Here is a 115,343-nt window from a genome sequence, read left to right on the forward strand (position 1 = left end):
TGTTTGTAAAGTGCTCAGCTTCAGTCTCCGGACGGGCAGAATATTTAAAAGAGAAGATTTGATTAAATCTGACTCTACGCATAACATCCAAAGTATCTTCAAAATCTTCATCACTCTCACCAGGAAAAGCTACAATGATATCAGTAGAGATGCTGACATCAGGACACTCTGCTCGAAGTTTTTCAACACGATTTAAAAACCACTCTTTTGAGTAACCTCGCTTCATTCCTTTTAAAACTTTTGTAGAACCGCTCTGCAACGGCATGTGCATTGATTTACATATTTTAGGATTGTTTGCAAACTCTTCAATAAACTCATCATCCATATGAAAAGGATGAGGAGACGTAAAACGGATTCGTTCTAATCCCTCTATTTTAGAGAGTCTTCGAAGAAGTTCTGAAAAATTCACTTTTTCGTGGTTACCAGAGAAACGACGACCGTAGTTATTTACATTTTGTCCCAAAAGAAAAATTTCTTTTGCTCCCTTTTCAACCGCTCTTTTTGATTCATCAATAATTAAATTAGTAGGTATTGATATCTCATCTCCGCGAGTTTTGGGAACGATGCAGTATGTACATGACTTATCACAGCCTATAGAGATATTTATGAAAGCTTTATAAGGTGATGTTCTAAAATCATCAAAAGCAAATTCGCTTTCATCGTAATTGATGTCTACTTCAACTGCTTTGTCTTTATGTAAGACTTCTGTTATTTTAGATACGTTTCTAGCACCTAAAACAAAGTTTACGTAAGGTGCCCTTTTTATTATTTCTTCGCCTAAGTGAGATGCTGTACATCCGCAAACACCTATCTTGGCATCAGGTTTTTTCTTTTTGTTAAAAATTCCAAGTTCAGAGAAAAGTTTAGATACCGGCTTTTCTCTTACTGAACATGTATTTATCAGAATAAGGTCAGCATCTCTAAAATCATCAATAGCTTCATAACCCTCTTTTTCAGTTAGTTGAGCAATCATATGCTCACTATCTCGAGAGTTCATTGCACAACCTAATGTCTCAATAAATAACTTTTTACTCATTAGTTCACTTTAGCTGATAATGTGTACTTGGTACATATACTCGTTGTCTGAAAGTCCGAATTTGACTTCACTCATGTAAAAACTCTTACCTTTTTCTTCAAAATAATCTTGAAGTTCAAGTAAATCTTTGTGAGAATTTTCTCTATCGAAGTAAAAAATCATACTTCCCTCTTTTTCAACGCTTGCTTCAATTTTATCTAAATCAACTTTTTTCGGTTTCGCATCAATATCTGTTCTAGCAAATTTTAAATCCATAATTTATCCTTATTCTAGTATTATAAAAGTCTTGCATTATATACAAAATCTACTAAAAGTCATATTAAAGTTATTTTTGCTATAATTTCACCACTTCATAAGAAATCCCACAATTATTGCAACTGTTTTTTATGAGATTACCTTTACAAGGACATACTAATGGAAAAAATTTTAGATATTGTTGATGCTATCGCTCACGAAAAAGGGCTTCAACCGGAAAAAGTTGTAGAGGCTTTAAAGACTGCTTTTGTTCAAACGGCAAAAAGAGTTATTGATAAAAATTTTGCTTTTGAAGCAAATATTGACCAAACTACAAAAACTATAGAAATAATTCAAACAATTACGGTTGTTGCAGATGATGATGAAAGACTTCAAGACGAGGAAGTAGCTCCTGCATATATATCTATAACAGATGCTAGGGAGTATGATGATCAAGTAGAGTTGGATGATCAACTTCAAATCCCTCATGACTTGGAAGAGTATGGCAGAACTGCCGCTTCTCAACTTCATCGTGAAATTGAGTACCATGTACAAAGACTTGTTGAAGATGAACTTTTCAACAAATATATGTCAAAAATAGGTACACTCGTAACAGGTCGCGTAACAAGCGTAGACTCTCATAATGCTACATATATAGAAGTAGACGAAGTTCGTGCAGTATTACCGATGAAAAGCCGTATTAAAGGTGAAGTATTTAAAAAAGGCGATCACTTAAAAGCTGTTGTTCGCCGCGTAAATATGGATAAAGAAAACGGTATACAAATCGAGCTTTCCCGTACAAGTCCTAAATTTTTAGAAGAGCTCTTAGCTCTTGAAGTTCCTGAGATTGCAGATGGTGCTGTTATTATAGAAAAAAGTGCGAGAATACCTGGTGAACGCGCTAAAATAGCACTTCTTAGTACTCATCCGCAAGTAGACGCCGTCGGTGCTACCGTAGGTGTTAAAGGTGTCCGTATTAATGCTGTCAGTCAAGAACTGATAGGTGAGAATATCGACTGTGTCGAGTATACGACAATTCCTGAACTTTTTATCTCAAGAGTTATGTCTCCTGCAATCATCTCTCATGTAGAAATAGTTAAAAATGAAGATGGCGAAGCTGAAAAAGCTATAATTACTCTTCCTGCTGATCAAAAATCAAAAGCTATCGGTAAAAGTGGGATTAATATCCGTTTAGCTTCTATGCTTACAGGATTAAATATTGAGCTTGTTGAAAACGATGCTACAACTGATGAAAATACAGGCGAGATTGAAGAGAAAAAAGATGGTGTTGATGCACTGGAAGCTCTATTCAATTAGTCCGTAAAAGCTTTGCCTATTTCTAGGCAGAGTTTATTTTACTAATTAACCTCTTTTCATATACGGATTTAATTTCAAAAGAATTAAATCCGCTACCATATTCCCTAAAAGCGTTAAAAAAGCCGTTATCATCAAAGTACCCATAATAATAGGATAATCTCTGCTTAAAGCACTCATAAAAAAGAGTTGTCCCATACCTTCAATACCAAAAATGGACTCTAAAATAACACTACCGCCTATCAGTCCCGGCAGAGATAAACCCAAAAGAGTGATAATAGGAGGAAGAAGATTTGGAAGTATGTAAAAACGGAGCAGTTTCTTTTTACTAAGTCCGCGAGAGAGTGCAAAATAATAATAATCACTTTTTAATATCTCTAAAGTCAAAGATCGTATATAGATAATCATACTCCCAAGACCTACAAATATCATAACTCCGACCGGTAACACAAGATGCCACGCCATATCTGTATAATATGCAAAACCTGTTTTTTCTTCTATAGAATGAAGTCCCGCTATTGGAAAAAGGTCTAAATTCAGAGAAAAAAAGATTATAAACAGAAGTGCCAAATAAAATGAGGGCATTGAAAAGGAAACAAGAGATATTTGACGGATAATATAATCACTTTTTTTCTCATACGACAAAGCTGCTTTTATTCCCAAATATAAAGAAAGGACAAAAACTGCAATCAGTGCAGTAATATTCATAATTAGGGTTATAGGAATGCGTTTTAGGATTTCTGCAGTTACGTCTTGTCCGCTTACAAAAGAGATTCCAAAATTAAGAGTAGCTATGTTCTTGACCCAGTCAACATACTGACCAAAAAGTGACTTGTCCAATCCATAAACAGCTTTTAGCTGCTCTATCGCTTCTTTGGTCATATTCGGGTTTAACTCGCCTGCAGCAAAAAAACTGTTTGGCGCAGCATGAATTGCTAAGAATGAGATAACTGAAATCAAAAGCAGCATAAACAGTAGATAAAAAAGTTTTTTTGATATGAATAACATGGTAAATATTATATCTAAAGAAATTAAAAGGAGGGTTCATCTTCCAAAAAACAGGGAAGAGAAGATGAACTCATAATGGACATAAACATGCCTTATTCAAGATCGGCATGTTCATTATAGGAGGGAAGATTCCAGGTAAGAGAAGAACCTAGAAGTTATAAGTTAAATAAAGTTGTACAGTATTGTACGCATCACCTTTAGTGTTACCGGTTTTAATATTATCAGCATCTGATTTTGTATAGATGTAATATAGACCTGCGTCTAATGGACCAAAAGATCTAGCTACTTCAAAAGTTACTTCAGCAAAATCTTTCTCAGTTGCAGTATTATCTCCATTTTTACCGATAGTTGCCTGAGTATAGTAAATACCTAAATCATATCCTGCAACAGGAGCAGTAACAGTTATATTGAATGCACTAGTGTCAGCCTTAGAAATTTTTCCATAGTACCACCATGCTTCAGTATAAAGTTTTGACTGAGAACCGGCTAAGTTATATCCAGCTCCAAGACTCAAACCACTGTCTTTTTCTTCACCAGTTTGTGAATAAGAAACTTTAGCAGTAACAACATCTTTTTTCTCATAACCTAACATTACTGCATATGCGTTATTGCTTGAATCCTTAGTTATTGGAAGCATTGTACTTTTTGTGTAGTTTGTAGCAGTGTACTGAACACCCGCTAAAATACCATCAAGATTTAAATCAGCTTGTACCCAATAGTTATTTAAATAACTAGGAGCATCATAATACCATGCTTGAGCAGTTAAGGGCTTCCAGGAGTTATTTATAATACCGGCTGCAAACGCACCTTTATAAAACTGTGAGAAGTTTGTAGTACCTTTTGCATTTACACTTTGCATAGTACCGGCTGCATTTCCAAAACCAGTCACACTTGAGTTAGTCTCATTACTACCTCCTGTAACACCGTTAACAATATTATTACTGTTAGTTCCACCGACATAAGCACCGACTAAAGTAGTATCAGGAATATCTTGATTGATTACAACAGCTGCTTCAAAAGTATTTTTAGCAATTGACCAAGATTCTGTAAATACCATTGGAGTATCTAGTGTCATACGACCGGCTTTAGCAGTAGTTTTACCGTATGTACCTGCTAGCCATGCTTCATCAAATAAGAAATAATCACTAGTTCCATTTGTACCTTCCCAAACATTATCAACAAGTTGCCCTTGCAGACCTAATGTTGTAAGCGCTGTTAAGTGTGCACCTGACGATACACCTTTTGTTAAATCAGCACTAACACCTAGACCAAGTGCAGCCTGACCTGTTGATGATGTATGGTCAAACAAAGATGCTGTTGCATTAGCATTATCGTCATCTTGTGTACTATAAAACAACTTAGCATCACCGCTAACTTTTACATTTTCAATTGCAAATGCAGCTGAACCTACCAGTAGCATTGCTACTAAACTTAATCTTGTAAATTTCATAAATTCTCCTTGATATGTTTATAAACATGTAAGAGAAGTTTATCATAACCTATTTTTATAAACACCTGTTTATTGATTAATATTTAATCAGTTGTTTATACTATAATTTCAGCATGGAAAATTTAAAGATAACAATAATTGCAACTATATGTATGCTTGGTTTGAACGCTTGCGGCTCAAACGCATCTGTATCACCATCTCAAAATGAAGCACTAAACAGTGTAACAAATTCCACAGCAGAGAAAAACAATAAAGGTTCTATGCAAAAATCGCTTGATGGCTGGTTAAAAGATGAGTGGACTCCAAAAGTTGAAAAAGATGAAGCTATAAAAGAAAAGAATCAAGATAAGACAAGAGACTTCAGAATTCAAGACTATGTAGAAAAGAGCGAAGTATATATTAGAGAGTCCAACTCTACGACGCAAGACTCACATTATAAAAAAATGGAGTCTATGCCGGTTATTGGAAAATAAAAAAGTAAATCAGTCTTTCATATCCCATGAAAGAACTGTTTTACCGTCTTCAGTTGTCTCAGCCGCAGCCATACCCATAATATTGTACCCGCTGTCTACATAGTGAATCTCACCGGTAACACCTGATGCCAAATCACTTAAAAGATACATTGCAGAGTTACCTACTTGTTCTGTTGTAACATTTTTCTTTAAAGGTGCATTGATTTCATTCCAGTTAAGGATTTGTTTAAAATCGCCAATACCAGCAGCAGCTAAAGTTCTAATCGGTCCTGCAGAGATTGCATTTACTCTTTGACCTTTTTTACCAAGATCGACAGCCATATATCTAACAGCCGATTCAAGTGCAGCTTTTGCAACACCCATTACATTGTAGTTAACAATGTATTTTGGTCCGCCAAGGTAAGAAAGAGTTAAAATAGAGGCATCATCAGCTAAAACAGACTCTAAACGGTTTGTTAAGTCAATAAGTGAATATACAGATACATCCATAGCAATTTGAAATGCCTGTTTTGAAGTTTTGATAAAAGGCTCACTTAGTGCTTCTTTTGGAGCAAAAGCCACAGAGTGTACTAAAAAGTCAATCTTGCCAAAATCTTTTTCAATCAACTCTGCGATTCCTGCCATATGCTCTTCGTTTGATACATCAAGTTCATAAACTTTATCACTTCCAAACTCTTTAGCAATCGGTTCAACTCTCTTTTTAAGTGCATCGTTTAAATATGTAAATGCCATTTCAGCACCTTGATCAGCACAAGATTTTGCGATTCCGTAAGCTATTGATTTATTATTTGCAAGACCTACGATTAGACCTTTTTTACCCTTCATTATCATATATAGTTTCCTTAATTTTTATTTTCAATTGATTGTGCATATTCGCACATTGTACAAAAGTGATCTACATATAATGCAGCACTTCCAACTAAAATTCCATCTACATTATCTAAAGCCAAAACATCTTTAGCATTTGTGACTTTAACACTGCCTCCGTACAAAAGAGGTGCAGATGATTTTTTCTTTAACTCTTTATGTATTGATTCTATCTCTTCAAGCGTAGGTGTTAATCCCGTTCCGATTGCCCAAACAGGTTCATAAGCAATAATCAGATTTTCATAAGAGACATCTATACCTTCATATTGAGCCGAGATATATTCCATCATAGGTTCATGACCTGCTTCTCTAATCTCTAAGGGTTCTCCGATGCAATAAACTATCTTAAATCCGAGTTCTTTATAAAAGTTGAACTTTTTTATAAGCTCTTCTTGAGACTCACCAAGGATATGACGACGTTCACTGTGACCGATTAAAATAGTATTTATACCAAACTCATCTAAATGTTCTTTACCTGTTTCACCGGTAAATGCTCCATTTACGGTTGCATATGCATTTTGAGCACCGATGACCACTTTTCCGCTGTGAGCATTTAGTGAAGAAGCCGCAGGAAAAACTAAAACTTCCTGAGAAATCTTGTTTTTATTCAAAAAACTTTCTAATTCATCTACATATTTCGCAGTCTGTTTACGAGTTAAATTTGTTTTTAAATTTGCAGCTATTATCATGCTTTATGCCTCTTCTTCAATAACTAACGGTGCAACACCTGGAAGTACTTTACCTTCTAAAAGCTCTAAAGAAGCTCCTCCGCCTGTAGAGATAAAACTTATCTCATCATCAACACCGACACGTTGAACAAGATCAGCAGTATCTCCGCCGCCAACTACAGTCGTAGCGTAGCTATCCGCAACAAAATGCGCTATTTTACTAGAACCTCTGGCGAACTTGTCCATTTCATAAACACCCATCGGTCCATTCCAAAGAACGGTCTGAACATCATTTAGTCCTTCACGATAGAGTCTTACTGTAGCCGGACCTACATCAAGTCCCATCCAATTATCAGGAATCTCTTGCGCCGTAACTATCTTACTGACTGCATCTTCAGAAAATTTCTCAGCAGCGACAATATCTACTGGAAGGTAAAACTTCACACCTAACTTTTTAGCTTCATCCATAATATGCTGTGCATCTTCAAGAAGGTCATCTTCTACCAAAGAAGCACCTATGTTATAACCCATCTGCTTTAAAAACGTAAATGCCATACCCCCGCCGATAAATATTTTATCAACTTTTGGAAGCAGGTTTATAAGTGCTTCAAGTTTACCCGAAACCTTAGAACCGCCTACAATAGCAGCAAACGGACGAACAGGAGCATTGATTAACTTACCGAAAAACTTAATCTCTTTTTCCAGTAAAAAACCGGCCGCTTTATGTTTGTCATCGAAAAAGTGTGTAATACCTTCAACAGATGCGTGAGCACGGTGACTTACACCGAATGCATCGTTGATGTAAATATTAGCCATAGAAGCAAGCTTCTGTGATAAATCTTTATCATTATCAGTCTCGCCTGCTTCATAACGAAGATTTTCTAAAAGTAAAACTTCTCCGTTTTTAAGTATTGAAGCTTTTGTCAAAGCATCTTCTCCAACAACATCATTAGCCATTTTTACATCTCTTTTTAGTAGATGCTGTATTCTTCTGGCTACCGGTACTAAAGAGTATTTCTCATTTACCTCACCCTTAGGGCGTCCAAGATGAGATGCTAAGATAACTGCACAATCTTGATCTAAGCAGAAGTTTATAGTTGAGATTGCCGAACGAATTCTTCTATCATCAGAGATGTTTCCGAATTCATCCATAGGTACGTTAAAGTCACATCTAATAAAAACTTTTTTAGCGTACAGGTCTAGTTTTTTTATATTTAGTAATTCCAATTTCTGTCCTATTTGCTGATATGAAGTGCCATGTCAAGAAGTCTCATTGAATAACCCCACTCATTGTCATACCAAGCCATTATCTTAACCATATCTCCACCGATAACCTGAGTCAGGTCTTCAGCAACAATCGAGCTGTACTCACAGCCAACGAAGTCTTGAGAAACTCTCATCTCTTTATCCATTAGTAAAAGACCTTTTAGCTTAGTATCTGCCATCTCATTAAATACTGCAGTTACTTCTTCAATAGAAGTCTTTTTACCCACGACAACATTTAAGTCTACCATAGAAACATCAGGAGTAGGCACACGAACACTTTGACCGTGAAGTTTACCTGCAAGCTGAGGCATAACAAGGCTGATAGCTTTAGCCGCACCAGTAGTTGTTGGTATCATATTGATAGCACCTGCTCTTGCGCGGCGTTTATCTTTTGAATGTTTTACATCTAAAATATTCTGATCATTTGTATATGAGTGAATGGTTGTCATCAAACCTTTCTCAATTCCGAATGCATCATCAAGCACTTTTGCAACAGGACCAAGACAGTTTGTCGTACACGAAGCATTTGAAACTATTTTTTGACCGTCATAATCACCCTCGTTAACACCCATTACAAATGTCGGAGTTTCTTTATCTTTCGCAGGAGCTGAAAAAAGAACTTTCTCCACGCCGTTGTCTATGTGAACTTGAGCTGATTCTTGAGTTAAAAACACACCCGTACACTCTAAGACCATATCTGCACCACAATCAGCAAAACTCAAGTTTTTAGGATCACGGTCACTGAATATTCTAATACTTTTACCATCAATGCTAATGTTGTTTTCATCAACTTGAACTATATCACTAGCAAATGTTCCATGAACAGAATCATTTTTTAGTAGATAAAGCATCATATCCATACTTGCCATATCATTTATAGCTACAATTTCAACGTCATCCCTTGTAGCTGCAATACGAGCTACACAACGACCAATTCTACCAAATCCGTTAATTGCTATTTTAAGTGCCATTATATTTCCTAAAATTAAAAAAATTGTATTATTTTAGCTAAAACTAGCTATAATTCGCTTTAAATTTGGGAACCCTATGAAAACTATTGCACTATTTGGCGGCTCTTTCGATCCACCGCACATCGCTCATGAGGCAATTGTCAAGGCTTTACTAAATATAGAAGAGATTGACAAAGTCGTTGTTATGCCGACATTTTTAAACCCGTTTAAATCACAATCTTTTGCACCCTCAAAGCTAAGGCTTAAGTGGCTAAAAGAGATTTTTTCTGATTACAAAAATGTGGAAATAAGTGAATTTGAAGTATCAAAAAACGAAAAAGTACCTACTATAGAGAGTGTAAAGTATCTTTTAAAAAAATATAAAAAAGTTTATCTCACTATTGGCGCTGACAATTTAGAGTCTCTTCATAAATGGCAAAATTTTGATGAGTTAAAAAGTTTGGTAACATTTATCGTTGCTTCAAGAGATAAAGTAAAGATACCGAAGGGTTTCATAAAACTGGATATAGACGTAGATATATCTTCCACTGCTTTAAGAAAAAGTATAGACATAACACAATTGCCGCAGAAGTGTGCGATTGAAATAGAAAAATATTACAAGGAACACAATGAAAGATAGAATAGAAAGTATTATTAACTCTTTAGATAAAAACAAAGCAGAGGGTATAGAAGTATTTGACTTAAGAGATAAAAATTATTTTGTTGATTATGCCATTATAGCTTCATCACTCGGTGTTAAACATACAGCTGCTTTACTTAACCATCTTAAAGATGATATCAAGCCCGAAGAAAAATTCAACAATGTTGATGAGAGCGGTGACTGGATAGTTATCGACTTAGGTGATATTCTTATACATATTATGACACCTGAATACAGAGTTAAATATGATATGGAGAGCTTCTTAACTGCTCTTGCTGACGGAAAAGAAGGCGAGGCTCTTTAATTAGTTTGCAAAAGGAATAAAATTCCTTTTGCTTCGATACTAAAAAAAGTAATTCAACTCAAAACGATACTCATTATATGAAGTATCACTTTTATAATCAACCCCATTCGATTTTAAAATAGAATCATCCATATTCACAAAACCAAGTCTAACCTTAGCCTCCAAGTTCTTGCCTATATTTTGACGGGCATCTATATGTATTACACTGCTATCAGCCTGCACTCCATCTTTTTTATTATCAAAATCTTGTATAGCATAACGAGCCATGATGCTAAAACCTGGAATTAACTTAGCTTTAGAAAAATCATAACCGGCCCTGATCATATATGTCTTTGTATTTGCATACCAGTTATACTGAGACATTGCACGTGTAAACCCGCCGGTAGGAAATCCTCTCCATGGAGCTATAATATCCGCTTCATCAGCAATTTGTGAATAACCTATACGACCTAAGAATGCTTTATTCTTTACATCTAATCTCAGGGCAAGTAAATTAGAATCTAAACTTCTTGCATTATTATATCCGACATGATTACCTGCCAAGTTGGCAACATCATAAGATGCACCGAGGTTATCAAATTGTTGCATATATCTGATTCCGGGTGCAACTCTCCATTCACCGCCAACAGCAATTGTATAGTGAGCTTCAAGGGCAAGGTTACTTACAACATCAGGAACCATTGCATAGCTTATATTAGCTTTTAGATTCTTAATAGACTTGTTTTCAACACAAACTATTGAGAGTGAATTGTTATTTCCTATTCTAGCTACGGTTAAATTTTTATTTACGCCGGAATCATCATTTTCTTCCCATCCATTATATGCAATTACATCGTGGGCAACCGTATGATCACGAAGTTTCTGCGAAGCAAAATATGCAAGTTTGATTGCAGTTTTTGGAATATCTTTAATAACGGCACTAATTCCGTCAAACGTATTTGGTATCATCTTTGTATCATTTGATTTTGTAAAAACAGACTCAAATATTTGGCGGCCGCCATAAAATGAGGTTTTAGCTATATCGTATTGTAAATAAGCTTGCCCGACAACCGTCATACCGAAGTTTCCTGTTTTATCTGTATCATAACGGCTAAAGGTATCTTTACCGGCTTTTAAATAGCTTACTTCGCTGGCATCCATACGATAAAAAGAAGGATTTTGAGATGTATATAATCCAACAGTGGCACTTACTCTATTAAGTGGTGCAGACTTATATATAATACTACCGCCGACACCCATCGCTCTACCGTCTTTTACGCTGCCTGCTTTATCTTCGTTTTGCCAGTCCCAGTAAAAACTGTTTAATCTAAGACGACCATAGAACATACCGTTTGAAAAAGCTTCTGAAATTGTATCTGCTGAAGATGGAAGTTTATTATATTCCAAAGCCATACTTGGCTTTAAAGTAATCTTGTCATTTTTTAATGTGGCATTCGCTGATGTACCAAATAATAAAACAGCTAAAACCATTAAACTTGATATAGTGTTTTTCATACTAAACCTTTGATTTATTATACTTTTCGCATGCTATCATCATCTCTCTTAATGGTTAGTGAAATAACTACTTTTTACTTTTATCTTCTTCGTTTTGTAAATTATTTTCTTTATTTGCATCATCATTAATGTTTTGTAAAATATCTCTGTAATCATATATAGAATCAACATATCTGACAGGTTCACTTCCTCTTGCATATCCATGCTTGAGTGTTTGATAATATCTTTTTTGCGAAAGAAGTGGAAGAGCTTGTTTAAGATCACTCCATATATTTTGATTTAAACCCATTTTCTTGGTTAGTCTTTGTGCGTCTTCTATATGCCCCATACCGATATTATAAGCAGCCAGTGCAAATTTAAGTCGGTTTTCTCCCTCAACTTCTTTGGGAAGATTTTTTAGCATCTGGTTTAGATGCCTTGTTCCACCTTTTATACTTTGCTCAGGATTTAGACGATTTTTAACACCCAAAAGTTTTGCTGTACGACGTGTTAACATCATTAACCCTCTAACTCCCGTAAAACTCTTTGCTTTTGGATTCCAATGGGATTCCTGATATGACTGTGCGGCTAAAAGTGTCCAAGGTATCCCGTACAAATCTGCGTATTTTTCAAAGTATTTTTTGTATTTTGGCAGTCTGGATTTAACTCGTTTGTAAAACATCTTGTTATCATAATAGTCAAAAAACAGTACATAACTGTAATAATGGTCTTTTAATTGTGCAAGCTTACCGCTTTGATTATAACTGTTAAACCATTCATACATACTAGCTTCCAACTCTTTTGAATCAGGTGTTAAAACCCATGCCAACTGCTCTCTTTCACTTATTACAAACGCAAGTGCTATATGAGGGAAATATCTTTGATTTAATGCATAAATATTAGAGTCTGCAATTGTACAATCTATCTTGTGAGATGCAACCTGTTCTAACAATTCTTCTGTGGATAGTTCAGAATCAAGTGTAGCATTTATATCAAACCCGTCGTTTTGTAAAGACTTGATAGTCTCACTGTAACTTGTTCCTTCTCCTACGGTAATACTAAGCCCAGCAAGGTCTTCTACATCTCTTGGAAATTTCCCGCTGCCCAGCATACCACGGTTACAAATAACCTGTTCTTGAACTTCAAAGTATGACGGTCCGAAGTTAAAACTTTTTTCACGCTCTTTTGTTTTAGCTAAAGATGCAGAAGTAATATGTATATGCGGAAATTTACTGAATTTTATGGCTTCTTTGATTGTATTGGCGGTAGTTATATTTAGAGTGACTCCAAGATGCTTGGCATATGCATGAAGTAAATCATATTCAAACCCCTGCGCTCCATCCGCACCGATATAGTATGTTGATGGAGCATTTAACAATGCAACGTTAAGAACTTTTGTCTTTTTGATTTGATCCAAAACGGATGGTTTCTCTATCCTTTTTCCAGGCTTATATGCAGAATGACTGAGCCAGCCAAATACAAAAAAAGAAAGAGCAAAAACAACAGATAAAACAATTCTAATATTTCTGTCAAACATATTCATTACATTAGTTTACAGATAAAAACTTATGCAAATATAAAACGATTTACCCCATTATCATACTCATGTGCTAAAACCTGATCATGTACCTTAAGTATCGAGTCTACCAGATACAGACCGAGACCAAAACTATTTTTAGAAGGGTTTTCCTTTGTAAATGGTTCTATATAGTACTGAAGAGGATGAGAAATACACTCCCCCTTACTATCAAAACAGAGTTCATTATTTATAATTGAAATTTTCACATGTGCATCCGGAGAATACTTAATGCCGTTATCTATCATATTTTTTATAGCCGTTGTGTATAGTCTGTAACTGACTGTCAATTTTGGACTTGCCCCTATATCTATAGTTACACTGCTTCTATCGACCATCGCCATATCAATAGCTCCGTCTATTATGTCAATAAGCCTGTACTCTTTAAAATCACTCTTATCATGCACACTTGTAACTTCCTCAATAAGAGCAAACTCCTCCACTAATGTTTCGAGTCTACCGAATATGGAGCTAAATCTGTCCCTTTGCTTTTGAGTTTTAAGCATCTGCGTAGCAATAGTCCCTTTTGCTATAGGTGTCTTTAGCTCATGCATTATATTTCTTAAAAAAAGTGTTCTTGAATCTAAAAGGGAGTTGATTTTTTCTCTCGTTGACTCAAGTTCGTTTGAGACCAGTGCTATTTCATCTCTTCCTGAAGTCTTAAATGAGATGTTCATATCACCGTCACCGTAAAGTGCTATCTTTCTTCTTAGGCGAATAAGAGGTCTGAGTCTTTGTAAAATAAGCACAAACGATATAGATATAATCAAGATGATTGTTAAATAAGAATATGCGATAGAGTAATATTTATATGGCTTTAACTCTTCATCCTGGATTAAAACCGAACCAATAGGAGATTCAATATAGAAATATATGACTTTACCAAATCTTAACATTGAAATTCTAAGGTCACGAACAATTTTTTGAGTATAAAGACCCTGATTATTCAGCATGATAGACTCATCGACCCTTTTAAAATTTCTTTGCTTTAGAAGCTTTGCTTTTTCCAGGATAATTTTTTGTTCATGTTCATCTTTTTCTATAACAAACTTATACACCGCCAAGTTTGCCTCAAGCATAATTTGTGAAGTCTTTTTCTGTAGATGCTCACGATAAATTTGAGTGATTGTTTCGTGTTTTGAGAAAATATGTTCTATATATTGATGTTTATTTAACTTGTAAAATTCCCAAAAGACTGCACTTACACTAACTAAAGTTACGGCTAGTGCAAAGAGTACAGTTATGAGGACGGCGTGTTTTCGCATTATTTAAGTAGTTTGTATCCAACACCGCGAACTGATTCGATAAGAGTTTTGTCACCTAATTTATTTCTGATTCTGCCTACCATAACATCTATACTTTTATTTGAAGAATCCTCATTTATAGCATTTACATTATGAATCAAATCTTCTCTTGAGACAACTAATCCCTGCTTGGCGATCATATATGCTAAAATTCCAAACTCTGCATTAGTCAAATCTATATTTCTGTTTTTGTATGTAATCATCATCGATGAAGTGTCACATTTAAAATCACTTTTTGATTCTTCTTTTGCTTCTGATTTTGCCGCGTAGCGTCTAAGAACCGAGAGGATTCTAGCTTCTAACTCTCTTGGGTCGTATGGCTTAGGAAGATAATCATCAGCACCAAGTTCAAGTGCTTTTATTTTGTCTGTAACATCGCTTCTTGCCGAAGATATAATGATAGGAATATCCTGTCTCTCACGAATTGCCTCACAAACTTCCAGTCCATCCATCCCGGGAAGAGTCAAATCCAATATTACTAAATCAAACGGCTCTAGCTTTAATATACTCACCGCTTTAAAAGGGTCATCTTCTGTAATAACCTCAAACTCAAACTGCTCCAGATACTCTGTTAATATCTCTGCCAGTTCCAAGTCATCTTCAATCATCAATATTTTTTTCATATGCAAATTCTAACAGAGATAAACTAATAGCTGGCTAAGCGGACATCATGTCAGCATTAAAGTTACATTGTATGCTATAAATGCAAGTGAATATGCGACAATAGAAGTAAATGCTAAAAGATAGAAAAAGTATTTTATACCGCCTGCTTCACGGGTAAATACGATAGATGCCGCCAAACACGGAAGATATACCATAATGACAACAATAAACGCTATTGCAGATGCAAAAGGGATATTTTTACTGATTGCCGTTTTTAAAGAGTTGTCCTCTTCGTTTACATTATCACCCAGAGCATATAAAACTCCAAGAGTCGACACTACCACTTCTTTGGCGGCAAGTCCTGTTTGAAGTGCTACACTCATTTTCCAGTCAAAGCCGAGCGGTTCAAAAACAGGTACTGAAAACTTTCCGATTTGACCTAGATAACTCTGTTCTAAGTGAGCAACTGCTTGTTCATTTGCAATTTTATTTTTTTCATCTTTATCTATTGCCTTTTCTATTTTAGAGGCGTACTCTTCTTCTACGACCAAGTTATGAGGATAATTACTCAAAAACCAAATAAGCATAGATGCTGCCGCGATAAAAGTACCTGCTTTTTTCAAATACATCATAGTCTTAGTTAAAACCGTATGCCAGATAAGTTTGGCCGATGGAAGTCTATACTTTGGCATCTCCATAACAAAAGGTTCATCAGCGCCTTTAAAAGCGGTAAGCTTTAGAATCTTGGCAGCTATCAGCCCTATAATCGCTCCACTTATATAGATGGCAAAAAGAATATTTCCTGCCATTTCAGGAGAGAAAAAAGCACCTGCAAAAAGTACGTAAACAGGAAGTCTGGCTCCACAACTCATAAAACCTATAATAAAAAGCGTAAGCAGCCTGTCTCGGTCGTTTTTAAGTATTCTTGCACTCATGTATGCAGGAATAGAACATCCAAAACCCGTTACTAATGGGATGAAAGATTGTCCGTGCATCCCGAATTTATGGAAAAAACCATCAAGTAAAAATGCGACCCTCGACATATATCCGGTACTCTCAAGCAGTGCTATTCCAATAAAAAGTATAATAATATTTGGAACAAAAAGTACAACGGCACCTACACCTGCTATGATTCCATCAACTATTAAAGAACGTACATCATCATTTGGAATTGTCGCACCGACTGTATCACCGAACCAGCCAAAGAATGCATCTATCCAATCCATAGGAATTGAACCTATCTCAAAAGTAAGTTGAAACAAAGACCACATAAAAAACAAAAATATCGGTATCCCGAAAATCGGGTGAATCAGAGTATTATCTATTTTTTCTGTTAATGTCTTTTTCTCTTCAATGACTTCTTGATTTAAGACCTCGGCAACTATACCTCTGTTAAAAGATGCATACTCTTCGGCAAATGATTCTTTAATATCATCACTGTCATGGTGAAGTTCAATATGCTTTGAAGACTCTATAAGGATAGGCTGAAGCTCTGTCCAAATAGGGTCATCATGAAGTTTAGCATAAGTCTTTTTATTGTTTTTCAATAGATTTATAGCCACATTTCTGTATGAATTCACCGCTTCGTACTTGTGTTTTGCAAGATAATTTACGATTGTGGAAATCTCTTCTTCAACCGCTTCACCAAAGATTAGTTTTGTTTCCTGTTTTTCTTGTTCTCTTACAGAGATAACTGCATCCAAAAGTTCTTCTATGCCCAGCTTGGTAGCTGCCGATACTTTTACACAAGGTATACCAAGAAGTTCAGACATATATGCAGAATTGATGTCTATGCCCTCTTTTTGGGCTTCATCAGTCATATTAAGAGCTATAACCAAACTTTTGCTCATACTCATCAACTCAGAAGTCAATTGAAGGTTTTTTTCCAAGTTTGTAGAATCAACCACATTGATTATTAAATCATAACTCTCGGCACACAGATAATTATGAGTAACTCTCTCTTCAATAGTATAATCGGTAAACGCATATGTCCCAGGCAAATCAACTACCGTAAAATGATAATCTTTATAATCAAACAGAACTTCTGTTTTATCAACCGTAACACCTGAAAAGTTTCCTACATGCAGATGCGCATTTGACACAGAGTTGATAAGCATACTCTTACCTACATTAGGCTGTCCGACAAGTGCAATTTTTATGTGTTTGGCTATTATCGGACAAGCTTTTTCTTCTGCTCCATTCATAGTTTTTCTACCTCTATCAACTCAGCTTCTTGTGCCCGAAGAGCTATTCTCATCTTTCCTACCTTTACTTCTATAGTGCTTTTTGCAGGAGAGTATTCAAGAACTTCTATTATTGCCTCTTTCATAATTCCAAAAGAGATGAGCCTCTGTTTCAAATCAGTAGATGCGTGTAATTTTATAACTTTTACTTTGCAAGCTTTTTTGCAATCTTTCAATGTTTTCATATTTTAATTCTTGTTAAATTTTTATAATGATAATAAATATCATGTTAATTATTGATTAAAACTTGTACTCAAGTCTCACAAGTGCCCTGTCAAAAGTATTTTTATTACTTGTTGACTTATAATTTGTATATGTGCCTTCTAAATACCATCTATCTGTTATATCATATGTAAGTATTGCATCTTTTTCTGTGATTCTACCATTATCACTGTAAAGCTCTCCATAAACAAGTTCGAGAACCAATCCGTTTATGGAGACTCTCTCAAACTCGTAACCTGCTCCAATTCTAAATGACTCGGCATTATTGTTTGGGCCAGATGTATATACACTGCCTGCTTCAGAGATTGATGAGATTGTAGCCTCATCAAGTGAAGTATAATAAGGTCCGCCTCCAAAACCGTTAGTGACATACTTCCCATTTTCAGACAGAGCAATATTGTAAGCTCCTCCAAAGAATGCACCTTTATAGTGAAAAATAGACATAGCACCAAAAACATTTCCTTCTACATTAGAGTTTTCAAGTTCCTGTATATTTGCAGCCTGCAAGCCGTAGTCCACATGAAAATCTTCACCGTCTATAAAGTAAATTCCTATAACTTCAGCATATGCCATTGCACTCATCTTATCCACATAGTTGTACCAAAAGGAGACTTCACTATTTTTTGCATACTCGTATGTTATAGACGCCCCTGTCATTCCAAAACTATCAGAACTTACAAGATCTTTGAACTCGTTTTGAAATGCGCCGGTACTTTCGTCTTGAGAATCATATCCTGCCCATCTGTTAAAGTATAATAGTTGAGTTTTTACTTTATCGCTATAATCAATATTTGCCCACGCACCCTCAAAAGTATTTGGAGCCATTCTAATATCGTCACTATTTGCAAAAGGTGTCTCTACCCTTATGCGTCCTATTTTGGTTTGGAAAAAATCATTACTATAGTTTATGCTTGCTTCTGCAATATATGCAAAAGAGTCCAGGTCTTTTGCAAAGAAGTCTTCATTTAAATCATTTTTATCAGGATTTACAAAATCCAAGCTTTGCGAGACATAAGCTGCTATATGCGCTTGAAACCCATGAAATTGGGCAGTATTAAACCCAAATTCTCCACCAAAAGAAGTGGCACTTTTCTCTGTTTTATTGGGGATGGAACTAATTTTATGCGCACTGTTTATATAAGCCAATCTAAACTTACCAAAAGCATCTGCATAATCAAACATTCCGTTAAAACTATTCGCTTCTTTTGGAAGCTCTTTTACAACATCATATTTTCCAGCTACTTTTGAATGGATTACACCGCTTTGTTCAATTGCTGTCGTCATCTTCTGAGTTACTACAGGTGTTTGTGTTGCAACCCTGTTATCAGCTTGTGCTAAATAAATCATTTCTATCATTTTAAATCCATTGTTTTTTTAGCGTTAAGGAAATGATAATGAATATCAACTTAAAGCCTTCTTAATAATGATATAAATTATCATTATTATTACATGTAAGATAAATTATATTTTACTACATATGTGCAGATAATAAATTGATTAATAGCATTATAAGAGATATAATTACATCAAAACTTTACTCAGGGTAATTTATGAAATTTTTATATCAGGCTACTTCTCACTTTAATCTGGCAAACCTTTTCACATTTGTAAACATAACAGCCGGTCTTCTTGCTACTTACTTCATCACTCAAAACAACTTTGTTTTAGCGATTGTTCTTGCATGGATTGGCGGTGCTTTTGATATATTTGACGGAAAAATTGCCAGAAAGTATAACTTATCAAATGAGTTTGGAGTACAACTAGACAGTTTTGCGGACTTTTTGAGTTTTGTTTTAGTCCCTGTGTTTTTAATCTTTCAAGCAGTTTATTCTACCTCTCTTTCTGGCTTATTGATACCGTTCGCAGCAGTTGTCAGCATCTATTATGTAATTTCAGGCTTAAGAAGACTTATTCATTTTAATATTAATACAGATGCGGGAAAAGTAGATAAGTTTTTCACAGGAGTACCGACTCCACTGGGGGCTATCTTACTATGGCTGGTATATCTTACTCATGCTTATGAGATTTTGCCGGCAATCGCAGTCATAGTTCTTATGATAATTATCGGATGGAGCCTAAACTCTAAAATAAAAGTTCCTCATCCTTAGGTTTTATTGCCTGCATCTTTAAGGTAAGCATTTAAAACTTCTAGTAATTTTAAAGTCTTGCGCTTGAGAACAGCAGTTTTTTCATAAAGTTCTTTACTTTGCATAGTCTCTGAGTTTAGTTCTATCTCTTTTGCATACTCCTGTAACTCCGTTGCACCGATATTTCCTGATGAACCTTTTATTGTATGTGCATGAAGTTTTATAGCGTTTACATCCTTGGCATCTATAGCATCTTTTAAATCTTCTAAGGACTTAGGTGTGTCTTCTATAAATATAGCAACTATTTTATCAAGAAGTTCTCTTGAGTTGCCTAAACGCTTTAAAGCTTTGGCTTCATCCCATATGCACAATGTTTTGTTAATGTTGTTTTCTACAGTTTCCATATCTGCCTCACCGCTGTTTTTAAGCCATTTTTTCAATACCTTTTGCAGATGCTCCGGCTCTATAGGTTTAGTTATATAATCATTCATTCCTGCATTTATACACCTATTTTTATCGCCTTGCATTACATTAGCCGTCATTGCTATAATCGGTGTATTTACATAATTTCTACCTGCTTGTGCTTCTCTTATGGCTTTTGTTGTTTCATACCCGTCAAGTTCTGGCATCTGACAGTCCATGAGAATAAGGTCATATTCTTTTTTAGATTTATTTAAAAATTTTAAAGCCTCAACTCCATTATTTGCAACATCTGCTTTAAGTCCAATATTTCCCAATATCCCATTGGCAACTATTTGGTTTGTTAGATTATCTTCTACTAAAAGTATCTTTATATTTTTATCAAAAGTTATTTGTTTATCACTATTTTCAGAAAGGACATTTATAGTTTCTCTGCTCTTGAACAATGAGCTGAGTGCATAGAGCAAATTCTTGGTAGTAACGGGTTTTGAAAAAGATGCGTCAATACCCATCTTTGCATAAACATCTGAATCTCCTCTTTCTATGAGCGAAGTCATCATAATCAACTTGGTTTTATCATTATCCGGATTATCTCGGATTACACGAATAAGTTCTTTATCCTCAATATCTTCCATATTCATATCTATAAATACTATATCAAAATTGTGCTCTTTGAGCATTTGTATTGCTTCTTTTGAATCTGTTGCACTGCTTACTTTAATTCCCCAATTTATAAACTGTCTTTTTAAAACATCTGTATTTAACCAACTTTTATCTACAATCAAAATCTTTTTATTCTCTATCATAATATGCGGTTTTACTATAGAAAAGTCATTGCTGAGATTTACAGATATATCTATTTTAAAAGTAGTTCCCCTGCGAAGTTCGCTTTTAACTTCTATGGTACCGTCCATTAATTCTATCAGTTTTTTCACAATTGCCAAACCAAGTCCTGTACCGCCATACTTCCTTGTTGTTGAAGCATCTACTTGGGAAAAAGAATCAAACAAAATATCAATTTTATCTTCCGGGATACCTATGCCGCTATCAGTTATCTCCATAATCAATCTTGTATTATTTACATCTTCGCTGTTCAAACTTACTTTTATAAGGATATACCCCTCAGAAGTAAACTTGATAGAATTTCCTACAACATTTGATAATATTTGACGTATTCTTCCCGGGTCTGCATTTATTATGTTTTTTTCAATCTCTGTTACATCAAGAACAACTTCGACGCCTTTTTCCTGTGCTCTAAAAGCAATGGTCTCTGCAAAATCGCCAAGCTCATCTCTAAGGTTGAAATCGATATATTCAAGGTCCATTTTCCCTGCTTCAACTTTCGAAAAGTCCAAAATATCATTTATAAGACATAGGAGTGTCTTCGCACTACTTTGGGCCAAAGAGGCCTGATGTCTCTGGCCATAATCAAGCTTGGTGTTCATCAACAATTCCAACATTCCTATGACACCATTCATCGGTGTTCTAATCTCATGAGACATTGTTGCCAAAAACTCTGCTTTTGCTTTTGCACTCTCTTCTGCTATCTCTTTAGCAGCAACTAATTCTTCATTCAATGAGTTAATATTATTTCTGATTTTTAGAGAAAACAGATAAAACAACCCACTCATTAAAAATATAAAAATTATTGCATATATCATTAATTGATTGTATTTATAATCTGAACTTAATTTTTCTTTATTTGATAATTCAAGCTGAAATTTTATATATTCATTTAGCCTTATATTAGCATGGCTGATAATATCTTTTAGTTGTCCTGTGTCTTTGCCATATGTATCTTTAATAACATTGTCACTGTTTTTCAGTAAAGATATTATTTTCATATAATCTCTCTTAGCATACGCAAATAGCTCTTTTTCCTCATCGTCCATATTTTTTAATGAAAATTGGTTCCATTTTTTTTGTAATATTTCTTTTGCCAATTCCAGAACTTCTAAAGCGTCTTCTTTTGAAATATTGCCTACTTTTTTTTCATTAATAGTATCTAATATATTGATATTGTATATGTCTTTTATCTCTTCAAGGCTTACTAAGGGTACAACATGGCTTATATATATATGGTCTACCTTATTTCTATCATCCAAATGTATATAAAAAGAGACTGCGGTAATAGTCAAGATAGATATAACTGTCATAAATATCAGTAAATTTAATTTTGTGTTTATAGTCAGCCTATCTAGAAAATTCATTTACTTATCTTCCTCGATGGCTATCAACCTGCCATCTTTAAAAGTTGTAAGGTATATACTGTCCATAGCTTGATGGTCATTTTTGGACATACTTATTTTCAGTCCCTCTAATGCATCTGCGGGCAGTTGTTCAAAACTTTTTACAAAACTTTCTCTATCTAATCTCTCCTCACTTGACTTTAGTGCTTCAACAACAAGTTTTGCACTTAAAAATCCTTCTAAAGATACAAAATCACAAACTTCTTCAGGATGAGTTTTTTGAAATATCCTTCTATATTCCGCTACTGCCGCATTTGATGAAGAACAAGGTAGAGGAACAACTTGTGAGATAATAAGATTATTTACATCTTCTTTTAATTCAGAGACCAAAGACTCACTCCAAATGGCTGACATTGCAGCAAAAACAGTCTTATTAAGTCCCTCTTTTTTAGCACGCTTTATAAAATGAGCACTCGGTTTATGCACTCCTATAATAATCACGGCCTGTGGATCGGCTTTTTTAATAAAGTTCAATGCGGTTGTGATAGAGAGAGTATTTCTTACATAAGTTCCTTTTGCACTAAGCTTTAGATGTCTCTTTTTTAATGCAATTTCAACTCCCTTTAGTCCTGTTTTACCATAACTGTCATTTTGATAAAAAATCGCAATATTATTCATCTTCAATTTTTCAACCAAATACTTAACGAGGGCTTCTGTTTCTGCGTAATAACTTGCTCTAAAGTTTATGACCAGAGGATTGAATGGTTCTCTTAAAAATTCTGCACCTGTATATGGTGTCAGATAGGGTATTTTATATTTGTTAATAACATCTAAGAGCACTTTTGAGGTAGGTGTGCCCATCTCTCCAAAGAGAGCAAACACTTTATCTTTATTAATAAGTCTTAGACTGTTTTCTACTGCGAGTGAAGGTTCATACTTGTCATCATAGGTTATCAGCTCTATTTGTCTTCCGTTTACTCCACCTTGTGAGTTTATGTAGTTAAAATAAGCATATGCCCCATCATAAAAAGGTTTACCTAAACTAGATGCAGAGCCTGTCATAGCAGTTGATTGACCAAGTATTATTTTATTGTCTTTAATACCGTTTTGGGTTTTAATATAGATATTATAAATTGGAAATAAAGTCAGTGCCAATATTAAAAAAAACAGACTCTTTAAACCGGGTTTCATCTTTGATCCTAAGTTATAAATAAAGTTTGCACCATCTATAACTCTATAGTAATCTTTATAAAACCTTACTTAGCGTTTACGGCATATCTCCCACTACCTAGTAAAAATACAACTACGGATAAAATAAAATAAAAAAACGGAAGCTCAAAAACAGGTGCTCCGTATTTGTTTAACTCAAAGAGCGAATTCCCGTAGGCTAAGAAGATTGCCATAGTCATATTTAGTGCCAAGACCACAGATGCGACTCTGGCATAAAGTCCAAGAATGATAAAAATAGGCACTACGACCTCGCCTATATAAACGCCGTAAGCCAAAAACTCAGGCAGTCCAGCACTGGTTGTGAGATGTTTTACACCGCCGATGCCGTGTATTATTTTTTCAACACCGTGAAACAACATCATAATGCCGAGACTAAGTCTGATTATCAGCTTTGCTATATCGCTATTTTGAAACATTTTGCGGTTCCTCCTTTTTGAATCTACAGCTGCCTACGGTTATTATTTTTCCGCCCTTGATAGCTTCTTTTACATATTCAAGAGTGCCTTTTGGGTCTGCATCTCCTATTTCTTCTTCTATTATTCTAAGAAGATCTGCCTCATTTGTTGTCGTCCATGTTTTTTCATAATTATATTGTGTTTGTATTTTCATAAGTGTATAATACCTAAAATGAGGTATAAAATATGAAAGATATTCTAAAAAACTTCACCGTTCTTTATGTCGAGGATGAAGAGATGGTCAGAAAAAGTGCTGTTGAATATCTAAACAGAGTTTGCAAAAAAGTACTAGAAGCAAAAGACGGAAAAGAAGCCATCAGCATCTGGAAAGAACATAAACCTGATATCATCATAACAGACATCAGTATGCCTCGTTTAAACGGCATCGATATGGCAAGTTATATCAGAGCTAACGATAAAGATGTTCAGATTATTATCGCTACCGCACACTCGGACACAGACTATCTGCTTAAAGCGGTAGAACTGCAACTTGTAAAGTACATCATTAAACCCATCACAAAAGAAAAACTCATAGGCGCACTTGAAAGATCTATGGAGCTCATGGAGGATAAAAGCAAGTTTAACTTATTACTCTCTTCTACGTGTAAATACAATGCTTATGAAAAAGTAATTTACGAAGGCGACAAAGAGATCAAACTGACCAAGAATGAGACCCTTTTTCTTGATCTTTTGGCTCATCATCACACAAGAGTAGTTAAGTATGAAGAGATTGAAAACGCTATTTGGCCATATGACGGAATGAGCCAAGATGCCATCCGCTCTCTTGTTCGGGGTATAAGAAAAAAAGTACCGCCAAACTCAATCGAGAACGTTTCAGGCAGTGGCTACAAACTCCACATATACAGCAAATAATCTTCTACAATTTAATCTCTGCTTTTCAAAACAAACCTATGATATAAAATAGGCAGCAACACCAAAGTCAAAAATGTCGATGATACTAAACCGTTTATAATAACAATGGCTAAAGGTTTCTGAATCTCAGAGCCTGGACCCGTCGCAAATAACATCGGAATAAGTCCAAGTGCTGCGATAGAAGCCGTCATCAAAACCGGTCTTAGTCTTCTTATTGAGCCTATTGTAACAAGTTCTAAAGAGTCTTTTACACTATGTTTTAAATAATTAAAATAATTAAGCATCACAACCCCGTTTAAAACAGCTATCCCCATCAGTGCTATAAAACCGACAGTTGCGGGAACACTCATGTACTCACCTGTAACGTAAAGACCAAATACCCCGCCAATAAGAGCAAAAGGGATATTGAGTAAGACTAAAAATGCCTGCAGAGAGGACTTAAAGGTCATAAGCAACAAGATAAATACAAGACCTATACTAAGAGGAACTATGAAAGATAGTCTTTTAGAAGCCCTTTGCTGGTTTTTGTACTCTCCCGCGAAGTCTATAAAATATCCTTGAGGAAGTTTTATCTCTTTTTCGATTTTAGTGCTTAATTCATCCACAAAACTCACTAGATCGCGACCAACGACATTTGTTTGGATCAAACTTTTTCTCATACCGTTTTCATGGTTTATCTGAACAGGTCCTTGCGTCCTTTTAAAGTCTACCAACTCATTTATCTCAACGCTGTTTCCATTGTCAAGCACATATTGCAAATCAATATTTTTACTCATGCTTGTCTGCAGAGTCTCAGAACCCTTTATCATGAGAGATATTCGTCTAAGACCTTCTTGGATAACCCCTACTTCAACACCATTTACACTGGCTTGAAGGTATGATGAAAGCTCATCTCTGCTGACTCCGTAACGTGCCATGGCATCATCTTTAAACTCTACTTGCCAGTAAGCCACACCTTCGTTCGCCTTTTTGTAGACATCACTGCTGCCTTTTATGGATTCTGTAATCCTGAAGACATCTTTGGCAATGCTCTCTAATTTTTGAGTATCATCTCCGTAAATATTGACTACTATATCACCGCGTGAACCGCTTAGCATCTCCGAGATTCTCATAGCAATCGGCTGTGTAAATCCATATTCTATACCGACAAAGCCATCCAAGACTTTTCTAAACTCATCAAGCAGCCACTCATTTGACGGAACTCTCCACTCCGCTTTAGGTTTGAGTACCAAAAACGTATCCGTATCGTTAAGCCCCATCGGGTCAAGCCCTATCTCGTCACTACCGCCACGGGCGACAATCGATATAACTTCAGGGACTTCACGCATGAGACTTTGTTGAATCTTTAAGTCTATATCTTTACTGGCTTCTAGTGAAATGGAAGGATTTTTTTCTATCCCTATAATCACATTACCCTCATCCAGAGTAGGCATAAAAGTTTTTCCTACCTGAGTATAAGCACCCACTGCCAGTATCCACAATATTCCAGCACCCAGGAAAACAAGCTTTTGATGCCTTAGTGAGTATTTTAAGACACTCTCATATTTATTCTCTAAAAATACCATCATAGGAACTTTGGCGTGTGGAGTCTGTTTTAAAACATAATAACTCACAACAGGTATAAATGTAAGTGCCAAGATAAGAGATGAAGTAAGTGCAAACACAATACTGAGAGCTACAGGAACAAATAGTTTACCTTCTAGTCCCTCTAATGTTAAAAGAGGCAAAAAGACTATGATGATAATTAAAATACCAGTAAATACCGGGTTGGCAACCTCTTTTGCAGATGTCAAGACCAAGTGCAGTTTAGGTTCGTTTTTGTGTTTTTCATCATAGAGATGCTCACTGATGTTCTCAACCATGACAACGCCTGCATCTACGAGCATACCTATAGCAATTGCCAAACCTCCGAGACTCATAAGATTTGCGCTGATGCCGAAATAGCTCATAGCAATAAACGTCATCATTCCGGCAAAAGGCAGAATAATTGCCACACTAAACGCAGATGCAAAGTTCCCTAAAAATATATACAGAACGATTACGATTAAAACGAGTGCTTCTAAAAGTGCTTTTGAAACGGTACTTATGGCTTTTGAGACCAAGTCTGAGCGATCATAAAAGATATTGATAGTTGTACCTTTTGGTAAATCTTTTTCTAACTTTTTAAGTTCAGCCTTTACTCTTTTTAACAGACCTGATGTATCTACGCCTTTTCTTGAGAGTATCAAACCCTCAACTGCCTCTTCTTTTCCATCCTTTGTTACAAATCCGCCTCTGGTAAGAGATCCTATTCTTACTTCTGCTATGTCAGAGACTCTGACATTTCTGCCGTTTTCATATTTTACAATCAGGTTTGAGATATCTTTTATATCTTTAAGTCTTCCTTCTGAACGGATAAAAAGACTTTGCTCACCGATGGAGAGCCTTCCTACTCCGTCATTTTTATTATTCTCGCTTAAGATTTTTTGCAAATATTTCATATTTATTTTATATAGTTTCATCTTTGCAAAATCAGGAACTATCTCATATGTCTTGACATAACCGCCGAGTGCATTTGTATCAGCTACTCCGTCAATTGAGCGAATTCTTTTGTTGATTACCCAGTCAAGAAGAGTTCTTTTTTGCTCCAGATCAAGACTCTCTGATTCAATAGTAAACATCAAAACTTCACCAAGCGGTGTAGTTATAGGAGCAAGACCACCGGTAATGTTTGAAGGAAGGGAGCTCTGAACTTCACTGAGTCTTTGAGCAACCTGCTGTCTTGCCCAATAAATATCCACTCCGTCTTTAAAATCAATGGTAATGTCACATAAACCGTATTTAGACAAAGACCTTACAATCTTCTGATCAGGAATACTCTGCATATTCTGCTCAACCGGAATAGTAACCCTAGCTTCCATTTCGGCAGGTGTCATACCTGAAGATTTCAAGATTATCTTTACCTGCGTCGGTGCAACATCAGGGTATGCATCTACAGGCAGCTTGAACATGGAGTATGCTCCAAAGAAAAGAACAGCAGTTGCGATTAAAAGGACTAATACCTTTTGCCCAAGGGCAAAATTTACAAATCTCTCACTCATCCGAAATATCCATAGCGCTTAGCAGTGCCGATGTAGAGGTTACAGCTACATGGTCACCCTCTTTTAAATCAGCTTTTACTATGTAACAATTATCACCCTCTTTTACTATCTCAGCAGGCACTACGGTAAAACCTGTAGCTGTTTTCTTAAACAGATATGATTTATTATCCTCAAAGACTAAGGCACTCTTTTTTATTTTTACGGCACCTTTGATATTTTTTATAATCTCAACCGGATATATTCTGTTAATCATAATATCTTTGGCATCTTCGATTAAGGCTCTTACCTGAAGTGATTGAGATTCACTGTTTACTACATTTGAAATAGCCGTTATCTTTGCACTATACGATGAAAAAAGACACTTGTCCCCAACAGACAGGCTTGATACGGTTTTTACAGGGACACTAATTTCTATAAATCTTTTGCCGTCTGCAAAGAGATGCATCATACTGCGGTTTGATTCTACTTTCTCGCCTATATTTACATCTATGCTATTTATGACTCCGTCTCTTGATGCAAGAATATTTATCTGCACAATTGGCTGATGTGTTTTCTGCACTCTTTGAAGCATATCGTGGTTAAAACCACTCGCGAGCAATTCGTTTGCACTAAGTTTAACTTTTAAATCAATACTCTGTTTCTCTTGAAGCGACTCTAATAATTTTTTATGAGAGATTATCCCATCACTTTGAAGCTTTTTATTTCTCTCATAATTCTTATCTATATTTATGCTTTGTATATGTGATTTAATATACTTTTCTTGAAGATTTAACAGTTCATTACTTTTAAGCGTTAAGAGTTTTTCTCCTCTTTTAACATGTTCCAATTTTCTCACATATATGTTTTGCACAACAGCGTCTACAGTCGAACCTATGAATATAATATCTCTTTTATCCAATGAAACAACTCCGTTATAAGGACCGACTGAGATTGAGTTGATTCTAGTAACCTCTTGCGATTTCACGCCTAAATCATCTTGTTGTTTTTTTGAGATCTCAATAGTACCAGCCCCAAACAGATTAAGACTTATAACCAATAAAGTAAATAAATTTTTCATAACGTTTCTCCTAAATCCAAGTCGGCTTTTTTGTAAAGTTCAAAAAGCTCATAATAATAATTTTTTTTAATTTCGAGCATCTCTAAAAAGTTCTCCGAATAAGAACGTGTAGCATCTAAATACTCCATAATAGTGCCCTCTCCCTCACTTAAAGCAGATTTTGAAAGTTCTCTAAGCTCAAGGCTCATAGGTAATATATCTTCATTAAGAAGCGTGTATTCATCATAAAGTGTTTCTATTTTAAGTTGCAATGACTTAGAAGCATTTATTATCTCTGATATCAGTGCTTCTTTCTCTGCTGCAAGTGATGATTTTTTATGCAGATATTGGGCTTGTTGTTTTTGAGTTTGAGAAGTAGCGGCTCCAATGGGAATGCTAATTCCAAAGGTATAACGAGTCTTATCCAGCTCTTCTTCATATAATAACTCATATCCAATGGATTGTAATGCTGAAGTATATACATTATAAAAAGATTTTGCAGAGTTTTGCTGGTAAGTTATCTCTTTAATCTCTCCATGTTCATCAATATTGTTTAGTTTAATCTCCCTCGAAATATTTACTAAATCATCACAAGACAACTCATCTATGCTCAGATTGTCAACTGCTTCTTGCAAATATGACAGTTCTGCCAAATACTCTCTTTTATGCAAAGCTACCCTTTGATGCAGTTTTGCTAAATCCAATTTGTTAAAAAGAAGATTTTTTTTGGAAATCTCACCTAGTTCATAAGCTTTCTGAAGCTGGTTGAACCTGCTGCTTTGCTCTTTAAACAATAAGTCTGCCCCATCACTCATCTCTTTTGAGACACAAGCCAAATGATATCTTGATGATACTTCTAAGCTGAGCACGTGAAGTTCATGTTTTGTACGTTGTTTGAGTGCTTTGTTTAAAGAGTCTACAGCTGCGTTTTTATTTGAAGATGAAAATGGATGTGCCAGCTTTTGGGAGATTCCTACTCCATATTCCAAACCATCATTTGTATTCTCGTCTGCGTGAGAGAGGCTTAATCCTATTTCCGGTGCTTCTTGAGTTGTAAACAGCTCATTTTGAGCTATATCCGAATAAGTTCTTTGTGTAATTGAGAGTGTTTTTCTGCTCTTTTGCATAGAATCCAAAATTTCTGATAAATTTTGAGCATAGGCATTAAGGGCTAAGAAAATCACTAAAAATAGTTTAATTTTCATTGTTTAACCTTTTTTAAAAATAATATATATAAATAGAAAAAAGGTTAACTTAGAGGGGGTCTTTGAGGAACAAAATTAATGTGAGAGGTAAAACCGGTTATAGAACTTGCGGGTTTAGCATCCGGTAGTTTAGGTTGAAATATCAATTCATTTTCAAAATTAACAGCCAATATAGTATGAATAGCCTCATGCAGATGTGCTTTTACATCCGCAGTCTGCTCATCATATTCTAAATGACACAATTCATATTTTGAACTTACGTGATGATCGACAACAACGTAGTCGTGCATGACAAAAAATGCGAAGGTAAACAGTAAGACCGATAATATTTTGTTCTTAATTGATTTCATATTTCCGAATTCTATACTATTTAAAACAACATATGCTTAATATAAAAAACTAAACCTCTATTTTAAAACAGGCACCTTCTTCAGAATTACGAACACTCAACTTTCCATTAAGATGTTCTTCTATAATCATCTTTGACATATAAAGACCAAGTCCAGTTCCGCTTTGCTTATCTTTTGTAGAAAAATATGGGTCAAAAATCTTGTCTATAATAGCCTCATCTATTCCTCCGCCGTTATCACACACCTCAACAATCAGTTTTTCGCTGTCACAATTTGAGTTGATAGTTATCTTAGGGTCTTGAACCTGCTTATCAACCAGAATATCTTTAGCATTTTTAATCAGGTTTAACATAACTTGTATAAACTCATTTTTATAAATATGCGTCAGGTTTCTTCCTTTTGCTTCTACTTCTACCGACACCCCGCTTATTTCAAGTGATTTTTGCATCAATGATACACTTGTGTTTACTAAATCACTCACAAGAACAAATTCTTTATCCTTGTCAGGTCTGAAGTAATTTCTAAAATCATCTATTGTCATAGACATAAACTCCAAAAGACTATTACCCTCTCTTAGCTTCTCATCAAGATACTCTTTAGTCAATTCCTTATACTCATATGCGGATTCGATATTCATAAATAGATATGACATCTGATTTAAAGGCTGTCTCCATTGATGTGCAATCATACTCAGCATATCTCCCATCTCTGCCATCTTGGACTGCTGAATGAGCATCTTGTCTTTTTCCCTATGAGCTTTAAGCCCATCTGAGATTCTTTGTTCCAAAGACTGGTTTAACTTTTCAAGTTCATCTGTTCTTGTCTGAACTTCCATCTGGTACTGAGAAAAAATCTGATTGATTTTTCTAGATAATAGCAGTGAGAGAATGACTACAAAAACAACTATAGATGCAGAAGCTTTCATAATAAATTCTAACTCATTATCCAACATCACTTCGAGTTCACGCTGTTTGTTAAACTCTTTTTTACTCATCTTTGAGATTCCAAAGCCATAAACCAAGTACCAATCAAGAGGCTCATAATACTTACTGTAGTAGTAATATCCATCCAGTGTATCTTTATACCATGTAGATTTTTTAGATAGATTTTTACTTATTACTTCAAGTGATTCTTCTCCTAAAAACTCTCTCATGTTTTTAGATAAAAATATTGGTTTTCTCCCATCATAAAGTCCCATGAAATCCGCACTGTCTATAGGAATACTTTTTACCATGCTCAAAAGAATTTCTTTTAAAGACTCTTGCTTTTGTAAAACATTTATTGATGAGCCTATATACCAGTCATACATATCCAGATTTTTCACTAAAATAACCTCCTTGCCTGCACCGGAGTAAAAATTACTTTCTAAAAAACCTTCTCCTATTTTTCTAACTTTTTGTATCTCTTCAAGAATAATAGACCTGCCGTCAACATCTACATATCCACTTATATTTTCTTGATTTAATAACGGACTTCTTGAGAGTACATTGTTACCGTTAAAATCAGCTATAAATATGTAATCTTTCTTTGCACTGTATGTCATCTGATTGAGTGCATCTACTATCCTCTCTTTAATCTCTCTTTTGTCTTTTTTACCCTCATATTTTTCGTAGATAAATCTGGCACTTTCATATGCCATGTCTACCCTTTGTGAAAGTTCAGTTTTTATATCTTCTTCCAATCTGTTGTATTTATAATCAAATAGAAGATTAAGTTGTTCTGCCCATATCTCACTTTTTGCTTTTTTTGACTCAATATGTTCTTTAATAGAACGCTCTTTTACATGACGAAAATAAGCACTTACTTTATCAATATAAAATGTTGTTATAAAAAAACTCGCCGTTAAGACCAAGGTAAGCGGAACAAGGACGATAAGATAAGGAATTATTTTTTTTTCATTTACTCTCATAGTTCATCCTCACTTAAAATATTTAAACTTTTTTTAGGTTTGAGCCCTAATTCAACCATATTCTCGGCACGTTTTATAATATTTCCTTTACCCGTTTTAAGTCTTTTCATTGAAGTATCATAAGAGTCTTGAGCTTTTTGTAGTGATGAACCTATTTTTTGCATCTCTTCTACAAATAAAACCAGTTTTTCATACATTGCTTCAGCTTCTAGTGCGATTTTTTTTGCATGGTCTTCTTGTCTTTGTGTGCGCCAGATATGTTCTACCGTCCTTAAGGTGACGAGTAAAGTAGAGGGGGAGACAACCAAGATATTACTATCGTACGCCCTTTTGAAAAACTCTCCGTCTTGCTCAAGCGCAAGCAAAAAAGCCCCCTCTATAGGCATAAAAAGAAGTACAAAATCAAGCGTATTTATGCCATCAAGTTTATCATACTTTTTGGAACTAAGCCCTTTTATATGAGAAGAGATAGAGAGTATATGTTCTCTTAAAGCCTTGGCTTTGGCTTCGGGATTATTCTCACTCATAAACCTTTCATATGCTACAAGAGAAACCTTGGAATCAATGATGATGTCTCTCTGCTCGGGAAGATGAACAATTACATCCGGACGATAAATATTACCTTCTGAAGATTTCAAAGTTGTCTGTGTTTCGTACTCAAAACCTCTGCGAAGACCTGATTCTTCCAAAATACGTTCCAATACTATCTCACCCCAATTTCCCTGTGCTTTATTATCACCCTTTAGTGCATTTGTAAGGTTCAGTGCTTCTTGAGAGAGTTGTTCATTCATCTCTTTTAAACGTAAGAGTTCATCTTTTAAAAGGTGTCTCTCTTTAGTCTCATAAGTAAACTGTTCCCGAGACTGCATCGAAAAGTTTGTGATCTGTTCACGAAAAGGACGAAGCAGCATTTCAAACTGCTTTTTATGTGTATAGTCGAATTTTTTTGATTTATCTTCAAATATCTGATTTGCCAGCAGTTTGAACTCTTGTGAGAGTTCCTTTTTTGCATTTTGCATAATATCAAGTTTCTCTTTTGAAAATTTAATCTCCTCTTCATAACGACTATTTAATACCGCATATCTAAGTTGTAAATTATTTTTTTCCTGCATAGTTGTTAAATACAGATATGCCAAAATTAAAATCACTACACCGCTAGCTATTAAAAGTATCAAATATATGTCCATAAAGCATCCCGTTTATTTTATGTGAAAATTATACAACATTTGTATTGAGTCATAGTATCTAACAGCTAATTTTAAAATATTATGATAGAATTCTTACTATGATAGAATGGAATGAAGGTTTAAATCTTGGTATAAAAGTCTTAGATAACGACCATAAAGAGCTTTTGCACATTATTGGTAAGCTATCTAAAGCTATAAGCGACAATGAAAAGAAAGAGACACTTGAGGACGTTTTTGAAGAGTTAGAGGAGTGTACAAAAAATCATTTCAATCGTGAAGAAATTTATTTGCAAGATTGCAATTGCACAAAACTGGACGATCATGTTACCAAACACCGTACATTTTGTGATCAATTATCAAAGCTGAAGACAAAAGCATTATCCTCGCCAGACGATATTTCTTCTCAAGATATAACTATATACTTAACTGAATGGCTGCTAAACCATGTTATAGAAGAGGATATTCCGGCAATTACTCTTTTTAAACAATGCGGTCTTACACAGGAAGAAGATAAGGATGACTCTTTACTCGCCAGGCTAATCAAAGCAACCACTGACAGATTTAGTTTCACAAAGCGTATATTTCTCTCCGCTATTGTTCCACTCTCGGGGATGCTGCTTTTTGGAACTATCATCATTTTTGCAAATTTCAATGAATACCTAGATATGGAGAAAACATCTACGGTAACTCATATCACATCAAATATAAACGAATTGGTACACAATCTTCAGATTGAGAGAGGTTTAAACAGTGGTTATCTTACATCCTCGGAAAACAAATTTAAAAAAGATTTGCAAACACAAAGAAAAATTGTTAATGATGCTGCCAAAAAATTCACGGATAAAATAAAAACAGTTCATATCAGTAAAATAAGAGCCATCGAACCACATATAATAACACTGAAAAAAGACATATCGTCACTTGAAAATATTCGTAACAAAGTTGATAATAAAACAATATCCCAAACTCAAGAAATAAACTTCTATTCAAAAATCATTAAAAACGTACTTGATATTACTCCAAAGATAGCTTCTTTAAATCTTGATAAAAAATTATCTTCATCCATTGCAACTCTCTCTTCTATACAACAATTCAAAGAATCTGTAGGACAAGAAAGAGCTTACGGAACAGCAATAATAGAAAAAAAAGATGCCACAATAGAAGAGTATATATCTTTTTCAAAATTATTAGGTACTCAAGCCGCTTTTTTAAATATCTTTAAACATACAGCTTCCAAAGAACAAAATAATATTAATGATTCATTATTAAACTCTGATATTGCAAAACAAATACACTTTTATGAAGATGACATAAAAAACAGATATTTTGACAACTTGGATTCTGAAGTTTGGTTCAAATCTACAACGCAATACATAAACAAAATAAAACTTTTCGAAGATAAACTTCTACATGAGATTAATGCATCAATTGATAATAATATTGCTTCAACCATAAGAAATTTTCTTTTATGGATTTTATTTAACACCTCTATATTAGCTATTAATCTTTTTATCCTTTATACATTTAAAAAAAGTACTGTTATGCAGATTGACCAACTTACAAATGCAATGAAAGACTTAGCTACCGGAGGCAGAGGCTTCAGACTCTCTCCTATAAACATGAATAGAGATGAAATTGCATATATGTATGATGCTTATGAGACAACTAGACAAAAACTTCTTAAAGGTGATATATATACACAACTCTATCTTAGTAAGAATGACATGCAACTAAAACATAAAGAAAGAGAAAATTTAAAACTTGAAGAGATGGCATTTGTTGACCCTCTCACCGGAACTGTAAATCGTCGTAAGTTTGAGGAGTTGTCCGAGCAGGAAATGGAACGTTCTATTCGATACAAAAGCAGTTTAAGCTTTTTAATGCTCGATATAGATCATTTCAAAGCCATTAACGACACTTATGGTCATGCAGCAGGAGATGAGATTCTAAAACATTTCTCTTCGATGTGCTTGGATATGGCTAGAAGTCTGGACATAGTAGCAAGAGTCGGTGGTGAAGAATTCGTAGTAATGCTACCAGAAACTGCAAGTGACGGCGCTTATATGTTTGCCGAGAGATTTCGTGAAAAGATTTTCAATTCCGTTGTTAATATAGAAGATATTAAAATAAAATATAGTGTAAGTATAGGTATTTCAGTTTTAGACCATGCGAATGATACAGATGTAAAATCTATTATACAAAGAGCTGATAAAGCTCTATATGAAGCAAAAGAATCTGGAAGAAACACTACAGTAATCTTTACATAACTATATTTTCTACACAATATAAACTTAAATTATTTTAAATATTATCAACTTCAAGCTTAACTTGGTTTAAATCGGGTATAATTCGCGAAATTGTTTAAGGGGAAGATGCTTTGCGTTTGGCAAACTTGTATCATCTCCTTACATTTAAAGGATAATGATGCAAGAAAATGCACAAACACAAGTAAACACACCCATTGAAGAAAACCTAATCACATTTGCAGACTTAGGTTTAAATAAAGACATACTTAGAAGCGTACAGCAAGCTGGTTTTACAGTACCAAGTCCAATTCAGGCAGCAGCTATTCCTCTTGTTCTTCAAGGTCGTGACATCGTAGGTCAGGCACACACAGGAACAGGAAAAACAGCAGCATTTGGTCTTCCTGCACTTAACAACATTGATGTAAGAAACGGTGTTGAGATTTTAGTTATTACTCCGACTCGCGAACTAGCGACTCAAGTTAGTGACGAACTTTTCAAATACGGAAGAAACATCAATGCTAGAACTGTAACTGTATACGGCGGTAGTTCATACAAAAGACAAATAGACCTTATTGAGCGTGGAGCTAGTATTGTTGTTGCAACGCCAGGCCGTCTTTTAGATATACTTAAAAAGAATATGGTTAAAGACTTTACACCAAGTATTGTTGTACTTGATGAAGCAGATGAGATGCTGGACATGGGATTTTTAGATGATATTAATGAAATCTTTTCATATCTTCCTACAAATCGTCAAACACTTCTTTTCTCGGCTACTATGCCTAAACCTATCAAGCTTTTAGCTGAACGTATTTTAGATAATCCTGAGTTTATCTCCATTACACAAGGTGAGACTACAAACTCGGATATCGAGCAGCTTTACTATGTAATCGAAGAATCAGAAAGAGATGATGCAATTATTCGTCTTATGGATTCAGAAGAAACACAAAAATCAGTTGTGTTTTGTAGAACAAAAAGTGAAGTGGACAGACTCTCAAATGTTTTATCAAATGCGGGATATTTAGCTAACGGACTTCATGGAGATATGGAACAGCGTCAACGTGAGACAGTTATTAAAGGTTTCAAAAGTAACTCTGTGAAAGTTCTTGTAGCAACAGACGTTGCCGCTCGCGGTATTCATGTAAACAATATCTCTCATGTTTTCAATTACCATATTCCTTTTGATCCTGAGTCTTACGTTCACCGTATAGGAAGAACCGGCCGTGCAGGAACAAAGGGTAAAGCTATTACGCTTTTAACTCCATTAGAATTTAAAGAACTTCAGCGCATCAAACAAAAAGTTGGAACTTCAATGGGTCATGCCTATGTTCCAAGTAAAAATGACTTAAGAAGCTCTACTATAGAGACTCTGGTTAAAAAAATAGAAGATCATAAAATCTACGATGAAGCTCACAAGGTTTTAGATAGACTGCGTGAAGATATTGATGAAGAACAAATGGCTTTCAAACTTATCTCAATGTTGCTAGACCAACAAGATATCAAAGGTCCAAATCAGATAGGTATTCCTGCTGATAAAATGGATGCAATTCTTGCTCGTGCTGCTCAAAGAGGTGGTCAATCTCGTGGCAGAGGCGGTTCTCGTGGAAGAAGTGGCGGTGGCTACCGTGGAAATAAACCTCGTTCAGGCGGCGGTGGAGATCGTAACCGTGCCGGCGGTGGATACCGTGATAGGAGCCGTTCAGGCGGAAGTTCTAACAGACACAGAGACTAAACATCTTCAAAAAAACCTAAACAGAAATTCTGTTTAGGCACAAACTATTCAATAAAAATCCTCATTTTTTTTCATCATACACATACATTTTAATTAGATTACTTATGATAATATAGTGTGTTATATTTATATAAAAAGGACGTGTAGTGCATATGCTTATCTATGAAGACAACGAAATATATATTGAAAAACATGAGAGTGAAATACCATGGCTTAAAATCTTAACAAAAGAGCCATATAAAGAGTTAGGAGATATTCCACAAGAGTTAAGAGCCAGACTTTGGAGAGTATATGATGTAGTTGAGCATGAGATGAGGCAATACTATAACCCAAAGAAAATAAATATGGCTTCATTTGCCAACATGCTACCAAGAGTTCATATACATGTAATGGCTAGATTTGAAGAAGACTCTTACTTTCCAAATCCTATGTGGGGAGAAAAATTAAGAGATGCAGATTTAAAACTTCCGCCTGAAAAAGAATTTTACAGAAGAGTTTTTAACGCTCTGCATTAAAATTATTATTTTAATGGGCTAAAAGGAACTAAGGCTGAACCCCAAGTAAGTCCACCGCCAAAAGCATCCAGGAGCATTAATTCACCGCTTTTTAGTAGACCATCTTCATAAATATCATTGATTGCCATCGGAATAGATGCGCCCGAAGTATTGCCATATTTTGCTACAGTAAGCACAACTTGCTCATCTTTTAGTTTAAGCGCATCTCCAACCGCTTTGATAATACGGTAATTGGCTTGGTGCGGTACAAAGTGTTTAATTGCTTCACTTTCTATGTTATTTTCTTTTAAAATCTCAACGACATCTTTTGTAAGTGTACGTACAGCGACTTTAAAAGTCTCATTTCCCTTCATCTGCATAAAACAGCTTGAAGCTTCTTGATCTAATGAATCATGAGCTGATCCGCTGCCACCGTTTGGAGTCATTAACAAGTCGGCATATTCTCCGTCTGCACCCGTATGAACATCAATAATAGCTTCATCTTTATTGTCTGTTGCGCTGATAATGGCAGCACCCGCACCGTCACCAAAAAGGATACAAGTACCTCTGTCACTGTAGTCAGTTATCGCAGATAATTTTTCAGCACCTATGATAAGGATGTTTTTTTTCATTCCTGATTCTATAAATGCTTTTGCAATTGATAACACATAGACAAAACCTGTACATGCGGCAGAGATGTCAAAGGCAGTAACATTTCTGAGTCCAAGTTTATTTGAGATGATTGTAGCAGTTGAAGGCATACAAAAATAATCAGGAGATATCGTAGCACAGACAACCATATCAATATCTTCCAAAGCTATGCCGCTTCGCTCAATAGCTTTTTTCGCAGCCTTAACACCCATGTCACTGGTAGTTTCATCTTTTGCTGCTATATGACGTTCTTTGATACCTGTTCTTTTAGTAATCCATTCATCTGTGGTATCAACCATTTTAGAGAGATCTTCATTAGTCAAGATATCTAACGGAGCATAAGCTCCTATTGAACGAAATGCAGCGTAAGCCATTATACTTCCTTACTTTTCAACTCTTCGAGTCTTGAAATAATGTGTTCATTAACTCCGGTATCTACATAATTAATTGCCTGATATATTGCATTTTCAATTGCTTTAGAATTACTTTTTCCATGACTTACGATTGCGCAGCCCTTGATTCCTATAAGCGGAGCACCGCCTATCTCAGCATAATCAATCTGTTTTTTAAGAAGTTTAAAAACTTTTCTCATTAAAAGTGCACCGGTAATTGCAACCGGAGACTTTCTAATATAATCTTTAATCAGTATACTGATTGTAGAGGCAACACCTTCGCTTGCTTTGAGTACAAGGTTTCCTACAAAACCATCACATGTAATTACATCGCAAGTGCCATTAAAGATATCACTACCTTCAACGTTTCCTTTAAAACCTTTATAACCTTCTAAGATTTTAAAAGCCTCTTTTGTAATCTCATTGCCTTTTGAAGCTTCTTCCCCGTTAGCAAGAATACCTATGCTTGGATTTTTTATTTTAAGTAAATCTTCTGCATAGCATCCACCCATTATTGCAAATTCTGCAATATGCTGAGCTTTAGAATCAACATTTGCACCGGCATCAAGTAAAATGGAACGACGACCTGATTTTGTCGGCATCAGAGTGGCAAGTGCCGGACGTGAAACACCTTTTAAACGACCAAGTCTAAGTGTAGCAAGTGTCATGGTCGCACCGCTATGTCCTGCAGAAACTACACCATCGGCTTCACCGTTTTTCACAAGCTCTATAGCTTTAAAGATTGTACTCTCTTTTCTTTTTACAGCGTCTGTCGCTGCATCTGACATTGAGATAACATCATTCGCTTCAACAATAGAAATTTTAGCTCTATAACGCTTTGGTAACAGAGCTAAAATTTCATCTTTATTTCCCACTAATATAGGAACAAAAAGTTTTTTCTTAAGTGCTTGAATGCACCCCTTAACAATTGGTTCGGGACCAAAGTCCCCTCCCATTGCATCAATTGCAATCTTTACCATTAATTACTTATACTCACCAGTAGTCGGGTTGATATGGTGTGGTAATTTATATGTTCCGTCTTTATCTTTAACCGGTTTAGCTAAAGTGATTTTATAGTGAGTTCTTCTTTTCGCTGAACGTGAATGAGACACTCTTCTTTTAGGTACTGCCATAATCTTTATCCTTTCGTTATTTTGTTTTACAATTTTCGCAACTGTGATAGTCACTTTTAATAAGTTCAATTTCAGAGTTTAAAAGCTCATCTAAATCGGCTATGGAATCAAAAGACTCGACAACATCTAATTCAATGTCGTTTGAACCTTCATAAACACCATCAGAGATAAAAAATTCTATCTCTTCGTTTACAGGTAATTTAAACTCTTCACCACATTTGTTACACTCAGCAAGAGCAAAGCCGTCTAGATTTGCTTTAAGCAAAATTAATTTGCCAGAATCATACTGTAAATAACCTTTAAAAGTTATTTCATCTGATTTAACTTCAAAATCTACAGGCGCTTTGCCTACCTTTCTAAGAGCAACTTTCATATTTTAATTTATGAAATTTCTCTTTCTGAGAAAAAGAATGCAATTTCGATAGCTGCATTTTCAACTGAATCACTTCCGTGAACTGCATTTGCATCTATGTTTTCAGCGAAGTCTGCACGGATTGTACCAGCTTCTGCTTCTTTAGGGTTAGTAGCACCCATTAAATCACGGTTTTTCTGCATTGCATCTTCACCCTCTAAAACAGAAACAACAACTGGTCCGCTAATCATAAAATCAACTAAGTCATTGAAAAATGGTCTCTCAGAGTGAATTGCGTAAAATGCTTCTGCATCAGCGCGGCTAAGTTGAATCTTTCTAGTTGCTGCAATCTTAAGTCCATTGCTCTCAAAACGATCCAAAATTTTACCGATTACGCCCTTAGCTACGGCATCTGGCTTTATTATTGATAGTGTACGCTCCATCAAATCTCCTGTATAAGTATAAAATTAGAGTGGAATTATACCCAAAAAATAATGTTATTAAGTTTAAATTGAAAGATTTGTAAATGAAGAGGTAATCACAAAGTGAAAAAATACCACTCTGTGATTATTAAAGTTATTGAGAACTAGTCTACTACACTCTCATGGTTTGAACGTTGATCTTCTGTAACATCTTCACGATGCGATGGGCTTTCACCGATAGCATCCCAAGTAATACAGCCTTCTGTAGGACATGCAGTAGCACACGCTGGCTCATCGTGATGACCAACACATTCTACACATTTGTCACCATAAACATAATAAATTTCTTCATCATTCGGATTATCGTCCTCGTCTACAATTGCTTCAACTGGACATTCATCTATACAAGCACCACAATTGATACATGTATCATTAATTAATACTGCCATAAAATTCTCCTAAAATTAATTTTCGAGATAAGTTTATCACAAGATTTTTAAAGATAGCTAAAATAACTAGTTAAATATCTAAATAGTGTTTAATCTCATCAACTCTGTCCGTTCGCTCCCATGTAAAGCCCTCTTCCTCTCTTCCGAAGTGACCATATGCTGCCGTTTTTCTATACACCGGACGAAGCAAATCCAAGGCTTTTATGATACCTTTGGGAGACAAATCAAAAAGATCTTTTATACACTGCTCTATTTTTTCTTCATCTACTCTACCTGTTCCATGCGTATCTACCAAGATAGAAACAGGCTGAACTACACCTATCGCATATGCAACTTGGATTGTAGCTCTCTCACATGCTCCGGCTGCAACTAGATTTTTAGCAACCCATCTAGCCGCGTATGCTGCACTTCTATCTACTTTAGTAGGGTCTTTTCCTGAAAATGCACCGCCCCCGTGAGGACAGCTCCCACCATAAGTATCTACTATGATTTTTCTTCCTGTTAGTCCTGCATCGCCTTGAGGACCACCTATTACAAATTTTCCCGTCGGATTGATATGTATGATTGTATTCTCATCCATCATCTCGCTTGGAATCACTTGATTAATGACTTCACTGATCATATCTTTATGAATCTGTTCTTGAGAAACATCAGGAGCATGTTGAGTAGAGATAACAATAGTATGAATAGAGACAGGTTTATCTCCTACATACTTGACACTTATCTGTGCTTTACCGTCCGGGCGAAGATATGGGACTATCCCCTCTTTTCTCACTTCTGCCAGTTTTTGAGTCAGACGATGTGCCAAATGAATAGGAAGAGGCATAAGGACATCTGTCTCGCTACACGCGTAGCCAAACATCAGTCCCTGATCACCTGCACCTATCTCTCCATCCTTTTGGTCAACACCTTGGTTGATATCTGCAGACTGTTCGCCTATTCCGTTTAAAACTGCAGCAGCACGATAATCAAAACCGTAAGTTGCGTCTGTGTATCCTATCTCTTGAATAACTTTTCTTGCAATCTCTTGCATCGGGGCATAAGCCGTTGTCTTCAATTCGCCTGCAATTACACAAAAACCATTTGATACTAAAGTCTCGCACGCAACACGTGCATTAGAATCATGCTCAATAATATAATCCAGAATTGCATCACTGATCTGATCTGCCATCTTATCAGGGTGCCCTTCTGTTACAGACTCTGAAGTAAATATATACTCTTTCGTCATCGATTTTTCCTTATTGAAGTATAGAGTCCAGCTCTATAAATCGGGCGAAGTATATCAAAGTAAGATTAATTTTTTGCTGTTTTACATCAATAACATAAAAGATAAAAATTATCCTTAAACAATATTACTACTTGAATTCAACTAAGATTTGTTAATATTATTCTGTTAAAATTTCAACACAAATAAATAAACACAAGGACATATAACATGTTAGTAACAAACCAAGCTCCAGACTTTACGGCAACGACAGTTTTAGCAGACGGCTCAATCGATGAAAACTTTAAATTATCGGAAAACTTAGGTGAAAAAGGTACTGTACTTTTCTTTTATCCATTAGATTTTACTTTTGTATGTCCATCAGAAATTATCGCTTTCTCTCACAGAATCGAAGAATTTAAAAGCCGTGGCGTAAACGTAATCGGTGTATCGGTTGATTCACAATTTTCTCACTTCGCATGGAGAGAGACTCCAGTAAACAATGGTGGTATCGGACGTATCAAATACCCTCTAGTAGCTGACCTTACAAAACAAATCTCTAAAGATTATGATGTACTTTTCGGTGAAGCTGTAGCACTTCGCGGTTCTTTCCTTATAGACGGTAAAGGTATCGTTCGCCACGCAGTAATCAATGACTTACCACTTGGTCGTAACATCGATGAGATGATCAGAATGGTAGATGCAATGCAGTTTACTGACGAGCACGGTGAAGTATGTGCTGCAGGTTGGCAAAAAGGTGACGAAGGTATGAAAGCTTCAACTGAAGGTGTTGCTGAGTATCTTGCTAAACACGAAAACGACCTATAGTCTTTACTAACTTAACTAATAGCGCACTTAGTGCGTCGTTAGTTTATCTCTTACCCCAAATACACAAATCTGACTTTTAAAATCTTCTTTATAAACAATTTTTACTATCTTTTTGCTAACATATAGTCTATGAAAAGAAAGAAAAACTCTGATGAGATTAGAGCAGAACACTATTTACAAACTCTTCATCATACAAAACTAGAGTATGAGCCCCTCGGAAATGTTACTCCTGACTTTGTGATTGACGGCAAAATTGCTGTTGAAGTAAGAAGACTAAACAGAAACTATAAAAGTAAAAGTAATGGAAACTTAGTAAGAATAGATGCACCGTTAGCCGATAACATAGATGAACTACATAAAAACATTCAGCTTCTTATAGATGAAAAAAACGAAAAGATTGATAAAAACTTTCCTGTTTATAGTGAGTGGTGGCTAATATTAGTTGATTATATTACAAACGGTATGGATACTCAATCTTTTGAAAAAGTGAAAAAAACACCATTTAAAAAACATAAGTTTTCTAAGGTAATCATTCTATCTCATGAAGGTAACTTCAGAACATTCAAGCTTTAGTTTAAATATTTTTTACAAACTCCAAAGCTTTATGATTTACAAAGACTATCTGGTGCCACTGGCAAGCGGGTGCTATAAGGTTTAGTCGTTTAGGGTTTGAACTTCTTGAGAGTGCTACATAAAACTGTGAAGGGGCAAATATCTCATTTGTCTCGATAATCAAATCTTCTATAGACATACCTTGAGATTTGTGAATGGTAATGGCAAAAGCCAGTTTTATGGGAAACTGGTAAACACTCAGTTGCGCCTCTTCCACCATCTCCTTTTTACCGTTTACGCTTTTTTCACTCCACTTTGCTTTGCTTTGTGCAACCGCTTCAAGTTTTACGACTTTGCCATCGGCTTTTTGGACGTATACAAAGCTTGCATCTACATTTACAACAACTCCCCTCTCTCCATTGAAGTAGTTCCATGAGTTTCTTGTAAAGAGAACCGGTGCCCCGATTTTAAGCTCTAGTTCTTTATCTATTCGGGAGTCATTCATAAATCTCTCTATTTCCACATCATGAACGCTTTTGGAGTGTTTTATAATTTGTGCCTCTTTTACAAAAACTTCACTATCTATGTATGATAACTGATTTTTATTATGCCAAGATGCCGAATTGTTTTTGCCAAAAAGAAAGGTAAAGTCACTTAAGTCCTCAGGCAGCGGTTTTATAAATTCATTGAGATGGTTATGAATCTTCTCATCTACAAAGCCGTCTCGAACATTGCCCAAAAGTTCTATGAACTCTTTATCATCTGTTCTGTAAATATGTGTAAGTTCTATCTTCTCAAATCCAAATTCTTCCCAGACATCCGATTCAAAAGCAAATTTGACCTCGGCACTTCCACGCACGACTGGAGGAAGCTGTAAAAAATCTCCCACTACAAGAACAACCCCGTTAAACTCTGCCTGAGTCAGTCTCAGATTTATCATCTCAAGCAGCGTGTCGCTTACCATTGATATCTCATCTATTACAATCAGATGCATACTAGATATCATTTTTTTTATCTTCTTTTTTATCTCTAATTTACCGCTGGTTTCTAACTCTTTTACATCAGATGCGATTCCAAGATCTAAAAAACTATGTAGTGTCTGTCCATTTATAAGCGTTGCTGCCATCCCCGTAGATGCAAGTTTAGCAACCTTTTTAGCTTCAGATTCAAAATGCTCTATTACTTCTCTTGTAATTGTCGTTTTTCCTACGCCTGCTCCGCCGGTTAAAAAAATGTTTTGTTTCATGAGTAGTTTTTCGGTGATTTCTTGTAGATAATTCATGAAAAAATTATACTATAATACATCAAATAGTTTTTAGGGCATATACAGATATGAAAAGAATTTTAATCGTTGAAGACAATAAAACACTGGCAAAGCTTTTAGCTAAAAAAATAGAGCTCTCTCTAAAATACGAAGTTGATATAGCTTACAAACTCTCAGAAGCAAAACTCTTTTTAAAAAAGTACACCTACTTTATGACACTTCTTGATATAAATCTGCCGGATGCTCCAAACGGAGAGATTGTTGATTATGTTTTAAGCAAAGGCAATCGTGTTATCGTACTGAGTGCAAATATTGACAAAGATTTTAGAAAACAGATGCTTGCTAAAAACATCATTGATTACGTCAACAAAGGTGGAGTCGATGATATAAACTATATCATACAGACACTGCAAAGGTTAGAGAAAAATCAAAAGCACAAAGTCTTACTTGTAGACGATTCCATGGTTTTTAGAAAGACAATGAAAAACATGCTTGAGAATCTTCTTTATAAGGTCATAACAGTTGCTCACGGCGAAGAAGCTCTTGGTATGATTACAGCTCATCCCGATTTGTCTCTAGTCATAACCGACTACAATATGCCTGTTATGAACGGTCTGGAACTTACAGCAGAGATACGAAAAGAGTATACAAAAACTCAGCTTTGCATTATTGCCATATCTTCAAACAACGATGAAGAAGTAAATGCTCTGTTTTTAAAACAGGGCGCAAATGACTACATAAAAAAACCATTTTCAAAAGAGGAGTTTTCCTGTAGGATCAACAACTCCATTGAAGCCTTGGAAAATATCCAATATATCACAAACCACGCCAGCAGGGACTTTTTAACAGGTCTTTACAACCGTCGTTACTTTTTTGACAATATGTATGAGTACATAGAAGACACAAAAACAAGCGGTGAAAAGTTTGCCGTTGCTATGGTGGATATTGACAATTTTAAACAGCTTAACGATACGCACGGCCATGATGTCGGTGATAAAGTAATAGTGTGTATCTCTGAGATACTTAGAACAAATACAAGTTATAGAGATATTGTAGCCAGATTTGGAGGTGAAGAATTCTGTATGGTGCTAAAAAATATAAACAAATACAGTGCATCCGATATACTTGAGAGAGTAAGACAAGAAGTAGAAGGGTTCAACTTTAATCTTGACGCAAATACAGAGATAAGGTTAACTGTCTCTATGGGTGTATCGATTCATGAAGATGAAGACTCACTTGATGAGACAATCAATCAGGCAGATATGCAGCTCCACAGTGCTAAACAAAATGGAAAAAACCAGGTCCTATTTAACTAACCCTGTAAAACTATAACTTCTCCAAAGGGGACATCAAACTCTTTTGGAGCTATCCATTTTACATCATATCTTGGCTCATCGTGGGGAAAATTCCCGTCTAAATCACTAAAATACAAAAGCAGTTTTGCATCTTCGAGTTCATTTTCTATAAACTCAAAAACAGGTCTAAAGTCAGTGGCACCGCCGCCTTTGATATCTGCTTCTAAAATATCTCCGCTGTAAAAGATTTTATGTGAGCGGATTTTATCATCACATACAAGCAGGTTTATCTCATACGATGGGATTGTATTCATCAAAAAGTTCAACTCACTCAAAAACTCACCAAGAAGTTCTTCATCTACAGAACCTGAACTGTCAACGGCGACAACTAACTTAAATCTCTGAGAGATGCTTGAAGGAAGATAAAACCCAAGATGCAAAAACTTTTTGTTTGGCGGCATCTGAGTGAAATCATCTTTATGAAATCTCTCTAAAGCCGCTCGTAACTCATCTCTCCAATCAATCTTGCCCTCTTTCTCAATTTCAAAAAATCTGCTAATACCGCTTGGAAGTTCGTCTCTTTTGTTCTGCAGGTCTAAAACTGCTTTTGCAAACTCTTCAAAAAGCTGCTCTTCTTGGTTTTGTACAACTTCCTCTGATGCATTTTTATTTTGCACATCGTCAATATCATCAGCTTCATACTCCAACTCATCGCGTAAAATATCCTCTTTTAGCTGGGCATATATCTCTTCGGCATAAAGCCCGCAAAATCTTTTTGAGTAGTGTGCCTGATAAGGTCGCTCCAGTCCGTTTTCTACCAGCATATCATTTACCGCATAATCCGTAGAAAGCTGCCACAACCAGCCGCTTCTGCCGTTTTTACGGGACTCGTGAGCCAAAGATGCATGCATAGCGCCGTTTGCAAAGACAAACTCCATTTCAGCGAGAGTTATTTCATTTAAAAAGTCACTGTTATACTCAAGCGTCGTGCCGTTGCTTTTAAAAGCTTGGATATCGTCATTTTCTATAAGTTGAAGCTTTGAGGCGATCGTCCCAAATAGCGGATACTCGACTAAGAGTTTTGCCTTGGCTTGGGAGATTTTTTGCTGAAGTTGCATCTGCTTTTATTATGCCAGAAGGTAAGCGAACTTCTGCACCCACTCTTTAAAGACTGAGGAGTGTTCCATACTCACGCCGTTTCTTTGCAAATCCTGCACACATAAAACGGCAAACTCACTCTTCATTCCTAGAGTATATCTAAGCAGATTATCCAACTTCTCATCAGTTGCATCTTTTAAATAGGTACTGACCAAAGCTGTGCTTAGTGCATAAAGTACATCGACTTCATCACTGTACTCGCCCTCTCCAGAGTTTAAAACAGTTTCTATATCAGGGAGCCTGCCCATCACCTTTGCAAAACTTAAAAAGCCCACCGCAACTTCACGTCCCACTGCACCGCTTATAGAGTCCAAAACCAAATCTTGAGAAATAGAGCTCTTTAGTATGCTATCTACATATTCCCAGCTTCTTGGTGTTGCAAAACTTTTTTCATCACTCTTGGCATCAAAGGTAAATAGATGCTCATTAACGTATGAGATATAAGATATGATTCTCTCATCCAGAGAATTTTTATAGGCCCAATATTTCCAGTCATCAACATCGACTTGCATCTCAAAGTGGACAAACCTGTTTGCCAAAGGAGACGGCATTCTGTAGGTCACGCCTCTGTCCCCCTCACGGTTTCCAGCAGCAACTATTGCCCAGCCGCTTGGAAGTTCATACTCACCTACTTTTCTGTCTAGAATAAGCTGATATGCAGATGCTTGTACACTCGGTGCTGCCGAATTAAGCTCATCTAAAAACAAAATCCCTTCACCGCTTTTTGGTAAAAATGCAGGAGGAGCCCAAAGTGCGGTATGAGACTCTTTGTCGTAAAAAGGGATGCCTTTTAAATCCGTAGGGTCCATAAGAGCAAGTCGTAAATCAATAAAACCGACTCCTTTACTTTGAGCTATCTGCTTGATGATGGATGACTTGCCGATTCCCGGAGCACCCCATAAAAAACTTGGAACTTTTTGCTCTATCAGTGCTGTTAGTGTAGTGGTTAATTTTGAAGCCCTCATCTATATCTCCCAACCTATATTTTCATGCATGATATGTCTACCAAAATTTGGATTCTCTTTCACTGAGCGCTCTAAACGCGAATCCAGTTGAAGTTGATAGAGAGTCTCAACGGGAGTACTTACATTTTTTGCCAAAGACTTAAGAACTTTTATATCTTGGCTGTGTGCCAGCAATTCTAAAATATGTTTAGGTGTGTTTTCATTATTTGCAAGTGCAAAATGATTTAAAACATTTTCATATGCTTCTTCAAGGCTCTCTTGAGGAGTTGCAGAGTTTTCATACAGAGCAAATTTAATCTCATCCGATTCTTTACTTAGTAAATCTACGACTATCTTTTTATCTATATACTCGTTTTTTGCCAAAGACATCATCACATCAGCAGAATGATATGCTACTAGTTTTTTTTGCATCTCATATGAAATAAACTCGTTTTTTGCCACCTCATTTGGATAGTTTTTAAAGAATATTTCAAAGAGTTCATCATTGAGATGAATATTTCGAGCCATATTTTTAGCAAGGTATTCATTAAAAAGTAGTTTTTTTACCACTTTTTTTCCTATATTACTATTATATGAAAGTGCTTCAAGTACCGCTTCATCTCCACTCTCTAAGAGATAAAATTGCATCTCCTCATCACAATCTTCTCTCATAGCGACAAGTGTTCTTATGTAAGAGTTTGATTTTTTTACCAACATATTTAACACATTCTTTGGTGCGTAGTAGTTTGTGGCAATTGCCGAGATTATTTTGTAGTTTGCTTTATTGGAATCTAAAAGCAGACTTTTTTGTATAGGTTCCAACATAAAGATTGCTTCTATGAGCTTTTCATCTTTAGACTGTGTTATTAGATGCATAAGTCCAAGGGCAGCGTATTCGACATTGTGATTTCTCTCAATATTTTCATAAAATCTCACTATAAGTGCAGCACTCACATCTCTGTTATCGTCATTGTCAAAGAAATCTTCACCACCCCAAGAGTACATTTTTAAAAGTCGTAAGTATAGTTCATCATCAATCATGGAGTTTGTTAAAAAATCTTTTAATCTGCTCTTGTCATTAGATAGCTTAAGGCTCATCATCAAAGTATCTGCATCTATATGTTTTGCCAACTCTTTTTCAAGCGCATTTATAGAGATAAACTCAGTTTTTTTCTCTTCATATATTTTTTCACTCTCAATCTGCTCATATGGCGTCATCATCTTTCCATCAACCACAAGAGCAACATTTTCACCGTACTCTTTTGTAAGATTAATCTTATGAGCCTTCAACTGTGCCTGAAATTCATCAGCACTAAAAGCACGACTTTGCCCAAAAAGCAATATTGTTTTGTTCTGTAATTCACTTAAATTCATAAACAAATTATACACACATTTTTTAAGTTTTCTCTTCTTAGATATAATGTACCAATTAATTGAAGGAATTTTTTATGTCGTATTATTATAAAGGTGTTTTAAAATGAGAATATATGCACCTTGGGAAAAAGCCTTTAAAAAAATGGCTACACCGTTTGAACACTTTATACATGCTCAGACAACTACTGGCTTGGTTTTGATGTTTACCACTATTCTTGCCCTGATATTGGCCAACTCTCCTATGACAGAGACTTATATACATCTTTTTCATACAAACATAGATTTCAATGTAGGTGAATGGGAACTCTCACACTCTATTCATCACTGGATAAATGACGGTTTGATGGCGATATTTTTCTTTATGGTCGGACTTGAGATAAAAAGGGAGATTTTAGTAGGAGAACTCTCAAATATAAAAGTTGCTATTTTACCTATCTTATCAGCTATCGGCGGAATGGTTTTACCTGCACTTATCTACCTTAGCATCAACTATGGCAGTGGAGGAGCAAACGGCTGGGGTATACCAATGGCGACGGATATCGCTTTTGCAATTAGTGCGCTTGTTCTACTCGGAAATAGAGTGTCTACTCCACTTGTAACATTTTTAGTTGCTTTAGCCATCGTAGACGATTTAGGTGCTGTTGTAGTTATTGCTCTTTTTTACACGGAACAGATACATATGCTACCTCTTATATTATCCGGTGTCTCGTTTCTTATTCTTGTGGTATTTAACCGTTTTGGAATACATGCAATCCTTCCTTACTTTTTGGTTGGTCTTGTTATGTGGTTTTTTATGCTGGAATCCGGGGTACATGCTACTATTGCCGGAGTAATAGCCGCAATGACTATTCCTTCAAGACCAAAACTTACACCTATCGACTTTACATCTCATACAAAAAATCTGCTTGATGAATATGACAACTATCCCGTTGCTACAGATCATACTATGCATGAGAATCAAAAAGCAATTTTATTGAACATAAAAGACAAAATAGATTCCGTAGGTTCGCCGTCTGCAAGGCTTGAACATGATCTGCATCTGCCTGTGAGTTTAATCGTCATACCTCTCTTTGCACTTGCCAATGCAGGTATATCAATAGATTTTTCTTCTATCGGCACTACATTTGTCGAACCTGTTTCATTGGGAATAATTGCAGGACTGATTTTTGGTAAAGTCCTCGGTATTGCCGGTGTTGCCTGGCTGGCAATAAAACTCAAAATAGCAAAACTGCCTGAAGGCAGTACAATGAAACAAGTATTTGGCGTTGCATTTTTGGGCGGTATAGGATTTACAATGTCAATATTCGTAGCAGAATTAGCTTTTTTAGGCGATGACACTCTTATCTTTCAAGCAAAAGTAGGAATCCTCTTTGCATCTCTGTTTGCAGGACTTTTTGGTTTTTTCTGGCTTAAATATGTTGCCAATGGAAAAGAGTAACATTTGTATAATTTATTTTAGTTATAATTTTAAATAATTCATAACTCAAGAGGACTATCAATGAAATCAATTGCCCCGATTTTACTTTTTGCCATTTTAGCATCTGCAAATAATGCTGTTCATTCCTATGCCAAAAGTCAAGAGTGCAAAGCCTGTCATACAGAAATATATAAAGCTGTCTTGGATAAGCATCTCCAAAACTTAAAATAGAAACGTTACGGCTAATGTCTGTTCTACAAACATAGACAATAAGTTAAATAGTGCAGACAAAAAACCGACTATACCGTGGGCTGCAAAATAAGAAGTGTAGAGTATGATTTTACATTAGATAAAGTCTATGTTATTTTAGGTTAGCCTTGTGTTGCAAAATAAAGAAACAGTCACTAAATTCAACGTCTTAAAAAGCAAAATTTTAACTTCTAAACATCATAAAAATTTATAAGTCTAAAGCGTTATTTTTTATCATTGTTAACTATAAATGTATCAATAAATATGGACTTATTCTCTAATAATTGGTATGAATTTATTTGGGTTCAAGGATATTTGATGTAGAATGCCAAAAAATACAAGGATCACTGTGGCATTAGTTTATGTATATAGCTTAGAAAAAAGAACAACATTTGCTGATGCTAATGATATTGTAGTTTTATCTCCGGCTATGTATTGGTTCAAAGTTTGTGAGATTCCAACAAAGAGTATGGCTAAAGCAAAAAAAATAGCCATGCATATGATGTCAAATAAGCCGGACAATTTTGATGATATAGAACTCTTTCATAAAACAGATTTTTACCATGCATATGCTTATGATAAAAAAAGTATTAAATTTTTACTTAAAGAGCTAGGTCTGAAAAATCCTCAAGTTTACTTTGCTAATCAGCTTCAATTAACTGATTTTATAGCAATTGACGATGAAACAAATCTCTATAAATTTAATCAGAGGGTTATCGAATCACATGCCACTACAGAAAAGCCATCTAAAAGCTTACTTACTCACTATGAAGAGCTACTTCAAGGTGAAAAACCAATACTTAGTTTTGAAAGTGGTGATCGCAGTTTAAAAACAGTTTTAAGTTTATCTGCTGGCTTTTTTTTACTCTATATACTGCTTTTTACTTTTGATAAAGTATCAATTTTAAGTAGTTTAGAAAATGAGATGGAAAGTTTAAATATTCAAAATAGAAGTTTTTACCAAATTAGGTCTCTTATAAAAAAATATACTAAATTAGATCAAAATTCTGAGAAGCTTAAAGAAAAACTCACACAAGCTTTAAAAGATGAAAACTTAAAAAGTCTTACATACTCAAATGGAACTTTAGAGGTAAAAAATGATTAGAGTTTTACTCTTACTTTTTACATTTTTGAGTGCTGTTAGCGCGGACTCTTTGAAGATAGCTGGAACTTTTCTCTCCATGAACTATGAAGAAACAGCCAAAAATGGAAACTTCTTAGATAGCGAGAAAAGTGATTTTGATGACATCCTAGGATTAAAACTTGAGTATGTAAAAGTTCTTGGTAGTGGTTATGGTGGTTCAAATGAGAGCTCTTTAGGTTTGAGTATTGACTACTCAAGAGGGGATAGTAATTATGATGGATTTTTACAATCTACATCAAGTACTATTCTTATTCCATTTAAATCAACAACCGAAAACACTATTATTGACCCTAAAATTAGATGGAATGAAATCAATAGGGGCAAATCATACGATGTTGGTGTTTTTACTTCTCTTGGCTACAGATATTGGGAAAGAAACCTTGGTAGCCAATATGGTTATAAAGAAGAGTATAGCTGGTTTTATGGTGATGTAGGTTTAAAAGCACTGTTTCATGATGTAAACTGGCATATTGGTTTTGAAGTAGCATATCAATTAGCATATAAACCTCAGTTGCATGCAGAAATAAATGGTGGACTTGATTTTGATTTAGGAAATACTTCTGGATATTATTATGAAATACCTCTCTCGTACGATATTAATAAAAATTATTCTCTAGAAGTCTCTTATAAAGTCAATCATTGGGATATTGACGCTTCAAATGTTGTTGGTGGCTATCAAGAGCCACAGAGCGTAACAAACAATCAAAAAATTAATATTGGTTTGGTCATAAAATGGTAATAGATTTAAAAAAAATTAGTATTGTTTTTTTTCTTTTAATAGTTGCACAAACCACTTTATGGTTTTATTTTAACTCTAAAATAAAAACTTCAAATACTGAACTTACTGAAAAAAAAGAAATTCTTTCTAGTCTAAGTGTGCTTGAAGAAAAATGGTCACTTAAGCATCAAGAAGATGAGTTAAATAGAGTTTATGAATTTTTAGCCGCCTTTGATATAAAGTATGAAACGAAAGAGCAAAACAAGAAAAAGATTATAAAAATGAATCTTGAAACAAAAAATGTCGATAAAGTTACATCCTTTTTATTAAATAAAAATATTGACTTTAAAAAACTAAATATTAAAAAGATAGATAAGTACAATATTGAACTATTGGTGGAGATTTAATGAAAAAAATTTTTAACGTAATCTTTTTAGTTTTCATTTTTATTGCCTCTTTTATTATATTTTTTCCAAAAGAGAAGCTTTACTATTATGCGCAAGAAAAACTATTGGTTTACAACATAATGATAGAATCCAAAAGCATAAAATCTCAACCCTTTTCACTTGATGTACAACAAAGTTATATTTTACTTTCAGGTTCTAGAGTTGCAAGTATAAAACATTTTAATATTTCATTATTTGGAATGAATTTTGAAGGCGTAGAAGGAATAGGCGCATTTAAAAGCACAGTCCCTGCTTCAAAACAGATAAATATCTTTTATAAACCAGGAACATTCGCTAAGGTTAATGGAGATTTTGGAGAAATTATTGGTACTCTTGATATAGGCGAGAAAAAAATAATTTTTGAAGCAAAAATTCAACAAGCTGTTAAGAATAAGTATAGTATGCTTTTTGCCAAATTCAAAAAAGTAGGAGATATTTATGTTTATGAAATTACTTTATAAACCATTAGTTAGATATTCTCTTCTTTTTAGTATACTTGGAGCTAATTTGGGAATGATGGTCTCATTGTTCTTACCAAATCAAGATTCTTCATCAAAGAGCATAGTTGAAAACAACACCCAAACCACTTTCAATGTTACAAAAGCATTTAACTTAGAAGTCAAGCAAGAAATAAAAAAAACAGTAGTGCAAAAAAGTGCTTCTGCTGAATTTTTATTAACAGATTTTGCTATAAATTCTATTCTTCTCTCTGCTAATGAAGACATGGTAATTGCTAGTGATCCAAAAGGTGGGGTGTTTTTATCCTTAAATGATAGCTATAAAAATTATAAACTAATAGAAATTTATCAAAAAAAAGCAAAATTTCAAAAAGGACTAAACTATTACTGGGCATTCTTAAACCCCGATGATGAGAAAGAGTTTAAAAAAAACCCCAATCCATCTAGCACAGGGGTTGCTACAAATCAATCATCAAATATCAGAACAACAACTGCAAAAAAAATGTTTGAAGAAATAAAAGTTAAAAATGGCAAGTATTATATTCCTCAAGACATGCTTTATGAATACTCAGACGCGAGTAAATTTGCTTCAACTATTGGAGTTCGAATTTACAACATAAATAACACCATAAGCTTTAAAGTGATCCATATTAAAGCATCATCTATATTTAACAAGCTTGGAATAAAACAAGGAGATATGATAGTAAAAATGAATAATCTTCCATTTACGTCACCATCACAACCAATAAAGCTTTTTCAAAATCTTAAAAATCTCAAACAGCTAAAACTTACCATACAAAGACAAGGTAAAACAAAGGAATTAAAATATGAAGTATATTAAAATTGGATTAGCACTTGCTTTTATGTTTAGTGCATTAGTTTCTAAAGAAATAACTATTAACTTTCAAAGTACCCCTATTATTGATGTAATCAAGTTTGTTGCATCTAAGACTAAAAAAAATATACTCATAAATGAAGCTATAAGTGGAAATGTAAACTTTTTAAGTAATAAACCTATTGATGATAGTGAATTACTACCTCTTCTTGAACATATTTTAATGGTTAAAGGTTATGCTCTGTCTAAGAGTTCAAAAGGTTATATTGAAATAGTTCGTGCTGCAACAGCAAGCAAAAATGTTTCATTAGACGATAAAGCCGGGATTGGTATGCAAATGGTTATCTTACGACCTAAACATAGTAAAGCGTCTATTGTATCAACTAAAATAAAACATTTAGCAAGTCAATATGCTCTTATCACTACTGATGATTCTATGGGACTTATTTTAGTAAGTGATTACCCTCAAAACATAAAAAAGATGAATAAGCTTTTAAAACTTTTTGATACAGACTTAAAAAGAGATATTCAACGCATAGCACTTAAACAGTATAATGTAAAAATTGCGCTACCAAAACTAAAAAGTATTTTTGAAGCTACAAAAGACAGTTATAAAGACGAAATAAAGCTCATGGAAGATGAGTACCAAAATGCTATCTGGGTTTCTGCTAATTCAGAGGATATTCAAAAAGCTATAAATTTTGTAAAAGACTTTGACTTATATGGTGAAGATTCAACTAGAATGGATACAAAAATACTTTTTTTAAAAAATGCAAATGTTGAAGACATAGTAGTAACTGCTCAAGAAATTGCAAAATCAAAAGATATTAATACACCGGTAAAAAGTGTTATTACATCAAACAAAGAATTAAATGCTTTAATAATTAGTAGTACAGTTAACCAGATTAAAGAACTTACAAAACTTATAGAAAAATTAGATATTGAAAGACGACAGGTATTTGTAAAAGTAAATATTTATGAAGTGAGCGATACTGCACTTGAAAATATGGGAATAAAATGGGGACTCGGAGGTGGTGGAGTAGTTGGTGATACTATTGCAACAGCAGAAGTAAGCATGGGAGGAAGTGCATTTGCCTTGCCTGAGGTATTAGCAAAGAATATTAATTTTGGAGAAGTAAGCAAAGGTGTTGCTATTGGCGCAACAATTGATTTTCTTAAAAAACAAGGAGTTGCTACTGTTATATCTGAACCAGATCTTTTAAGTATAAATAATATCAAGTCAACTATATATGTAGGAAAAACACAGTCTATCTTAACATCGGATTCTACTGGTTCAAGCACATTGGATACTACAAGAAATAACTATAGTAGAGAGGATATAGGTCTTACTCTTGAAATTACTCCTCAAATAGCTGATGAAGATAATGTTGTTCTTAAAATTATGATAAACGTTGAAGACATTGATCAGTCAACTGTAGCTACAGATAAACCGACAACAACAAAGCGAAAAGTTGATACATCAGCAATTGTACAAAACGAAGACAGTATCATTATAGGTGGACTTATAAGAAATACTTACAGTAAAAATGAAACAAAAGTACCCTTCTTTGGAGATATACCATTTATTGGCGGACTCTTCAGAAGTAAAAGCGAGAATAATGACAAAATATCTACTATTATGATTGTTACACCATATATAGTAACAAACTCTAAAGATTTGAAAAAAGTTCAAGAGAAGCTTCAGCGTATGAATTTGTTGCAAAAGCAAATGAGTCAAATACTTCAAAAAAATTTAGAATCACTAAAAAAAGAAGAAGAGGCTGATGAGGTAATAAAAAATGTTACCATTTATTGAAATAAACAATCCGAATTTAATTCCTTTTACTCAAATCGATGATTTAGAATTTGCAATCACAAATGGTGTTTTATACACTCAAATTGATGGGAAAACTGTTTTATGTATCTCAAAAGAGAATCCAGATAACAGCTTAAATTATATCTCTCATGTTCGTAGCGAGCATGAAGTAGTTTTGCTTGATACACACTCATATGAAGAACTACAAGCAAAGTTTAAAGACATTAGGTCTACAAGCACAATGCAAACTTTTTCATCGGATGAAGAAACAGATGATGATCAGGCTTCCTTAGATGATTTTTTGCAAAATGATGACAATTTACTATCAAGTGAAAATTCCGCACCAATCATTCAGTTTGTAAACACTCTTTTTACAAAAGCAGTCAAACAAAACTGTACAGATATTCACATAGAGACTTATGAGAAAGATGGCTTAGTAAAGTTTAGGGTAGATGGTGTTCTAATTGAAATTGCAAAAGTAAAAAAAAGTGCTATTCAGTCTATAGTAAACAGAATTAAAGTAATTTCTCACCTTGATATATCTGAAACTAGAATTCCGCAGGATGGAAGAACAAAAATAACTTTAGGGGAAAAACAAGTTGATATACGCGTATCTATTTTACCAACCTATTATGGTGAAAAAGTCGTTTTAAGACTTCTTATGAAATCTGATTCTATTCCTACTCTTGAGCAGTTAGGCTTCAACGAAACAGTAACAAGGAGCATGAAAGATTTTTTGAAACATTCTTACGGAATGATTTTAATAACTGGACCGACAGGTAGTGGTAAGTCTACAACTCTCTACTCTTTTTTACAAAACATAGATAACAGTGCAAAAAATATTGTAACTGTTGAGGATCCGGTTGAGTACAATAGTTTTGGTATAAATCAAGTTCAAGTAAATGACAAAGTAGGACTAACGTTTGCAAAGGCTCTTAGATCAATCCTAAGACAAGATCCAGATGTCATTCTTCTTGGAGAGATTAGAGATGGTGAAACAGCGGCCATCTCCGTTCAAGCAGCGATGACTGGACACTTGTTACTCTCTACTCTACATACAAATACAGCTGCAGCAGCCATTTCAAGATTAGTAGATATGGGTGTTGACAGTTATCTTATTGGGAGTACACTTCTTGGAGTTTTAGCTCAAAGACTCGTTAGAAAACTCTGTAAAGAATGTAAAGAAAATGTAATTATAAGTAGTGAAGACAGCAAGTTCTTTTCTATACCAGATGGCGCATCAATCTATAAAGCTTGCGGATGTAAAGAATGCAACAATACTGGTTATAAAGGTAGAATTGCCATAGGTGAGATTATTACGATTGACGCTCCGCTACTTAAGGTTATAAAAAACAATAGTGATGAATATTTCATAAACGAATATCTTAAAACAACTGATTTTATCTCTATGCAATTTCAATTAAAAGAGATGATAGTGAATGGCGAAGTCTCTATTGAAGAAGCTATTAGGGTTGGTATTAAAGAGTTATGATTTTTTATTATAATGGTTTTGATAAAAATGGTAAAAATGTAAAATCTAACATCACTGCCGATACTTTAGCTGATGCAACAGAAATTTTACAATCCAATGGGATATTGATAGAAACCATAAAGGAAAAGAAAACATTTTTTACTCCTAAAGTAAAAAATGCTGAACTTATTATAATTTGTAGAAATTTAAGTATATATCTCAAATCTTCTATACCACTTTATCAAGCTTTAGCACTACTTAAAAACAGTTATGAAAGTAACAAAAAAATGCTTCTTTGGCTTGATTCCCTTATAAATTCATTAAAGTCCGGAAGTACTTTTTTCGAAGCACTTGAACGCCAATCAATTTTTAAATTACCTCAGTTTTTTTTATATACAATAAAAGTGTCTGAAAAGAGTTCAAGTTTAGCTCCAACGCTAAAAGAACTTAGTGATTTTATGAATGGCATAGAAAGAATTAAAAAAGAGGTTACTAAGGCATTTGTTTATCCTGGTTTTATAATATTTATTTCCATAGTTATGATTAATTTTATGCTTACAAACATTGTTCCAAATATTGTAGACATGTTCACTTCTATGGGCAATGAGCTCCCTGCTTCTACACAATTTACATTAACCGTATCACATTTTTTTCAAGATTATGGTTTTATTTTACTTCTTATTTTTCTTGGCACAACATCTGCACTAGGTTTTATATGGAGCAGACAAGGAAAGTTTCGATTATATATAGATACATTTTTGTTGAAGTTACCCTTAGTTAAAACTATATTGCTAAACTACGAATTAGGACGCTTTTGTAGCGTTACATCTCTACTCTTAAAAAATGGTGTTCCTTTTGCCCAAACAATGAACTTTTCATCGAAAATATTTTCAAACCTTCTTTTGCAAAAAGTATTTGAAAAGATATCAAATCAAATTGTTGAAGGTAAATCTTTTTTTGATTCAGTAAAGTCGCAAGATATGATAAAATTACCATCTGACTTTTTGAGTGCCGTCGCAATTGGTGAAAATAGTTCTGAACTACCTTTCACTCTTGAAACGTTAGCAGAATTTTACGAAGAAAATAATAAAGATAAAATAGGGATTTTATTATCCTTAATGGAACCGGTATTAATGGTATTTGTCGGTGGAATTATTGGATTTTTAGTTATTTCGATGCTATTGCCAATATTCTCAATTTCAATACAGTAAAAAAACAAAGGAATATACATGAAAAAAACAAAAATGAGAAGTGCCTTCACACTTATGGAATTGATGATTGTTATCGTCATTCTTGGTTTATTAAGTGCACTAGTTCTACCAAACATTATGGGCAAAGCTGAAGATGCGAAACAGAGACTTGTTTGTATTCAAATGAAAAATGTGCAAGAAGCATTAAAATCATTTAAATTTGACAATGGACTTTATCCTGCTACAGAAGAAGGCTTACAAGCACTTATTAAAAATCCTGATGAAAAAAAGTACAAAGGCTATGCAAAGTCTGGTTATTTAGATGGAGAGAATCTTCCTATTGACCCTTGGAAAAACCATTACATATATCTCAATGAAGATGGGGAAATAAACCTTATATCTTTGGGTGCAGATGGTAAGGAAAATGGTAAAGACAACAATAAAGATATTACACTTACGGAATGTAATAAAAAGTGAAAAAAGCCTTTACCTTAATCGAGATGCTAATAGTCTTGCTCTTGGTAAGTATAGTGTATGGTATATATTTTTTTACCATATCCTCATCAGCTAAAGAAAAAAAGTTTTCTCTTATAAAGGTAAAGGAGTTTTTAATCAATGAAGCAAAAGAGCATGGTGACAAACTAAGCATTATATGTAATGGTGAGAATAAGATTTGTTACCTATTAAACTCGAAACAAGAGATAATAAAAGATTTTAAGTTTAAGGAAAATGTAAAAACTTTTTTACTTAAACAAGATGAAGTTCTAGAGTCTGTTGAATATAATAATATTGAACTTAACGAAGATATATATTTCAGGCCGACACTAATTTTTAAAAAATTAACACATGAGCAATTTGAAACTCTTATATACTATACTGATGATGGAAAATGGGTTTATATTAGTCCCTATTTTGACGATGCTAAAGAGTTTATTAACAAAGAAGATATCATCTCTTATATAAAAAAGAGAGATTATCTTCCTATGTATGCAGGTTTAGCAGAATGAGAAATGCATTCAGCTTTATAGAAGTACTTATATCGGTAATGGTTTTAGCCTTTTTAGGAACAGCTCTCATCAAGTTTAACTCTTTCAACAAAAGAGCTATGGAACGCAACATACATTCTCAAGAAATCATCTTGCTCTCAAGTGCCATTTTATCTCGAGAAAATTTAGATAACGAAAAAGAAATGGATTTATTATCTCTTACTGAGTTTAAAAACTTAACAAATGAAGATAGAGAATTTTTAAAATCAATAACACTAAGTATAAACAAAGAGATAGAAGATAAAATATTTTTAGCAGATGACGGTAACGAAAAATTATACTTAGAGTATGGAGATTTAAAAGTTAAATACAAGGATTACACACAAAATTTCTTGTGGATGGGAAAAGCCAAATGAGATTATACGGCTTAAAAAAAGCATTTACACTTATAGAAGTTCTGCTATCTATTGTTTTGCTTGGAATCATGTTTACTTATGTTCACACCATACTAAATTCCATAAAAAATCAAAATAATCACTACTTAGAAAAAGCAGATAAGATTCAAGCAGAACAAAAAATATTTAATATTTTAACCCTTGATATAGCACAATCTATAAGTAATATTAACATCTCACACGCAACTAAATATGATCTTATTGGGTTTAAAACTCAAAATTCCATCTATGAAATCATAAACCCAAATGTTCTGTACTTTGTAAGTAAAAAGGACAATGCTCTTATAAGAGTGGAATCACTAGAAGCACTAAAACTAGATAACAAAGAGCAAATTACTCAGGCTTTTTTATATGCTGATATTCTTACTACTGACACGTTAAGTTTTAAAGTTTCACAAGTGGGCGACTTTGTTACAGTTATGCTTAGATCATCCTCCATAAAACCAATGGTATTTCAGATACCTACAATAAAATAGAGGCTTACAAATGAAAAAAAGAAAAGCTGTGGTCCTCTTTGTAACACTTATGTTAATGCTACTGCTTTTAAGTATTGTTTCTGTTTTTCTTAACAAAACAAAAGAGAGCAAAGATGATGTGACTAGCTCTTTTGCTATGATTCAAACAAATTTTATTATGCACAATCTATTTAAATACCTAAAAACCATAAAGTTTAATGAAGAAACCATTCATTATACATCAATGACCCCAATTCCCTTAAACATTGGACAATCAAATCTTATTTTAAAACTAAACTCAGCACAAAGATATATAAATATAAATGCTTTTGTAAACAGTGCAATAAAAGACAACTTAATTAATGATAAATTTATACTTCTTCTAACAAAGTACAAGCTAAAAGAACCTTACTTCTTTTTAGATTTACTAAAAGATACGGTAGATAATGACAAAGAGAGTAGAAACTCCAAAAACAGTGAGATTATAAAAGCTTATCCTATTTTTAGAAACTCAAAAATTTATAATCAAACTCATTTAGATAAAATCATAGATTTTTATTTTGAGAAAACTGGAGATGCAACAATATATAATGTTCCATTTTCAGAAATATTTAGCTTTACAAACTCCACTGTAGATATAAATTTCCTATCCTATGAAAGTATGAAAATACTCTTTGACGATGCAAATCAAAACACGCTCAAAACAATAGCTGACTATCCTGATGTATATGCAAAACTCGAAGATTTACCCTTTGATCAGTACTATATGAAAAAAATAAATAAAGGAATGTTAGGACATAAGATATCGACAACAACCAATATTTTGAGCATCTCTATAGACATAAATTACAAAGAACAATTCAAATCAAAAATAAATTTTGAGTATAATGCCAAAACGAAAAAACCAAGTAACTATAAAATTGACATAATAAAATTGGAAAAAGCAGATTAAAGGAAAAAAATGACACTAAACAAAAACCAACTAACAATCCTATTTATACTCATAGCATTTACATTTAGTTTCGCAGTTAGACTTATATGGGTCGATGAGTTTAAAGATGTAGAACAATTTAAATTTAACTCTGAATTTATGATAAATACAAATGATGGGTACTATTATGCAGAAGGCGCTAGGGATATATTATCCGGAACCACTCAAGCTAATGATTTATCTCCAGTTTCAAGTGCCGGCTCAATATTCACAGCATTTATTGCCAAAATAGTTCCATTTAGCTTTGAAACTATTATATTTTATATGCCGGCATTTTTTGCTTCACTTTTAGTTATACCTATCATACTCATTGGAAGAAATATTGAAAAACTAGAAGTTGGATTCATTGCCGCTTTAATCGGAAGTATTGCATGGAGTTATTACAACCGAACGATGGTTGGCTACTATGACACAGACTTTTTAAATATAGTTTTTCCGACTTTTTTGTTATGGTCATTAGTCTTAGCCGAGCAGACAAGAGAAGACAAATATTTACTTTTTACAGCCTTGGACATTATAGCTTACAGATGGTGGTATCCTCAAAGCTATAGTTTAGAATTTGCATTTTTTGGGCTCATCTTAGCCTATACTATATACCAATACATCAAAAAGCAAGACACATCATATAGCTTGCAACTTGTCACTATTATGCTATTAGCAATGTCTCAGCTTGATATTACACTTAGAGTATTATTTGTATTTGGATTTTTCATAATTTTTAGACAAGAAAACTTTCATAAATATCTTCTCTTAGCCCTCTTCTCTGCTTTTGGATTATTTTTTATATCAGGTGGATTTGACCCAATTTGGGGACAACTAAAAGGCTATGTATTTAAAGATGCTATTCTAGTTTCAGGAACAGATTTAAAACTAAATTTTTTCTCTGTGATGCAAACAGTAAGAGAAGCCGGACAAATTCCCTTCGAAACTTTTGCAAATAGAATTAGCGGTCATCCTATAACTTTTATACTCTCTGTTATAGGTTATATTTGGTTATCAATAAAACATCCTGTTGTACTTCTTGGTCTTCCTATGATTGGATTGGGATTTTTAGCATATAGTGGCGGATTAAGATTTACTGTTTATGCTGTACCGGTGTTAGCTCTTGGAATTGCTTTTCTCATTGTAGAAATAGGCAATTTTATTAAAAACAATTCTCTAAAATATATTTTTGTTGCTACTCTTACTATATTCGTTCTTATTCCAAATATCCAACACGTAGTGAATTATAAAGTACCAACAGTATTTACTAAAGATGAAGTTTTGGTTTTAGATAAATTAAAAAGCATAGCAGACAGAGAAGACTATGTAGTTGGGTGGTGGGATTATGGCTATCCAATCAGATACTATGCTGACGTAAAAACTCTAAGTGATGGAGGTAAGCATTCAGGAAGTGTAAACTTTCCAGTATCTTTTGCCTTGACAAATCATCAATTGCCAGCTGCGAAAATGCTACGACTTGATGTTGAGTACACTGAGGCTGCATATAAAATGCAAAGCAACAATCCAAAAAGAAACCGTACAAATATAGCAAATATGACTCTAGATTATGGCCTTAAAGATACAAACCATTTTTTAGCAGCTCTACAATTAGACATTAAACTACCCGCAAAAACAAGAGACATCTATCTATATTTGCCAAACAGATTGATGTCTATCTACCCTACAGTAACTCTTTTTTCAAACTTAGATTTAATGAGTGGTAAAAAGGGAACACAACCATTTTTTTACAAATCTACTGTTTTTAAAGAGTCTGCTACATCCATAGACTTAGGAAATACTATTAAACTAAACAAACAAACAGGGAAGATAGAAATAGTTGGAAAGGAATATCCTATTAAAAACTTTGTAAAAACTTTTTATGACACGAAAGGAGTCTTACAAAAACAATTACAAACATTAAACCCATCTGGAAATCTAAATGTAATCTTTATGCAAAACTACAATCAGTTTTTAGTTGTGGACAACAAAGTTTATAATTCCCTCTACGTTCAACTTTTTGTACTAGAAAATTACGACAAAAACCTTTTTGAGCCAACAATTCTTTCACCCCTGGCAAAAGTATATAGATTAAAAATTTAGCTCTTAAGCCTTTCTTTTGGGGCTGATGTTACATTTCAGCACCTCTTCGCTGAATGTTACTTTTATTTAGCATAAAATAACAAACAATTTAAGTTAAACGGAAAAATTTTATGATACACTTACAATAACTTTTATCTATACATCCATAAAATGCAAAAATGTATTTTAGTATGATACTAGTCAATGTAATTTACATCTTACATTTTTTTGTATAGGTAGAATTTGCAAATTCAAATTTTTAGGAGTCAATATGACTATAAACAAATCTTTAATTTCAATCGCAGCTGCTACGTTATTAGCAGCAAGTTTCGTAGGATGTAGTTCTGATGATTCGTCGACAGCAGCAACAACAACATCTACTGCAAGCACAACTGCTGCTATTCAAACTGCTGTTCAAGCGGTGGATGGTTATATCTATAATGCTACAGCAAAAGCTCACTATCTAGCAGAAGACAATGCTAGTATGAAAACTGTTGCTTTGACATCTACTCCAACAACAAAAGAAGTTGTATCAGGTGTTGTTACTTTAGGTTCTTCAACTTATTCATTACCTGCTGATACTAACAGTTCAGTCAAATCTAGAATTAAATTTTTCTCAATTGCTACAAAAGCTTCATCAACTTCTGGTACAGTTTTTACACCTGCTGCTTATATAGAAGCTGATGGAGTAAATGGTTATGATGTTAATGATACTCAATTAGGTACTACAGTTATTTTAGCTCCAGGAAATAGTCCTATCGCTTCACCAATTACAAGTATGATTGTTTCAAATAACGCTGCTACTTTTGGGGGATATGCTGCAGCTGGTGGAACAGTTCCAACTTCTCTTGTAGATCTAAATGCAACAACTTTTGCTGAAATTGAAGCGAATGCTACAAAAATTGCTACAAACCTAGGTTTAACTGGTGTTAATTTACTAACTGCTGACCCAGTTCAACTTGCATCTACTAACCCAACATATAAATTAGTAACTGCTTTATTAAAAGGTGCAGGTGCTACTGAAGCTGCTGCTATCCTTGCTGCTACTCCGGCAACAACATTAGCAGGAACTTTAACTACTCTTGCGTCTGCTATAACAGATGTAAATGCTAAAGCTTTAGCTACTTCACTTGCTGCTTCAGCAACAAATGGTGCTTTCACAACTTCTGATATCGCTGGTATGAATATTGAAAAATCTGTTGTAAACGGTACGATTCAATCTTTAACTCCTCCAACTACAACAGGTAAATTTGCGTTAGATGCTATTGAAATCAATAATGTTGTTTCTTCAACGTTTGCTTCTACAGGTGCTAAAATTGCTAATACTGCTATGCTAGTAGATTTCAATATGACAAATACTGATGGTAATATCTCTAACACTGCATTTAAATTAGTTCTTGCTTTATCTGGTGACAAATCTACTGTAGCTTCTAATGATTCTAATAAATCTGGTGCTATCGTTGTTGAATTACCATTTGAAATTAATTCTACTAAAACAACTTCAAATGCTTTAGCTGTACCTGCAATTGCTAATGGTACATTGATTAAATGGGAAGCTAAAGCTTCTGATGGTAATCAAGTTGTTGCTAAATCAGATATCAATGCTTCTGCTCTTGGTGTAACTGGTGTTGTTACTGCTTCAGGTAATGTTGTAACTGTTGATGCTAAAACATTAATTAATCAAATTGTAACAGCTGCTGATGCTAACTTAACTGGTGTAACTGGTTTATCTACAGGTAATTTAAATGGTATTGCTAACTTACAAATTGCTCTTGTTGATTCAACTGGTGCTATTGTTGGTGTAAGTACTGATGGTGCAAATGCTAGCCCAATTGCTAAGACTTCTATCACAAGTATTACTGGTGGTATATCTGCTACTGAAGCTATTAAAGTTATTAATTTAGGTACTACTGACTTAAGAGGTACTGCTAATACTGCTAATACTGCTCCATCTGTAACAAGCATGGATGGTAATGCTTCTGGAAGCACGGTAATATGGAACTATACTAACGCAGCACCTATAACTAATACTGCATTTACTGTTGTAACTACTGAAGACACTGGTGAGACAAACAATAGTGTTGTTGTTTCTGGATTACCATCATGGGTAACAGTTACTGCTGCTACTGTAACTTCTCAAGCAGCTACAAATAATATGGATTTCAACTTAACAGTTGACTTAAACCAAACATTAGGTGATACAAATACTACATCTACTTGGAAAGTAACTGATGAGTTTGGAAAAGCTAACACAGTTGATGGAAACTTATCTTTCTTCTTTAATGCTTACCCTGTAATTACTGTTCAGACTGATGCTAATGGTTCTATTAGTAACTTCACTAAAGTTAGTGCAACTCACTATACAGCTGATATTAATACTACTAAATCTACAGGTGCTGCTGTTGTATTTAAAGTAATAAATCTAGTAGGTGAAACTAACTCAACAGTATCATTTACTGACCTTAACGGTACAGTATCTTCTGCGATTGCTTATGTTGCAGGTGCTACAGGTGAAGGTAATGTTACTCTAACTGATGTGAATAACTCTAATTCATATGGCGACTTTAATATGACTATTAACGAAGCTAATGGTGCATTATCTAACGTAGTTTTAGATTTTAACACAAGTATATAATCTATAAACCAAAGCTCTTCAAGAGCTTAATCTCATTCCACCTCTCCTGAGGTGTAATGAAGACAAAAGCCTCTAAAGCTTTCAAGCCTCACTTTCTCTTCGGAGTTAGTGAGGCTTTTTTTTTGCTTCTCATTGAACATTAACCTTAATTCATATATAATCCTCACACAAAATAATCATATAAGGAAACTAACAAATGTTAGCGAATGTCTTTAAAAAACCAGAAATATTAAACAAAAGTCTTCATAGAGACTTAAAACTCTCTCAATACGAAAATTATGAATTTGCAAAAGATGCATATTTAGTTCCCATATCTATTGAGGAGATGCTAGTTGCGATGAAATCTTTGATAATAGTTTTTGTAAAAGATGAAAATGCAACTGTACTGCCTAGCGTTGTGCTTGGTGGAGAAGAGAGTAAAAACCTTTTGCTCTTGGAAGACAATACCTGGAAAGAAAATAGCTATATTCCTGCAGCTTTAAGATGTTATCCGTTCGGTTTGGGAATGAGCGATGGCAACAATTTTATAACTATTGACACTCAAGCCGAAGCTCTTAAAGATGAGAAAGGAAAATTAATCGTAAAAGATGAAAAAGACCTTACTGAAGAAGGTAATTTTGCTGTTAAGTTTGTTACGGAAGTATATACAAATATTAACAACGCTAAGAATTTAGGTGCTTTTATAGAAAGCTTAGGGATATTAAAACAAGCAGAGATTAACATACAAATAAATGAAGAAAAATATTCTCTCAAACATGGGATTTATGTCATTGATGAAAATGCTTTAAATAAACTAGAATCGAGAAAATTAAAAAAATTAACTACAAACGGATATATGAAGCTAATATATGCACATCTTTTTTCGTTAAACAATAGATATTAGATAGGTACTATTTCAGAACCTCTATACTCAAACTCTAACTCATCTGATGGCTCTTTGTAAAGCAAAGGGCTGTCTAAATCTATGTACGATATAACATCACTGTATTCTTGTGCCAAATTCAAAGCCGCATTTATAGATATGGGACCTTCTAACATCGAGCCTAACATACATTTCACGCTGTTTTTTCTTGCAAACTCCAAAATCTCTATGGCTTTTGTAACTCCACCACACTTCATAAGCTTAATGTTTATCATATCTGCACAAGCGTACTCTACAACCGTTATTGCATCTTCTAGTGTAAATACCGACTCATCTGCAAGTATAGGGACATGTGAATAATCCGTTATGCATCTAAGCTCATGCAACTGTGAAGCTCCGACAGGCTGTTCTATAAGTTCCAGCTTAGCGTCCAAGGTCGCGTCTATGTACTCCATAGTGCTCTCCTGCGTCCAGGCTTGGTTTGCATCTATGATAAGTTTGGCATCTAGGTCTGCAAGTCTTTTGGTAACTTCTATGGCGTGTTTTATGTCTGAACCAAATTTCACTTTTAAGATTTTCATACCCTCTGCCACGGCTTTTTTAGCGTCAGTGAGCATCTCATCTGCATCTTTTAGACTTATAGTTATATCTGTTTGAAGCGTAATGTCTTGTTTGTCTTTTTCATCGCCAAGCAAAGAAAAAAGAGCCATATCTATAGAAGCCTTAGCACTGCTTCCCATCTCAGCCTGATGCAAAACTACAAGAGCATCTGAGGGAGTCAAACCTATGAGTTCTTCTTTTATAAACGCCACACCGCCCAAGATGCTGTAAATATCTTCTCCAGTAACGGCCTTCGTAGCAGGTGCTTCGCCGTAAGCAACACTGCCATCATCACAAGTGATAGCAACCCTTACAAACTCGACCGTGTCCACCCGTCTAAGAGCGGTGATGAAAGGAGTCTTTAAAGCTATCTCTCTTACTTGTGTAGTTATGTCTGCTATTTTCAAAATGGACTGATCCTGATGTCGATAAAATTTTTAACTTTTACTATAGACTAAGTATATAGTAATAAACTTTTGTTTTATTGCTTACTTCACAATCCCCATCAAAATATTTCCAACAAGCAAACCGCCGAAAGTTCCTATGAGATAACCCATTATTGCCATAAGAACTCCGACACTTACCAACGACTTGTTGTAGGTCGCGGCTAGTATCGGTGCAGATGCGACTCCTCCTATGTTTGAAAGAGATGCAACGGCTACACTGAACAAGTCAAGCTTAAATATCTTCGCTCCGATGACCATGATAACAGCATGGATGACCAAGATGCTAAAACCTGCAAGCACATAAACACCGACATCACTGAAGTTGTCAAATACTGCTTTTGAACCTATGAGAGCTATTAGAATGTAGAGCATGGTAGATGCAACTTCACTAGAACCGTTTAACTCTTTTAATCTTGTGAATGAGCCTAAGACTCCAAGCGTAGATGCAAGCAAAACTATAGTCGTTGTCCTGTTTAGTATCTCAATGTTTTGAGCGATAACTTGGGAGAGAAGAGATGCTCCAATAGCCAGAGCTATAAGAAGCCAATACCTTGGTGCTCCCATGCTGCAGGCACACCCTATCTCACCAATATAAGCAATGTTTTCATCACTCTTTGTAAACTTGTTAAAGAACTGTGCAAACGGAACTAAAAACAGAAGCAACATAACCCACAAAGTGTAGTTTACACTGTCGACTATTAGTGCATAACCAAACGCTTCTTGAGACACTCCAAGTGCAGAACCGACAGCTATCATGTTAGCAGTTCCACCCATCCAGCTTCCCGCAAGTGCCCCAAAAGCCGCCGCTGAGTCTGTGTCAAACCCAAAGACAAACGCCACTATAACAAAACCAAACGCTATAGAGAGAACCGCTAATACGTAAGAGATAAGCAGAGACTTGCCAAGCTTAAAAAAGTGCCTAAAATCAACCTGCAAAAGCATAAGAAACAGCATCGCAGGAAGCAGGTTTGTCTTTGTAAGTTTATAGATAGCATCTATCTCTTCGTTTTTCTCAAACATCCCTAAAGATGCGAACAACATTGAAAAAGCGTAGATAAACACAACCGCCGGAATATACTTAAAAACCTTCCATGTAGTCTTTGTATCTAGCTGATGAAAGAGCGTAGCAAGAAATGCCAGAGAAAAGAGATATACCAAAGGAGATGCAATCATTATTACCCATTATTTTTTTTGATAGTGTAACATATATGTACTCATAAGTACTCAAAGGACTTACAATGAAAAGATTCTCCTTACTTTCAACTTCACTTGTGCTTCTTACAAGTTCACTCTTTGCTTCATCTCTAAGCCCAAAACCTGAAAGCTCATCACTTATAGTCTATAACGGCGGCATAGGACTTGTTCATGAAGAAAAAAAGCTAAATGTGCAAAGAGGTGATAAACAGATAATTTACAAAGATGTCGCAAGTACCATAGAGACAGACTCTGTAAATGTAGTTTTGCCCAACTCTATTAGACTTTTTTCTCAACAATACCGCTTTGACAAACTTACAATGTCTAAACTTTTAGATGCCCACATAGGCAAAAAAGTTAAAGTTGACAAGGTGAATTGTAAAACAAGAGAGGGCAGCCTGGGCTGCAAAAAATATGTAACACTGCTTTCACATACTTCAAACAACTCACTTGTAAGAGATGCAGGCAATGAAATCATCTCTGTTTTAAGTAAAGATATAATATTTGAAGCTATTCCTAATTCACTTATTACAAAGCCCTCTCTTGTATGGAACATAAATACCAAAGAGAATCTTGAGACAAAAATGAACATAGATTATCTCATTAGAAACCTATCTTGGAAGAGCGACTACATATTAAACCTTAATGGTAACAAAGCAGATTTAACCGGCTGGATAACCATAGACAACCGCTCCGGAAAAGCTTATGAAGACACAAAACTTTATGTACTCGCCGGAGATATAAACAGGGCTCAAAGACCAAGACCAGAGTTCAGATATGAAAAAGCAATGGCAATGATGCAAGATGCACCGGCTGTATCTCATCAGGCATATGAAGGTTACCATTTCTACAGCGTTCCTTTTAAAGTCAACTTGGCTAACAATGAGAAGACTCAGATAAAATTCATCACCCTAAATGATATTCCTATAACACGTAAATACTATGCTGTTCTTTCAAACCCGCTATACCTGCAATCAGAGCGCAAACACGGCGTTACTCAATTTATTGAAATAAAAAAACTTGACATTCCACTTCCAAAAGGAGTCGTCAGGACTTACTCAGAACTAAATAAGCAAAACATTCTTTTAGGTGAGAGTTCGCTTGAACACACACCAAAAGAGACACCCGTAAAACTAACTATCGGCAAAAACTTTGACCTCAAAGTAAAAGAGACCATACAAAAGCGCTCCGATACTAAAAACTATCTGGATGCTACGGTGATTTACACTCTCAAAAACACTTCAGAGGAGAAGAAGACTATCGAACTTCTTATACAGTTTAACAAAAATTCAACAAGCACCATAGATACAAAAAAATCTTACACGTTTAGAAATGGAAATCAACTATCATTTAAAACTGTACTAGAGGCTAAAAAAACAGAAAAATTCACTGTTCATTTTAGAAGCAAAAGGTAAAATTGGGTAAAATAGCTACTATGATTCTACATGAAATTACAAAGAAAAAATTATTACAAGAACCATTAAGTGCCGATGCTTTAAGACTTGCACGCGCTATTTATAACACTTACCTGGAAAACGATAAAGAGTTGTTTATGGAGATAAAGATAAAAAATATTTTTAATCTTTTGAAACTCCAGTCCAGTAAAGAAGCTCTTAAATATGTAAGATATCTTCTTGAAGAGTTAAACGAACCTCTTTGTGTGACAAACTTCAAGTTTTATGCAAAAACATATCCTATGAGATTTGTTGTATTTTGTAATTATAAAATAAAAGAAGAAACTATGGAGATAGAACTGAGTGAAGAATTCTTGCAAGTAGAAGAATTTTATATGTTAGACCCATTTTTAAAAGGATAATTTTTGGCAAAAAAATATGTGATATTAGATACAGAGACTACAGGGGTAGGTGAAAATGACAGGGTAATTCAACTGGGCTATGTTGTTCTTGGTGCAAAAGATGTAGAAGTCCACAATGAGTTTTACTCATCTGATGTGCCTATTAGTTTTGGAGCGATGGAAGTTCACGGTATCACCCCTGAGATGCTGCAAGATAAACCTGTTTGTACTGATAGTGTCGCATATAAAAGACTGTGTGAGTTGAACGTCAGTGAGAACTACATGATTATCCATAATGCTCCGTTTGATTTAGGTATGCTTGAAAAAGAGGGTTTTAACACTCAGATGAAAGTCATAGACACTCTACGAGTTGCCAAACATGTCATGCCTGATGAAGAAGCGCATAGACTTCAATACTTCCGCTATAAAATGGGACTATACAAAGACGAACAAAAAGAAGCGGATGCTTTAGGTGTCGTAGTAAAAGCTCACGATGCTATCGGTGATGTCTTGGTTCTAAAGCTATTTTTAACAAAGCTCAGAGAAGCGGTGTCTACTCTATATCCTGGTGAAAATCCAGTTGATAAGATGGTTGATCTAACAAATACCCCAATCCTTGTAAAGTCATTCAAATTTGGAAAGTACAAAGGTAAAACTCTTGCAGAAGTTGCGGCTTCAGATGCAGGATACCTAAGATGGATGCTAACAAGTATGGAAAATCTTGATGAAGATATGCGTTACTCCATAAACAATGCTCTAGGAGTTTAATCTCATCCTTTTGTCATATGTACAAATACACCGTTAAAGTTTTCAGGAGGCATCTCTATATAGTGCTCACAACGTTCTATGTAGATGTCGTATATTTTTAGATTGCTCTTGTGCTCTAAAGCATTCAGTTCTTTAAATATATCAAGAGCTTCTGCGAACTTTTGAGATTTGTAAAGTTCTATAGCTCTGTGATAAGCTTCAAGTTCTTCCAAAAGTTCTTTTCTGCTTGAATAAAATAACGGTTCTTTTTCTTCTTCATCAAAATCATGAATCTGCCATATCTCAACTGGTTCGCTTTTACCTTTTACAGTCACTAAATCTAAATAACGGTAAATATATTTTCCCTTTAGCTGACTCTTTGTAAAGTTGGAAATGTTTAGTCTTGAGTTGTAATACTTACACAAAGATTCAAGTCTGGAACCCAAGTTAATAGTATCTCCTATGACAGTGTAATCCGAACGAATACTAGATCCCATCTCCCCGACAATAGCAGGTCCACTGTTTAGACCTATGCCGATATCAACAATTGGTATATTGTTGTCATCTGCCATCTTCGTAACATTTTTAAACTCTGGATCTTCTCTCAACTCTTCATTTAGACTTTTGAGTTTATGCAGTTGTCTAAGACTTGCTCTTACTGCTCTATCAGCATGATTTTCCACATCTAAAGGTGCATTCCAGTAAGCCATGATAGCATCTCCGATATACTTATCAATTGTACCTTTTTCATCTATGATAATCTCTGTCATAGGTTCCATTATATCGTTCATAAATCTAATCAGACGCTTGGCATCTCCCATAGATTCAGATATGTTTGTAAATCCTCTAACATCAGAAAAAAAGACTGTAATCTCTTTTTCCTGACCTTCCATAGCGTTTGACTCAGCGTTTTTTAAAATATCTTCCATAACACTAGCACTTACTTTAGAAGCAAATTTTCCTTTGATGATCTCTTTTTGTCTTGTCTCAAAAAAGTAGTTTACGCCAAGAGTCCCGACTAGTGATAAAAAGATGGAAAAGAGTGGAAAAATAGAGTTTATGATAACCAGCTCTGTAAATAAGAGATAATAGTTTGCGTACATCAGACCAATAAATGAGATTGCATATACTATACTCAAGACTAAAAGTGAAAATCTCGAATAAATAAATATAACAATAAAAGCTATTATCATAATAGCCGTTAGATCTGCCACTTCTGCCCATCCAGGCTTTCTCAACATATCATCATTTAAGAGATTATCTATCATGTTTGCATGAACTTCAACCCCCGCTATAACATTGTCCATAGGGGTAGAACGCAAGTCCATAAGTCCATAAGCAGATGTTCCAATGAGAACAAATTTACCTTCTATCAGTTTCTCATCAAAGCTTTTGTTATAAATATCAACCGCTGAAATATAACTATAACTCTTAAACGGTCCTCTAAAGTTTACATGCAGTCGTCCAAATCTATCACTCGGAATATATTGCTTGCCGACTCTGATATTTTCTATTCCTACCTCTGAGTATGTAGTAACTACTTTCGTGCTTTGGGTTGCTATTCGGTACATCTCAAAAGCAAGTGAGGGATAGAGCTGTTTTTGATACTTAATTAGCAAAGGAACACTGCGGATAATACCTGACTCATCAGGAATATTGTTCATATATCCACTAGAGTAACTTGCATTTTGGATGAGTTTTAGATTTGTTAAAACTCCGCGAGCAATAGGAAGAAACTCCATATCTTTTTTTGATTTTTCTACAAAAATAGCAGGAACTTGCGGAGCATCATTTGCATTATCAGCATTAAAGTCAAACACATAACCCAAGATTGTGGGAGTCGAAGCAATAGTTTGTGAGAGTATAAGATCATAATCCGGCATCTTTTTATCATCGATGCCCCACTTCTTTGCAAGAAGCTTTGGACTAGTCTTGTCTGCTTCACTAAAAACAATATCAAGACCGATTATTCCCGCGCCGGATGCAGTAAGATTATTTAAAATTTGAGCAAATTTATCTCTCTCCCAAGGCCACTGGCCAAGTTCTTTTATGCTCTTCTCATCAATGTCAACAATAACAACATCATCACTGGCTTTTTGAGGACCGCGGAATTTAAAATAAAAATCTCGGACCCTATTGTCTAAAGATTGAAAGTGTGCCGGCAGAAAAAGATAAGCACTCGAGAGCAATATAGAGATAAATAAAAAAAGTAAGATTAAAATTTTGTATTTATCTCTCATTGTTTGTTACTGAGCTAATGCTTGACCTGCTGTGATAGAATCAGTTGTAACTTGATAAACACCTTGTGTAGTAATTCCAGAAGACACTGGTTGTACATAAAAACTTCCAGCAACTGATTTACCATCTACTCCATAAAATTTGCCTACTGCGGTTCCATAATTACCTCCTGTTTGAGAAACAGATATACCACTAGAGCTTACAGCACTACTACCAGAATTAGTATAAGTTGCAATAGGACTTGCATCAGGTCCTATTGTGAGAGTGGCAGAAGGATTTCCAAAGTCTATGACCAATTTTGCAACTCCGGTCGAAAGAGCAGCATTAGAAACAGCAATTGCTTTGTATTTACCATTGTATGTAGCTGTACATTTTTCTGTTATATATCCATCAATAACACTTGCACTTGTTGGATTTTTTCCCACTACCCACAGACCAGATAAACTATCGGTTGTAGAACTGCCATCATTGTCATATGTTATTGTTGTGTTCCAGACGCCCCATGACATATCATCACTGCTCGAATAGTCATCATTTGTTGCACTAAAAGAGCTACTTTCAACAGTAGGTACACTCATAATTGTTGACGTAACACTAGCAAATGTACCAGCAAAATCATTTATTGTACCAGCACCGGACATAGTACTTGCAGGAGTAAATGTCCAATCTCCAATTTTAAGTGATGATGTTGTATCAAAGGTAGAGCTATTGAGTGTTTTTAAATTCACAGTTGCTGTTCCTGTACTGGCAGTTGATGAAGACCATACTGCATAACCAGTTAGATCAAAAGTGGCTGCCGCCGCTGCTGCTGCTGCCGCCGCCGCCGCTACTGCTTCCTCTGCTGCTGCTTTTTCTGCTGCGGCTGCTACGGCTGCTGCTGCGGCTGCTGCTGCTGCCTCTGCCGCTGCTTTTTCTGCCGCTGCTTTTTCTGCCGCTACTTTATCAACTGTAACCGTATGGGTAATATCTGTTGTTTGGGATGAGATATCTTTTACGACCAAATCAATATTTTCTGTTTTTGTTGTATCTATCTGACTATCAGCTTTGGGGCTAAAGGTTTCACCTGTTGTTTCTGTTGTGCCTTTATCTTCTTTGCTTGTTGTAAAACTATCAGCTTTCATTTTATTTAATTGTTTAGGCGTAAATTTTACAGGTGTTGATATTTTCCCATCTGCAGATACATTAACATGAAAACCTTGAGGAACAATAGATGTTACACCATTTATGCTAACACTAATAGCTCCAAATGTACAAAAAACTTGTGTACTTCCATCTGTCCCAGCTAAAATAGTAAAATTAGTTCCACGTATACCAATAGTTGCAGTTTTTGTTTTTACACTAAATTTATTAGGTGCTATCTTCCCTATTTTCCCCGTTATAGCTCTCATTGCACCTTTTATCATTGCAAACTTAGCGACAGGTTCTTGAGTCTCTTCAAACATGTATTCACTGATAGAAAAACTAGAATTCTTTCCAACTGTAATGATAGTCTCATCTTTAAAGATTATCTGTACTTTAGCTTTGTCGTCTGTTAAAATTTTGTCTTTTTCTTGCAGAGATAAACCAATGGTAAGTTCTATTTTAGTTCCATCCCTCTCAACATATGCTTTACCGTTTAATCCCGTAACTGTTGCAATATTATTAGCTAAGAGAGTTGCCCCTAAAAATAGAACTATTAAAATTGTTTTTGTTAAAAATTTCATAACCTATCTCCTAAAATGTTTTGTTTAAGCCGGTTGTTATCGTATATTTGTGATAAGAAAATATATTTTGATTTGACTCAACTCTATTATATGCACCTTTTAAATGTAGCCGTAAAGTCTTTAGAATTCGTGCATTAATAGTTGCTACTCCGATTCCACCGTTGTCAGCTCTCGTGTTGTTGAAAAGCGTACTATGGTCTTCATAATTTCTTCTACTGTACTCGGCAAATAATTCTGTAGAAAAAACAGGAGTAAACTGATTTGCATAAATAACATTTACTTTATACTCATCATAATCTACATCTATTCTTGTGCCGTGATGTTTTCTTTCTCTTATTCCTATTATATTTGCTTGGACGTAAGAGCGAGGAGAAAGTATCTTTTGCAGCGAATATGAGAGTTCATAATGATCTGCGTTAAGATCGTATTGCACAGTTTGTGAAAAAAATTTTTTCTGATATTTTAAATGAGCAATACTTCTAAACGTATTTGAGTGGCTATATTCGAATCTTGGAGTCACTCCTATAGTGCGCATATATTCTTTATTTGCCAGACTTAGAATATCTAAATTTAAAGCAAACTCTCCAAGATATTTTGTTTCTTTATATAAAATACTTGGTGTATATCCTATATATTTAACATCATATGCGTCTAACTCTTTATAATCTTTTAAAAATAATGTTACTTTATTTTTCATGGCAAAACCATTTTTATCATCCAAATCATAAATATTTACTATATCAGCATAAACTTGCAATGCTGTGTTTGATTGTTCTGAAGCAGTTGGAAAAGTTCCAATATTAATCGTATATTCATTATCAAGAGAACCATAATTAACATTTGAGTCATATACAAAATCAAGATTTACTGTAGCATATGTAAACGATTTTTGTTGAACTTTTGTAACTTTAGAGAGATATAATTCTATATTTGTTCTAACATTTTGAGGTATATTAGGATTATTTAAGACCTCTTTAAAAGCAAGTTCAGAATCTTCATACATCTTTAGCATAAAGTACGTTCTAGCCATCTCAAGTTTATTTCTTAGATTTGCAGGGTCAAGCATCTCAACTCTTTCAAAAGCTGCCAATGCTATCTCATAATAACCAGTTTCATATGCCGAACGACCAAGATAAAAACTAAGTTTTGCATCTGATAGTTTTGTTATATATATCTTAGATAAAATATTATAACTACTTTTAAAATCTTTTTCTTTGTAATATTTTATAGCTTTGTTATACTGCAAATCAATATTCACACTTCCATCACTACCAAATAGATACATCGGTAGCAACACAATTAAAAACACAAATGTCTTCACCCACTCCACCCTTTATTAAACTACTAACTAAACAGCTTAAGATATTTGTATATAGTATAACATTTTATTTTTTGAACAGTTGTTAATTATTATGTAAGAGAGAAAATAAAAAACGATATAAGTGCTATAAATCCACTTATAAGAGCATAGGGTAGTTGTGTCCTGACATGTTCTACAACATCACAGTCACTTGCCATGGATGATATGATAGTAGTATCCGATATTGGTGAACAGTGATCACCGAATATTCCTCCAGATATAACTGCTCCGATACAAAGTGCTACATCGGCGTCCATTGCCACGGCCATTGGCATCGCTATTGGAATCATTATGCTAAACGTGCCCCAACTGGTCCCGGTTGAAAAAGAGATAAGTGAGCTAAGTAAAAATATGACAGATGCCAAGAGATAGATGCTAAGACTCTTTTGAGCTAAAGATGCCAGATATTGTCCGGTTTTCAACTCGCTTGTAACATCCCCTATAGCAAAAGCAAAAAGTAAAATCATTGCAATAGGAAACAGTTTCTTAGCTCCGCTTAGAGTACTTGCAGTCCAAGTATTAAGAGTCATGTTTTTTTTAGGCACATAATAAAAAAGAGTAAATAAAAGAGTTGTCAGCACAGTATAAAAGATGGAACTCGAACCGCTTCCTTTTAAAATATTTCCATCTCCCGTAAGATATAAAAACAAAAAAACTAAAAAGATCATTAATATTATTGGTAAAAGCATGTAGTACATACTTTGAGGATTCGGTAATATAGTCTCTGTTGTTATAGGAATGTATTTAGTATTTTTCATCGGACCTATGTCTATGTTGAACCAAATAGCAACAAAGGTAACAGCTAAAGCACTCATAGCATAGAAGTTATAAATAACCGAATCTATTAAAAGAGTTATAGCATCTGCTTCTATAACACCTTGTGTTATTTGGGTTGATATAAGTCCAAGCAGAAGTGCTCCCCAGCCGTTTAACACAATGAGAGAACTAATCGGTGCTGATGTAGAGTCACATACAAAAGCGAGTTTAGCTTGTGGTATCCTGTATTTATGACAAAACGGTTTTCCGACAGCCCCGGCTATCAGTGAGGTAATTGAGGACTCTATAAAAATAATTACTCCCACAACATAACTAAGCACTAAAGAAGATCTTGATGAGCTTACAAGTTTAGCCCTATGTTGCATAAAATCAATAAAACCGTTAATCCCGCCACTTCTTTCAATAAGAGCCATTATACTTCCGACTAAAATAGCAAAGCCCAGAGTCTTTAATATCCAAGCCGTCGTTAAAAGAGAGGTAAAGAGAGAAAAGAGTGTTTTTACAGATGCAAAAAAAGAAAAGTCACTTAAGATAAAGACACCTAAGACTACTCCGCTAAAAAGGGAAAGCAGCACACTCCTCGTATACAGAGCCAAAGCAATAGCAAGAATGGACGGCAGGAGAGAAAGGCTTGAAGTCTCTATGATTAAAACTCAAAAGTTAGAAGTACTAAACCCGGTCTGCCAAATTTCTCTTTATAAAGTTCACATTCTTTTTGTTTGGCTTCTTTAAAGCCTAGCTTTTTGTAATACAAAAGAGTCTCTAATGAACCTATTTCCACCATTGTTTGCGCTATTCTATAGCCTTTTAGTCTTGCAGTCAAAAGACTCTTTTGCATAAGTGCTTTTAAAATACCGACATCCATATGTCCTTCAATCTCTTCCATATAATCAAAAACTAAAGTTCTTTTGTTAAGATCAAAATTGCAAGAATCTAAAATCTCTAAAAATTTTTCCGCATTACTGTCTCTTCCTATCTCTTTAAGTGAATCTAAAAACACTTCTCTTGTTGCGATTCTCGGTTCATAGCTACATAAAGAGCCGACACTCTCACCATCTATTTCAGCAATTAAAAAATTACTATAATGACACTGATTTTTTGCTGTAGTAGTTGTTAGTTTTTCTAGATTTTTTAAAGTTTCTTCATCGCTTTTAGATTCAAAGATTACATCAAAAATACATATTTGCTTATCTGCACGAGAACTTTGTAAAATCATCTGTGCTAAAAAAGGAGCATCTTCGCTCAAAGCTTTTCTTATTTTCATACTCATAATTCTTTCCATAAATTAATTAGGTTCATATCTTAGTAATAGTACCATACATTATGATAAAAACATTCTTAATCTTACTCTTTTTGCAAAATTTCTTGTTAGCCTCACAGCAAATAATATTGGTGGTTAGTAGTGATTTTAACTCTTCAAAAGCTAAACTGACTTGTTACGAAGACGCTAAACAAGTCTTTAAAACTATGGATGTCAACATAGGTAAAAATGGTCTTGGCTGGGGTATAGGGGAGTTTGAGCTAACCCAAAGGGACAATGAACCTATAAAACAAGAAGGCGATAAAAAAGCACCGGCAGGCATCTTTAAACTTACCTCTATTTTTGGTTATGAAAACAGGCAGGATTTTGCCCTAAAATACATCAATCTCTCAAACAACATCATTTGTGTTGATGATTCTGATTCTAAAGACTACAATAAGATTATAGAGATGCCAAAAATCAAACCAAATAGTTTTGAGCAGATGAAAAGAGACGATGGACAATATGAACTTGGAGTTGTTGTAGCACATAATACAAAGCAGATTAAACAGGCAGGTTCTTGTATCTTTTTACATGTGCAAAAATCAAAAAATGCTTCTACGGCCGGATGTACTTCTATGAGTTTAAAAGAGATGAAAAAGATAGCTTCATGGCTGGACGGGAGTAAAAATCCCATCCTAATTCAGATTCCGAAAAGTTCTCTAAAAGAGATAAAAAAACTCTTTACTAATCTTCCTCTTTAACCATTCTGTCTTTGGCTTCGATGCCAAGAAGAGAGAGACCTGTTTTTAGTGATAAAGCAACCACTAAAAGAAGTTTTAAAAGTTTAGCCTCATCATCAGTTCCTATGATTCTACAATCATAGTAAAACTTGTGAAGCGAGGCTGCTAGCGCCTTTAGATAGTCAGGAAGTTTTTGAACCTGACGAGAGCTGAAAGCATCTTCTATGATCTCAGGAAGCAAAAGTGCATCAAAAAGCAGACTGTCTGCATTTTCATCAAGCCCTTTTAGTGAAGCTTTCATAATCTCTTCTTTGGAAAAATCACTTTTTGAGAGGATTGTCTGGATTCTAGCATGAGCGTATTGGATATAAAAAATAGGGTTTGAACTGTCTTGTTTTTTAAACTCCGATAAGTCAAATTCCAAAGCGGTATCGCTCTTTTTAGATGCAAAGATAAATCTGAGTGCGTCTGAGCCTATCTCTTCGACTATATCACTCATAAGAATAACATTTCCTGCACGCTTACTCATCTTATACGGTTCACCGTCTTTAAGAAGGCTCACCATCTGAGAAAGAAGTGTTTCAAGTTTGCTTGAATCGTAGCCCAAGAACTCTATTGCAGCATTAACCCTTGGGATATAACCGTGATGGTCTGCTCCCCAAATATTTATATAATGGTCATATCCGCGTTCAAACTTTTGGTTATGATAAACAATATCTCCGGCTAGGTAAGTGGGTCTGCCATCTTCACGAACAACAACTCTATCATTATCATCGCCCTTTGATTCGGATGCTATCCAGACTTTGTCATCTTTTTTATAGATGCCATCGCCCATCTTCTTCATAACTCTGTCCCAATCGTCATACAAAGATGATTCATTTACAAAAGTATCAAAGTGAATGTTTGTGTCTGCCAAAGATTTAACGATGATATCCATAACACCGTCTTTAGCCCAGAGGGCAAGTTCTTTTTGACGAGATTCATCGCTCAGTATCTCTTTGCCGAATTTCTCCACAGCACCGTTTGCAAGACCTTCTAAATATTCACCGCGGTAGTAACTCTCAGGATATTCAACATCTTCACCGAGTATATTCTCACGGCCATAAAGCTGAATAGAGAGACCCAGTAAATCAATCTGATTCCCAGCATCGTTTACATAATACTCAGCTGTAATGTCATAGCCTAAATGCTTTGCCAGTCTGTAAAGCGTATCACCATAAACAGCACCGCGTGCATGACCGATATGAAGTGGACCGGTAGGATTTGCACTGACAAACTCTAAAAGTATTTTAGATTTTTTATCTTGTTTTCCAAACTCATCTTGATTTTGAAGCGCCCAATTTCCGTACTCGCTTAAGAAGTCTTCACTGAGGCGAAAGTTCAAGTAACCCTTTACTGATTCAACACTGGAAAATATTTCTGATTCATTAAACGAAGATGCCAAGTCCTCAGCTATAACCATAGGAGATTTCCTAAGTTCTTTAGCTAAAGAAAAAGCAATTGGTGTAGCAAAATGACCGAAAGTTCGGTCTTTTGGTTTTTCTAAAACAACTTCACGACCAAACTTTTCGCGCAAAAGCGCCGATACACGTTGTTTCAAGTATTATGCTTGTGTTGTATTTTTTGGAGCTTCTGTAGATGCAACTTCTTCGCTGTTTTCTACTTTTTTAGGAGCTTCGGTAGATGCAGTTTCAACTTCATCCGTCTCTTTCATCTCACTTTTAAAGTTTTTGATTCCTTTACCAAGACCTTTTGCTAAATCAGGTATCTTTTTAGCACCAAATAAAAGTACGATAATTCCAAATATTATTAATAGTTCTGTTCCACCAGGCATGCCCATGTTATTTCCTTTTTTTATAAAATTAATGCGAGAGTATATCTATACTTTGCTGTAACTACTCTTATCACTCTTAGTAATATTTAACTATTGTTCTATATCTTCCCATTTTTGTACAAAATCATTAATCTCATCATTTGAAGTCTTCATTCTTGCAGTTATGGCAATCTGTCTTAAAATATTCGCAGCTTTTGAAAGTTCATCATTTATTATTAAATAATCATACTCACTGATTCTTTGAATCTCTCTTTTTGCCATCTTAAGACGACCATCCATAACTTCTTGTGAATCTGTTGAGCGATTAGCTAATCTTTTTTTCAATTCCGAAAGAGTTGGAGGCGTTATAAAAACAGAAGTAGTAATATCACCAAGTCTGTTGTTTACAGCCGTATTTCCCTGAACGTCTATATCAAATAAAACTAATTTTCCGGCACTTAAAGCTTTACGCACAGGTTTTATCGATGTTCCATAGTAATTTCCATGAACTAATGCATACTCTAAGAAATGCTCATCTTCAATATCTTTTTTAAACTCTTCTACGCTTACAAAATGATAATGAACACCCTCTTCTTCTCCAGTTCTAATAGGACGAGTCGTAGTAGAAATAGAGAAATAGCATTCCCCTATATCATCAATAATCTCATTTAATAAAGAACTTTTTCCCGCACCGCTTGGACCTGATAGAACTAATACTGCTCCGCTTTTACTCACTATTTATCACCTAATGTTATATTGATATTGATTTTCATACCTTTCATAGATGCCGCGACATCCTCATTTGAAAGTGCCGCCAATAATTTTTTAAGAGCTTCTACCCCTTCATTGCTTGAATCTATTTCTATGTCTTTTGAGTTCGCCTCTTCGATGCTTTCGATTTCAGTAGACTCTTCTTGTTCCGTCTCTTTGAGGCTTTCGACTTCATCGTCTATGCTGGTTTTATCTAACTCTTCAGTATTTACTTCTTCGCCGATAGCAAGCTTTATATCTCTTGCATTAAGCATTTCTAATCCATCTATATCATTAACTGCTATATTTAAAAGGGTATCTGCGTCCAATTCACTCTCCAAATCTTCATCACTAAGTTCTAAAACTGCACTCTCTATTTTAGACTCTAAATCTTCATCACTTATTTTATCGATATTTAGTTCTTCTTCTAAGTCCGTCTCTTCGAGACTTTCGACTTCATCATCTAGGCTGGCTTCGTCCAACTCTTCTTCATTGACTTCTGCTTCGAGACTTTCGACTTCATCACTTTCTTCAGCCATGTCAAGCTCTTCTGAATTTACTTCTTCAGAGTCTTCTTCTATAGAAAGGTTATCTATATCATCGTCGTCAAAAGCCAGATCTTCCTCATCCATGCTGGTTTCATCCAATTCTTCTGCATTGGCTTCTTCCTCTGACATATCATCAGTTTCAAAGTCTAAGTTATCTTCATCTAAGTCTAGATCTTCTAAGTCTGAGTCCGTCTCTTCGAGACTTTCGACTTCATCATTTAAACTGGCTTCGTCCAACTCTTCGGCATTAAGTTCTTCAGAATCTTCATCAAGATCAAGATCATCCAGTTCTAAATCATCCTCATCTAACTCTAACTCATCACCAAGGTCCAGGTCATCTTCACCTAAATCTAAATCTCCTAAGTCTGAGTCCGTCTCTTCGAGACTTTCGACTTCATCACTCTCTTGGACTTCGTCCAACTCTTCGGCATTGAGTTCTTCAGAATCTTCATCAAGATCAAGATCAAGATCATCCAGTTCTAAATCATCCTCATCTAACTCTAACTCATCACCAAGGTCCAGGTCATCTTCACCTAAATCTAGATCTCCTAAGTCTGAGTCTGTCTCTTCGAGACTTTCGACTTCATCACTCTCTTGGACTTCGTCCAACTCTTCAGCATTGACTTCTTCAGAATCTTCATCAAGCTCAAGGTCCATATCATCCAGTTCTAAATCATCTTCATCTAACTCTAACGCATCACCAAGGTCTAAGTCATCCAAATCTAAATCTTCTAAGTCTGAGTTCGCCTCTTCGAGGCTTTCGACTTCATTATCCAGGCTGACTTCGTCCAACTCATCTGTATTGACTTCTGCGTTGATTTCTTCCGTCTCTTCTAAAAGATTTTGAACCTCTTGTAGTTCATCTTTATCTAAAACACTCTCACCTTGATTGTTATCATCATCAAGCAATAAATCATCAAGCTCTTCATCTTCTTGCGTATCATCATCTAAATCAAGATCAAGATCCAAATCACCAAGTTCATCTTCATCATCAAATGAAGATTCATTTAAATCATCAATATCGCCCATATCCTCTAAGTCATCTTCTTCCAATGCCAGAAGTTCATCATCATCGATTACTGCTTCTTCCTCTAGAGAGTCTGTTATGTCTAGTTCATCGGATTCTACATTATCTATAGTGACACTGCTTATATCTTTACCCAAAGTTACAAATAATTCAACTAAATCTGTAGGTAAGAAAGGTTTTCTCAAAGTTGCTGTAAAACCTTCCGGTTCTTCGGCATCACGTGAACATACATATAATGATTTAATAAATTTAGTTTTATCTTTTACCTCGTTAAGTGTCTCTTCATTGTACAACGTGTCATCTAATACAAAAAGATCATACGTTTTATCTTCTATATCTTCAACACTGCTTACTATATCTAGTTCGTCAGAAGTTTTTTGTGCACTTAATGTTACTAGCTTTGTAACAACGGGATTATCATTTAAAAGTAATATGTTCACGTCTATTCCTTTGAGGGCATAAGTTTTATCATTGTATCAAAAAAAAACTAAAAAAACATCTCTAAATAGTTAAAAGCTTCTTGCATCTGTGTTTTTAAAATCAGCATACTGGCGCTAAATGTTGCTATTAAAACCATAAATGAAACCATGATTTTAATAGGAAAACCGATAACAAGTAAGTTAAACTGAGGCATTGTTTTCATTAGCATTCCAAAAATAACATCTGCAAGCCATGAGAGTGCAATGATAGGAAAAGCAATCATAAAACCGACAACAAACATATTTGAAGTAGCTTTGATAATATAATTAAAAAGATCTTCCGTCATTAAAAAACCGCCCAATGGAATGTTCTTTAATGACCCGTCTATAAAAAGAAGCAACCAGTGATGTAAATCTATTGCCAACAAAACCATAAGTCCCATCAGTGATAAAAACTGAGAGATTATCGGCATTGATACACCCGTTTGCGGATCAATGGCACTTGCCATTGAAAATCCCATCATAAAGGATATTTGTCCGCCTGCAAATGTTATAACGTTGTAAGCTAAAAGCAGAACAACTCCAATTGCCAGACCAAAGAACAGCTCACTAAGTATTGCAAGAAAAATTGTCGCTACATTTATCTCTATTTGTAAAGGAGGCATTGAGGAATAAAAAACTATAGTAAAGAAAAAAGCCATAGAAGTTTTGATTGTCATCGGAATATTTTTATGAGAGAATATCGGTGTTGCCATAAAGAGTGCTGCAAAACGAAAGAACAAAAGTATAAAACCGACTATGTAAGTGTCACTAAAAACCTCTGTCCATGATACCATTACGTTTTACTCACTTAACTTCTACGAGTTTTTTATTTTCCAATCTGTAAACTTTTTTACACTTATGCGCCAATTCTTCATCATGTGTTACAAGAACCATAGCTGCACTGTTTTTTTCAATGTATTCAAAAAAGATATCCATCACTTCATTTGCAGTTGCTTTATCAAGATTACCGGTAGGCTCATCTACAAAAAGTATGCGAGGCTGTTTTGTCAAGACTCTGGCAACAGAGACTCTTTGCTGCTGACCGCCTGAGAGTTCTGTGACTTTTTGATTGATCGCTTCATAAATGTTAAGTCTTTTCAGTATTGCATCATCTATATCCTGCTTTGAGAGCATAGCTGCAACTTCTAGATTCTCTTTTGCACTGAAACCTTTAAAAAGATAATGGGACTGAAAGACCAAACCCAGTGAATCTCTTTTAATCTTTGCCAATTTTTTCTTATTCATCTGTGACACGTCTTCACCAAAGAGACGTACACTGCCCTTGTCCGGGCTTAAAAGAGTTGATAGGATATGAAGTAGTGTTGACTTGCCACTTCCGCTGATGCCTATAATAGCGACCGATTCTTTTTCCTCAAGATCAAGAGATATATCGCTGAATAATTCATATTCAAAAGTGTGTGATAAATTTTTTGCTGATAATAAATTCATAAGAGGATTATAGCAAATGTTACTAAAGATTAGTTGTTAAGTACCAAAGATTTTTTTACATCCGCGGTTTGATCTATAGCCTAATCTTTTTGCATAAACTTTCTCAACAATCTTTTTAACCGCGTAGGCTAAATAACCGTTAGAATATATGCCAAACACTTTAGAGACAGCATATCCTCTGCCAAGTGCTATTAAAGTACCGCGAGATTTTATATTATGTTTTAGCAAAGGTTTTTCTAAAATCAATCTGTCTATATTTTTTGCACATAACTCAGCCATCTGTTCTGCAACATCAGCTGTAGGCGGTACGGGCAAACCATTGTTAAATATAGTTGTACAATCCCCTATAGCAAACACATCTAGGTATTGTGGAACTTGCAGATACTCATTTGTTTCTATATAACCTGCTTTATTTTTAGCAAGGTCCAGATTATATATCACTCCGTTTGGCTCTACACCGCCTGCAAAAATCATAAAATCCATCTGTAATACTTTACCATCGCTCAATTTTACACTCTGGGCATTTAGCTCAATCACTTTTTTTTCATTTCTGATATCTACTTCTAAGTCTAACAATCTTTTTTGCGATTTGTCTATTAAATACTTATCCATTCCCTTAAGTATGGTTTTACCTGAATTTACGAGTACTATATTTAATTTTCTGCATATAAAATTATTTCTGTTATAAAATTCTCTGGAAAAATATGCCATCTGTGCTGCAATTTCCACACCGCTAAGACCGGCTCCTGCAATGATTATATTGATTGGAGTACAGCAAGTCCCGCTTTCATCTACTTTTTTAAAGAGTGACATCTCAAATTTCTGCTTAAAATACATAGCACGATTGAGTGATTTGACTCCATAAGAGTACTCTCTTAACCCGGGAACTGTCGAGATGTATTTTGTCCTTGAGCCGACTGCGATTACAAGATAATCATAATGATGTCTCTGAATAGATGTTATTACCTTTTTATTTTTGAAGTCAATATTTGTAATCTTTTGTTTGTGAAAAACGACATTATCATCAAATCCCATTGAAAAAGTAAAAAGGTCTACCGTGACTTGGGCGAAATCTTCTTCATTGGCTATTAGGTCGTAAACATCTGTCTGCATAAAATGGTAGGGGTGTTTATCAAAAAGCAGTATTTCATTATTTGGGTTTTTTGCTAAACGCTCAACTGTACGAAGACCTGCGTAGCCGCCACCGATAACAATAATTTTATTTGATTTTTGATTTGACATACGCAAAGTATATCATTTTTTTGTAAGTTATAAAATATTATTCACTCCCGCGCATTTACGCGGGAATAAAGGGATTTATCCCATTTGTGCAGCAACTTCTGCTGCAAAGTCGTCTTCAGCTTTTTCAATACCTTCACCAACTTCAAGACGGATAAAATCAACTATCTCAGCAGTTCCGCCAAGAGCTTTAGCAGCAGCTTCAACAGCCTCTGCTACAGTTTTTTTATCATCAAGTACGTAAGTTTGATCAAGTAAAGCTTGCTCTTTATCTAAAGTAGTGTTATCTTCGATAAAACGAGCTAATGAACCAGGAACAATTTTATCCCAAATTTTTTCAGGTTTACCTTGCTCTTTTAACATAGCTTTGATATCTTCTTCAGCTTGAGCTATAACTTCATCAGTAAGTTGCATCATTGAAACATAAGTAGGAACATTTTTAAGAGTTTTACCTAAACGTGATAACTCTTCGTTCTCTTTTTTAATAGCTTCGATTCTACCTTTGGTTTCACTCTCAACAAACTCAGCATCGAAATCTTTGTATGAAAGAGTTTGCGGTTTCATTGCAGATGCATGCATAGCAACTTGCTTCATTACATCTCTCATGCCCTCAGCCGTTTTAGCCGAATCACACTTAGCTTTTATAATAACAGCGATACGGTTGTTTGAGTGAACATAACCGTTCATTGCTATAGTATCGTCTTCTGCTTCTAAAGTACCAAAACGGCGAAGTTCGATTTTTTCACCGATTTTAGCTGTTTCTTCTGTAAAGTATCTACCAAACTCAGTTGACATAACTGCTTCTACATTAGCAGGATTGTTTGCATAAATTTCTTCAGTAGTTTTAAGAACTAAATTTTGGAAACCTTCATTTTTTGCAACAAAGTCAGTTTCAGAATTGATCTCAACTACAGTAGCTTTTGAAAAGTCATCAGCGATTTTAAGACCAACAAGGCCTTCAGCTGCAACACGCTCAGAAGCTTTTTTAGCAGCTTTAGCGATACCACGCTCTTTTAGCCACTCTGTTGCTTTTGCCATATCTCCATCATTCTCAACTAACGCTTTCTTACAATCCATCATAGGCGCATCAGTAGCTGCGCGTAATTCTTTTACTTGTGCTGCTGTTACTGCCATGATTATACTTCCTCTGTTGCTGCTGGAGCTTCTTCAGTTACTTCAACAGTTTCTTCAGTCGCTGCATCTTCTTGAGCCGCTTCTTCTTCGGCAGCAGGAGCGTCTCTTAATGCTTTACCTTCGTTGATTGCTTCAGTCATTTCACGACAGAAAAGCTGGATTGAACGGATAGCATCGTCATTACCAGGAATCGGGTAAGTGATAAGGTCAGGATCACAGTTTGTATCTAGTGGAGCAACAACCGGAATACCTAAACATCTAGCTTCTAAAACAGCGATATGCTCTTTTACCGCATCTACAACAAATAGCATATCAGGAAGTTTTTTCATGTTACGGATACCACCGAAATATGAATCAAGTTTCTCTTTTTTTCTTGAAAGCATTAATGCTTCTTTTTTAGTTAAAAGATCGATTTGACCGTTTTCTTGCATCTCAGTAATTACATCAAGTTTACGGATAGATTTTTGAATAGTCGGGAAGTTAGTAAGCATACCACCTAACCATCTGTTATCTACATACGGCATACCACAAGCGATTGCTGCATCTCTAACTGAGTTACGAGCTTGTTTTTTTGTACCGACGAAAAGAACAGTTTGCCCTTCAGCAGCTGCATCTACAACGATTTGGTAAGTGTTACGGAAGTAACGAAGAGTTTTTTGTAAATCGATAATATAGATATTTTTACGAACACCAAAGATGTATTTTTTCATTTTCGGGTTCCAACGACGAGTTTGGTGTCCAAAGTGTACACCACATTCCAATAGGTCTTTCATAGTTACCATTATAGGTCCTTAAAAGGCTCTGTTTCAAGCCAGAAATTTGCTAGTTGGGCTTTGAATATGTCGAACAATTTACCTCTAAAAAGAGGGTTGCACTAGCTTTTGACATAATCTGTTAATAGTTCCGCATGCCTAATGGCGATGAGAAAAATCCGCGAATTATACTCAAAATATATTTAAGTAAAGCTTTTATTTAAATATATCAGTTGTCTATTTAAAAGATTAAAGTTTATGTTTATATAACTATTTTTTATATTATTAAACTCTGAGTTTAAAAAATATTTTATAATACCTACTGTATAGTATCACAGAATTATTATAAAAAAGTGTTATATTTATAACGATTTTTTTATATAAAAAAGGGAAGAACTATGAAAAAACCACTTCTGCTGTCTTTGGCTACTGCTGTACTTTTAACAACTAATCTAAATGCAGAGTCCATGCTTGAAAGATTTGAAGCGATGGAAAATGAGATGGCAAAGTTAAAAAAAGAGATAGCTACGCTAAAAAAAGAATCAGCGCAGAACTCGAAAGAATCAGATGCAGATGAAAAAAATGAAGCTCTAAATGAAGCTCTAAAAGAAGAAGCAAAAGATGATGAAAAAGAGAAGATGGATGTAGAAGAAGAGATAGCCGATATTCAAGAGAGCATCTCCGGATTAAATAGATCTACATCAGGAAACCATCTGAAATTTGGAGTTGACTATAGATTTGCATTAGAAAATCTTAACTATAAAATGGCAGATGGCTCAGAGGCAAACAACGATGCTTTTATGACTAACCGTTTATGGATAAATATGGACTGGATGGCAACGAAGAACCTCAGCTTCAACGGACAACTAGCGTACAACAAAGCTTTTGGTGCACGCTCTGGTGCAAGCACTCCTGCAAATTCGTCGTTTGAAGGATTTGACTGGATTTCAAATGAGAATGCATATGACGATACACTTAGAGTCCGTTCGGTTTATTTCTTATATAGAAATGATACATTTATAGGAAGTGATATACCTTGGACTTTTAGTGTCGGCCGTCGTCCATCCACTAACGGACATCTTATCAATATGCGTGACGATGATAAGCCTACATCTCCAATGGGGCATACAATCAATGTAGAGTTTGACGGTCTTAGCTCAAAATTCAGTTTTGATAAATGGATTGAAGGTATGTATATAAAGTTTTGTGCCGGTCGCGGTATGAGCAATGCAGCTCCTAAATTCAACAATACTCCTTATACAAGTGTTACAAGTGCAAATACAAACATTGACCTCGCAGGTCTAATCTTTGTCCCTTATGATGATGGTCAATATTCCGTATCTACACAATACTACTATGCAAACAATCTTATCGACGTAAAAAACACTTCTGACTACACACAGGGATTTGACACTGTTGGCGGTATGCACAACATTACTGCAAACGTTATTGTAAATGGTATAGGAAACGGTATAAACGATTTTCTTGATGACACAACGTTCTTTGTAAGCGGTGCAATGAGTATTACAAATCCAAACAGTGACCAGCGTATGCTTTACGGTCCTCTGGATTCTAACATGGTCGCAACAAAAACTGGAGAATCAAAAACTGGTTATTCTTACTGGATAGGTACACAATTTCCTTCACTTATCACAGAAGATGGAAGATGGGGGATAGAATATAATCACGGTTCTGAGTACTGGAGAAGTATTACATATGGTGAAGATACAAACATAGGTTCAAAAGTTGCTGCCCGCGGTGACGCATATGAAGCTTACTTGACCGAGTATCTTATTGAAGACATACTATCTATGCAGATTCGTTATACATATATTGATTATGCGTACAGCGGAAGCAACGGTTTCTTTGGAGGAACATCAGGCGCCTCTATGGATATGGCAACAGCCATAGCATTTGGTCAAGGTGCAAACGTTGTAGATACGGCTCAAGATATCCGTTTTTATCTCCGTTACAAATATTAACAGATGATTTTCTTAGAGAGACTGCAGTCTCTCTAGCTCAGCCTTTACCTTAGCTACGTGCTCTTTTACTTTTACCTTCTCAAACAGAGCTTTTACAACGCCCTGTGGATCTATGATTAAAGTGGTACGAACGATTCCCATATATTCTTTTCCGTAGTTTTTCTTTAACTGCCAGACACCGTACTCTTGCATCATTGATGTCTCTTCATCACTAAGAAGTGTGATGCCTAACTCTTTTTTTTCTATAAAGTTGCGGTGTTTCCTTGTTGAATCTGCACTTACTCCGAGTATTATCGCATCTAAGTCTGAAAAATCAGGGGCAGCTTCCGTAAACTCACAGGCTTCCGTTGTACAGCCAGGAGTGTTATCTTTTGGATAAAAATATAACACTATCCACTTTCCTTTTAAATCTCTTAGACATATCTCTATATCATCTTGGTTCGGCAGACAAAATTCCGGTGCTTTTTCGTCAATCTTAATCATACAATCTTTCCTTAATTTTATTTATCATTTGTATATAGTCTTAATAGACAAACATCAAAAAGTAAACCCAGATGCCGGTAAGTGAAGTCGCCACAACACCCGTAAATGTCATAAGTCCGAATTTTCTGTGCTTTTGAAGCTTTAAAAGTTTTTTTGTCATAAAAAGCTGCATAGACCAGATTATCAAAGTTATTACAGATATAGCTATATGAAAAACCAACACTATAAGAGCATAGTTATGAGGAACTCCGCTATTTTGCATAAAAGACTCAAAACCACCGACATTTCTAACTCCGGTCTCAAAATATCCAAGTACTATAACGGAAAAAGCAAATATTACTATCTGTGCATATGAGTGTGCTTTATACCTTTTTGTTTTAGCCAGATAAATAGCACTTGCTACAAGCAGAGGTAAAAGTGCTACAATCAGAGTCACTAAATCCATAAAAAACGGTGCTCGAGTCCCTAAAAAACCTTGATGAAACATATAATCCAAATTACTCACTCTTTACTCCTCTATTTCTTTGATAATATACATATATCGTACCTAAAAACATCAGTAACACTACTACGCTGATAGTAATTTGTTTTAAATACGCATCTATGAGTTCTTGATTTTCACCTATAAAATATCCGAGCAAAGTTAAAATCAGTGCCCAGATTCCGGCTCCTAGTGCCGTGTAAGTTGAAAAAACTACTAAATTCATACGACTAAGACCTGCCGGTATAGAAATCAACTGTCTAATACCGGGAATCAGTCTTCCCGTAAACGTGGAAATATGTCCATGTTTTTCAAAAAATCCATCCATCTTTTCTAAAGCACTCTCTTTAATAAAAAAGTATTTACCGTATTTTTTAAGGATTTTTCTACCTAGTCTAAGAGCCAAATAGTAGTTTATAAATGCACCTACCATAGAACCGCCCAGTCCGCTAAACATAATCATTCCCAGACTCATATCACCTCTGGATGCCAAATATCCAGCAGGTATGAGAACAATCTCACTAGGAAAAGGGATAAATGAGCTCTCTATTGCCATAAGGCAGAAGATTCCGACATATCCCCAGTCAAAAATCAAATCCACCAACTCTTGTGCCAATTCTCTTAGCATCTGAAACTCGCTTGTACGTCTTCTATCATTTTATCTGCAACATCACTGTTTGAATACTCCATAAGTTTTTTACTCTTTTCTTTAAGCGGCTCATCTAAGATTGAAAGTAATTTAGCTCTTAAATCTTCGCTCTCACGCTCACACCAGCCAAGTTCATTCTCTACTATGAACCTTGCATTATAGTATTGATGGTCACCTGCGGCATGAGGATACGGTACGTAAAGAGCAGGAAGAGCGTTTGAAGTCGCTTCCCAAAGGGTACTTGCACCCGCACGGCTGACAGCCAGATCTGCTCTTTTAATCAAAGATGCCAGCTCTTTTGTAAAGCCGTATAGTTCAACTTCTACGCTCAAAACTTCATACTCTTTTTTTACCCTCTCATAATCTCGCTCACCGGCTTGATGAATAATCTTTATATTTCTATTTTTAAGTTCCTGCGCTACACTGAGTGCTAAATCATTGATTGATTTTGCACCGTGAGAACCACCTAAAAAAACGATGCTCTCAAGACTCTCTCTGACTCTTGCATCTTTATAATAAACCTCTTTTACGGGGTATCCTTTTATCGGAGAGTTTTTATCATAAGCAGAGATAAACCTTGCAGCAAACGGTTTTAAAAGTGAATTTAATCTTCCTTCAACTGCATTTTGTTCATGTATAAAAAGCGGGATTCTCTTGCTTATAGATGCAAAAGAAGCCGGAGCCGCAGAAAATCCGCCTACACTGTATGTCGCCACAATATTATGCTTTTTTAAAATATATCTGGATTTAAAAAAAGCACGAAACACTTTGTAAAGAGCTTTTAACTTACCAAATCCTTTTTGATTTACTACTCCGGTGGTATCTAAAAAGTATACATTTGAAAAAGCACTTCTATCTTCAAAGTATTTTCTATCTTGTCCGCTGGTTGAACCGATAAAAATAACTTCATGCCCCTGTTTTACGGCAGCTTCCACCAAAGCTTGTGCTATCATCAGATGCCCGCCGGTACCCCCACCGGTTATACAAAGTTTCATATCTTAATTTTCCTTTTCCATCTTTGCTTTTTTTGAAGCCATCAACACCATTCCAATAGCAATAGATGCAGCAATCATAGCAGAACCGCCATAACTTAAAAATGGAACGGAAATACCTTTAATAGGCGTAATTCCGCTGATCCCGTAAGCATTCACAAGAAAGGCAAAAGATAGAAGAAGCCCTACACCCAAAGAGAAAAGATACATACTTGTATCATTCGAGCGATTTGCGATTTTAAATATTCTTTGAAGTATCCACATAAAAAGAATTACAACTGCCAAAACACCCACAAAACCAAACTCTTCTGCCAGTCCTGCTAAAACAAAATCCGTATGAACCTCACTCAAGAAGCCAAGCTTAAAAGTTCCACCTGCCAAGCCAGTTCCAAATATTCCGCCGTTATGAATTGCATTTAGGGAGTGTCCTATCTGGTAAGGTTCTATCTCCGTCGGAACTCTCAGTTTTTCCGCTATTGATGCAGGAAAAAGTTCTAAGACTGTGTTTTGTGCCAGCGCCCACCATGATTTTATTCTCATAATTCTGTGCTCTGCCGTCAAAATAAAAAACAAAAAGAATAGTAAAGCAATAGATAAAAGCGAGAGAAAAAATCTAAAACTGCTTCCCGCAAACATAAGCATGAACAAAAGTGTCATCCCAAGAACGACGACCTGCCCCAAGTCATTTTGTATAAAGGCTATCATGAACATAGCTCCCACAAAGACCAAAGCGTAAGGGATAAAACGTTTAAACTCAGCTCCGATGCCCATGCCCGCATGATGTCCTAGTTTTCTCGAAAAACTCCAAGATAAAAAGTAGACAAACCCAACTTTAAAAAACTCTACAGGAGCTAAAGAGAAGCCGAATATTTTTATCCATCTTTTTGCACCGCCTACTTCCGATACCAAGAACTCTGGTAAAAACGGCATCGCTATCATAAAGATTGTAGAACCGATAAACAATGCAAAGCCTATAGTATTTAGCCACTCATCAGGATTTAGTTGTGCTAAAGACCATATAATGATTATGCTGATAAAACCAAAAAGAGCCTGTCTTAGTGCAAAGTGAAATTCACTTACTCCAAAGAGAATAGTCGTATATGCAGATAGAGAGTATGTAAGAATTATACTTACGAGAATCAATATAGAGACTAGCGTAAAGAGTTTTCTATCTGCCATTACAAAAAAGTCCTATTTAATTTTATTGATTTTCAGAACAAACTCAACTTCTGCTTTTGAGATATGTAACTCTTTTGAAATAGTATCTAGTGAAACGCCCTGTTTGAACAATGAAATGATTTTTTCATCATCATTTCCGTGAACTGAAGTCGGGATAGATATCTGCTTAACACCGTTTTCTAACGATGTTATCCTCAAGTTCATTTGCTCATCTATATTTACAAGAGTATCCTCGAGTCTTTTAACTCCCAGTGAGAGAGGTTTAACCATGTCATATACAGTTCTTTCAACCTCTTCATATATTTCCGTATCACTCATACGACTACTGTTGTTTTTGATATTTGTTTTAGTATCGTTTAGCTCTTTTTTGAGATAAAAAATCTCTCTGTTGAGATCTTCAACCACAGATGCGACTGAGCGAATATTTTTGTGAAACTCTGAGTACGAAGTAAAAACATAATATAAAAGATACAAAATCATAGCTGCCATTGCAACCACAATGTACTCTATGTTTACAAACTCAAGATATTTCATTTTGCTTTTGCCTCGCGAATAAGCACTCTTTCTCTTGCTGTAAGATATGCGCCCCACTCTTTCTCATCTCTCTCATGTATCTTTGTTATTTGGGCTAACGATTTGCCTACTGCTTTGAAGAATACAGGAATGTCTCTTTTTGGATGAACAGGCATCTCAACACGCCCATAATACTCTTTTGCTTCTTCTAAGATATCTTCACTCAGTTTAAAGTGTTCAAAACCGATAGACTCTATCTGCGCTTTATTTGTCAAAGATAATCTTTTTGGTGCTTCGTTTTTTAAAAACATCTCTAAGGCATCTATCTTTCTGTGAAGTTCAACTACCAAGTTAAGTAAAACCGGATCGGTATCGGAAGTCTCCCCTCTACCTTTTGCCAATTTTAGCCATTGGCTTATCGGGTCGTCATCACTCTCACTAAGCTGCGAGTATTCTCTTAAATATACCTCTTCATCTGAGCCCGTTTCGCTGTAAACTAAGCTGATTGGGGCTGATACAAGGCGAACACTCATGCTGCTACCTTATCTATGATAATAAAGATAAAAAATGCAACACCGAGATAACCGTTTACCGTAAAAAAAGCACGATCTATCTGAGTAAAATCCTTTCTTACAATCTTATGCTCATATCCAAGCATAACAGCGCTCAGTATTACAGCCAAGTATGCAAAAAGACCAAGCCCCGCAATCCAGACAAAGAGTGCCCAAAATATTACACTCAGCATGTGAAACAGTGATGAGATAAAAAGCGTTGCATCTGCACCGTAACGTGAAGGGATAGAGTAAAGATTATTTGCTTTGTCAAAGTCAATATCCTGCAGAGAGTAAAGCAGATCAAAACCTGCAACCCAAAAGATAACACCCAGACTAAGGATGACCGACCAGGCTGGAATGCTTGCTTGAACTGCGACAACACCGGCTATGGGAGCAAGACCTAAAGAGACACCGAGCACTATGTGTGCAAAGTGTGAAAATCTTTTAAAGTATGAGTAAGAACCAAGCACAAATAAAATAGGAACACTTAAGTATAATGCCAGGTCGTTAATCATATATGCGACAAGAACAAATACTAAGGCATTTACAATTACAAAAATCATAATGCTTGCACCATCAAGCCTTCCGTCTACATTTGGACGGGATTCTGTTCTGGGGTTAGCTGCATCTATGTCTCTATCTGCATATCTGTTTAAACCCATGGCAAAGTTTCTTGCACTGACAGCCGCCAAGACACCCATCAAAAGAAGCCAAAAGCCGAACCAACCATCAGCCGCGACAATCATAGCTATAAATATAAACGGAAGTGAAAATATAGAGTGTTCGAACATAACTAGTTCATTAAAGTCTTTTAATTTATTAATATATCTTTGCAACTACTCACCTTAGGATATTTTTGTTCTATTTTACCCAAACTTGATTTAAAATGATATAATTTTGTCATGAATAAAGCGATTAGACAACTTGCGATTATAGGACCGACGGCATCCGGAAAAAGTGATTTAGCCATTAAAATTGCCCAAAAATTCAATGCTTACATACTTTCCATAGACTCCCTTAGCATCTATAAAGAGATAGATATAGTCTCAGCAAAACCTTCAAAAAAAGAACTGAATCAAGTCAAACATTTTGGTATAGATGTACTAAATCCAAATGAATATTTCAGTGTTGATATTTTTATAGACATCTACAAAAATGTCAAAAGCATCTGTGAAAATGAGGGTAAAAACCTTATCATTGTGGGCGGAACTTCTTTTTATCTAAAATCGCTTTTAAACGGACTCTCAACTTTGCCTACCATAGATGCCAAGACTACTTTAAAAGTAAAAAAAGAGCTTGAAAATCTTCAAGGATGTTATGAGATGCTGGCTAATCTAGACCCTGAGTATATGCAAAACATAAGTCAAAACGATGCTTACAGAATAGAAAAAGCGCTACTTATTTACGAAGCCTCATCTCTCACACCGACTGAGTGGTTCAAACAAAATCCTCCAAAACCAATCATAGAAAACCTGGACATTTACAACATCGATGTAGATAGAGACGTCTTAAGAGATAGAATTTCAAAAAGAACCCATAAGATGCTTGACTTGGGTCTCATTGATGAAGTCTGCTATTTAGAGCAAAAATATACAAGACTGCCTCACTCAATGAACTCAATTGGTATAGTGGAAGTCTTGGAATATCTTGATAGTAAAGTCACAAAAAAGCAGATGCTCCAAAATATCTCGACCCACACGGCACAACTTGCCAAAAGGCAGCAGACATTCAACCGCACACAGTTTGACAACATCACTTCTGCGAAGTTGGAAGAGTTAGAAAAGCTACTGACATGAAATTTTTTTTAATATTAATTCTCTCTATAAACATACATGCACTGGAAAAAATATATTTTTTACCTGAAGATGCCAAAAAGACAAAAAAACATATAGAAAAATTGATTGAAGATTCTAAAGTCTCTATTGATATAGCCATGTACAATTTTGGATATAAAAAATTTGCAAAACTTTTAGACAAAGCTCATGCAAGAGGTGTCAAAGTAAAAATTTTTTATGATAAAAAAGATGTTTATTTCAATGCTATTGAGACAAAAACTGTAGATAAGAAACTCCATACAAAAATAGCTATTTTTGATAAAAAAACTGTAGTTTTTGGAAGTGCCAACTGGACTAAAAAAAGCTTTAAAGAAAACTACGAAGTCATATATGTAACAGACAACAAAAAGATTCTCTCAGAGTTTAACAATTTTTTTAATGAGCTGACTAATCTTCCTTAGCCCCCTCTGCCAATTTTGCCCAAGCAGATGCCGCATCTGCTTCTATAGCTTCTTTATAAGCAGCCTGAGCTTCTTCACCTCTCCATAATTTGTCATATGTTGAACCTAAAAGATACTTCTGCCTTGCTCTGTTGTTTTTACTGAGTTTTACTTTATCAAGCGACTTTATAATTTCTAGTGCTTTGTTTACGTCTTCTTTATTAATATATGCTTGATACAGTGCAAACTCTACAAACGGGCTTTGTGCATATGAATCCGAAGAGTTTTGTATCTGCATAACCTCATTCCCGTACTTTAAAACCAGGTTGTCATCATTTTTATCACTTCCTATAGCCATGACAGCAACATATCTTTCAATGTCTTTATAATCTTTTCCATATATCTTTTGGATATTTGACATTGCTTCTATCATTTTGTTGCTATCTTCGAGCCTTTGGTATGTATCAAAAAGAACTCTGTAAACATCCTTGTACTCTGAGTTTTTATCATCGGCGATCAATGTTATCAGCTCTTGAGAAGCCTTTACCACATCACTGTAATTTCCTGTAGCAAAATCAACTTTTATATAACGGTAAAGCCATTTCTTTCTTGCATTTATATCTTGCGATTTTAAATTTTTGCTTGTGATAGTACCTGCGAGTGCAAAATCTGCACCTTTCATCGCACACTCATAAATACCGTCATCCCATTTGTCTGATAACTCAATAGAATATTCTCCTGAAATTTTTAAGACACTATGGCACTCTTTATTTTCTAAAGCCTGTTCCATTGCACCTAAGGCAGCACTGTTTACTATCTCTTTAGTGTCGGGATATGTTATGTCATCCAATGCCAAGAGTTCATCTTTGAAAAGTAAAACATCACTGTACATTTTATTAGCATTCATCAGTTTTGCTTTTTCATATATAGCTCTTTTACCTATAGTGTCCTCTGCATATGTCTCTATAAGATTGTTATAATCAGCTATCTTCGCAGATACATTAGCATCACTTACATCAAAGAAAAGTGAATCTTTTGCAACTTGTACTTCGCTCAGGTATAGTCCATCAGGAAATATTCTAAGATACTCATTTAAAGCTGCCAATGCTTCTTTTTTCTGAGGTGTTTTTGCCAGCCAGATACCTACGTATTTGAGTAAAGATTCATATTCATCATATTCCGCATTAATTTCATCGACAAGTGCTTTTGCAATGGCCGAAGCACCCATATAGACCTCTTCATCTGCAAATATCTGCATCATATCCAGAGACTCTTCATATTTTGAAGCAAAGAAACTAGGTTTTGCTTTTATGATTTTCATTATATATTCGGTCGCTTCTTGCTTTTTTGAACTGTTAATCTTGGATAGTGCTAATCTAAATGCAGCTGTAGCCGCAATATCGATATCGGTAGTGTCGTGAAGAGCTTTTTCATAATAACTTAATGCCTTACTCAATCCTCCTGATTCTTCAAGCATTTCACCTATGTATATATAGCCCCACTTGGCATATGGAGAACTCTCATGTTCACTAAACAACCTATCAAAAAAGTACTCTGCCTGTCCATTCATACCGCTACGTGAATATGCTCTTGCAAGAAGAGAGAGAATTTCTGCTACATTATCATCTGAAGAATATTCTCTAAGATATACTTTTGATAACTCTATAACATCCTCATTCTTATCTTTTAGCTGAGAATTCGCTCTTATCTTATAATAAAGCAGCTCGGCAGTAAATAGTGATGATGGATACTCGCGCATTACTTCCTCTATGAGTTCCAAACAGTTTTCATACTTTTTTTCAATATATAGGCGTTTTATCTTTAAATAATCACTAACATCTCCGACTTCTTGTATATGAACAGGATTACCTTCCATATCTAAACTCCCTACATACGGAAGTTTGTCTTTTTCTAACATAAATGGAAAGTTAATTGCTGTCTCTGAAGGTTCTTGAGATTCTATATATGGTATTTTTTTGTTATATCCTACTATCATCCAGTGTTTTGCTAATTCAGTATCTACCGAAAAAACACTGTCATCTTCATTGAGATTGAAAATGACAGGAAATAATTTCATATTTTTATATGCAGTAATAATTAAAAAGAATGTTTTTTTCTTAATCTGTGTATCTATTTTAAAAAAATCATTTTGTAGTGTTTTTAACTCTTTAGCAGGAGCTTTTGGAAATGCACATATTATTTTTGTTGTTACTTCAAAATCGTTTTTTATCTCTTGACATAAAAATTTGTTTTTATCTTTAATGTGGAGTATTGAGTAATTTTCAAAATTTTCTCTAGCACCTTGAAGTGATATATCAAGGGCATAAAGAAGATTTGTAGAAAAGCTTGTAAGAAGCAGGAGAGAAAGTATCCATTTAAACAAATTCTCTTCCTTTTTTCTCCCTAAATTTATAAAGTGTTATTAGTATCCACTTTTATATACAAGAGCTGTAATAAACTCTAATACCGGGTTTACAGCAATAAAAGCAAAAATAGTTCCCACTGCAGCAATTCCGATGATTGTTTTTAATGGAGTCGTTGCATTTGCCACAAATACATGTCCGTCTTTGTTCATAACAGGCTCTCTCATAAACATATACACTATCAGTTTTATGTAGTAGTAACCTGCTATTGCAGAGTTAAGCGCCATAATAAGGGCTAAAAGAGTATATCCGCCTGTAACGGCAGAAGATATCATATATAGTTTACCCCAGAACAGTGCAAAAGGTGGAAGACCTGCCAGACTCAACATAAAAAGTCCCATGATAGTTGCAGCAACAGGTGCCGTTTGAATCATACCTGCAAACTTGTTATAACTGTGGTCTGAACTTTGATATACCGGAAGATGTTTTTGACGAGAAATCCAAAGCATACTAAATGCACCCAAGTTAGTGAAACTAAACAGAATCCAGTAAAGGAAAAGTGCACTGTTTGATTGAGTAGTACCAATCAAGATTGCAGCCATTACAAAACCTGCATGACTTATTGAGCTGTAAGCAAGCATTCTCTTAACATCTGTTTGAACAAGTGCCCAAATATTTGCTGCCGTCATTGTCACGACAACTACAATATAAAGAATAACTTCTAACCAAACAACTCCGCTGTGAATCAAGAACTCAAATATTCTCATTGCAACAATAAATACTGCTATTTTTGGAACAATAGACATGAATCCTGCAAGTGATGCAGAAGAGCCTTCATAAACATCCGGTGCCCAAGTATGAAAAGGTACAAGCGAAAGTTTAAAGCCAAGAGATGCTAAAACAAACACAACACCTACAAGAACAAAGCCCATATCTGCAAAACCGTTTGCTCCAAGTACGGCAGCAATCTGGTTAATCTCTACAGAACCTGTCAGTGCATAAAACACCATAGAACCAAAACTAAAGAAACCGGCTGCCAATGCACCCATAGTAAAGTACTTAACAGCAGCTTCAAAAGATTTGTCACGGTTATGCATAGCGATCATAGTATACAGAGCTAAAGATGCAGTCTCGAGTCCTACAAAGATCAGAATCAAATTGTCTGTAGCAACCATAAACTGGAAACCGCCAAGCATGAATAAGAACAATGCAAAGAACTCAGGGTATGAGAACTCATGGAATCTTTTGTGAGTAAGCGCTAACGGAATAAACAGTAAAGATGCACCTACTATAATAAGTTGTGAGATAATTGCCAGTCCATCAATTAGCATTACGTCAAACACACCCATTATAGTACCATCAGCAGTAAATATACCTGCACTCTCTGCAACAGCACCTAAATCTATCAATAAGAACAAAATACTTATCATAACAAACAGTGTTTTGTCTAATCCGCCTTTAATAATATCAATAACTAAGATTAATAACGCACCGATGATAGGAATCAACATTGGTGCAAGAGTCATTAAATTTAACGACTCCAATGAAACATTTACTGGCGCTAACATTAGTGTGCCTCCTTCGTAGAAGTTCTAGTGATCTCAACACCTTCTATAAGGTTTGGAATTCTAGATTTTGCTTCATCAGTTATAGATTTGTCATGCATTAGTTGAACAACAGACTCTACTGAGTTGTTAATCGGGTCTAATAAAGGCTTAGGATAAATACCTAACCAAATTGTAATAATCACTAAAGGAACTAAAGCAATAAGCTCTCTTTTGTTTACATCCGGAAGATTTTTGTTTTTCTCATTTGTAACTTCGCCAAAAAACATCTTTTTATAAGCTGCCAACATATAGATAGCACCAACGATAATTGCAATACCTGCCAATAAAGTTAAGATATGTGATTGTTGATAAAATCCAAGAAGACTTAAAAACTCACCGACAAAGTTGATAGTCAATGGAAGACCCACTGAAGCCATCATCATAATACCGAATATAGTAGCAAATCTAGGCATTACAGATGCAAGACCGCCGAACTCACTCATCATTTTAGTGTGACGTCTGTCGTAAATGACACCTACAAGCAAGAACAGAGCACCCGAGACAACACCGTGGGCAATCATCAAGAAGATTGAACCTGTGATACCCTCTACATTAAGAGCAAATGTACCAAGAATAATAACACCCATGTGTGACACTGAAGAGTAAGCAACAACTTGTTTAACATCTTCTTGTGCATATGCAACCATTGCCGTATATATGATCATTATAATAGCGATAACTGCTATCGGGAACATAAAGAATACTGAAGCATCCGGGAACATCGGAAGTGAAAAACGGATAAAAGCGTATGTACCCATTTTAAGAAGTATTGCCGCAAGTATCACAGAACCGATAGTCGGTGCTTGACCGTGAGCGTACGGTAACCAAGTATGGAATGGGAACATTGGTACTTTAATTGCAAAACCTAAGAAAAATGCTGCAAATAACCAAAGTTGGAATGTCTCAGGTAAAATTAGACGATACCAGTCTAAGATAGCAAAACTCCATACACCCGTTGCCTGATAGTAAAAATACGCCATAAAAAGCATACCGACTAGCATTACTAGAGAACCTGTAAATGTATATAGGAAAAACTTAACAGATGCGTATATACGCAGAGGACCACCCCATGCACCGATAATGTACAACATAGGTACTAAAGAAAGTTCCCAGAACACATAAAATACGATTGCATCTAGAGCAACAAATACACCTACCATAGTCATCTGTAAAAACAGAAGCGTGATAATCATGTTTTTAACATCTTTAGTATCAGTCAGAGATGCTATACCTATCATCGTAAAGAATGCTGCTAAGATTATAATGAATAGTGAAATACCATCCACACCTAGAATATAGTTAATTCCAAATGCCGGTACTAACGGAAGCTGTTCCATGAACTGCATACCTGATACATTTGAATCAAATGAGAACCATAACATCAAAGAAAGAGCGAACTCTATGAATGCAACAGATACACCATAAGAACGAATACTGTCTTTAGCAACCGCAAAGCCGAATATAGCTGCTACGGCAGGAAAGAAAATTAAAATCGATAAAATATTGTCTAACATCTATTAAACTCCTAAACCTGATAAAATTGTCTTAATTTCATCAGAATGTCTAACTGCTAGTCCAAAAACAACAGCTAGCGATAACAGGGCAACAAGACCTGCTACCATCCACTTAAGCATTGTAGATAGGTTACCACTCTGCATTGTTCTTGTACTTTCACCTGTTGAGTAGAATATATTTGCTATTCCGTCTACAGATGCATCAACGATTTTTTGGTCAACTTGTTTCCAGAATACTGTTGATAATTCTCTATATGGTTTTACTAAATACTCTTCATAAAAATACGGAATATAGTACTGATTAATCAATAGCTTATATTTAAAGCTGTTTTCCATCGCACTTGTTCCGTCTGGAACTTTTATGTCTTTACTCATATATTTTTTATAAGCAAACGCTATTGAAAGAATAACAAAGAGTTGAGTACCGATTGTCATAATCCAATACGTAGCAGCCGAATGTACGTGATACTCTGCATCAGGAAGCAGAAGCGTTACATACTCAAAATAAGTTGCTTTAAACGAACCTGCGATTACCGCAAGGATTAAAAGAGGTGTCATTGCAACAAGCATAAACTTGTAAGCTTCGTGAGGATGGAAACCTAAAGCAGTATGACGATCTTCACCGTGAAAGATTAGAGCAATGATTCTAAATGAGTAAAACGCAGTTAAACCTGCAGTAAGTAAAAGAACACTGTAAATAATAAAGTGATGGTCTACAAATGCAACTTCCAAGATAAGGTCTTTTGAAAAGAATCCCGCAAGAGGAAAGATACCAGCAAGGGCAACAGATGCGATAGTCATAAGAATCATAGTACCTTTCATTGTCTTGCCAAGACCACCCATCTTAAACGGATCAAGTTCATCATGCATAGCATGCATAACGTTACCTGCACCAAGAAACAGAAGTGCTTTAAAGAAAGCGTGAGCCATTAAGTGAAATAATGCAACCCAGTAAGCACCAAGACCTGCAGCTGCAAACATGTAACCTAACTGAGACAATGTAGAATATGCAATAACTCTCTTGATGTCACGATTAACAAGCGCCATTGTAGCTGCAAAAATCGCAACAAATGTACCTAAAGATGCGATAAACAGACCAACATTCGGGATAAGGCTGTATAACTCGTTTGAGCGAACAACTAAATATACACCTGCTGTTACCATCGTCGCAGCGTGAATAAGTGCCGATACAGGAGTAGGACCTTCCATCGCATCCGCAAGCCAAGTATGAAGCGGAAACTGAGCAGATTTACCCATAGCACCGATAAATAAGAAGATACCTATCCAAGTGATCGTAGCAGTATCAAGACCTGGCATTGCTGCGAAAGCTTGGTGATACTGAAGTGTTCCAGTGTTCCAGTATATTAAGAAAATACCGATTAACATCCCAAGGTCAGCAATACGGTTCATAATGAACGCTTCATTAGCTGCCCAAGTAGCACTCTCTTTGTGGTACCAGAAACCGATTAATCCCCATGAACAAAGACCAACGCCTTCCCAACCGATAAAAAGACCGGCAAAGTTATCACTCATTACAAGAACAAGCATTGAGAAAACGAATGCAGATAACCAAGAGAAAAATCTGTTGAAACCTTTATCATGATCCATATAACCGATAGCATAAACGTGTACAACAGTTGAAACTAAAGTAACAACCATCATCATAGTAACACTTACCTGATCAACAATGAAACCAAAAGGGATATAAAGGTCACCGGTAGCCATCCATGTCATAAGCTCAACATGTACATGCTGTCCTGTAGATAGTACAAATATTAAAAGAATCGTACTAGCTATCAGTGATAATCCCAGTAAAGCACTTGTAACAACACCAGTAATAAGCGTCTTAGGTTTTGCACCAAAAAGCGCAGCGAACAAAGATCCTACAAGCGGTGCGAACAGTGCTGTGTATAGTAATACTTCCATATTTCTATCCTCTCATCGTTGACATTGAATCTAGGTCAATATTGTTGTGGCGTTTATGCCAAACAACCAATAATCCTAGTCCTACAGCAACTTCTGAAGCAGCTATCGCAATTACAAAAAATGCAAACATCTGACCAGTCAAGTCACCGTAAAAGTGTGAAATCGCAGCAAAAGCAATATTTACAGAGTTTAGTAAAATCTCAGTTGCGAAAAACAGCATTAGAAGGTTCTTTCTTCTCATTACGCCTATTAGACCAATAGCGAATAAAATTGTAGAAAGTACAAGATAGTGATTAAGTCCTATTTCCATCATGAAAGTACCTTTTTATTTAATTCTTCTCTCATGTCTTTAATCTCTGCATCACTCATAAGAGTAAGAGAAAGATCCATTTTCTTACCTGCTAAAACGATACCTGAAACCATTGCAACAAGTAACATTACAGCAGCAACTTCAAAAGGAACCAAGTATTTTGTAAAAAGAACTATACCGACCTCTTGAGTATTTCCTGCGCCTTCTACCATTGGGTAAAAAGCTTTGATGTTGTCGCCGACAATCGGAGCAGCAAAGATTAAAACAACTAAAACAGCTGCAATCGTTGATAACCCTATAACAAGAAGTTTGTTTCCGTTTTTCTCTTTAACCTCTCTGGTAGTATCAAAAAACATCATACCAAACGCGTAAAGAGCCATTACAGCACCTGAATAAACTACGATTTGTACCGCACCTAAAAAGTCAGCACCTAAAATAAAGAAAAATGCTGATATAAAAATCATTCCTGCCGCTAATGCTGTTAGAGCATATAACGCTTGTGATGTTGTTACAGTAATGTAAAACATCGCTATCGTTAAAAAAGCAAACAGATAAAAAGCAATCGCTTCAAACATACCCAAACTCCTTAATATGCGAGAGGTGTTTTTTTAACACGCTCATCTTCATGTGGTGTAATAGCACCAAAACCTTCAAACTCGACTTGAGCTCCAGCCTTCATCTTATCCAGTGGTGTAAGCATCGCTTCATAGTCTACGAAGTGCTCTCTTTGGTCAGATGCATTTTCATAACGTCCACCGTGTGTAATAGCTAACTCTGGACAAACTTCAGCACAATAACCACAGAAGATACAACGTCCTAGGTTAATAGTGTATTCGCTTACTTCTTTACGAGAATTCTCGTCTATCTTTGTTTCCATTCTGATACAGTTAGATATACAGATTTTTTCACAAAGTCCACAACCGATACATCTTTCAGTATCTGATTCCCATAGTCTTTTCATCTCATGCACAGCACGATATCTCGGACCTATAGGCATCTTTTCTTCGGGATATTGAACAGTATGAATATCAAATCTGATCATCTCACGCATAACAACCCAAAGACCGACAAACAGCTCGCCTCTAAAAGTTCTTTTAACTACCCTTTTAAATTTACCCCACGGGTCAGTTGGATAATCTTCGATATCTACTAGAAAATACTCGTTGGAGATTTCTCTATTGTTAAATTGTTCATTTTTCATCATTACCCCCTTACATCAACACTATTGCAGTGATTAAGATGTTTAATACCGCTATCGGCATTAAGACTTTCCAACATAACCACATCAATTGATCCGGTCTTACATCCGGCCAAGCAGCTCTTGTCCATAAGAAAAAGAAAAAGAAAAATGCCATTTTAGCAAGCAGCCCTAATGCTCCAAGTAAACTACCGTCTCCATATCCGCCTAAGAAAATAAGTGGAATAACAAATGAGATAAAGAACATATTTGCATACTCACCGATAAAGAAAAGACCCCATCTCATACCAGAGTACTCAGTACCAAAACCATCAATAATCTCATGGTCATTAGCAATAAGGTGAAATGGAGTACGACCTGTCTCAGCAAATGCAGCTATCCAAAACAAAACAAATGCGACCGGCTGAGTCCATATAATCCAATCAGTGATTCCACCTGCTTGGTACTCATTAAAATCAATAAGTGATAAAGAACCAACCATCATAATCGGAGCTAAGATTGACAGACCTGTTACAACCTCATAAGAGATAAATACGGCAGCACCACGAGCAGCAGAGATAAGCGAGAACTTATTTGCTGAAGCCATACCACCAAGAAGTGGACCGTAAAGACCGACACCCATGATTCCAAGGATATATAAAATACCGATATTAATGTCAGCAACTATCGGATGTACCGTGTATCCAAAGATAGTAAACTGTGGTAAAAATGGAATCGCAGCAGCAGCCATAAATGCAGTAGCGGCAGTGATAACCGGTGCTATCTTAAATACGCGGCCTACAACATTAGTCGGGATAATATCCTCTTTAGTAAAAAGTTTCACACCATCCGCAGCAACCTGCAGTAATCCAAACGGACCAACATACATTGGCCCAAGACGACGCTGCATAAATGCAAGAATTTTACGCTCAAAATAAGTTCCTATCCCCGCTAATGCAGAAAAGACAAGTAGAACTACGACGATTTTTATAACCGTCTCAATTAAATATGCTGTTTCCATATATTACACCTTTTCAATCGAAGCTGTTGCAAAGCGATAACCGCTAAACAGAGCCTCTGAATTTATTTTAGAATCAAATGTCGGCAGAACTGCTATATCACCGGCAATTTTATTATCACTAACGATATTCACAATAATTTCTCCATTGCCATTCTTCACTCTCACGCTATCCCCTTCATTTAGTTCTGAGTTGCTTAAGAACTCTTCACTCATATAAAGACCTGCAACTTCATCAAGATTAGTCGTTTTGTTTGTAAAATCAGTAAATTGTCTTACAGGATTTGCAAGGTAAATTAGAGTTCCCTCTAGCTTATCTTCACCAAACGGTTCAACATTCTGGTTAGTGCTTCTTTTGATTTTTACATTCTCTAAAAGATATCCTCTGACCTCTGTCCCATCATTTTCATAATGATTCGGTAAGTTATCAAATGCCTCAGCTTTAAAACCTACAGATGTAGGAAGAGATGCCGTATAATCAATAATATTTTGAGCTTTCATTCCAAGCTCGTTTGCTATGTCATTTAATTCATAACCATTATAAGGCAATGCTGCATTTGTCGGATTAACTCTTTTGTTAATAGAAGTCAGTGTTCCTTCTTGTTGGTTCATAGCCGGCATATCCAAGTCACCGTTACCTAAAGCAGAGAGAGTAAAGTCTCCGCTGACGTTGTAACCTACAGTGTATGAACCGCATTCATCATCAAGTTCACAGATCAGTGCTACACCTAAAGAGTTAGTAAGTGCCGGAATCATAGTAAGTTCAAAATCACTACACTTCTCAACTAAACCTACAAGTCTTGCAAGATTTTTAGAGTTTGGATGATTATATAAATCCGGTCCTACAATCATTGCAAAAGTATCTTTTTTCTTTAAGTTCTTATCTAACTCATCCATGAAACTGTCATCAGCACCTAAAATAGTTAAAAGAGCATTATCATCTACAACAACCTCTTTAGATACTTTTTTAGGAACCATTTTCTTTTTCTCAACTTCTACTTCTTCCTCTTCACCCGTCTCTTCGTTTACTTTAGTCTCTTTAACGATTTCAACTATTTCTTCTTTAATAGTCTCTTCAACCGTTACTGTTTTTTCAGAGTGGAAAGTTGCTAAGTATTCAACTACTTTCTTAGGAAGTTTTTCTTTATCTGCGAATAGGTCTAATATCAGGTACAAGACAGCCTCTTCTTGAAGCGGAGCATGCTTAACAGTCATGATGCTTTTACCGAGACCTTCTATAATAGGATCTTGAAGTGGATGAAAATAGAGACCTGCACCTTTATTTACCGTCATTGAGTTATTAAGTGCATATCTAGCATTCGGGTTGTCACTTTTTAGTGCTGCACCGACAGAAATAACAAAGTTAGAGTTGTGAGTAGATTTCAAGTCATTTGAATAAAGCATAGTTCCGCTTATCTCACTATAATCTTTTAAAAATGTCTGAAAAGATTTTGCTTCGTTATTAACAAGGCGGTAACCGTGTTTCTCTTTTAAAGTCTGAAGAACATATGCTTCTTCATTCGTTATTGTTGAAGTAAATGCAATCGTATCAGCCTTTTTGAAAGCTTCTATTGCAGATGCAAATGCGGCTTCATCTTTAAACGCAACTCTGTTTTCATAATCAAAACCGTATCTACCTGCACCACATAGTGAAACATAGTTCCACTCGTTCATTACACGGTAAATCTTATCACTATCATCAGCGATACTTGTGTGTTTTACATCATAAGAGATTTGACATCCGGCAGAACAGTGACCACAAGTTGCAGGAACCTGGCTTAATTCCCATGCATTAGACTTGTACATAAAGTGAGTATCGACTAAAGCTCCAACAGGACAAACTGAAGCACACTCGCCACAACTTGTACAGTCTAAAACATCCGTTCCGTTAGTCAAACCGATAACAGACTTGTTAAGCTTGTTCCACATTGCATAAGCATCTTTTGGCATAGTGTCTTTAAATTCGGCATCTAATGCATCTGCACCACGAGGAATAGTTTTTAAAGAGTTGTCACCAATCATATCTTTACATACGGTAACACATCTCTCACAAACTATACAAAGACCCGGATCGTAATGGATATGTCCCCAGTCATGAGAACTTCTATCCACATCTTTAACTGTATAATGTTGTGCATCTACACCCATCTCTAATGTATAGTTTTGCAGTTCACACTCACCAGATTGGTCACAAACACCACACTGAAGCGGATGATTTACATCATATACTTCCATAATGGCACGACGTTCTTTTGCAATGTTCTCAGTTGTAGTCGTGATATTCATACCGTCTTTGCTCTTGGCATTACAAGCATAAACTTGTTTGCCGTCAGCCTCAACAAGACAGATACGACAAGCCAATGTCGGACTACATCTTGTTAAATAACATATAGCTGGTATAAAAATATCGTTAGCACGCGCGGCATTTAGTATAAACTCGCCTTCTTGTGTTTCGACCTCTTTACCGTCAATATTTATAGTAATTTTACTCATTATACTACTCTCACTATTTTGGATTTTTCAAATCTATATCTACTTGAATCAATCACATCATCAAATGTAGGATTCAAGGCTATAGTACCTTTCAACTCACTGTCAAGTTTAAACTCTCTTGTCAGAGTCTTAGAACCGAAGCTAATCTCAACTCTGTCGCCATCAGAGATTTTCGCGGCAGCTGCAAACTGAGCAGAACCTCTAAGAGTGCTGTCTTTTTCTAATTGTTTAGCTTGATTTGTATATGCATTGAATTGTAAAACCGGATTTGCGTTATATATTATAGTACCGTTAAATTCAGGTAAATCATCTACTTCATCAAGTTTACCCTCAGCCTTACACAGCACTTCATCAAGCAGATAACCTCTGTTGTCATCACCGTAAGGAGACAAGAAGTTTTCTAAGCCATCAAAATCAATATCTTTAAAACCGACGCTTTTGTTCAGCTCTTTAGTGTAATCAACGGTATTTGCTTTTTCTATACCACAGGCACTTGCAATATCATTTAGTGTATAACCGTCAAAACCGACCGCAACATTTGTAGGAAGCACTTTGTTGTCTATGTTTACAAAAGTTCCTTCTTGCTGATTTAATGAAGGTACTGCAAGATTTGCGTAAGCCAGAGATGAGATGATGAAGTTACCTTTTGCATTGTAACCCACTACATCGATTATATCTTCATCTTTTTCCAAATCACATATCAAAGATACACCAAGAGTGTTTACTTCGCTTGGAACTACCACTAACGAGAATGTGCTGTATTTTTCTATCATGGCTGCAAGTTTTGCAATATTGTCTGAACGTTTATGAGCTATAAGATCATTACCTATAATAAGCACACGGTTTTTTGCTCTTGAGAATGACTTCATCATAAAAGATATCTCTTCATGACCTATATTGCTCTCAGCTTCAAGATAACCCAAATCTAAATCATTAAAAAACGCTCTTTCCTCATCAGACAGGTCAGCATCTTTAAGAATTGCATTTGCAAGAAGTGCTATAACACCCTCTTCTGTACCGACTTCATACTTCATAAGCTGAGTTACAGTGTTTTGCATTAAAGCATCTTCCATAGGATGAGCGTACACTATTTTGGCACCGTTGTGCTTAGCTGCAGTTGTAAGTGCATATCTCACAGCAGGATTGTCAGTAGCTATTCTGCTTCCGATAACAATTGCCGCATCTGATTGCTTAATTGCATCCAGTGAACCGCTATGGTGAAGTTTTCCGCTCACAGAACTGTATGCTCTCATAAACTCTTGAAATTTTCTTGCATCTTCATTAAAGAGTTTGATATCAAACTTCCCTTTTAAAAGTTGTAGGATATGAGCCTCTTCATTTGTAATCATCGATGAAAAACGAATAGCTTTTGCACTTTTCAGAGCTTCTACAGCCTTGTGAAATGCAATTTCATCTTTTGTTTCTTTGTTATCAAAGTCAAAACCGAAACGACCAGCACCGCAAAGTGATGTAAACTCAAAGTTGTTTTTCACTCTGTAGATAGAATCATCACCGTTTATTCCTGAATGTCTTGTTTCATACTCTAAAGGACAACCTGCAGAACAGTGAGCACATGTAGCAGGTACACGACTAAGCTCCCAAGCATTTGCACTATATTTAAAGTCAGAACTTACTAATGCACCGACCGGACATACCGCAATACACTCTCCACAGAAAGTACAATCAAGAACATCAGAATTTTTAGGGATGATAGTCGAGCTGTATCCGCCAAACTGAACGTCTATAGCATCATCACCGATCACTTCATTACATACGTGAACACATTTTTCACATAAAATACAAAGAGACGGATCATAGTTGATAAGTCCCCAGTCTTTCGTCTGGCGAGACTGGTCGCGAGCCGAGAAGTTTTGTTTTGCTACATTAAACTCTAAAGTCTTATTTTGCAGGTCACATTCACCTGACTTGTCACAAACACCACACTCTAAAGGATGGTTTACATCATAAAGCTTCATGATGTTTGTTCTCTCATTCTCTAAAGCTTCTGTGTTTGTCTTAATCTCTATGCCCTCAGTCGGAGGAGTATTACAAGAAAGAACAAAACCTTCAACTCCCTCAGCTTCTACAACACACATACGACAAGATGCACAAGGCGTAGTCTTAGAGATATAACACATAGTAGGAATGTATATGTCATTCTTACGAGCTACCGTTAAAATTGTCTCGCCTTTTTTTGCTTCTACGGAGATACCGTCAATTTTAAAATTAATCATTTATCCCCCTTTCTCACGTAGCTACCATAGCGATGTAATAACAACGCATACAGCGGTCAGCTTCGCTAATCGCTTCTTCTTGTGTGAAACCTAAATTAACTTCTTTGTTGTTGTCTTTACGAACATCAACGTCAAGTTTCTCACTTTGTTGTCTCGGTAAGCCCGGAAGCCAACCTTCAACCTTCTCTTTTTTGTCATACACTCTGAGTTTACGAAGATGGTCTTCCATAATCTCATCATCAGTCAGAGATATTTCTCCTGTTTGAATGTATCTTGATATTACAGATGCCCCTCGTTTTGCTTGGCCGACGGCATTTACAATCGTCATAGGACCATATTCACAATCTCCGGATGCAAAAATACCTTTACGAGACGTCATATAATCTTTACCGTTTGTCTTGATTGTAGCCCAAGACGTCATCTCTATTTCCCATTCCTCAGGAAGAAGGTCAAGATCTGCCGATTGCGAAACTGCAGGAATCAGATAATCGGTTTCTATCGTATATGAAGCGCCCTCTATTAATTCAAGTTGAGGACGACCGCCGTCAGGGTCAGGCACAAGCTCAAACTTGTCTATCAATAAAGATTTTAAAACATCATTTTCATCAACCATAGTATTAACAGCCGAATGGAATAAAAATTCTACACCCTCTTCAACTGCTTCATGATACTCTTCATAGGTCGTATTTCTTATTATTGTCTTCTCGTCACGACGATAGATCATGTAAACTTTTTTAGCGTTTGCACGTACAGCACAACGGACAACATCCATAGATGTAAATCCACCACCGACACAAACAACAGTCTTACCTGTCAAGTCTACTTTTTCACCGATTTCATACTTGTCCCAAAGATTTATCTGGTCAAGCATCTCGATAGCTGACCAGTAACCTTTTATTTCAGGTCTTTCATTATCACAACGAACTTTTTTCGATATACGGGTACCGGTTGCAACCATAGTTGCATCGTACTCCTGCTCAAATCTTCTCATATCATCAGCATTGATGCGAGAGTTAGTTATGAAATTAACTCCCATATCTTTTACGCATTCGATATCCTGATTGTACTTGTCGATAGGCATTCTGTATTCAGGAACACCTACGGCAACTTCACCGCCAAGAACAGGAAGTTCTTCATAAACATCTACCTGAGTTCCCTCTGCTGCAAGATAGTAAGCCGTAGTTAGTCCGGCAGGACCTGCACCGATGACTGCAACTTTTTTACCATTGCTTTCTTGTTTCTCCATAGGATGGAAAAAACCAAAACCGTGGTCAGTCTCATAATCTGC

At 35.4% G+C, this 115,343-nt stretch carries 108 protein-coding genes (2 of these 108 cut by a window edge); 37 read left to right on the forward strand and 71 right to left on the reverse strand.

Going from position 1 to position 115,343, the window contains the following annotated elements; genetic code table 11:
• Together miaB and ABYK18_RS02275 are read right to left on the reverse strand one after the other, a co-directional pair.
• Positions 1–1,036: the 5' portion of a tRNA (N6-isopentenyl adenosine(37)-C2)-methylthiotransferase MiaB gene (gene miaB, locus ABYK18_RS02270; protein ID WP_373034981.1), read on the reverse strand. It extends 266 nt beyond the left edge of the window; the window shows 1,036 of its 1,302 coding nt (coding positions 1–1,036); it begins with the start codon at positions 1,034–1,036; its stop codon lies beyond the left edge, outside the window.
• Positions 1,037–1,045: 9 nt separating this feature from the next.
• Positions 1,046–1,291 (reverse strand): HP0268 family nuclease, encoded by a 246-nt coding sequence (locus ABYK18_RS02275; RefSeq protein ID WP_373034982.1) that lies wholly within the window; start codon positions 1,289–1,291, stop codon positions 1,046–1,048.
• A gap of 159 nt (positions 1,292–1,450) precedes the next feature.
• Between ABYK18_RS02275 and nusA the strand changes: the two genes are divergently transcribed.
• Complete coding sequence (nusA, locus tag ABYK18_RS02280) at positions 1,451–2,587, forward strand: transcription termination factor NusA (RefSeq protein ID WP_373034983.1); 1,137 nt, start codon at positions 1,451–1,453, stop codon at positions 2,585–2,587.
• Positions 2,588–2,632: 45 nt separating this feature from the next.
• Here the strand turns inward: nusA and ABYK18_RS02285 are convergent, their stop codons facing one another.
• Both ABYK18_RS02285 and ABYK18_RS02290 read right to left on the reverse strand, forming a co-directional pair.
• Positions 2,633–3,592: an ABC transporter permease gene (locus ABYK18_RS02285; protein WP_373034984.1), complete on the reverse strand. Its 960-nt coding sequence runs from the start codon at positions 3,590–3,592 to the stop codon at positions 2,633–2,635.
• A 148-nt stretch (positions 3,593–3,740) separates the two neighbouring features.
• Complete coding sequence (locus ABYK18_RS02290) at positions 3,741–5,042, reverse strand: porin (RefSeq protein ID WP_373034985.1); 1,302 nt, start codon at positions 5,040–5,042, stop codon at positions 3,741–3,743.
• Between the two features lie 113 nt (positions 5,043–5,155).
• On the opposite strand from ABYK18_RS02290, the gene ABYK18_RS02295 reads away from it, so the two are divergent.
• Complete coding sequence (locus tag ABYK18_RS02295) at positions 5,156–5,515, forward strand: hypothetical protein (protein WP_373034986.1); 360 nt, start codon at positions 5,156–5,158, stop codon at positions 5,513–5,515.
• A 9-nt stretch (positions 5,516–5,524) separates the two neighbouring features.
• Here ABYK18_RS02295 and fabI read toward each other — a convergent pair whose 3' ends face one another.
• The 4 genes from fabI to gap are packed head-to-tail and all read right to left on the reverse strand — an operon-like array spanning position 5,525 to position 9,287.
• A complete protein-coding gene (gene fabI, locus ABYK18_RS02300; protein ID WP_373034987.1) occupies positions 5,525–6,346 on the reverse strand; it encodes an enoyl-ACP reductase FabI in 822 nt (273 codons plus the stop codon).
• Between the two features lie 11 nt (positions 6,347–6,357).
• On the reverse strand, positions 6,358–7,071 hold the full coding sequence (locus tag ABYK18_RS02305; protein ID WP_373034988.1) for a triose-phosphate isomerase: 714 nt from the start codon (positions 7,069–7,071) through the stop codon (positions 6,358–6,360).
• Between the two features lie 3 nt (positions 7,072–7,074).
• The gene (pgk, locus tag ABYK18_RS02310) at positions 7,075–8,277 is read right to left on the reverse strand and encodes a phosphoglycerate kinase (protein ID WP_373034989.1); all 1,203 of its coding nucleotides are present in this window, start codon (positions 8,275–8,277) and stop codon (positions 7,075–7,077) included.
• A gap of 8 nt (positions 8,278–8,285) precedes the next feature.
• Positions 8,286–9,287 (reverse strand): type I glyceraldehyde-3-phosphate dehydrogenase, encoded by a 1,002-nt coding sequence (gene gap, locus ABYK18_RS02315; RefSeq protein ID WP_373034990.1) that lies wholly within the window; start codon positions 9,285–9,287, stop codon positions 8,286–8,288.
• A gap of 76 nt (positions 9,288–9,363) precedes the next feature.
• On the opposite strand from gap, the gene nadD reads away from it, so the two are divergent.
• Both nadD and rsfS read left to right on the forward strand, forming a co-directional pair.
• Positions 9,364–9,906 carry a nicotinate (nicotinamide) nucleotide adenylyltransferase gene (nadD, locus tag ABYK18_RS02320; protein WP_373034991.1) on the forward strand — a complete coding sequence of 181 codons (543 nt, stop codon included), beginning with the start codon at positions 9,364–9,366 and terminating at the stop codon, positions 9,904–9,906.
• The gene (rsfS, locus tag ABYK18_RS02325) at positions 9,896–10,231 is read left to right on the forward strand and encodes a ribosome silencing factor (protein WP_373034992.1); all 336 of its coding nucleotides are present in this window, start codon (positions 9,896–9,898) and stop codon (positions 10,229–10,231) included. Before nadD ends, rsfS begins: the two co-directional genes overlap by 11 nt.
• 39 nt (positions 10,232–10,270) lie before the next feature.
• Here rsfS and ABYK18_RS02330 read toward each other — a convergent pair whose 3' ends face one another.
• From ABYK18_RS02330 to ABYK18_RS02360, 7 genes are all read right to left on the reverse strand, one after another.
• A complete protein-coding gene (locus tag ABYK18_RS02330; protein WP_373034993.1) occupies positions 10,271–11,725 on the reverse strand; it encodes an OprD family outer membrane porin in 1,455 nt (484 codons plus the stop codon).
• Positions 11,726–11,792: 67 nt separating this feature from the next.
• The gene (gene mltF / locus ABYK18_RS02335) at positions 11,793–13,241 is read right to left on the reverse strand and encodes a membrane-bound lytic murein transglycosylase MltF (protein ID WP_373034994.1); all 1,449 of its coding nucleotides are present in this window, start codon (positions 13,239–13,241) and stop codon (positions 11,793–11,795) included.
• A 29-nt stretch (positions 13,242–13,270) separates the two neighbouring features.
• The gene (locus ABYK18_RS02340) at positions 13,271–14,545 is read right to left on the reverse strand and encodes an ArsS family sensor histidine kinase (RefSeq protein WP_373034995.1); all 1,275 of its coding nucleotides are present in this window, start codon (positions 14,543–14,545) and stop codon (positions 13,271–13,273) included.
• On the reverse strand, positions 14,545–15,207 hold the full coding sequence (locus ABYK18_RS02345; RefSeq protein ID WP_373034996.1) for a response regulator transcription factor: 663 nt from the start codon (positions 15,205–15,207) through the stop codon (positions 14,545–14,547). The genes ABYK18_RS02340 and ABYK18_RS02345 overlap by 1 nt, the downstream gene beginning before the upstream one ends.
• A 45-nt stretch (positions 15,208–15,252) precedes the next feature.
• Entirely contained in the window at positions 15,253–17,391 is a 2,139-nt protein-coding gene (gene feoB / locus ABYK18_RS02350; RefSeq protein ID WP_373034997.1) for a ferrous iron transport protein B, read from the reverse strand.
• A complete protein-coding gene (locus ABYK18_RS02355) occupies positions 17,388–17,615 on the reverse strand; it encodes a ferrous iron transport protein A (protein WP_373034998.1) in 228 nt (75 codons plus the stop codon). Before ABYK18_RS02355 ends, feoB begins: the two co-directional genes overlap by 4 nt.
• Before the next feature lie 55 nt (positions 17,616–17,670).
• Positions 17,671–19,008, reverse strand: a complete 1,338-nt coding sequence (locus ABYK18_RS02360; protein WP_373035000.1) for an OprD family outer membrane porin — start codon at positions 19,006–19,008, stop codon at positions 17,671–17,673.
• 194 nt (positions 19,009–19,202) lie between these two features.
• Here ABYK18_RS02360 and ABYK18_RS02365 point away from each other — a divergent pair, with 194 nt between their 5' ends.
• The gene (locus ABYK18_RS02365) at positions 19,203–19,760 is read left to right on the forward strand and encodes a phosphatidylcholine/phosphatidylserine synthase (protein WP_373035001.1); all 558 of its coding nucleotides are present in this window, start codon (positions 19,203–19,205) and stop codon (positions 19,758–19,760) included.
• Here the strand turns inward: ABYK18_RS02365 and ABYK18_RS02370 are convergent.
• From ABYK18_RS02370 to ABYK18_RS02385, 4 genes are all read right to left on the reverse strand, one after another.
• The gene (locus tag ABYK18_RS02370) at positions 19,757–22,369 is read right to left on the reverse strand and encodes a response regulator (RefSeq protein ID WP_373035002.1); all 2,613 of its coding nucleotides are present in this window, start codon (positions 22,367–22,369) and stop codon (positions 19,757–19,759) included. The two genes, ABYK18_RS02365 and ABYK18_RS02370, sit on opposite strands and share 4 nt — an antisense overlap.
• The gene (locus tag ABYK18_RS02375) at positions 22,370–23,539 is read right to left on the reverse strand and encodes an ABC transporter substrate-binding protein (RefSeq protein ID WP_373035003.1); all 1,170 of its coding nucleotides are present in this window, start codon (positions 23,537–23,539) and stop codon (positions 22,370–22,372) included.
• A gap of 65 nt (positions 23,540–23,604) precedes the next feature.
• Complete coding sequence (locus tag ABYK18_RS02380) at positions 23,605–23,994, reverse strand: DoxX family protein (protein WP_373035004.1); 390 nt, start codon at positions 23,992–23,994, stop codon at positions 23,605–23,607.
• Positions 23,981–24,187, reverse strand: a complete 207-nt coding sequence (locus ABYK18_RS02385; RefSeq protein ID WP_373035005.1) for a hypothetical protein — start codon at positions 24,185–24,187, stop codon at positions 23,981–23,983. The genes ABYK18_RS02380 and ABYK18_RS02385 overlap by 14 nt, the downstream gene beginning before the upstream one ends.
• A 32-nt stretch (positions 24,188–24,219) precedes the next feature.
• Here ABYK18_RS02385 and ABYK18_RS02390 point away from each other — a divergent pair, with 32 nt between their 5' ends.
• The gene (locus tag ABYK18_RS02390) at positions 24,220–24,906 is read left to right on the forward strand and encodes a response regulator transcription factor (RefSeq protein ID WP_373035006.1); all 687 of its coding nucleotides are present in this window, start codon (positions 24,220–24,222) and stop codon (positions 24,904–24,906) included.
• An 11-nt stretch (positions 24,907–24,917) separates the two neighbouring features.
• On the opposite strand, the gene ABYK18_RS02395 is transcribed toward ABYK18_RS02390, so the two are convergent.
• The 6 genes from ABYK18_RS02395 to ABYK18_RS02420 are packed head-to-tail and all read right to left on the reverse strand — an operon-like array spanning position 24,918 to position 33,673.
• Positions 24,918–27,986, reverse strand: coding sequence for an efflux RND transporter permease subunit (locus ABYK18_RS02395; protein WP_373035008.1), 3,069 nt, complete (start codon positions 27,984–27,986; stop codon positions 24,918–24,920).
• Entirely contained in the window at positions 27,979–29,043 is a 1,065-nt protein-coding gene (locus tag ABYK18_RS02400; RefSeq protein WP_373035009.1) for an efflux RND transporter periplasmic adaptor subunit, read from the reverse strand. Before ABYK18_RS02400 ends, ABYK18_RS02395 begins: the two co-directional genes overlap by 8 nt.
• Positions 29,040–30,227, reverse strand: coding sequence for a TolC family protein (locus ABYK18_RS02405; RefSeq protein ID WP_373035010.1), 1,188 nt, complete (start codon positions 30,225–30,227; stop codon positions 29,040–29,042). Before ABYK18_RS02405 ends, ABYK18_RS02400 begins: the two co-directional genes overlap by 4 nt.
• Positions 30,228–30,271: 44 nt before the next feature.
• A complete protein-coding gene (locus ABYK18_RS02410) occupies positions 30,272–30,577 on the reverse strand; it encodes a hypothetical protein (RefSeq protein WP_373035011.1) in 306 nt (101 codons plus the stop codon).
• 49 nt (positions 30,578–30,626) lie between these two features.
• Positions 30,627–32,486 carry a cache domain-containing protein gene (locus ABYK18_RS02415; RefSeq protein ID WP_373035012.1) on the reverse strand — a complete coding sequence of 620 codons (1,860 nt, stop codon included), beginning with the start codon at positions 32,484–32,486 and terminating at the stop codon, positions 30,627–30,629.
• A complete protein-coding gene (locus tag ABYK18_RS02420) occupies positions 32,483–33,673 on the reverse strand; it encodes a DNA recombination protein RmuC (RefSeq protein ID WP_373035013.1) in 1,191 nt (396 codons plus the stop codon). The genes ABYK18_RS02415 and ABYK18_RS02420 overlap by 4 nt, the downstream gene beginning before the upstream one ends.
• 98 nt (positions 33,674–33,771) lie before the next feature.
• On the opposite strand from ABYK18_RS02420, the gene ABYK18_RS02425 reads away from it, so the two are divergent.
• The 3 genes from ABYK18_RS02425 (at position 33,772) to ABYK18_RS02435 (ending at position 38,163) form a co-directional block, all read left to right on the forward strand.
• Complete coding sequence (locus ABYK18_RS02425; protein ID WP_373035014.1) at positions 33,772–35,940, forward strand: bacteriohemerythrin; 2,169 nt, start codon at positions 33,772–33,774, stop codon at positions 35,938–35,940.
• Positions 35,941–36,097: 157 nt separating this feature from the next.
• On the forward strand, positions 36,098–37,648 hold the full coding sequence (locus ABYK18_RS02430) for a DEAD/DEAH box helicase (protein WP_373035015.1): 1,551 nt from the start codon (positions 36,098–36,100) through the stop codon (positions 37,646–37,648).
• A gap of 152 nt (positions 37,649–37,800) precedes the next feature.
• The gene (locus tag ABYK18_RS02435; protein WP_373035251.1) at positions 37,801–38,163 is read left to right on the forward strand and encodes an HIT family protein; all 363 of its coding nucleotides are present in this window, start codon (positions 37,801–37,803) and stop codon (positions 38,161–38,163) included.
• Between the two features lie 5 nt (positions 38,164–38,168).
• On the opposite strand, the gene ABYK18_RS02440 is transcribed toward ABYK18_RS02435, so the two are convergent.
• The 7 genes from ABYK18_RS02440 to metK form a co-directional block, all read right to left on the reverse strand.
• Entirely contained in the window at positions 38,169–39,167 is a 999-nt protein-coding gene (locus ABYK18_RS02440; protein WP_373035016.1) for a beta-ketoacyl-ACP synthase III, read from the reverse strand.
• A complete protein-coding gene (gene plsX / locus ABYK18_RS02445; RefSeq protein ID WP_373035017.1) occupies positions 39,167–40,165 on the reverse strand; it encodes a phosphate acyltransferase PlsX in 999 nt (332 codons plus the stop codon). Before plsX ends, ABYK18_RS02440 begins: the two co-directional genes overlap by 1 nt.
• Positions 40,166–40,168: 3 nt before the next feature.
• Positions 40,169–40,318 carry a 50S ribosomal protein L32 gene (rpmF, locus tag ABYK18_RS02450; RefSeq protein WP_008335740.1) on the reverse strand — a complete coding sequence of 50 codons (150 nt, stop codon included), beginning with the start codon at positions 40,316–40,318 and terminating at the stop codon, positions 40,169–40,171.
• Positions 40,319–40,334: 16 nt separating this feature from the next.
• Positions 40,335–40,691: a hypothetical protein gene (locus ABYK18_RS02455; protein WP_373035018.1), complete on the reverse strand. Its 357-nt coding sequence runs from the start codon at positions 40,689–40,691 to the stop codon at positions 40,335–40,337.
• Between the two features lie 8 nt (positions 40,692–40,699).
• Positions 40,700–41,113 (reverse strand): nucleoside-diphosphate kinase, encoded by a 414-nt coding sequence (gene ndk / locus ABYK18_RS02460; protein WP_373035019.1) that lies wholly within the window; start codon positions 41,111–41,113, stop codon positions 40,700–40,702.
• 143 nt (positions 41,114–41,256) lie between these two features.
• Positions 41,257–41,541 (reverse strand): 4Fe-4S dicluster domain-containing protein, encoded by a 285-nt coding sequence (locus tag ABYK18_RS02465; RefSeq protein ID WP_373035020.1) that lies wholly within the window; start codon positions 41,539–41,541, stop codon positions 41,257–41,259.
• 70 nt (positions 41,542–41,611) lie between these two features.
• Positions 41,612–42,769: a methionine adenosyltransferase gene (metK, locus tag ABYK18_RS02470; RefSeq protein WP_373035021.1), complete on the reverse strand. Its 1,158-nt coding sequence runs from the start codon at positions 42,767–42,769 to the stop codon at positions 41,612–41,614.
• Between the two features lie 207 nt (positions 42,770–42,976).
• On the opposite strand from metK, the gene ABYK18_RS02475 reads away from it, so the two are divergent.
• Positions 42,977–43,573 (forward strand): peroxiredoxin, encoded by a 597-nt coding sequence (locus ABYK18_RS02475; protein WP_373035022.1) that lies wholly within the window; start codon positions 42,977–42,979, stop codon positions 43,571–43,573.
• A 129-nt stretch (positions 43,574–43,702) separates the two neighbouring features.
• Positions 43,703–44,146, forward strand: coding sequence for a hypothetical protein (locus ABYK18_RS02480; RefSeq protein WP_373035023.1), 444 nt, complete (start codon positions 43,703–43,705; stop codon positions 44,144–44,146).
• Between the two features lies 1 nt (position 44,147).
• On the opposite strand, the gene ABYK18_RS02485 is transcribed toward ABYK18_RS02480, so the two are convergent.
• Entirely contained in the window at positions 44,148–45,407 is a 1,260-nt protein-coding gene (locus ABYK18_RS02485) for an ATP-dependent RecD-like DNA helicase (RefSeq protein ID WP_373035025.1), read from the reverse strand.
• A gap of 50 nt (positions 45,408–45,457) precedes the next feature.
• Here ABYK18_RS02485 and ABYK18_RS02490 point away from each other — a divergent pair, with 50 nt between their 5' ends.
• A complete protein-coding gene (locus ABYK18_RS02490; protein WP_373035026.1) occupies positions 45,458–46,705 on the forward strand; it encodes a diguanylate cyclase in 1,248 nt (415 codons plus the stop codon).
• On the opposite strand, the gene ABYK18_RS02495 is transcribed toward ABYK18_RS02490, so the two are convergent.
• The 3 genes from ABYK18_RS02495 to ABYK18_RS02505 are packed head-to-tail and all read right to left on the reverse strand — an operon-like array spanning position 46,702 to position 50,160.
• Positions 46,702–47,802, reverse strand: a complete 1,101-nt coding sequence (locus tag ABYK18_RS02495; RefSeq protein WP_373035027.1) for a VWA-like domain-containing protein — start codon at positions 47,800–47,802, stop codon at positions 46,702–46,704. The genes ABYK18_RS02490 and ABYK18_RS02495 overlap by 4 nt on opposite strands.
• A gap of 9 nt (positions 47,803–47,811) precedes the next feature.
• Complete coding sequence (locus ABYK18_RS02500; RefSeq protein ID WP_373035028.1) at positions 47,812–48,807, reverse strand: AAA family ATPase; 996 nt, start codon at positions 48,805–48,807, stop codon at positions 47,812–47,814.
• Complete coding sequence (locus tag ABYK18_RS02505; RefSeq protein WP_373035029.1) at positions 48,808–50,160, reverse strand: hypothetical protein; 1,353 nt, start codon at positions 50,158–50,160, stop codon at positions 48,808–48,810.
• 103 nt (positions 50,161–50,263) lie between these two features.
• Here ABYK18_RS02505 and nhaA point away from each other — a divergent pair, with 103 nt between their 5' ends.
• The 18 genes from nhaA to ABYK18_RS02595 all read left to right on the forward strand — a co-directional run bounded on the left by nhaA (position 50,264) and on the right by ABYK18_RS02595 (position 68,370).
• Positions 50,264–51,598 (forward strand): Na+/H+ antiporter NhaA, encoded by a 1,335-nt coding sequence (gene nhaA / locus ABYK18_RS02510; RefSeq protein ID WP_373035030.1) that lies wholly within the window; start codon positions 50,264–50,266, stop codon positions 51,596–51,598.
• A gap of 60 nt (positions 51,599–51,658) precedes the next feature.
• Positions 51,659–51,808 carry a hypothetical protein gene (locus tag ABYK18_RS02515; RefSeq protein ID WP_373035031.1) on the forward strand — a complete coding sequence of 50 codons (150 nt, stop codon included), beginning with the start codon at positions 51,659–51,661 and terminating at the stop codon, positions 51,806–51,808.
• Between the two features lie 367 nt (positions 51,809–52,175).
• Complete coding sequence (locus ABYK18_RS02520) at positions 52,176–52,931, forward strand: hypothetical protein (RefSeq protein ID WP_373035033.1); 756 nt, start codon at positions 52,176–52,178, stop codon at positions 52,929–52,931.
• Positions 52,924–53,709 (forward strand): hypothetical protein, encoded by a 786-nt coding sequence (locus ABYK18_RS02525; RefSeq protein ID WP_373035034.1) that lies wholly within the window; start codon positions 52,924–52,926, stop codon positions 53,707–53,709. Before ABYK18_RS02520 ends, ABYK18_RS02525 begins: the two co-directional genes overlap by 8 nt.
• Positions 53,703–54,095, forward strand: coding sequence for a hypothetical protein (locus ABYK18_RS02530; protein WP_373035035.1), 393 nt, complete (start codon positions 53,703–53,705; stop codon positions 54,093–54,095). The genes ABYK18_RS02525 and ABYK18_RS02530 overlap by 7 nt, the downstream gene beginning before the upstream one ends.
• Entirely contained in the window at positions 54,095–54,595 is a 501-nt protein-coding gene (locus tag ABYK18_RS02535; protein WP_373035036.1) for a hypothetical protein, read from the forward strand. The genes ABYK18_RS02530 and ABYK18_RS02535 overlap by 1 nt, the downstream gene beginning before the upstream one ends.
• Complete coding sequence (locus ABYK18_RS02540) at positions 54,573–55,433, forward strand: PDZ domain-containing protein (protein WP_373035037.1); 861 nt, start codon at positions 54,573–54,575, stop codon at positions 55,431–55,433. The genes ABYK18_RS02535 and ABYK18_RS02540 overlap by 23 nt, the downstream gene beginning before the upstream one ends.
• The gene (locus tag ABYK18_RS02545; protein ID WP_373035038.1) at positions 55,420–57,243 is read left to right on the forward strand and encodes a hypothetical protein; all 1,824 of its coding nucleotides are present in this window, start codon (positions 55,420–55,422) and stop codon (positions 57,241–57,243) included. Before ABYK18_RS02540 ends, ABYK18_RS02545 begins: the two co-directional genes overlap by 14 nt.
• Positions 57,227–58,735, forward strand: a complete 1,509-nt coding sequence (locus tag ABYK18_RS02550; protein WP_373035039.1) for a GspE/PulE family protein — start codon at positions 57,227–57,229, stop codon at positions 58,733–58,735. Before ABYK18_RS02545 ends, ABYK18_RS02550 begins: the two co-directional genes overlap by 17 nt.
• On the forward strand, positions 58,732–59,925 hold the full coding sequence (locus ABYK18_RS02555) for a type II secretion system F family protein (protein ID WP_373035040.1): 1,194 nt from the start codon (positions 58,732–58,734) through the stop codon (positions 59,923–59,925). Before ABYK18_RS02550 ends, ABYK18_RS02555 begins: the two co-directional genes overlap by 4 nt.
• A gap of 18 nt (positions 59,926–59,943) precedes the next feature.
• The gene (gene gspG / locus ABYK18_RS02560) at positions 59,944–60,381 is read left to right on the forward strand and encodes a type II secretion system major pseudopilin GspG (protein ID WP_373035041.1); all 438 of its coding nucleotides are present in this window, start codon (positions 59,944–59,946) and stop codon (positions 60,379–60,381) included.
• Entirely contained in the window at positions 60,378–60,911 is a 534-nt protein-coding gene (locus ABYK18_RS02565) for a prepilin-type N-terminal cleavage/methylation domain-containing protein (RefSeq protein ID WP_373035042.1), read from the forward strand. The genes gspG and ABYK18_RS02565 overlap by 4 nt, the downstream gene beginning before the upstream one ends.
• Positions 60,908–61,306: a hypothetical protein gene (locus ABYK18_RS02570; protein WP_373035043.1), complete on the forward strand. Its 399-nt coding sequence runs from the start codon at positions 60,908–60,910 to the stop codon at positions 61,304–61,306. The genes ABYK18_RS02565 and ABYK18_RS02570 overlap by 4 nt, the downstream gene beginning before the upstream one ends.
• Complete coding sequence (locus tag ABYK18_RS02575; protein WP_373035044.1) at positions 61,303–61,821, forward strand: type II secretion system protein J; 519 nt, start codon at positions 61,303–61,305, stop codon at positions 61,819–61,821. Before ABYK18_RS02570 ends, ABYK18_RS02575 begins: the two co-directional genes overlap by 4 nt.
• Before the next feature lie 10 nt (positions 61,822–61,831).
• A complete protein-coding gene (locus ABYK18_RS02580; protein WP_373035045.1) occupies positions 61,832–62,752 on the forward strand; it encodes a hypothetical protein in 921 nt (306 codons plus the stop codon).
• A gap of 9 nt (positions 62,753–62,761) precedes the next feature.
• A complete protein-coding gene (locus tag ABYK18_RS02585; protein ID WP_373035046.1) occupies positions 62,762–64,873 on the forward strand; it encodes an STT3 domain-containing protein in 2,112 nt (703 codons plus the stop codon).
• A 250-nt stretch (positions 64,874–65,123) separates the two neighbouring features.
• Positions 65,124–67,487, forward strand: coding sequence for a beta strand repeat-containing protein (locus ABYK18_RS02590; protein WP_373035047.1), 2,364 nt, complete (start codon positions 65,124–65,126; stop codon positions 67,485–67,487).
• 196 nt (positions 67,488–67,683) lie between these two features.
• The gene (locus ABYK18_RS02595) at positions 67,684–68,370 is read left to right on the forward strand and encodes a SapC family protein (protein ID WP_373035048.1); all 687 of its coding nucleotides are present in this window, start codon (positions 67,684–67,686) and stop codon (positions 68,368–68,370) included.
• Here the strand turns inward: ABYK18_RS02595 and ABYK18_RS02600 are convergent.
• A complete protein-coding gene (locus ABYK18_RS02600) occupies positions 68,367–69,356 on the reverse strand; it encodes a dipeptide epimerase (RefSeq protein ID WP_373035049.1) in 990 nt (329 codons plus the stop codon). The genes ABYK18_RS02595 and ABYK18_RS02600 overlap by 4 nt on opposite strands.
• An 81-nt stretch (positions 69,357–69,437) precedes the next feature.
• On the reverse strand, positions 69,438–70,568 hold the full coding sequence (locus tag ABYK18_RS02605) for a DUF819 domain-containing protein (RefSeq protein WP_373035051.1): 1,131 nt from the start codon (positions 70,566–70,568) through the stop codon (positions 69,438–69,440).
• Positions 70,569–70,633: 65 nt separating this feature from the next.
• On the opposite strand from ABYK18_RS02605, the gene ABYK18_RS02610 reads away from it, so the two are divergent.
• Genes ABYK18_RS02610 through ABYK18_RS02620 form a run of 3 tightly spaced genes read left to right on the forward strand, consistent with a single transcriptional unit; the run spans position 70,634 to position 73,152 of the window.
• The gene (locus tag ABYK18_RS02610; protein WP_373035052.1) at positions 70,634–72,004 is read left to right on the forward strand and encodes a DUF4139 domain-containing protein; all 1,371 of its coding nucleotides are present in this window, start codon (positions 70,634–70,636) and stop codon (positions 72,002–72,004) included.
• A 20-nt stretch (positions 72,005–72,024) separates the two neighbouring features.
• Positions 72,025–72,405: a hypothetical protein gene (locus ABYK18_RS02615; RefSeq protein WP_373035053.1), complete on the forward strand. Its 381-nt coding sequence runs from the start codon at positions 72,025–72,027 to the stop codon at positions 72,403–72,405.
• A 3-nt stretch (positions 72,406–72,408) separates the two neighbouring features.
• On the forward strand, positions 72,409–73,152 hold the full coding sequence (locus tag ABYK18_RS02620) for an exonuclease domain-containing protein (RefSeq protein ID WP_373035054.1): 744 nt from the start codon (positions 72,409–72,411) through the stop codon (positions 73,150–73,152).
• Positions 73,153–73,154: 2 nt separating this feature from the next.
• On the opposite strand, the gene ABYK18_RS02625 is transcribed toward ABYK18_RS02620, so the two are convergent.
• The 5 genes from ABYK18_RS02625 to ABYK18_RS02645 all read right to left on the reverse strand — a co-directional run bounded on the left by ABYK18_RS02625 (position 73,155) and on the right by ABYK18_RS02645 (position 80,473).
• Positions 73,155–75,371, reverse strand: a complete 2,217-nt coding sequence (locus ABYK18_RS02625; protein ID WP_373035056.1) for a CHASE2 domain-containing protein — start codon at positions 75,369–75,371, stop codon at positions 73,155–73,157.
• A gap of 6 nt (positions 75,372–75,377) precedes the next feature.
• Positions 75,378–77,072, reverse strand: a complete 1,695-nt coding sequence (locus ABYK18_RS02630; protein WP_373035057.1) for a FecR domain-containing protein — start codon at positions 77,070–77,072, stop codon at positions 75,378–75,380.
• A gap of 10 nt (positions 77,073–77,082) precedes the next feature.
• Positions 77,083–78,393, reverse strand: coding sequence for a surface lipoprotein assembly modifier (locus tag ABYK18_RS02635; RefSeq protein ID WP_373035058.1), 1,311 nt, complete (start codon positions 78,391–78,393; stop codon positions 77,083–77,085).
• Between the two features lie 89 nt (positions 78,394–78,482).
• On the reverse strand, positions 78,483–79,784 hold the full coding sequence (locus ABYK18_RS02640; protein WP_373035059.1) for a Na+/H+ antiporter NhaC family protein: 1,302 nt from the start codon (positions 79,782–79,784) through the stop codon (positions 78,483–78,485).
• Between the two features lie 71 nt (positions 79,785–79,855).
• Positions 79,856–80,473 carry an N-acetyltransferase family protein gene (locus ABYK18_RS02645; RefSeq protein ID WP_373035060.1) on the reverse strand — a complete coding sequence of 206 codons (618 nt, stop codon included), beginning with the start codon at positions 80,471–80,473 and terminating at the stop codon, positions 79,856–79,858.
• 59 nt (positions 80,474–80,532) lie between these two features.
• Between ABYK18_RS02645 and ABYK18_RS02650 the strand changes: the two genes are divergently transcribed.
• Entirely contained in the window at positions 80,533–81,213 is a 681-nt protein-coding gene (locus tag ABYK18_RS02650; RefSeq protein ID WP_373035062.1) for a L,D-transpeptidase, read from the forward strand.
• Here the strand turns inward: ABYK18_RS02650 and argS are convergent.
• The 9 genes from argS to rpsB form a co-directional block, all read right to left on the reverse strand.
• Positions 81,197–82,792: an arginine--tRNA ligase gene (gene argS, locus ABYK18_RS02655; protein ID WP_373035063.1), complete on the reverse strand. Its 1,596-nt coding sequence runs from the start codon at positions 82,790–82,792 to the stop codon at positions 81,197–81,199. The genes ABYK18_RS02650 and argS overlap by 17 nt on opposite strands.
• A gap of 3 nt (positions 82,793–82,795) precedes the next feature.
• A complete protein-coding gene (gene tatA, locus ABYK18_RS02660) occupies positions 82,796–83,032 on the reverse strand; it encodes a twin-arginine translocase TatA/TatE family subunit (protein ID WP_373035064.1) in 237 nt (78 codons plus the stop codon).
• An 84-nt stretch (positions 83,033–83,116) separates the two neighbouring features.
• Positions 83,117–83,740 (reverse strand): guanylate kinase, encoded by a 624-nt coding sequence (gene gmk / locus ABYK18_RS02665; RefSeq protein WP_373035065.1) that lies wholly within the window; start codon positions 83,738–83,740, stop codon positions 83,117–83,119.
• Positions 83,740–85,770, reverse strand: coding sequence for a DNA topoisomerase IV (locus tag ABYK18_RS02670; protein ID WP_373035066.1), 2,031 nt, complete (start codon positions 85,768–85,770; stop codon positions 83,740–83,742). Before ABYK18_RS02670 ends, gmk begins: the two co-directional genes overlap by 1 nt.
• A 47-nt stretch (positions 85,771–85,817) precedes the next feature.
• Positions 85,818–86,585 carry a flagellar biosynthetic protein FliR gene (gene fliR, locus ABYK18_RS02675; RefSeq protein ID WP_373035067.1) on the reverse strand — a complete coding sequence of 256 codons (768 nt, stop codon included), beginning with the start codon at positions 86,583–86,585 and terminating at the stop codon, positions 85,818–85,820.
• A 10-nt stretch (positions 86,586–86,595) separates the two neighbouring features.
• Positions 86,596–87,240 (reverse strand): ABC transporter ATP-binding protein, encoded by a 645-nt coding sequence (locus tag ABYK18_RS02680; RefSeq protein WP_373035068.1) that lies wholly within the window; start codon positions 87,238–87,240, stop codon positions 86,596–86,598.
• A 36-nt stretch (positions 87,241–87,276) separates the two neighbouring features.
• The gene (locus ABYK18_RS02685) at positions 87,277–88,482 is read right to left on the reverse strand and encodes an NAD(P)/FAD-dependent oxidoreductase (RefSeq protein ID WP_373035069.1); all 1,206 of its coding nucleotides are present in this window, start codon (positions 88,480–88,482) and stop codon (positions 87,277–87,279) included.
• Between the two features lie 75 nt (positions 88,483–88,557).
• Entirely contained in the window at positions 88,558–89,613 is a 1,056-nt protein-coding gene (gene tsf, locus ABYK18_RS02690; RefSeq protein ID WP_373035070.1) for a translation elongation factor Ts, read from the reverse strand.
• A gap of 2 nt (positions 89,614–89,615) precedes the next feature.
• Positions 89,616–90,395, reverse strand: a complete 780-nt coding sequence (gene rpsB, locus ABYK18_RS02695; RefSeq protein ID WP_373035071.1) for a 30S ribosomal protein S2 — start codon at positions 90,393–90,395, stop codon at positions 89,616–89,618.
• A gap of 368 nt (positions 90,396–90,763) precedes the next feature.
• Between rpsB and ABYK18_RS02700 the strand changes: the two genes are divergently transcribed.
• On the forward strand, positions 90,764–92,347 hold the full coding sequence (locus tag ABYK18_RS02700; RefSeq protein WP_373035072.1) for a DUF3373 family protein: 1,584 nt from the start codon (positions 90,764–90,766) through the stop codon (positions 92,345–92,347).
• A 12-nt stretch (positions 92,348–92,359) separates the two neighbouring features.
• On the opposite strand, the gene bcp is transcribed toward ABYK18_RS02700, so the two are convergent.
• Genes bcp through mqnP form a run of 8 tightly spaced genes read right to left on the reverse strand, consistent with a single transcriptional unit; the run spans position 92,360 to position 98,034 of the window.
• Positions 92,360–92,830, reverse strand: coding sequence for a thioredoxin-dependent thiol peroxidase (gene bcp / locus ABYK18_RS02705; protein WP_373035074.1), 471 nt, complete (start codon positions 92,828–92,830; stop codon positions 92,360–92,362).
• Between the two features lie 40 nt (positions 92,831–92,870).
• Positions 92,871–93,335, reverse strand: coding sequence for a DUF420 domain-containing protein (locus tag ABYK18_RS02710; protein WP_373035075.1), 465 nt, complete (start codon positions 93,333–93,335; stop codon positions 92,871–92,873).
• A complete protein-coding gene (locus ABYK18_RS02715) occupies positions 93,328–93,939 on the reverse strand; it encodes a DedA family protein (protein ID WP_373035076.1) in 612 nt (203 codons plus the stop codon). Before ABYK18_RS02715 ends, ABYK18_RS02710 begins: the two co-directional genes overlap by 8 nt.
• Positions 93,933–94,955 (reverse strand): undecaprenyldiphospho-muramoylpentapeptide beta-N-acetylglucosaminyltransferase, encoded by a 1,023-nt coding sequence (gene murG / locus ABYK18_RS02720; protein ID WP_373035077.1) that lies wholly within the window; start codon positions 94,953–94,955, stop codon positions 93,933–93,935. The genes ABYK18_RS02715 and murG overlap by 7 nt, the downstream gene beginning before the upstream one ends.
• A gap of 3 nt (positions 94,956–94,958) precedes the next feature.
• The gene (locus tag ABYK18_RS02725) at positions 94,959–96,131 is read right to left on the reverse strand and encodes an FtsW/RodA/SpoVE family cell cycle protein (RefSeq protein WP_373035078.1); all 1,173 of its coding nucleotides are present in this window, start codon (positions 96,129–96,131) and stop codon (positions 94,959–94,961) included.
• 12 nt (positions 96,132–96,143) lie between these two features.
• Positions 96,144–96,665, reverse strand: a complete 522-nt coding sequence (locus tag ABYK18_RS02730; protein ID WP_373035079.1) for a DUF6115 domain-containing protein — start codon at positions 96,663–96,665, stop codon at positions 96,144–96,146.
• Entirely contained in the window at positions 96,662–97,177 is a 516-nt protein-coding gene (locus ABYK18_RS02735) for a hypothetical protein (RefSeq protein WP_373035080.1), read from the reverse strand. Before ABYK18_RS02735 ends, ABYK18_RS02730 begins: the two co-directional genes overlap by 4 nt.
• Positions 97,174–98,034, reverse strand: coding sequence for a menaquinone biosynthesis prenyltransferase MqnP (gene mqnP / locus ABYK18_RS02740; protein WP_373035081.1), 861 nt, complete (start codon positions 98,032–98,034; stop codon positions 97,174–97,176). The genes ABYK18_RS02735 and mqnP overlap by 4 nt, the downstream gene beginning before the upstream one ends.
• A 66-nt stretch (positions 98,035–98,100) precedes the next feature.
• On the opposite strand from mqnP, the gene miaA reads away from it, so the two are divergent.
• On the forward strand, positions 98,101–98,994 hold the full coding sequence (gene miaA / locus ABYK18_RS02745) for a tRNA (adenosine(37)-N6)-dimethylallyltransferase MiaA (RefSeq protein WP_373035082.1): 894 nt from the start codon (positions 98,101–98,103) through the stop codon (positions 98,992–98,994).
• Positions 98,991–99,434 carry a phospholipase D-like domain-containing protein gene (locus tag ABYK18_RS02750; RefSeq protein WP_373035083.1) on the forward strand — a complete coding sequence of 148 codons (444 nt, stop codon included), beginning with the start codon at positions 98,991–98,993 and terminating at the stop codon, positions 99,432–99,434. Before miaA ends, ABYK18_RS02750 begins: the two co-directional genes overlap by 4 nt.
• Here ABYK18_RS02750 and ABYK18_RS02755 read toward each other — a convergent pair.
• The 11 genes in view from ABYK18_RS02755 to ABYK18_RS02805 are tightly spaced (at most 39 nt apart) and all read right to left on the reverse strand, a layout consistent with a single transcriptional unit that may run on beyond the window.
• Positions 99,421–101,796 (reverse strand): flagellar protein, encoded by a 2,376-nt coding sequence (locus tag ABYK18_RS02755; RefSeq protein ID WP_373035084.1) that lies wholly within the window; start codon positions 101,794–101,796, stop codon positions 99,421–99,423. The two genes, ABYK18_RS02750 and ABYK18_RS02755, sit on opposite strands and share 14 nt — an antisense overlap.
• Positions 101,797–101,835: 39 nt before the next feature.
• Entirely contained in the window at positions 101,836–103,344 is a 1,509-nt protein-coding gene (gene nuoN, locus ABYK18_RS02760) for an NADH-quinone oxidoreductase subunit NuoN (protein WP_373035085.1), read from the reverse strand.
• Positions 103,344–104,897 carry an NADH-quinone oxidoreductase subunit M gene (locus ABYK18_RS02765; RefSeq protein ID WP_373035086.1) on the reverse strand — a complete coding sequence of 518 codons (1,554 nt, stop codon included), beginning with the start codon at positions 104,895–104,897 and terminating at the stop codon, positions 103,344–103,346. The genes nuoN and ABYK18_RS02765 overlap by 1 nt, the downstream gene beginning before the upstream one ends.
• A gap of 3 nt (positions 104,898–104,900) precedes the next feature.
• Positions 104,901–106,823 carry an NADH-quinone oxidoreductase subunit L gene (gene nuoL, locus ABYK18_RS02770; RefSeq protein ID WP_373035088.1) on the reverse strand — a complete coding sequence of 641 codons (1,923 nt, stop codon included), beginning with the start codon at positions 106,821–106,823 and terminating at the stop codon, positions 104,901–104,903.
• Between the two features lie 4 nt (positions 106,824–106,827).
• On the reverse strand, positions 106,828–107,136 hold the full coding sequence (nuoK, locus tag ABYK18_RS02775) for an NADH-quinone oxidoreductase subunit NuoK (RefSeq protein ID WP_373035089.1): 309 nt from the start codon (positions 107,134–107,136) through the stop codon (positions 106,828–106,830).
• Positions 107,133–107,708 (reverse strand): NADH-quinone oxidoreductase subunit J, encoded by a 576-nt coding sequence (locus ABYK18_RS02780; RefSeq protein ID WP_373035090.1) that lies wholly within the window; start codon positions 107,706–107,708, stop codon positions 107,133–107,135. The genes nuoK and ABYK18_RS02780 overlap by 4 nt, the downstream gene beginning before the upstream one ends.
• A gap of 11 nt (positions 107,709–107,719) precedes the next feature.
• Entirely contained in the window at positions 107,720–108,334 is a 615-nt protein-coding gene (gene nuoI, locus ABYK18_RS02785) for an NADH-quinone oxidoreductase subunit NuoI (protein WP_373035091.1), read from the reverse strand.
• Between the two features lie 10 nt (positions 108,335–108,344).
• On the reverse strand, positions 108,345–109,331 hold the full coding sequence (nuoH, locus tag ABYK18_RS02790) for an NADH-quinone oxidoreductase subunit NuoH (RefSeq protein ID WP_373035092.1): 987 nt from the start codon (positions 109,329–109,331) through the stop codon (positions 108,345–108,347).
• Positions 109,332–109,334: 3 nt separating this feature from the next.
• Positions 109,335–111,821, reverse strand: a complete 2,487-nt coding sequence (locus tag ABYK18_RS02795) for an NADH-quinone oxidoreductase subunit G (RefSeq protein WP_373035094.1) — start codon at positions 111,819–111,821, stop codon at positions 109,335–109,337.
• Entirely contained in the window at positions 111,821–114,055 is a 2,235-nt protein-coding gene (locus ABYK18_RS02800) for an NADH-quinone oxidoreductase subunit G (protein ID WP_373035095.1), read from the reverse strand. The genes ABYK18_RS02795 and ABYK18_RS02800 overlap by 1 nt, the downstream gene beginning before the upstream one ends.
• 13 nt (positions 114,056–114,068) lie before the next feature.
• Positions 114,069–115,343: the 3' portion of an FAD-dependent oxidoreductase gene (locus ABYK18_RS02805; protein WP_373035096.1), read on the reverse strand. Its footprint extends 720 nt past the window's final position; only the last 1,275 of its 1,995 coding nucleotides appear in the window; its start codon lies beyond the right edge, outside the window; it ends in the stop codon at positions 114,069–114,071.

It is taken from the genome of Sulfurimonas sp. (assembly GCF_041563495.1).
Lineage (GTDB): Bacteria > Campylobacterota > Campylobacteria > Campylobacterales > Sulfurimonadaceae > Sulfurimonas.

Bases quoted from the DNA above. Each gene is read 5' to 3' on its own strand.
- ABYK18_RS02275 (WP_373034982.1), bottom strand. From the start codon at position 1,291: ATGGATTTAAAATTTGCTAGAACAGATATTGATGCGAAACCGAAAAAA.
- nusA (WP_373034983.1), top strand. From the start codon at position 1,451: ATGGAAAAAATTTTAGATATTGTTGATGCTATCGCTCACGAAAAAGGG.
- ABYK18_RS02285 (WP_373034984.1), bottom strand. From the start codon at position 3,592: ATGTTATTCATATCAAAAAAACTTTTTTATCTACTGTTTATGCTGCTT.
- ABYK18_RS02290 (WP_373034985.1), bottom strand. From the start codon at position 5,042: ATGAAATTTACAAGATTAAGTTTAGTAGCAATGCTACTGGTAGGTTCA.
- ABYK18_RS02295 (WP_373034986.1), top strand. From the start codon at position 5,156: ATGGAAAATTTAAAGATAACAATAATTGCAACTATATGTATGCTTGGT.
- fabI (WP_373034987.1), bottom strand. From the start codon at position 6,346: ATGATAATGAAGGGTAAAAAAGGTCTAATCGTAGGTCTTGCAAATAAT.
- ABYK18_RS02305 (WP_373034988.1), bottom strand. From the start codon at position 7,071: ATGATAATAGCTGCAAATTTAAAAACAAATTTAACTCGTAAACAGACT.
- gap (WP_373034990.1), bottom strand. From the start codon at position 9,287: ATGGCACTTAAAATAGCAATTAACGGATTTGGTAGAATTGGTCGTTGT.
- nadD (WP_373034991.1), top strand. From the start codon at position 9,364: ATGAAAACTATTGCACTATTTGGCGGCTCTTTCGATCCACCGCACATC.
- rsfS (WP_373034992.1), top strand. From the start codon at position 9,896: ATGAAAGATAGAATAGAAAGTATTATTAACTCTTTAGATAAAAACAAA.
- ABYK18_RS02330 (WP_373034993.1), bottom strand. From the start codon at position 11,725: ATGAAAAACACTATATCAAGTTTAATGGTTTTAGCTGTTTTATTATTT.
- mltF (WP_373034994.1), bottom strand. From the start codon at position 13,241: ATGTTTGACAGAAATATTAGAATTGTTTTATCTGTTGTTTTTGCTCTT.
- ABYK18_RS02340 (WP_373034995.1), bottom strand. From the start codon at position 14,545: ATGCGAAAACACGCCGTCCTCATAACTGTACTCTTTGCACTAGCCGTA.
- ABYK18_RS02345 (WP_373034996.1), bottom strand. From the start codon at position 15,207: ATGAAAAAAATATTGATGATTGAAGATGACTTGGAACTGGCAGAGATA.
- feoB (WP_373034997.1), bottom strand. From the start codon at position 17,391: ATGAATGGAGCAGAAGAAAAAGCTTGTCCGATAATAGCCAAACACATA.
- ABYK18_RS02355 (WP_373034998.1), bottom strand. From the start codon at position 17,615: ATGAAAACATTGAAAGATTGCAAAAAAGCTTGCAAAGTAAAAGTTATA.
- ABYK18_RS02360 (WP_373035000.1), bottom strand. From the start codon at position 19,008: ATGATAGAAATGATTTATTTAGCACAAGCTGATAACAGGGTTGCAACA.
- ABYK18_RS02365 (WP_373035001.1), top strand. From the start codon at position 19,203: ATGAAATTTTTATATCAGGCTACTTCTCACTTTAATCTGGCAAACCTT.
- ABYK18_RS02370 (WP_373035002.1), bottom strand. From the start codon at position 22,369: ATGAATTTTCTAGATAGGCTGACTATAAACACAAAATTAAATTTACTG.
- ABYK18_RS02375 (WP_373035003.1), bottom strand. From the start codon at position 23,539: ATGAAACCCGGTTTAAAGAGTCTGTTTTTTTTAATATTGGCACTGACT.
- ABYK18_RS02380 (WP_373035004.1), bottom strand. From the start codon at position 23,994: ATGTTTCAAAATAGCGATATAGCAAAGCTGATAATCAGACTTAGTCTC.
- ABYK18_RS02385 (WP_373035005.1), bottom strand. From the start codon at position 24,187: ATGAAAATACAAACACAATATAATTATGAAAAAACATGGACGACAACA.
- ABYK18_RS02390 (WP_373035006.1), top strand. From the start codon at position 24,220: ATGAAAGATATTCTAAAAAACTTCACCGTTCTTTATGTCGAGGATGAA.
- ABYK18_RS02395 (WP_373035008.1), bottom strand. From the start codon at position 27,986: ATGAGTGAGAGATTTGTAAATTTTGCCCTTGGGCAAAAGGTATTAGTC.
- ABYK18_RS02400 (WP_373035009.1), bottom strand. From the start codon at position 29,043: ATGAAAAATTTATTTACTTTATTGGTTATAAGTCTTAATCTGTTTGGG.
- ABYK18_RS02405 (WP_373035010.1), bottom strand. From the start codon at position 30,227: ATGAAAATTAAACTATTTTTAGTGATTTTCTTAGCCCTTAATGCCTAT.
- ABYK18_RS02410 (WP_373035011.1), bottom strand. From the start codon at position 30,577: ATGAAATCAATTAAGAACAAAATATTATCGGTCTTACTGTTTACCTTC.
- ABYK18_RS02415 (WP_373035012.1), bottom strand. From the start codon at position 32,486: ATGAGAGTAAATGAAAAAAAAATAATTCCTTATCTTATCGTCCTTGTT.
- ABYK18_RS02420 (WP_373035013.1), bottom strand. From the start codon at position 33,673: ATGGACATATATTTGATACTTTTAATAGCTAGCGGTGTAGTGATTTTA.
- ABYK18_RS02425 (WP_373035014.1), top strand. From the start codon at position 33,772: ATGATAGAATGGAATGAAGGTTTAAATCTTGGTATAAAAGTCTTAGAT.
- ABYK18_RS02430 (WP_373035015.1), top strand. From the start codon at position 36,098: ATGCAAGAAAATGCACAAACACAAGTAAACACACCCATTGAAGAAAAC.
- ABYK18_RS02435 (WP_373035251.1), top strand. From the start codon at position 37,801: ATGCTTATCTATGAAGACAACGAAATATATATTGAAAAACATGAGAGT.
- ABYK18_RS02440 (WP_373035016.1), bottom strand. From the start codon at position 39,167: ATGGCTTACGCTGCATTTCGTTCAATAGGAGCTTATGCTCCGTTAGAT.
- plsX (WP_373035017.1), bottom strand. From the start codon at position 40,165: ATGGTAAAGATTGCAATTGATGCAATGGGAGGGGACTTTGGTCCCGAA.
- rpmF (WP_008335740.1), bottom strand. From the start codon at position 40,318: ATGGCAGTACCTAAAAGAAGAGTGTCTCATTCACGTTCAGCGAAAAGA.
- ABYK18_RS02455 (WP_373035018.1), bottom strand. From the start codon at position 40,691: ATGAAAGTTGCTCTTAGAAAGGTAGGCAAAGCGCCTGTAGATTTTGAA.
- ndk (WP_373035019.1), bottom strand. From the start codon at position 41,113: ATGGAGCGTACACTATCAATAATAAAGCCAGATGCCGTAGCTAAGGGC.
- ABYK18_RS02465 (WP_373035020.1), bottom strand. From the start codon at position 41,541: ATGGCAGTATTAATTAATGATACATGTATCAATTGTGGTGCTTGTATA.
- metK (WP_373035021.1), bottom strand. From the start codon at position 42,769: ATGACGAAAGAGTATATATTTACTTCAGAGTCTGTAACAGAAGGGCAC.
- ABYK18_RS02475 (WP_373035022.1), top strand. From the start codon at position 42,977: ATGTTAGTAACAAACCAAGCTCCAGACTTTACGGCAACGACAGTTTTA.
- ABYK18_RS02480 (WP_373035023.1), top strand. From the start codon at position 43,703: ATGAAAAGAAAGAAAAACTCTGATGAGATTAGAGCAGAACACTATTTA.
- ABYK18_RS02485 (WP_373035025.1), bottom strand. From the start codon at position 45,407: ATGAATTATCTACAAGAAATCACCGAAAAACTACTCATGAAACAAAAC.
- ABYK18_RS02490 (WP_373035026.1), top strand. From the start codon at position 45,458: ATGAAAAGAATTTTAATCGTTGAAGACAATAAAACACTGGCAAAGCTT.
- ABYK18_RS02495 (WP_373035027.1), bottom strand. From the start codon at position 47,802: ATGCAACTTCAGCAAAAAATCTCCCAAGCCAAGGCAAAACTCTTAGTC.
- ABYK18_RS02500 (WP_373035028.1), bottom strand. From the start codon at position 48,807: ATGAGGGCTTCAAAATTAACCACTACACTAACAGCACTGATAGAGCAA.
- ABYK18_RS02505 (WP_373035029.1), bottom strand. From the start codon at position 50,160: ATGAATTTAAGTGAATTACAGAACAAAACAATATTGCTTTTTGGGCAA.
- nhaA (WP_373035030.1), top strand. From the start codon at position 50,264: ATGAGAATATATGCACCTTGGGAAAAAGCCTTTAAAAAAATGGCTACA.
- ABYK18_RS02515 (WP_373035031.1), top strand. From the start codon at position 51,659: ATGAAATCAATTGCCCCGATTTTACTTTTTGCCATTTTAGCATCTGCA.
- ABYK18_RS02525 (WP_373035034.1), top strand. From the start codon at position 52,924: ATGATTAGAGTTTTACTCTTACTTTTTACATTTTTGAGTGCTGTTAGC.
- ABYK18_RS02530 (WP_373035035.1), top strand. From the start codon at position 53,703: ATGGTAATAGATTTAAAAAAAATTAGTATTGTTTTTTTTCTTTTAATA.
- ABYK18_RS02535 (WP_373035036.1), top strand. From the start codon at position 54,095: ATGAAAAAAATTTTTAACGTAATCTTTTTAGTTTTCATTTTTATTGCC.
- ABYK18_RS02540 (WP_373035037.1), top strand. From the start codon at position 54,573: ATGTTTATGAAATTACTTTATAAACCATTAGTTAGATATTCTCTTCTT.
- ABYK18_RS02545 (WP_373035038.1), top strand. From the start codon at position 55,420: ATGAAGTATATTAAAATTGGATTAGCACTTGCTTTTATGTTTAGTGCA.
- ABYK18_RS02550 (WP_373035039.1), top strand. From the start codon at position 57,227: ATGTTACCATTTATTGAAATAAACAATCCGAATTTAATTCCTTTTACT.
- ABYK18_RS02555 (WP_373035040.1), top strand. From the start codon at position 58,732: ATGATTTTTTATTATAATGGTTTTGATAAAAATGGTAAAAATGTAAAA.
- gspG (WP_373035041.1), top strand. From the start codon at position 59,944: ATGAAAAAAACAAAAATGAGAAGTGCCTTCACACTTATGGAATTGATG.
- ABYK18_RS02570 (WP_373035043.1), top strand. From the start codon at position 60,908: ATGAGAAATGCATTCAGCTTTATAGAAGTACTTATATCGGTAATGGTT.
- ABYK18_RS02575 (WP_373035044.1), top strand. From the start codon at position 61,303: ATGAGATTATACGGCTTAAAAAAAGCATTTACACTTATAGAAGTTCTG.
- ABYK18_RS02580 (WP_373035045.1), top strand. From the start codon at position 61,832: ATGAAAAAAAGAAAAGCTGTGGTCCTCTTTGTAACACTTATGTTAATG.
- ABYK18_RS02585 (WP_373035046.1), top strand. From the start codon at position 62,762: ATGACACTAAACAAAAACCAACTAACAATCCTATTTATACTCATAGCA.
- ABYK18_RS02590 (WP_373035047.1), top strand. From the start codon at position 65,124: ATGACTATAAACAAATCTTTAATTTCAATCGCAGCTGCTACGTTATTA.
- ABYK18_RS02595 (WP_373035048.1), top strand. From the start codon at position 67,684: ATGTTAGCGAATGTCTTTAAAAAACCAGAAATATTAAACAAAAGTCTT.
- ABYK18_RS02605 (WP_373035051.1), bottom strand. From the start codon at position 70,568: ATGATTGCATCTCCTTTGGTATATCTCTTTTCTCTGGCATTTCTTGCT.
- ABYK18_RS02610 (WP_373035052.1), top strand. From the start codon at position 70,634: ATGAAAAGATTCTCCTTACTTTCAACTTCACTTGTGCTTCTTACAAGT.
- ABYK18_RS02615 (WP_373035053.1), top strand. From the start codon at position 72,025: ATGATTCTACATGAAATTACAAAGAAAAAATTATTACAAGAACCATTA.
- ABYK18_RS02625 (WP_373035056.1), bottom strand. From the start codon at position 75,371: ATGAGAGATAAATACAAAATTTTAATCTTACTTTTTTTATTTATCTCT.
- ABYK18_RS02630 (WP_373035057.1), bottom strand. From the start codon at position 77,072: ATGAAATTTTTAACAAAAACAATTTTAATAGTTCTATTTTTAGGGGCA.
- ABYK18_RS02645 (WP_373035060.1), bottom strand. From the start codon at position 80,473: ATGAAAATAAGAAAAGCTTTGAGCGAAGATGCTCCTTTTTTAGCACAG.
- ABYK18_RS02650 (WP_373035062.1), top strand. From the start codon at position 80,533: ATGATAAAAACATTCTTAATCTTACTCTTTTTGCAAAATTTCTTGTTA.
- tatA (WP_373035064.1), bottom strand. From the start codon at position 83,032: ATGGGCATGCCTGGTGGAACAGAACTATTAATAATATTTGGAATTATC.
- fliR (WP_373035067.1), bottom strand. From the start codon at position 86,585: ATGGTATCATGGACAGAGGTTTTTAGTGACACTTACATAGTCGGTTTT.
- ABYK18_RS02680 (WP_373035068.1), bottom strand. From the start codon at position 87,240: ATGAATTTATTATCAGCAAAAAATTTATCACACACTTTTGAATATGAA.
- ABYK18_RS02685 (WP_373035069.1), bottom strand. From the start codon at position 88,482: ATGTCAAATCAAAAATCAAATAAAATTATTGTTATCGGTGGCGGCTAC.
- tsf (WP_373035070.1), bottom strand. From the start codon at position 89,613: ATGGCAGTAACAGCAGCACAAGTAAAAGAATTACGCGCAGCTACTGAT.
- rpsB (WP_373035071.1), bottom strand. From the start codon at position 90,395: ATGGTAACTATGAAAGACCTATTGGAATGTGGTGTACACTTTGGACAC.
- ABYK18_RS02700 (WP_373035072.1), top strand. From the start codon at position 90,764: ATGAAAAAACCACTTCTGCTGTCTTTGGCTACTGCTGTACTTTTAACA.
- bcp (WP_373035074.1), bottom strand. From the start codon at position 92,830: ATGATTAAGATTGACGAAAAAGCACCGGAATTTTGTCTGCCGAACCAA.
- ABYK18_RS02715 (WP_373035076.1), bottom strand. From the start codon at position 93,939: ATGCTAAGAGAATTGGCACAAGAGTTGGTGGATTTGATTTTTGACTGG.
- murG (WP_373035077.1), bottom strand. From the start codon at position 94,955: ATGAAACTTTGTATAACCGGTGGGGGTACCGGCGGGCATCTGATGATA.
- ABYK18_RS02725 (WP_373035078.1), bottom strand. From the start codon at position 96,131: ATGGCAGATAGAAAACTCTTTACGCTAGTCTCTATATTGATTCTCGTA.
- ABYK18_RS02730 (WP_373035079.1), bottom strand. From the start codon at position 96,665: ATGAAATATCTTGAGTTTGTAAACATAGAGTACATTGTGGTTGCAATG.
- ABYK18_RS02735 (WP_373035080.1), bottom strand. From the start codon at position 97,177: ATGAGTGTTCGCCTTGTATCAGCCCCAATCAGCTTAGTTTACAGCGAA.
- miaA (WP_373035082.1), top strand. From the start codon at position 98,101: ATGAATAAAGCGATTAGACAACTTGCGATTATAGGACCGACGGCATCC.
- ABYK18_RS02750 (WP_373035083.1), top strand. From the start codon at position 98,991: ATGAAATTTTTTTTAATATTAATTCTCTCTATAAACATACATGCACTG.
- nuoN (WP_373035085.1), bottom strand. From the start codon at position 103,344: ATGTTAGCGCCAGTAAATGTTTCATTGGAGTCGTTAAATTTAATGACT.
- ABYK18_RS02765 (WP_373035086.1), bottom strand. From the start codon at position 104,897: ATGTTAGACAATATTTTATCGATTTTAATTTTCTTTCCTGCCGTAGCA.
- nuoL (WP_373035088.1), bottom strand. From the start codon at position 106,823: ATGGAAGTATTACTATACACAGCACTGTTCGCACCGCTTGTAGGATCT.
- nuoK (WP_373035089.1), bottom strand. From the start codon at position 107,136: ATGATGGAAATAGGACTTAATCACTATCTTGTACTTTCTACAATTTTA.
- ABYK18_RS02780 (WP_373035090.1), bottom strand. From the start codon at position 107,708: ATGTTTGAAGCGATTGCTTTTTATCTGTTTGCTTTTTTAACGATAGCG.
- nuoI (WP_373035091.1), bottom strand. From the start codon at position 108,334: ATGAAAAATGAACAATTTAACAATAGAGAAATCTCCAACGAGTATTTT.
- nuoH (WP_373035092.1), bottom strand. From the start codon at position 109,331: ATGGAAACAGCATATTTAATTGAGACGGTTATAAAAATCGTCGTAGTT.
- ABYK18_RS02795 (WP_373035094.1), bottom strand. From the start codon at position 111,821: ATGAGTAAAATTACTATAAATATTGACGGTAAAGAGGTCGAAACACAA.
- ABYK18_RS02800 (WP_373035095.1), bottom strand. From the start codon at position 114,055: ATGATTAATTTTAAAATTGACGGTATCTCCGTAGAAGCAAAAAAAGGC.